At 66.7% G+C, this 113,440-nt stretch carries 100 protein-coding genes and 2 pseudogenes (1 of these 102 cut by a window edge); 39 read left to right on the forward strand and 63 right to left on the reverse strand.

Features of this window, described 5'->3' with window-relative positions:
- The 7 genes and pseudogenes from ACAH41_RS13200 to ACAH41_RS13230 form a co-directional block, all read left to right on the forward strand.
- Positions 1 to 304 (forward strand): annotated as a pseudogene (locus tag ACAH41_RS13200) (ATP-dependent DNA helicase RecG); the annotation flags it as partial.
- Between the two features lie 171 nt (positions 305 to 475).
- The gene (locus ACAH41_RS13205) at positions 476 to 2,029 is read left to right on the forward strand and encodes a M4 family metallopeptidase (protein ID WP_325650265.1); all 1,554 of its coding nucleotides are present in this window, start codon (positions 476 to 478) and stop codon (positions 2,027 to 2,029) included.
- A 257-nt stretch (positions 2,030 to 2,286) separates the two neighbouring features.
- Entirely contained in the window at positions 2,287 to 3,849 is a 1,563-nt protein-coding gene (locus tag ACAH41_RS13210) for a M4 family metallopeptidase (RefSeq protein WP_325650263.1), read from the forward strand.
- Between the two features lie 237 nt (positions 3,850 to 4,086).
- Positions 4,087 to 5,631 (forward strand): M4 family metallopeptidase, encoded by a 1,545-nt coding sequence (locus ACAH41_RS13215; RefSeq protein WP_325650261.1) that lies wholly within the window; start codon positions 4,087 to 4,089, stop codon positions 5,629 to 5,631.
- 249 nt (positions 5,632 to 5,880) lie between these two features.
- Positions 5,881 to 7,443 carry a M4 family metallopeptidase gene (locus ACAH41_RS13220; protein ID WP_325650259.1) on the forward strand — a complete coding sequence of 521 codons (1,563 nt, stop codon included), beginning with the start codon at positions 5,881 to 5,883 and terminating at the stop codon, positions 7,441 to 7,443.
- A 317-nt stretch (positions 7,444 to 7,760) separates the two neighbouring features.
- Positions 7,761 to 9,353, forward strand: a complete 1,593-nt coding sequence (locus ACAH41_RS13225) for a M4 family metallopeptidase (RefSeq protein ID WP_325650257.1) — start codon at positions 7,761 to 7,763, stop codon at positions 9,351 to 9,353.
- A gap of 162 nt (positions 9,354 to 9,515) precedes the next feature.
- Positions 9,516 to 10,439 (forward strand): LysR substrate-binding domain-containing protein, encoded by a 924-nt coding sequence (locus ACAH41_RS13230; protein WP_370538326.1) that lies wholly within the window; start codon positions 9,516 to 9,518, stop codon positions 10,437 to 10,439.
- On the opposite strand, the gene ACAH41_RS13235 is transcribed toward ACAH41_RS13230, so the two are convergent.
- From ACAH41_RS13235 to ACAH41_RS13250, 4 genes are all read right to left on the reverse strand, one after another.
- A complete protein-coding gene (locus tag ACAH41_RS13235) occupies positions 10,429 to 12,525 on the reverse strand; it encodes a prolyl oligopeptidase family serine peptidase (RefSeq protein WP_325650253.1) in 2,097 nt (698 codons plus the stop codon). The two genes, ACAH41_RS13230 and ACAH41_RS13235, sit on opposite strands and share 11 nt — an antisense overlap.
- 72 nt (positions 12,526 to 12,597) lie before the next feature.
- Positions 12,598 to 14,472: a hypothetical protein gene (locus ACAH41_RS13240; protein ID WP_325650251.1), complete on the reverse strand. Its 1,875-nt coding sequence runs from the start codon at positions 14,470 to 14,472 to the stop codon at positions 12,598 to 12,600.
- Between the two features lie 37 nt (positions 14,473 to 14,509).
- Positions 14,510 to 15,448, reverse strand: a complete 939-nt coding sequence (locus ACAH41_RS13245) for an ATP-binding cassette domain-containing protein (protein ID WP_325650249.1) — start codon at positions 15,446 to 15,448, stop codon at positions 14,510 to 14,512.
- 11 nt (positions 15,449 to 15,459) lie between these two features.
- Positions 15,460 to 15,870: a GntR family transcriptional regulator gene (locus ACAH41_RS13250; RefSeq protein WP_325650247.1), complete on the reverse strand. Its 411-nt coding sequence runs from the start codon at positions 15,868 to 15,870 to the stop codon at positions 15,460 to 15,462.
- A 244-nt stretch (positions 15,871 to 16,114) separates the two neighbouring features.
- Here ACAH41_RS13250 and ACAH41_RS13255 point away from each other — a divergent pair, with 244 nt between their 5' ends.
- From ACAH41_RS13255 to ACAH41_RS13265, 3 genes are all read left to right on the forward strand, one after another.
- Positions 16,115 to 17,587, forward strand: coding sequence for a catalase (locus ACAH41_RS13255; protein WP_325650333.1), 1,473 nt, complete (start codon positions 16,115 to 16,117; stop codon positions 17,585 to 17,587).
- Between the two features lie 103 nt (positions 17,588 to 17,690).
- A complete protein-coding gene (locus ACAH41_RS13260) occupies positions 17,691 to 18,434 on the forward strand; it encodes an acyltransferase (RefSeq protein ID WP_325650331.1) in 744 nt (247 codons plus the stop codon).
- A gap of 48 nt (positions 18,435 to 18,482) precedes the next feature.
- Entirely contained in the window at positions 18,483 to 19,013 is a 531-nt protein-coding gene (locus tag ACAH41_RS13265) for a Dps family protein (RefSeq protein WP_325650246.1), read from the forward strand.
- Between the two features lie 115 nt (positions 19,014 to 19,128).
- Here ACAH41_RS13265 and ACAH41_RS13270 read toward each other — a convergent pair whose 3' ends face one another.
- Complete coding sequence (locus ACAH41_RS13270) at positions 19,129 to 19,962, reverse strand: hypothetical protein (RefSeq protein ID WP_325650245.1); 834 nt, start codon at positions 19,960 to 19,962, stop codon at positions 19,129 to 19,131.
- A 248-nt stretch (positions 19,963 to 20,210) separates the two neighbouring features.
- On the opposite strand from ACAH41_RS13270, the gene ACAH41_RS13275 reads away from it, so the two are divergent.
- Positions 20,211 to 21,839, forward strand: a complete 1,629-nt coding sequence (locus tag ACAH41_RS13275) for a peptide chain release factor 3 (protein WP_325650243.1) — start codon at positions 20,211 to 20,213, stop codon at positions 21,837 to 21,839.
- 21 nt (positions 21,840 to 21,860) lie between these two features.
- Here ACAH41_RS13275 and ACAH41_RS13280 read toward each other — a convergent pair whose 3' ends face one another.
- The 15 genes from ACAH41_RS13280 to ACAH41_RS13350 all read right to left on the reverse strand — a co-directional run bounded on the left by ACAH41_RS13280 (position 21,861) and on the right by ACAH41_RS13350 (position 36,412).
- Positions 21,861 to 22,121, reverse strand: coding sequence for a hypothetical protein (locus ACAH41_RS13280; RefSeq protein WP_325650241.1), 261 nt, complete (start codon positions 22,119 to 22,121; stop codon positions 21,861 to 21,863).
- A 396-nt stretch (positions 22,122 to 22,517) separates the two neighbouring features.
- Positions 22,518 to 24,629, reverse strand: coding sequence for a fused MFS/spermidine synthase (locus ACAH41_RS13285; RefSeq protein ID WP_325650239.1), 2,112 nt, complete (start codon positions 24,627 to 24,629; stop codon positions 22,518 to 22,520).
- Entirely contained in the window at positions 24,626 to 24,976 is a 351-nt protein-coding gene (locus tag ACAH41_RS13290; RefSeq protein ID WP_325650238.1) for a DUF192 domain-containing protein, read from the reverse strand. The genes ACAH41_RS13285 and ACAH41_RS13290 overlap by 4 nt, the downstream gene beginning before the upstream one ends.
- A gap of 28 nt (positions 24,977 to 25,004) precedes the next feature.
- A complete protein-coding gene (locus ACAH41_RS13295; protein ID WP_325650236.1) occupies positions 25,005 to 25,871 on the reverse strand; it encodes a type II secretion system F family protein in 867 nt (288 codons plus the stop codon).
- The gene (locus ACAH41_RS13300) at positions 25,868 to 26,710 is read right to left on the reverse strand and encodes a type II secretion system F family protein (RefSeq protein ID WP_325650235.1); all 843 of its coding nucleotides are present in this window, start codon (positions 26,708 to 26,710) and stop codon (positions 25,868 to 25,870) included. The genes ACAH41_RS13295 and ACAH41_RS13300 overlap by 4 nt, the downstream gene beginning before the upstream one ends.
- Positions 26,711 to 26,739: 29 nt before the next feature.
- Positions 26,740 to 28,572, reverse strand: a complete 1,833-nt coding sequence (locus ACAH41_RS13305; protein ID WP_325650233.1) for an ATPase, T2SS/T4P/T4SS family — start codon at positions 28,570 to 28,572, stop codon at positions 26,740 to 26,742.
- Positions 28,573 to 28,581: 9 nt separating this feature from the next.
- Complete coding sequence (locus ACAH41_RS13310; RefSeq protein WP_325650232.1) at positions 28,582 to 30,120, reverse strand: pilus assembly protein N-terminal domain-containing protein; 1,539 nt, start codon at positions 30,118 to 30,120, stop codon at positions 28,582 to 28,584.
- A 50-nt stretch (positions 30,121 to 30,170) separates the two neighbouring features.
- Complete coding sequence (gene cpaB, locus ACAH41_RS13315) at positions 30,171 to 31,055, reverse strand: Flp pilus assembly protein CpaB (RefSeq protein WP_325650230.1); 885 nt, start codon at positions 31,053 to 31,055, stop codon at positions 30,171 to 30,173.
- 6 nt (positions 31,056 to 31,061) lie between these two features.
- Positions 31,062 to 31,244, reverse strand: a complete 183-nt coding sequence (locus tag ACAH41_RS13320; protein WP_325650228.1) for a hypothetical protein — start codon at positions 31,242 to 31,244, stop codon at positions 31,062 to 31,064.
- Positions 31,241 to 31,954, reverse strand: coding sequence for a hypothetical protein (locus ACAH41_RS13325; RefSeq protein ID WP_325650227.1), 714 nt, complete (start codon positions 31,952 to 31,954; stop codon positions 31,241 to 31,243). The genes ACAH41_RS13320 and ACAH41_RS13325 overlap by 4 nt, the downstream gene beginning before the upstream one ends.
- Positions 31,954 to 32,718 (reverse strand): TadE family protein, encoded by a 765-nt coding sequence (locus ACAH41_RS13330; RefSeq protein WP_325650226.1) that lies wholly within the window; start codon positions 32,716 to 32,718, stop codon positions 31,954 to 31,956. Before ACAH41_RS13330 ends, ACAH41_RS13325 begins: the two co-directional genes overlap by 1 nt.
- Complete coding sequence (locus tag ACAH41_RS13335) at positions 32,718 to 33,503, reverse strand: hypothetical protein (protein WP_325650224.1); 786 nt, start codon at positions 33,501 to 33,503, stop codon at positions 32,718 to 32,720. Before ACAH41_RS13335 ends, ACAH41_RS13330 begins: the two co-directional genes overlap by 1 nt.
- Before the next feature lie 113 nt (positions 33,504 to 33,616).
- Positions 33,617 to 35,074 carry a pilus assembly protein TadG-related protein gene (locus ACAH41_RS13340; RefSeq protein ID WP_325650223.1) on the reverse strand — a complete coding sequence of 486 codons (1,458 nt, stop codon included), beginning with the start codon at positions 35,072 to 35,074 and terminating at the stop codon, positions 33,617 to 33,619.
- Between the two features lie 69 nt (positions 35,075 to 35,143).
- Positions 35,144 to 36,025, reverse strand: coding sequence for an OmpA family protein (locus tag ACAH41_RS13345; protein WP_325650222.1), 882 nt, complete (start codon positions 36,023 to 36,025; stop codon positions 35,144 to 35,146).
- Positions 36,026 to 36,130: 105 nt separating this feature from the next.
- Positions 36,131 to 36,412: a pilus assembly protein gene (locus ACAH41_RS13350; RefSeq protein WP_325650220.1), complete on the reverse strand. Its 282-nt coding sequence runs from the start codon at positions 36,410 to 36,412 to the stop codon at positions 36,131 to 36,133.
- A 338-nt stretch (positions 36,413 to 36,750) separates the two neighbouring features.
- Between ACAH41_RS13350 and lnt the strand changes: the two genes are divergently transcribed.
- From lnt to ACAH41_RS13375, 5 genes are read left to right on the forward strand one after another with little or no spacing between them, the layout of a single operon-like run.
- Positions 36,751 to 38,382: an apolipoprotein N-acyltransferase gene (gene lnt, locus ACAH41_RS13355; protein ID WP_325650218.1), complete on the forward strand. Its 1,632-nt coding sequence runs from the start codon at positions 36,751 to 36,753 to the stop codon at positions 38,380 to 38,382.
- Positions 38,379 to 39,152 (forward strand): TadE family protein, encoded by a 774-nt coding sequence (locus tag ACAH41_RS13360; protein ID WP_325650216.1) that lies wholly within the window; start codon positions 38,379 to 38,381, stop codon positions 39,150 to 39,152. Before lnt ends, ACAH41_RS13360 begins: the two co-directional genes overlap by 4 nt.
- A gap of 14 nt (positions 39,153 to 39,166) precedes the next feature.
- The gene (locus ACAH41_RS13365; protein WP_325650214.1) at positions 39,167 to 39,556 is read left to right on the forward strand and encodes a hypothetical protein; all 390 of its coding nucleotides are present in this window, start codon (positions 39,167 to 39,169) and stop codon (positions 39,554 to 39,556) included.
- Positions 39,553 to 40,017 (forward strand): hypothetical protein, encoded by a 465-nt coding sequence (locus ACAH41_RS13370; protein WP_325650212.1) that lies wholly within the window; start codon positions 39,553 to 39,555, stop codon positions 40,015 to 40,017. Before ACAH41_RS13365 ends, ACAH41_RS13370 begins: the two co-directional genes overlap by 4 nt.
- 24 nt (positions 40,018 to 40,041) lie before the next feature.
- Complete coding sequence (locus tag ACAH41_RS13375; protein WP_325650210.1) at positions 40,042 to 41,085, forward strand: hypothetical protein; 1,044 nt, start codon at positions 40,042 to 40,044, stop codon at positions 41,083 to 41,085.
- A 36-nt stretch (positions 41,086 to 41,121) separates the two neighbouring features.
- On the opposite strand, the gene ACAH41_RS13380 is transcribed toward ACAH41_RS13375, so the two are convergent.
- From ACAH41_RS13380 to ACAH41_RS13390, 3 genes are read right to left on the reverse strand one after another with little or no spacing between them, the layout of a single operon-like run.
- Positions 41,122 to 41,865, reverse strand: coding sequence for a transporter substrate-binding domain-containing protein (locus tag ACAH41_RS13380; protein ID WP_325650208.1), 744 nt, complete (start codon positions 41,863 to 41,865; stop codon positions 41,122 to 41,124).
- Positions 41,866 to 41,880: 15 nt separating this feature from the next.
- Positions 41,881 to 43,278, reverse strand: coding sequence for a diguanylate cyclase domain-containing protein (locus ACAH41_RS13385; protein ID WP_325650206.1), 1,398 nt, complete (start codon positions 43,276 to 43,278; stop codon positions 41,881 to 41,883).
- The gene (locus tag ACAH41_RS13390) at positions 43,250 to 44,035 is read right to left on the reverse strand and encodes a transporter substrate-binding domain-containing protein (RefSeq protein ID WP_325650205.1); all 786 of its coding nucleotides are present in this window, start codon (positions 44,033 to 44,035) and stop codon (positions 43,250 to 43,252) included. Before ACAH41_RS13390 ends, ACAH41_RS13385 begins: the two co-directional genes overlap by 29 nt.
- Before the next feature lie 137 nt (positions 44,036 to 44,172).
- Between ACAH41_RS13390 and ubiA the strand changes: the two genes are divergently transcribed.
- Positions 44,173 to 45,111: a 4-hydroxybenzoate octaprenyltransferase gene (gene ubiA / locus ACAH41_RS13395; RefSeq protein WP_325650203.1), complete on the forward strand. Its 939-nt coding sequence runs from the start codon at positions 44,173 to 44,175 to the stop codon at positions 45,109 to 45,111.
- 1 nt (position 45,112) lies between these two features.
- Here the strand turns inward: ubiA and proC are convergent, their stop codons facing one another.
- The gene (gene proC, locus ACAH41_RS13400; protein ID WP_325650202.1) at positions 45,113 to 45,973 is read right to left on the reverse strand and encodes a pyrroline-5-carboxylate reductase; all 861 of its coding nucleotides are present in this window, start codon (positions 45,971 to 45,973) and stop codon (positions 45,113 to 45,115) included.
- Between the two features lie 227 nt (positions 45,974 to 46,200).
- On the opposite strand from proC, the gene ACAH41_RS13405 reads away from it, so the two are divergent.
- A complete protein-coding gene (locus tag ACAH41_RS13405) occupies positions 46,201 to 47,475 on the forward strand; it encodes a Glu/Leu/Phe/Val dehydrogenase (protein WP_325650201.1) in 1,275 nt (424 codons plus the stop codon).
- A 56-nt stretch (positions 47,476 to 47,531) separates the two neighbouring features.
- Entirely contained in the window at positions 47,532 to 48,506 is a 975-nt protein-coding gene (locus ACAH41_RS13410; protein ID WP_325650199.1) for a tripartite tricarboxylate transporter substrate binding protein, read from the forward strand.
- Positions 48,507 to 48,521: 15 nt separating this feature from the next.
- Here ACAH41_RS13410 and ACAH41_RS13415 read toward each other — a convergent pair whose 3' ends face one another.
- Both ACAH41_RS13415 and ACAH41_RS13420 read right to left on the reverse strand, forming a co-directional pair.
- Positions 48,522 to 48,917: an aldehyde dehydrogenase family protein gene (locus ACAH41_RS13415; RefSeq protein WP_325650328.1), complete on the reverse strand. Its 396-nt coding sequence runs from the start codon at positions 48,915 to 48,917 to the stop codon at positions 48,522 to 48,524.
- A 306-nt stretch (positions 48,918 to 49,223) separates the two neighbouring features.
- A pseudogene (locus ACAH41_RS13420) lies at positions 49,224 to 52,208 on the reverse strand (L-glutamate gamma-semialdehyde dehydrogenase); the annotation flags it as partial.
- Positions 52,209 to 52,314: 106 nt separating this feature from the next.
- On the opposite strand from ACAH41_RS13420, the gene ACAH41_RS13425 reads away from it, so the two are divergent.
- Both ACAH41_RS13425 and ACAH41_RS13430 read left to right on the forward strand, forming a co-directional pair.
- Complete coding sequence (locus ACAH41_RS13425) at positions 52,315 to 52,806, forward strand: Lrp/AsnC ligand binding domain-containing protein (RefSeq protein WP_141288129.1); 492 nt, start codon at positions 52,315 to 52,317, stop codon at positions 52,804 to 52,806.
- 186 nt (positions 52,807 to 52,992) lie between these two features.
- Entirely contained in the window at positions 52,993 to 53,268 is a 276-nt protein-coding gene (locus tag ACAH41_RS13430; protein ID WP_325650197.1) for a hypothetical protein, read from the forward strand.
- 4 nt (positions 53,269 to 53,272) lie between these two features.
- On the opposite strand, the gene ACAH41_RS13435 is transcribed toward ACAH41_RS13430, so the two are convergent.
- Positions 53,273 to 53,965, reverse strand: a complete 693-nt coding sequence (locus ACAH41_RS13435; RefSeq protein ID WP_325650195.1) for a YggS family pyridoxal phosphate-dependent enzyme — start codon at positions 53,963 to 53,965, stop codon at positions 53,273 to 53,275.
- Positions 53,966 to 54,047: 82 nt separating this feature from the next.
- Here ACAH41_RS13435 and ACAH41_RS13440 point away from each other — a divergent pair, with 82 nt between their 5' ends.
- The 4 genes from ACAH41_RS13440 to ACAH41_RS13455 all read left to right on the forward strand — a co-directional run bounded on the left by ACAH41_RS13440 (position 54,048) and on the right by ACAH41_RS13455 (position 57,855).
- Positions 54,048 to 55,091 (forward strand): type IV pilus twitching motility protein PilT, encoded by a 1,044-nt coding sequence (locus ACAH41_RS13440; protein WP_141288132.1) that lies wholly within the window; start codon positions 54,048 to 54,050, stop codon positions 55,089 to 55,091.
- Positions 55,092 to 55,109: 18 nt separating this feature from the next.
- Entirely contained in the window at positions 55,110 to 55,754 is a 645-nt protein-coding gene (locus ACAH41_RS13445) for a Crp/Fnr family transcriptional regulator (protein ID WP_325650192.1), read from the forward strand.
- Between the two features lie 68 nt (positions 55,755 to 55,822).
- Positions 55,823 to 56,959: a PilT/PilU family type 4a pilus ATPase gene (locus tag ACAH41_RS13450; protein ID WP_325650191.1), complete on the forward strand. Its 1,137-nt coding sequence runs from the start codon at positions 55,823 to 55,825 to the stop codon at positions 56,957 to 56,959.
- Positions 56,960 to 56,961: 2 nt separating this feature from the next.
- Positions 56,962 to 57,855, forward strand: a complete 894-nt coding sequence (locus ACAH41_RS13455) for an NAD(P)-dependent oxidoreductase (RefSeq protein WP_325650190.1) — start codon at positions 56,962 to 56,964, stop codon at positions 57,853 to 57,855.
- A gap of 32 nt (positions 57,856 to 57,887) precedes the next feature.
- On the opposite strand, the gene ACAH41_RS13460 is transcribed toward ACAH41_RS13455, so the two are convergent.
- From ACAH41_RS13460 to ACAH41_RS13470, 3 genes are all read right to left on the reverse strand, one after another.
- Positions 57,888 to 58,517: a BON domain-containing protein gene (locus tag ACAH41_RS13460; protein WP_325650189.1), complete on the reverse strand. Its 630-nt coding sequence runs from the start codon at positions 58,515 to 58,517 to the stop codon at positions 57,888 to 57,890.
- A 56-nt stretch (positions 58,518 to 58,573) separates the two neighbouring features.
- The gene (locus tag ACAH41_RS13465; RefSeq protein ID WP_325650187.1) at positions 58,574 to 59,173 is read right to left on the reverse strand and encodes an SIS domain-containing protein; all 600 of its coding nucleotides are present in this window, start codon (positions 59,171 to 59,173) and stop codon (positions 58,574 to 58,576) included.
- A 98-nt stretch (positions 59,174 to 59,271) separates the two neighbouring features.
- Complete coding sequence (locus ACAH41_RS13470; protein WP_325650185.1) at positions 59,272 to 59,694, reverse strand: YraN family protein; 423 nt, start codon at positions 59,692 to 59,694, stop codon at positions 59,272 to 59,274.
- Between ACAH41_RS13470 and rsmI the strand changes: the two genes are divergently transcribed.
- The gene (rsmI, locus tag ACAH41_RS13475; RefSeq protein ID WP_325650183.1) at positions 59,693 to 60,661 is read left to right on the forward strand and encodes a 16S rRNA (cytidine(1402)-2'-O)-methyltransferase; all 969 of its coding nucleotides are present in this window, start codon (positions 59,693 to 59,695) and stop codon (positions 60,659 to 60,661) included. The two genes, ACAH41_RS13470 and rsmI, sit on opposite strands and share 2 nt — an antisense overlap.
- Before the next feature lie 157 nt (positions 60,662 to 60,818).
- Here rsmI and ACAH41_RS13480 read toward each other — a convergent pair whose 3' ends face one another.
- On the reverse strand, positions 60,819 to 61,196 hold the full coding sequence (locus ACAH41_RS13480; protein WP_325650181.1) for a hypothetical protein: 378 nt from the start codon (positions 61,194 to 61,196) through the stop codon (positions 60,819 to 60,821).
- Between the two features lie 167 nt (positions 61,197 to 61,363).
- Between ACAH41_RS13480 and tldD the strand changes: the two genes are divergently transcribed.
- Together tldD and ACAH41_RS13490 are read left to right on the forward strand one after the other, a co-directional pair.
- Complete coding sequence (gene tldD, locus ACAH41_RS13485; protein ID WP_325650180.1) at positions 61,364 to 62,827, forward strand: metalloprotease TldD; 1,464 nt, start codon at positions 61,364 to 61,366, stop codon at positions 62,825 to 62,827.
- A 152-nt stretch (positions 62,828 to 62,979) separates the two neighbouring features.
- The gene (locus ACAH41_RS13490) at positions 62,980 to 64,215 is read left to right on the forward strand and encodes a glycosyltransferase family 2 protein (RefSeq protein ID WP_325650178.1); all 1,236 of its coding nucleotides are present in this window, start codon (positions 62,980 to 62,982) and stop codon (positions 64,213 to 64,215) included.
- On the opposite strand, the gene ACAH41_RS13495 is transcribed toward ACAH41_RS13490, so the two are convergent.
- A complete protein-coding gene (locus tag ACAH41_RS13495) occupies positions 64,187 to 65,548 on the reverse strand; it encodes a hypothetical protein (protein WP_370538327.1) in 1,362 nt (453 codons plus the stop codon). The genes ACAH41_RS13490 and ACAH41_RS13495 overlap by 29 nt on opposite strands.
- Before the next feature lie 161 nt (positions 65,549 to 65,709).
- Positions 65,710 to 66,951 (reverse strand): sulfatase, encoded by a 1,242-nt coding sequence (locus ACAH41_RS13500; RefSeq protein ID WP_325650326.1) that lies wholly within the window; start codon positions 66,949 to 66,951, stop codon positions 65,710 to 65,712.
- 439 nt (positions 66,952 to 67,390) lie between these two features.
- Here ACAH41_RS13500 and ACAH41_RS13505 point away from each other — a divergent pair, with 439 nt between their 5' ends.
- Positions 67,391 to 68,539, forward strand: coding sequence for a 3-deoxy-7-phosphoheptulonate synthase (locus ACAH41_RS13505; protein WP_325650176.1), 1,149 nt, complete (start codon positions 67,391 to 67,393; stop codon positions 68,537 to 68,539).
- Positions 68,540 to 68,574: 35 nt separating this feature from the next.
- Here ACAH41_RS13505 and ACAH41_RS13510 read toward each other — a convergent pair whose 3' ends face one another.
- Together ACAH41_RS13510 and ACAH41_RS13515 are read right to left on the reverse strand one after the other, a co-directional pair.
- The gene (locus tag ACAH41_RS13510; RefSeq protein WP_325650175.1) at positions 68,575 to 69,879 is read right to left on the reverse strand and encodes a hypothetical protein; all 1,305 of its coding nucleotides are present in this window, start codon (positions 69,877 to 69,879) and stop codon (positions 68,575 to 68,577) included.
- Between the two features lie 211 nt (positions 69,880 to 70,090).
- The gene (locus ACAH41_RS13515) at positions 70,091 to 70,699 is read right to left on the reverse strand and encodes a cob(I)yrinic acid a,c-diamide adenosyltransferase (RefSeq protein WP_325650174.1); all 609 of its coding nucleotides are present in this window, start codon (positions 70,697 to 70,699) and stop codon (positions 70,091 to 70,093) included.
- Between the two features lie 53 nt (positions 70,700 to 70,752).
- Between ACAH41_RS13515 and ACAH41_RS13520 the strand changes: the two genes are divergently transcribed.
- A complete protein-coding gene (locus tag ACAH41_RS13520; RefSeq protein WP_325650172.1) occupies positions 70,753 to 71,529 on the forward strand; it encodes an SDR family oxidoreductase in 777 nt (258 codons plus the stop codon).
- 35 nt (positions 71,530 to 71,564) lie between these two features.
- Complete coding sequence (locus ACAH41_RS13525) at positions 71,565 to 72,977, forward strand: FAD-linked oxidase C-terminal domain-containing protein (RefSeq protein ID WP_325650170.1); 1,413 nt, start codon at positions 71,565 to 71,567, stop codon at positions 72,975 to 72,977.
- 63 nt (positions 72,978 to 73,040) lie between these two features.
- Here the strand turns inward: ACAH41_RS13525 and ACAH41_RS13530 are convergent, their stop codons facing one another.
- The 5 genes from ACAH41_RS13530 to ACAH41_RS13550 all read right to left on the reverse strand — a co-directional run bounded on the left by ACAH41_RS13530 (position 73,041) and on the right by ACAH41_RS13550 (position 80,194).
- Positions 73,041 to 74,672 carry a SpoVR family protein gene (locus tag ACAH41_RS13530; RefSeq protein WP_370538328.1) on the reverse strand — a complete coding sequence of 544 codons (1,632 nt, stop codon included), beginning with the start codon at positions 74,670 to 74,672 and terminating at the stop codon, positions 73,041 to 73,043.
- A gap of 8 nt (positions 74,673 to 74,680) precedes the next feature.
- The gene (locus ACAH41_RS13535) at positions 74,681 to 75,964 is read right to left on the reverse strand and encodes a YeaH/YhbH family protein (RefSeq protein ID WP_325652622.1); all 1,284 of its coding nucleotides are present in this window, start codon (positions 75,962 to 75,964) and stop codon (positions 74,681 to 74,683) included.
- Between the two features lie 198 nt (positions 75,965 to 76,162).
- A complete protein-coding gene (locus ACAH41_RS13540; protein ID WP_325652621.1) occupies positions 76,163 to 78,085 on the reverse strand; it encodes a PrkA family serine protein kinase in 1,923 nt (640 codons plus the stop codon).
- Positions 78,086 to 78,665: 580 nt separating this feature from the next.
- Positions 78,666 to 79,571: a ParB/RepB/Spo0J family partition protein gene (locus ACAH41_RS13545; protein WP_325652619.1), complete on the reverse strand. Its 906-nt coding sequence runs from the start codon at positions 79,569 to 79,571 to the stop codon at positions 78,666 to 78,668.
- A gap of 29 nt (positions 79,572 to 79,600) precedes the next feature.
- A complete protein-coding gene (locus ACAH41_RS13550; RefSeq protein WP_325652617.1) occupies positions 79,601 to 80,194 on the reverse strand; it encodes an alpha/beta fold hydrolase in 594 nt (197 codons plus the stop codon).
- Positions 80,195 to 80,268: 74 nt separating this feature from the next.
- Between ACAH41_RS13550 and argC the strand changes: the two genes are divergently transcribed.
- Together argC and ACAH41_RS13560 are read left to right on the forward strand one after the other, a co-directional pair.
- Complete coding sequence (argC, locus tag ACAH41_RS13555) at positions 80,269 to 81,216, forward strand: N-acetyl-gamma-glutamyl-phosphate reductase (protein ID WP_325652615.1); 948 nt, start codon at positions 80,269 to 80,271, stop codon at positions 81,214 to 81,216.
- A gap of 165 nt (positions 81,217 to 81,381) precedes the next feature.
- The gene (locus ACAH41_RS13560; protein WP_325652614.1) at positions 81,382 to 82,119 is read left to right on the forward strand and encodes a hypothetical protein; all 738 of its coding nucleotides are present in this window, start codon (positions 81,382 to 81,384) and stop codon (positions 82,117 to 82,119) included.
- Between the two features lie 27 nt (positions 82,120 to 82,146).
- Here ACAH41_RS13560 and ACAH41_RS13565 read toward each other — a convergent pair whose 3' ends face one another.
- From ACAH41_RS13565 to mnmG, 3 genes are all read right to left on the reverse strand, one after another.
- The gene (locus ACAH41_RS13565; protein WP_325652612.1) at positions 82,147 to 82,929 is read right to left on the reverse strand and encodes an AAA family ATPase; all 783 of its coding nucleotides are present in this window, start codon (positions 82,927 to 82,929) and stop codon (positions 82,147 to 82,149) included.
- A 311-nt stretch (positions 82,930 to 83,240) separates the two neighbouring features.
- On the reverse strand, positions 83,241 to 83,903 hold the full coding sequence (rsmG, locus tag ACAH41_RS13570) for a 16S rRNA (guanine(527)-N(7))-methyltransferase RsmG (RefSeq protein ID WP_325652610.1): 663 nt from the start codon (positions 83,901 to 83,903) through the stop codon (positions 83,241 to 83,243).
- Between the two features lie 43 nt (positions 83,904 to 83,946).
- Positions 83,947 to 85,908, reverse strand: a complete 1,962-nt coding sequence (mnmG, locus tag ACAH41_RS13575; RefSeq protein ID WP_325652609.1) for a tRNA uridine-5-carboxymethylaminomethyl(34) synthesis enzyme MnmG — start codon at positions 85,906 to 85,908, stop codon at positions 83,947 to 83,949.
- 196 nt (positions 85,909 to 86,104) lie between these two features.
- Here mnmG and ACAH41_RS13580 point away from each other — a divergent pair, with 196 nt between their 5' ends.
- Complete coding sequence (locus tag ACAH41_RS13580) at positions 86,105 to 86,362, forward strand: YkgJ family cysteine cluster protein (protein WP_325652608.1); 258 nt, start codon at positions 86,105 to 86,107, stop codon at positions 86,360 to 86,362.
- A 15-nt stretch (positions 86,363 to 86,377) separates the two neighbouring features.
- Here ACAH41_RS13580 and ACAH41_RS13585 read toward each other — a convergent pair whose 3' ends face one another.
- From ACAH41_RS13585 to ACAH41_RS13600, 4 genes are all read right to left on the reverse strand, one after another.
- On the reverse strand, positions 86,378 to 88,591 hold the full coding sequence (locus ACAH41_RS13585) for a peptidase domain-containing ABC transporter (RefSeq protein WP_325652606.1): 2,214 nt from the start codon (positions 88,589 to 88,591) through the stop codon (positions 86,378 to 86,380).
- A 3-nt stretch (positions 88,592 to 88,594) separates the two neighbouring features.
- Positions 88,595 to 89,860 carry an HlyD family efflux transporter periplasmic adaptor subunit gene (locus tag ACAH41_RS13590; RefSeq protein WP_325652605.1) on the reverse strand — a complete coding sequence of 422 codons (1,266 nt, stop codon included), beginning with the start codon at positions 89,858 to 89,860 and terminating at the stop codon, positions 88,595 to 88,597.
- A 329-nt stretch (positions 89,861 to 90,189) separates the two neighbouring features.
- Positions 90,190 to 90,360, reverse strand: coding sequence for a hypothetical protein (locus ACAH41_RS13595; protein ID WP_325652603.1), 171 nt, complete (start codon positions 90,358 to 90,360; stop codon positions 90,190 to 90,192).
- Between the two features lie 128 nt (positions 90,361 to 90,488).
- Positions 90,489 to 91,217: an autoinducer binding domain-containing protein gene (locus ACAH41_RS13600; RefSeq protein WP_325652601.1), complete on the reverse strand. Its 729-nt coding sequence runs from the start codon at positions 91,215 to 91,217 to the stop codon at positions 90,489 to 90,491.
- Between the two features lie 359 nt (positions 91,218 to 91,576).
- Between ACAH41_RS13600 and ACAH41_RS13605 the strand changes: the two genes are divergently transcribed.
- Positions 91,577 to 91,729 carry a hypothetical protein gene (locus ACAH41_RS13605; protein WP_325652599.1) on the forward strand — a complete coding sequence of 51 codons (153 nt, stop codon included), beginning with the start codon at positions 91,577 to 91,579 and terminating at the stop codon, positions 91,727 to 91,729.
- 107 nt (positions 91,730 to 91,836) lie between these two features.
- On the opposite strand, the gene ACAH41_RS13610 is transcribed toward ACAH41_RS13605, so the two are convergent.
- The 7 genes from ACAH41_RS13610 to ACAH41_RS13640 all read right to left on the reverse strand — a co-directional run bounded on the left by ACAH41_RS13610 (position 91,837) and on the right by ACAH41_RS13640 (position 100,707).
- Positions 91,837 to 93,000 carry an ABC transporter permease subunit gene (locus ACAH41_RS13610; RefSeq protein WP_325652597.1) on the reverse strand — a complete coding sequence of 388 codons (1,164 nt, stop codon included), beginning with the start codon at positions 92,998 to 93,000 and terminating at the stop codon, positions 91,837 to 91,839.
- Entirely contained in the window at positions 92,997 to 93,788 is a 792-nt protein-coding gene (locus tag ACAH41_RS13615; RefSeq protein WP_325652595.1) for an ATP-binding cassette domain-containing protein, read from the reverse strand. The genes ACAH41_RS13610 and ACAH41_RS13615 overlap by 4 nt, the downstream gene beginning before the upstream one ends.
- A complete protein-coding gene (locus ACAH41_RS13620; RefSeq protein WP_325652593.1) occupies positions 93,785 to 95,266 on the reverse strand; it encodes an alpha/beta fold hydrolase in 1,482 nt (493 codons plus the stop codon). Before ACAH41_RS13620 ends, ACAH41_RS13615 begins: the two co-directional genes overlap by 4 nt.
- Positions 95,267 to 95,533: 267 nt before the next feature.
- A complete protein-coding gene (locus tag ACAH41_RS13625) occupies positions 95,534 to 97,495 on the reverse strand; it encodes a S9 family peptidase (protein WP_325652591.1) in 1,962 nt (653 codons plus the stop codon).
- 145 nt (positions 97,496 to 97,640) lie between these two features.
- Positions 97,641 to 99,242 (reverse strand): thioredoxin fold domain-containing protein, encoded by a 1,602-nt coding sequence (locus ACAH41_RS13630; RefSeq protein WP_325652589.1) that lies wholly within the window; start codon positions 99,240 to 99,242, stop codon positions 97,641 to 97,643.
- Positions 99,243 to 99,370: 128 nt separating this feature from the next.
- Positions 99,371 to 99,652 carry a DUF427 domain-containing protein gene (locus ACAH41_RS13635; RefSeq protein WP_325652588.1) on the reverse strand — a complete coding sequence of 94 codons (282 nt, stop codon included), beginning with the start codon at positions 99,650 to 99,652 and terminating at the stop codon, positions 99,371 to 99,373.
- On the reverse strand, positions 99,649 to 100,707 hold the full coding sequence (locus ACAH41_RS13640) for a LysR family transcriptional regulator (RefSeq protein WP_325652586.1): 1,059 nt from the start codon (positions 100,705 to 100,707) through the stop codon (positions 99,649 to 99,651). Before ACAH41_RS13640 ends, ACAH41_RS13635 begins: the two co-directional genes overlap by 4 nt.
- Before the next feature lie 166 nt (positions 100,708 to 100,873).
- On the opposite strand from ACAH41_RS13640, the gene ACAH41_RS13645 reads away from it, so the two are divergent.
- Both ACAH41_RS13645 and ACAH41_RS13650 read left to right on the forward strand, forming a co-directional pair.
- Positions 100,874 to 101,506, forward strand: coding sequence for an NAD(P)H-dependent oxidoreductase (locus ACAH41_RS13645; RefSeq protein ID WP_325652585.1), 633 nt, complete (start codon positions 100,874 to 100,876; stop codon positions 101,504 to 101,506).
- Positions 101,507 to 101,550: 44 nt separating this feature from the next.
- A complete protein-coding gene (locus tag ACAH41_RS13650) occupies positions 101,551 to 102,444 on the forward strand; it encodes a pirin family protein (protein WP_325652583.1) in 894 nt (297 codons plus the stop codon).
- A gap of 77 nt (positions 102,445 to 102,521) precedes the next feature.
- Here the strand turns inward: ACAH41_RS13650 and ACAH41_RS13655 are convergent, their stop codons facing one another.
- Positions 102,522 to 103,829, reverse strand: a complete 1,308-nt coding sequence (locus ACAH41_RS13655; RefSeq protein ID WP_325652581.1) for a DUF4397 domain-containing protein — start codon at positions 103,827 to 103,829, stop codon at positions 102,522 to 102,524.
- 406 nt (positions 103,830 to 104,235) lie between these two features.
- On the opposite strand from ACAH41_RS13655, the gene ACAH41_RS13660 reads away from it, so the two are divergent.
- Both ACAH41_RS13660 and ACAH41_RS13665 read left to right on the forward strand, forming a co-directional pair.
- The gene (locus tag ACAH41_RS13660; RefSeq protein WP_325652580.1) at positions 104,236 to 104,754 is read left to right on the forward strand and encodes a MaoC family dehydratase; all 519 of its coding nucleotides are present in this window, start codon (positions 104,236 to 104,238) and stop codon (positions 104,752 to 104,754) included.
- Complete coding sequence (locus ACAH41_RS13665; RefSeq protein WP_325652579.1) at positions 104,751 to 105,815, forward strand: cache domain-containing protein; 1,065 nt, start codon at positions 104,751 to 104,753, stop codon at positions 105,813 to 105,815. Before ACAH41_RS13660 ends, ACAH41_RS13665 begins: the two co-directional genes overlap by 4 nt.
- Positions 105,816 to 105,846: 31 nt before the next feature.
- Here ACAH41_RS13665 and ACAH41_RS13670 read toward each other — a convergent pair whose 3' ends face one another.
- From ACAH41_RS13670 to ACAH41_RS13705, 8 genes are all read right to left on the reverse strand, one after another.
- Positions 105,847 to 107,913 carry a M13 family metallopeptidase gene (locus ACAH41_RS13670; RefSeq protein ID WP_325652578.1) on the reverse strand — a complete coding sequence of 689 codons (2,067 nt, stop codon included), beginning with the start codon at positions 107,911 to 107,913 and terminating at the stop codon, positions 105,847 to 105,849.
- A gap of 86 nt (positions 107,914 to 107,999) precedes the next feature.
- Entirely contained in the window at positions 108,000 to 109,295 is a 1,296-nt protein-coding gene (locus tag ACAH41_RS13675) for an SAM-dependent methyltransferase (protein WP_325652576.1), read from the reverse strand.
- Positions 109,296 to 109,337: 42 nt separating this feature from the next.
- Positions 109,338 to 109,727 (reverse strand): nuclear transport factor 2 family protein, encoded by a 390-nt coding sequence (locus tag ACAH41_RS13680; protein WP_325652574.1) that lies wholly within the window; start codon positions 109,725 to 109,727, stop codon positions 109,338 to 109,340.
- A 41-nt stretch (positions 109,728 to 109,768) separates the two neighbouring features.
- The gene (locus tag ACAH41_RS13685) at positions 109,769 to 110,194 is read right to left on the reverse strand and encodes a VOC family protein (RefSeq protein WP_325652572.1); all 426 of its coding nucleotides are present in this window, start codon (positions 110,192 to 110,194) and stop codon (positions 109,769 to 109,771) included.
- A gap of 199 nt (positions 110,195 to 110,393) precedes the next feature.
- Positions 110,394 to 110,897 carry a cupin domain-containing protein gene (locus ACAH41_RS13690; RefSeq protein WP_325652570.1) on the reverse strand — a complete coding sequence of 168 codons (504 nt, stop codon included), beginning with the start codon at positions 110,895 to 110,897 and terminating at the stop codon, positions 110,394 to 110,396.
- Between the two features lie 12 nt (positions 110,898 to 110,909).
- Entirely contained in the window at positions 110,910 to 111,425 is a 516-nt protein-coding gene (locus ACAH41_RS13695; protein WP_325652568.1) for a hypothetical protein, read from the reverse strand.
- A 98-nt stretch (positions 111,426 to 111,523) separates the two neighbouring features.
- The gene (locus ACAH41_RS13700; protein ID WP_325652566.1) at positions 111,524 to 112,027 is read right to left on the reverse strand and encodes a DinB family protein; all 504 of its coding nucleotides are present in this window, start codon (positions 112,025 to 112,027) and stop codon (positions 111,524 to 111,526) included.
- 69 nt (positions 112,028 to 112,096) lie between these two features.
- Positions 112,097 to 113,440 carry the final stretch of an efflux RND transporter permease subunit gene (locus tag ACAH41_RS13705; RefSeq protein ID WP_325652564.1) on the reverse strand. It continues 1,737 nt past the right edge of the window, so the window shows 1,344 of its 3,081 coding nt (coding positions 1,738–3,081); its start codon lies off the right edge, out of view; the stop codon is at positions 112,097 to 112,099.

Consider the following 113,440-nt stretch of genomic DNA (forward strand, 5'->3'; position numbering starts at 1 on the left):
CTGCGTGTTGTTGTACAGCGCGCCGCTTTCGCCAACCGCGAAGGAGCGGCTGCGTGCGATCGTCGAGACCCACGATGGCTTTCAGATCGCGCGTCGCGATCTGGAGATCCGGGGGCCGGGCGAGTTCATGGGCGCGCGCCAATCGGGCGATGCCTTGTTGCGTTTTGCCGACTTGGCAGAGGACGCGCCGCTGCTCGCGCGGGCCCGTCAGGCGGCGCCCTGGCTGCTGGATCACCACCCCGCCGCCGCCCGGGCGCAGGTGGCCCGCTGGCTGGGCAGCAAGGCCGATTTCCTCAAGGCCTGAGACAAGCCTCCCCCCGCAAGAGGGGTTGACCCGACCTGTCAGTTCTGACACCTCCCCATGTTCAGGGGATGTCATCGGCGTGAAACTGAGTCCGACACTGTGTCGCGGCCCGAAGTCGACGATCCGCCGACTTCGGGCCGCAAAAAAACTACCCACAAGGAAATCGGACTCATGAAGACTTTCGCGTTCAATGCCATTGCCATGGCTGTCGTGGCCTTCTCGATGGCTGCGCCCGCCCAGGCCGCGGCCCCTGCCGCCGACCACCCCGCCGTGCAGCGTGCACTGGCCCACCTGAGCGGCACCGGCTTCGCCGCCGCCCACGCCTCGGGTTCGGACAGCTACGTTGCCCGTGACCTGATCGTCGACGAAGACGGCGCTGAGCACGTGCGCTTCGACCGCAGCCACAACGGCCTGCGGGTGATCGGCGGCGACCTGGTGGTGCACGGCGGCGCCGACGGCGGCTTCCGCAGCATCAGCCAGACCCTGGGCCAGATGATCCAGCTGAACCTGGTGCCCAAGGTGGCTGGCGAACACGCCGGCAAGGCCGCGCTGGCGCTGTTCCCGCACCGCGACGGTGCTGTGCAAGGCAAGGAACTGGTGGTCTACGCCCGCAGCGGCAAGCCGCAACTGGCCTGGGAAGTGCTGGTCACCGGCACCCAGGCCGATGGCACGCCAAGCGAAGCCCACATGATCGTCAGCGCTTCGAGCAAGAAGCTGCTGGACAAGTGGGACGACATCCACACCGCCGACAACGTCGGCTCCGGCAAGACCCTGTACTCGGGCAACGTGACGCTGCATGACGACCTGTCCGGCAGCACCTATACCTTGCGCGACCTGACCCGCGGCAGCCACTACGTGGTCACGATGAAAAACGGCACCCGCCGTGAGACGCTGGTGACCGCGACCAATAACGTCTGGGGCAACAACACCGAGGCAGACCTCGAAACGGTGGCCGCCGACGCTGCCTACGGTCAGAACATGACCTGGGACTATTACAAGAACACCTTCGGCCGCAACGGCATTGCCAACGACGGCAAGGGCGCCTACTCGCGGGTGCACTACAGCCGCAACTATGACAACGCCTACTGGAGCGACAGCTGCTTCTGCATGACCTATGGCGACGGCAACAGCTTCACGCCGCTGGTCTCGCTGGACGTGGCCGGCCACGAGATGACGCACGGCGTGACCTCGCGCACCGCCAACCTGACCTACTCGGGTGAATCCGGCGGCCTGAACGAAGGCACGTCCGACGTGATGGGCACGATGGTCGAGTACTACGCTGCCAACAGCAACGACCCGGGCGACTACACCATCGGCGAAGAGCTGAGCAGCACGCCGCTGCGCTACATGTACCAACCAAGCAAGGACGGCGCCTCGGCCGACTGCTGGTACTCCGGCGTGGGCAACCTGGACGTGCACTACTCGTCCGGCGTGACCAACCACTTCTACTTCCTGCTGGCCGAAGGCACGACAGCGGGTTCGCCGTCCAAGACCTGTGTCTCGGGCAACACCAAGACGGCCACCGGCACCGGCACCCTGACGGGAATCGGCCGCGACAAGGCCGCGAAGATCTGGTACCGCGCGCTGACGGTCTACATGACCTCCAGCACCAACTACGCGGCCGCCCGCACCGCCACCGTCAACGCCGCGACCGACCTGTACGGCGCAAGCTCGGCCGAAGTGGCTGCCGTCAAGGCCGCCTGGACCGCCGTCAACCGCAGCTGAGGCCTGCGCGCAGCTGGCCATTGGCAGCGGCTCGCGCGCCGCTGCCCACACTGAGCCGTCACAAGGCCAGGCCCGAAAGGGTCTGGCCTTTTTCTTGCTCGATATGCATTGCATATCTTCAAAGCAGCCACGCGTGTCAATCGCGTGAACTGTTTTGGGGCGTGCGCAAGCCTCTTCGGGGCTCACCAGCCCTCCCGTCACGCGCGTCGCCGCAACCGGCCATCCGCCGGCTCGTCAGCAAGAAAGTCACCCACTTCATGAAGCTCGTCTCTCTTCGCTTGGTCGCTGCTGCGGCCATGGCCGTCTGCCTCGGCCAGTCCGCCTTTGCCGCCAAGCCCACGGGCGACAGCCCGGCCGTGCAGCGCGCGCTGGCGCACCTGGGCGGTGCCGCTTTCGCCGCAGCCCATTCGTCGGGCGCAGATGCCTTTGTCGCGCGCGACCTGGTGGTCGACGCCGATGGCGCCGAGCATGTGCGCTTCGACCGCAGCCACAACGGCCTGCACGTGATCGGTGGCGACCTGGTCGTGCACAGCGCCGGTGACGGCAGCTTCCGCGGCGTGAGCCACATGCAGAGCCGCATGATCCAGATCGACCTGTCGCCCAAAGTCGACGCCAAGCTGGCGGCCAAGGCTGCACAGGCCGAATTCGGCACTGGCGGCACGGTGAAGGACAAGGAACTGGTGGTCTTCGCGCGTGACACGAAGCCGGTGCTGGCCTGGGACGTGAAGGTCAGCGGCGTGCGCGCCGACGGCACGCCGAGCGAAGCCCACCTGATCATCAGCGCCACCAGCAAGAAGCTGCTGGACCGCTGGGACGACATCCACACCGCCGACGCGGTGGGCAATGGCAAGACGCTGTACTCCGGCAAGGTCAAGCTGCATGCCGACCTGAGCGGCAGCACCTACACACTGAAGGACGCGACCCGCGGCAGCCATTACGTGGTCAGCATGGGCAACGGCACCTCGACCGAGACCATCTTCACCGGCAGCGACAACGTCTGGGGCGACAGCACCGAAGCCAGCACCGAGACCGCCGCCGCCGATGCCGCCTACGGTCAGAACATGACCTGGGACTTCTACAAGACGACCTTCGGCCGCAACGGCATTGCCGACGACGGCGCCGGTGCCCGTTCGCGCGTGCACTACAGCAGCAACTACGACAACGCCTTCTGGGACGACAGCTGCTTCTGCATGACCTACGGCGACGGCAACACCTTCACGCCGCTGGTCTCGCTGGACGTGGCCGGCCACGAAATGACCCACGGCGTGACCTCGCGCACCGCCGGCCTGGTCTATTCGCGCCAGTCGGGTGGCCTGAACGAAGGCACGTCGGACATCATGGGCAGCATGGTCGAGTACTACGCCAACAACGCCAACGACGTCGGCGACTACCTGATCGGCGAAGAACTGTACCCAGCCGGCAGCGGCAAGGCCTTGCGCTACATGTACCAGCCCAGCCTGGACGGCGCTTCGGCTGACTGCTTCTACGCGACGGTCGGCCTGATCGACGTGCACTACTCGTCTGGCGTGGCCAACCACTTCTACTTCCTGCTGGCCGAAGGCACGACCGCCGGCGTGCCTTCCAAGACCTGTGTCAAGGGCGACAAGAAGGTCGCTTCGGGCAGCGCCACGCTGACCGGCATCGGCCGCGACAAGGCTTCGAAGATCTGGTACCGCGCACTGACCGTCTACATGACCTCGAGCACCGACTACGCCGATGCGCGTGTGGCCACCATCAGCGCCGCGACCGACCTGTATGGCGCCAGCTCGGCTGAAGTGGCAGCCGTCAAGGCTGCCTGGACAGCCGTCAACCGCAGCTGAACGTCCGCGCCCTGACGGGCACGTTGTCCCCGAAAAGGGCCGGGTTCGAAAGGACCCGGCCCTTTTCTTGCAATGGAGCAGCCGCCCCCGGGCAGACCCTGCCCCTTACCTGAGGGATGGTCTGTTCAGGCGCCTCCTCCCACACTGTTTTTCCCTTGGGCCTACAGGCCCGTCCCCATACGCGGCACCGCCGCACCGGCCACCAGCCGGCTAGTCAGCAAGAAAGTAACTCACGTCATGAAGCTCGCCTCTCTTCGCCTGGTCGCCGCTGCCGCCATGGCGGTGTGCCTGGGTCAATCCGCCATCGCCGCCAAGCCCACCGCCGACAACCCGGCCGTGCAACGCGCACTGTCGCACCTGAGCAGCACCGGCTTCGCTGCCGCCCATTCGTCGGGCTCGGACGCCTTCGTCGCCCGCGACCTGATCGTCGACGCCGACGGCGCCGAACATGTGCGCTTCGACCGCAGCCACAACGGCCTGCGCGTCATCGGTGGCGACCTGGTCGTGCACAGCGGCCACGACGGCAGCTTCCGCGGCGTCAGCCAGACGCTGGCGCAAATGGTCCAGATCGACCTGTCGCCCAAGGTCGACGCCAAGCTGGCGGCCAAGGCTGCACAGGCCGAATTCGGCGCTGGCGGCACCGTGAAGAACAAGGAACTGGTGGTGTTCGCGCGTGATGCGAAGCCGGTGCTGGCCTGGGACGTGAAGATCAGCGGCGTGCGCGCCGATGGCACGCCGAGCGAAGCCCACCTGATCGTCAGCGCCACCAGCAAGAAGCTGCTGGACCGCTGGGATGACATCCACACCGCGGACAACGTTGGCACCGGCAAGACGCTGTACTCCGGCAACGTGACGCTGCATGACGACCTGAACGGCGGCACCTACACGCTGAAGGACCTGACGCGCGGTAACCACTTCGTTGTCAGCATGAACAACGGCACCTCCACCGAGACCCCCTACACCGCGACCGACAACGTCTGGGGCAACAACGCCGAGTCCGACGGCCAAACGGTGGCCGCCGATGCCGCCTACGGTCAGAACATGACCTGGGACTACTACAAGACCACCTTCGGCCGCAACGGCATTGCCGACGACGGCGCCGGCGCCCGTTCGCGCGTGCACTACAGCAGCAACTACGACAACGCCTTCTGGGACGACGGCTGCTTCTGCATGACCTACGGCGACGGCAACAGCTTCACGCCGCTGGTCTCGCTGGATGTGGCCGGCCACGAAATGACCCACGGGGTGACCTCGCGCACCGCCGGCCTGGTCTACTCGCGCCAGTCGGGTGGCCTGAACGAGGCAACCTCGGACATCATGGGCACGATGGTCGAGTACTTCGCCAACAACGCCAATGATCCGGGCGACTACCTGATCGGCGAAGAGCTGAGCAGCACCCCGCTGCGCTACATGTACCAGCCGAACAAGGACGGCGCCTCGGCGGACTGCTTCTACCCGGCAGTCGGCCTGATCGACGTGCACTACTCGTCTGGCGTGGCCAACCACTTCTTCTTCCTGCTGGCCGAAGGCACCACCGCCGGCGTGCCGTCCAAGACCTGCGTTTCGGGCAACAAGAAGACGGCGACCGGCACCGGCACGCTGACCGGCATCGGCCGCGACAAGGCCGCCAAGATCTGGTACCGCGCGCTGACCGTCTACATGACCTCGACCACCAACTTCGCCGGCGCTCGCGCTGCCACCATCAGCGCCGCGACCGACCTGTACGGCGCGACCGAAATCGCCGCCGTCAAGGCCGCCTGGACCGCCGTCAACCGCAACTGATCGACTCCTTGGATTGAAGCGCAGGCCCCTCGGCCTGCGCTTCTCCGCCGCCCGATCGGGCCGCTGCACTTCGCAGCGACCTGATCGGGCGGCTTCTTTTTGTGCATTCGGTCCAGCCCGGTGCCCGGCAAACCCCGCGTTCGTGGGATACACCAAAGCGGTGCATCTGCTCACACTGAACTGATGCGGCCCTGCTCGGGGCCTTTTTTGTGGCCCGAATTCCGTGTCGGAACAGAAAGCAGTCGTTTCATGAAGTCTTCCTCTCTTCGCCTGGTGGCCGCGGCCGCAATCGCCGCCTGCCTGGGCCAAGCTGCCGTGGCTGCCCAACCGGCTGCGGACCATGCTGCAGTGCAGCGCGCGCTGGCCCACCTGGGTGGTGCCCCAAGCCTCGCCGCCAGCCAGGACGAGTTCCTTGCACGTGACCTGATCGTCGATGCCGATGGCACCGAGCACGTGCGTTTCGACCGCAAGTTCCGCGGCCTGCGCGTGATCGGTGGCGACCTGGTGGTGCACAGCGATGCCCAGGGCGCCCTGCGCGGCATGAGCCAGCCCCTGGCCGGCGCGCTGCACCTGGACACCACGCCGACATTGGCCGGCAATGCCGCCGGCGAGTTCGCCAAGGGCCGCTTCGAGCACAAGAATGGTGCCGTCGCCAGCAAGCAGCTGGTGGTTTTCGCCCGCAACGGCAAGCCGCAACTGGCCTGGGAAGTGCTCGTCACCGGCAACCGCGCCGACGCAACTCCCAGCCGCACGCACCTGATCGTCAGCGCCCACGGCAAGCAGTTGCTGGACCAGTGGGACGAGATCGAGACCGCCGACGCCACTGTCACCGGCAAGACCTTGTTCAGCGGCAGCGTGCCGCTGCACGCCGACAAGAACGCCCGCGGCGTCTACACGCTGACCGACGCGACCCGCGGCGGCCACAGCACCGTGTCGATGGGCAACGGCAAGCGCAAGGAAACGGCCGTCAAGAGCAGCACCGCCACCTTCGGCGACGGCACCTTGGCCAATGCCGCGACGGCCGCCGCCGACGCTGCCTACGGTCAGAACGTGACCTGGGACTATTACAAGGCAACCTTTGGCCGCAATGGCATCGCCGACGACGGCAATGGCGCCCGCTCGCGTGTCCACTACGCCAAGAACTACGTCAACGCCTTCTGGAGCGACGACTGCTTCTGCATGACCTACGGCGATGGCGATGGCGGCAGGAGCTATTACCCGCTGACCGCGCTGGACGTGGCCGGCCACGAGATGACGCACGGCGTGACCTCGCGCACTGCCGGCCTGATCTACTCCGGCGAATCCGGTGGCCTGAACGAAGGCACCTCGGACATCTTCGGCACCATGGTCGAGTTCTTCGCCAACAACCCGAACGACACGCCCGACTACACGATTGGCGAAGAGATCTTCGTCAAGGGCGGCGTGATCCGCTACATGGACAAGCCGAGCAAGGACGGCGCCTCGGCCGACTGCTGGTACAGCGGCGTGGGCACCCTGGACGTGCACTACTCGTCCGGTGTGGCGAACCATTTCTTCTACCTGTTGGCCGAAGGCACGACCGCCGGCTCTCCGTCGCCGACCTGCAGGTCCACCGACACCCGCGTCGCCAGCGGCACCGGCAGCCTGACCGGCATCGGCCGCGACAAGGCCGCCAAGATCTGGTACCGCGCGCTGACCGTCTACATGACGTCCAGCACCGACTACGCGGCAGCGCGGCTGGCGTCCATCAGCGCCGCCACCGACCTGTACGGCGCAAGCTCGGCCGAAGTGAGCGCCGTGAAGGCCGCCTGGGCCGCCGTGAACCGCTCGTGATGCGCTGATCGGACATGACGGGGTCAGCCGCCTCGCCATGCCGGAAAGGCCGATCCGACGAGAGCCGCCGCTGGCACCGCGCCACGGCGGCTTTTTCTTTGCCACACCCCACGTTTGAAGATATTCTCAAAATATTATTAACACTACATTCACATCCACGGCACCTTGCTCTGTCTGACTTGTTCTGTGCCGCTGTGTGCCGCTGCACGCCGGGCTTTTGGAGGTCTGCGGGTATCGGCAATGCCTTTGTGCCCATGGTCCCCGGCCGGGGAAGTTGCCCACACCGCAGCGCCGGCCTCCTCTGGAAAGCTTGTTCGATGAAACCCACCGCCCCTTCCAGCGCCATCCTGCGCGCCACCGTTGCCGGCGTCGCCGCGCTGCTGTCCGCCCAGATGGCGCAGGCCGCGATGCCGCAGCCTGACCATCCCGCCGTGCAACGCGCGCTGGCCCACCTGAACGGCAGCGCCTTTGCTGCCGTGCGCGCCACCGGCAACGACGACTACCAGGCCACCGACCTGATCGTCGACGCCGACGGCAGCGAACACGTGCGCTTCAAGCGCGCCTTCCGCCACCTGGCCGTCATCGGCGGCGACCTGGTCGTGCACAGCGGCCCGGGCGGCGAGTTCAGCGGCCTGTCGCAGGCGCCGCAGCGTCGGCTGGACCTGGCGGTCGAGCCCACCTTGTCCGGCACCGCGGCCGAAGCCCTGGCGCTGAAGACCTCGGGCGTGGCAGACAGCGCGGTCCGCTCGCGCCAGCTGGTGATCCATGCCCGCAACGGCCAGGCCAAGCTGGCCTGGGACGTCACGGTGCTGGGTCATGACGAGGCCGGCGGCCCGGCCCGCATGCGGGTGATCATCGATGCGCACCAGGCCAGCCTGCTGGAACGCTGGAACGAGATCCACAGCGCCGATGACACGGGCACCGGCAAGGCCTTGTATTACGGCACCGTGCCGCTGCACGACACGGTCAACAAGAAGGGCACCAAGTACACGCTGCAGGACAACACCCGCGGCAAACACTACATGGTGGACATGAATGGCACCCAGGACACCGAGACGGTGTTCACGGCGACCGAAAATGTCTGGGGTGACGGCACCAAGACCGACCGCCAGACCGTGGCCGCCGATGCCGCCTACGGCCAGAACATGACCTGGGACTTCTACAAGAAGGTCATGGGCCGCAACGGCATTGCCGACGATGGCAACGGCGCCCACTCGCGCGTGCACTTCGGCACGCGCGTGGACAACGCCTACTGGGACGACGAGTGCTTCTGCATGATGTACGGCGACGGCTTCATCCAGTTCAAGCCACTGGTGGCGCTGGACGTGGCCGGCCATGAGATGACGCACGGCGTGACCTCGCGCACCGCGGACCTGATCTACGGCGACGAATCCGGCGGCCTGAACGAGAGCAGCTCGGACATCCTGGGCACCATGGTCGAGTTCTACGCGAACAATGCCGGCGACCCGGGCGACTACACGCTGGGCGAGATGATCATGAAGAAGCCCGGCACGGTGCTGCGCTACCTCTACCAGCCGAGCAAGGACAACATCTCCGCCGACTGCTGGTACCAGGGCGTGGGGAACCTGAATCCGCACTACTCGTCCGGCGTCAGCAACCACTTCTTCTTCCTGCTGGCCGAAGGCACGGCATCGGCCACCTTCCCGGCCTCCAAGACCTGCACCACCGGTGACACGGTGAAGGCCACCGGCAACGGCAGCCTGACCGGCATCGGCCGCGACAAGGCCGCGAAGATCTGGTATCGCGCGCTGACCGTCTACATGGTCTCGACCGAAACCCACGCCATGGCCCGCGCCGACACCATCAAGGCCGCCGAGGACCTGTACGGCGCCGGCTCGCCCGAGTCGCTGGCCGTTGCTGCCGCCTGGACGGCGGTGAACCGTCCCTGAACGGCAAGGCACTTCGCACCGCTTGAGTCCGTTGGCGCGTGGTCGGGGCAGACCTCCTTGGAGGGCTGCCCGCGCGCCAGCCTTGTGCCGCCGTGGCCAGCCTGGCCCGGCGGCTTTTTTGCGCACGTCCGGCCGCGGCGCATTCGTCGTCACAATCCGGGCATGACCCTGACCGAGCTGCGTTACATCGTCGCCGTTGCCCGTGAGCGCCATTTCGGCCGCGCCGCCGAAGCCTGCCATGTCTCGCAGCCCACGCTGTCGGTGGCGATCAAGAAGCTCGAAGAAGAGCTGGACGTGAAGATCTTCGAGCGCGGCAGCAGCGAGGTCAGCCTCACGCCGCTGGGCGAGTCCATCGTGCGCCAGGCGCAAAGCGTGATCGAGCAGGCGCAAGGCATCCGCGAGATTGCCAAGCGCGGCAAGGACCCGCTGGCCGGCCCGCTGCGCCTGGGCATCATCTACACGATCGGGCCCTACCTGCTGCCTGAGCTGGTGCGCCACGCGATCGAGCAGACGCCGCAGATGCCGCTGATGCTGCAGGAGAACTTCACCGTCAAGCTGCTGGACATGCTGCGCACCGGCGAGCTCGATTGCGCGGTGATGGCCGAACCCTTCCCAGACACCGGCCTGGCCGTGGCCCCGTTGTACGACGAGCCGTTCATCGTTGCTGTGCCGGCCAGCCACGCGCTGGCCCAGCGCGAACACATCAGCCCAGAAGAGCTGAAGCGCGAGACCATGCTGCTGCTGGGCACCGGCCACTGTTTCCTCGACCATGTGCTTGAGGTCTGCCCCGAATATGCCCGCTTCTCCAGCGACACCGAAGGCATCAAGAAGAGCTTCGAAGGCTCGTCGCTGGAAACCATCAAGCACATGGTCGCCTCCGGCATGGGCGTGACGGTGGTGCCCGGCCTGTCCGTGCCCAAGGAGCCCACCGCGCACCTCAGGTACGTGCCCTTCACCGACCCGGTGCCCACGCGCCGCGTGGTGCTGGCCTGGCGCCGCAGCTTCACGCGCTACGAGGCCATTGCCGCGCTGCGCAATGCGGTGTACGCCTGCGAGCTGCCGGGCGTGACGCGGCTCACCGCCTGAGCCTGGGCGTCTCCGCACCCAGCCGGGTGTTGCGCGCCAGGTAGGCCTGCAGCGTCGCATCCGGCGGTGCGGGCTGAGGGCCGCCCAGGCTTTGCTGCAGCTGGCGCTCCATCAGGTACAGCGCGGCCTCTCGGCCCAGCGGGTCGTCATTGCGATGGCCCGCCTGCGGGTCGACCAGCAAGGTCACCTGTTTGCGTGCCGCCTGCAGCCGGGCTGCGTAATCGAGCACGCCGCTGAGGTCCACGCGGCGATCCTCGCCTCCGGCGATCAGCAGCACCGGCCGACGCAGGCTCGCGGCCTGCGCCAGCGGTGACTGCGCACTGAGCCTGGCCATCGCCGCAGCGTCGCGCGGGTCCAGCTGCAACAGCGAAAGCCAGTGCTCGAACGGCATGTAGCCAGAGACCACATCGGCCTCGGCGCTGCGGGCGATCGAACGCAATGCCCAGCTGAAATCCGGCGGCGGCACCGATGCCACGCCCACCTTGAAGAGATCCGGCGAGAAAGTGACGCCGGCCAGCGCCGCGTAGCCGCCAAACGACGCGCCGACGATGCCGACGCGCTGCGCATCGCCCACGCCCTGCGCCAGCAGCCAGCGCACGCCGTCACCAATGTCCTGCAGCACGCGGCCGGTGCCGCCGTAGTCGCCGCGCGCCGCCAGCACATGGTCGCGCCCCAGGCCGGTGGAGCCCCGGTAGTTGGGCTCGAAGACGGCGTAACCCCGGTTGGCCAGGAATTGGGCCAGGCTGCTGTGGTCCGCGGTGGCATGGCTCCAGGGGCCACCGTGCACCAGCGCCAGCAAGGGCAGCTTCGCCGGGGCCACTCCGGGTGGCAGGCTGAGGAAACCGCGCACTGTCAGGCCGTCACTGGCGCGGTAGCGGATCGGCAGGCGGTGTGCGAGCGCGGCTTCGGGCACATCGGTGGCTGGCATGCCGCTGCGCCGGCTCACGGGCGGAAAATCCAGCACCTGCTTGAGCCGGCCGCTGGTGGGGTCGTAGCACTGCCAGCGCGGCACCTGCAAGCTGTCGCCGCGTTCGCTGACCAGCCAGCGCGCGCCGGGGCCGCGGCCCACCTGCACCCGCAGCACGCGGCCCGGCAGGGCGCGTCGCAGCGCGGCGGCGTGGCGCTGCATTTCAGCGTCCAGCCCGCTCAGCAGCGGCGCCGTGCTGCGGTGGTCGGCGAACACCGGCTGGGCAGTCAGCGGGTCCAGCGTCAGCTCATCGATGTCGGCCTCGCCGCGAGGGTCCTTGTAGATCGGATGCAGGCGTCCTGCCGCGTCCAGCCGCTGCAGCCCGCGCAGCGAACCTTGCAGGTCGCTGCGCAGCAGCAGGTCGCCCGCGTCGGTGGTCCGCGGCAGCAGGCCGCAGCGATGCAGCTCGGCGCAGCGCAGCGTTTCGATCAGCGCGCCGTTGCGGTCCACGCGGTGGATCACCGAGGCGTCGCTCTCTACCCGCTGCAGCCAGGCGAGCCGGCCGTCCGGCCCCAGCGCAAAGCCAACCAGGCGCTGCGCGTCCTGCCTCAGGACCTCACGCTGGCCATGCATGTCCACGCGCACCAGCTGCCAGCTGACTGGCTCGGTGCTGACCTGCGCCACCAGCAGCACGGCCGCCGGCCGCGTCGGGTCCACCGCCGCCCAGCGCCGCTGCAGGCGCCCGCCCAGCGGGCTCACCAGGCCCGAGCCGGGCTGGCCCGCCATGGCTTGCGCAAAAAGCTGTGTGGACGAAGCGAGCAGCAGCCAGCGGCCGTCCTGCGACCAGCCGAGTTCACTCGCCTCGGTGCGCTGCAGCCAGCGCCGGGGCGCGCCGCCATCGAGCGGCTGGGACCACAGCTCGCGCTGGCCGGGCACCCGCTCCCGCAGGTAGGCGATGGTGCGGCCGTCCGGCGACAGCGTGGCTTCGCTGATGGCGGGCTGCAGCAGGAAGTCGGCCCGCGCATGCAGCGGCGCAGCGGGGCGTGCCCGCTCGGCAGCAATGGCATTGCGCAAGGGCGCTTCGGTGCCGGCGTGCGCCAGCGTGACCAGCGCGAAGCTGGCCGCGGCCAAGGCCGGAACACGGGCCAGCGCGAGGCGCCAGAAGCAGATCGAAGACATGCGCATCTCCCTCGGCCCGCCGATGGCAGCCGATGCAAGCGAATCGGAAAGAGGCCTGGGCCCGGCGGGAAATCAGGCCACGAGGGCGCGCGGCGGCGCAGGCCGTGGCGTGGCCTCGGGCGCGGCATCAACGCCCTCTTCCGGCGGCACCAGCAGCCACAGGCTGACCAGCGCCGGCCAGCCGACCAGCGCGCAGGCGGCGACCCATGCGGCACGGGCCGGCCAGCGCAGCGGCAGTTGCCGCACGCGCCACGCAGCGGCCAGCGCCGCCAGCAGGCTCATGGCTGCGGCGAGCAGCTTGATGTCGCCCGGCACCGGCGCTGGGTGGGTGGCGCGCAAGGGATCGGGCGGCGCCAGCAGCGCGCGGGCCCGGTCCAGCGCCACCGACATGACCGGCGCGCTCCACCAGGCGCGGTAACGGAACAAGGCCGGGTAGTCGAAGCCCACTGCGCGGCGCGCCACTTCCTGCACCTGGCCGGCATCGTCGGTGCGCAGCAGCACCTGGTACGGCGGCACGCCTCGCGGGTCATGCGCAAAGCGGGTGAAGCTGAAGGAGAACAGGTCACCATCGACCAGCTCGATCAGCGTCAGGTCGCTCAGGTCGCCGAAGCGGCCCGGGCCGGGCAGCGGCACGCGCTGGCGCGGCTGCAGCAGGCCCTGGCCGGGATCCCTCAGCAGCCGGCCGTCGATGATGTAGGCCGCCTTGTCGCTCAGCGCGCCCAGGTGAGCGCCGACCATCGAGACGCCCAGCAGCGACTCGCCGACCGGCAGCTGCAGGCGCGGCATCACGCGGCCGGCCAGGCTGTCGTACTGGTAGAGCATGTTGCCGCCGGCCAGCAGCTCGTCGCCCTGCGCCAGGAAAGGCTGGCGGCCGATGGGCAGCACCGGCACCGGGAAGGCGGCGTTTGCCGCGCCCACGCCCAGTGTGCCCGCCGCGCGGCCATCGACCAGGCTGAGGCCTTGCAGGCGCATGCTGTCGTGGCTGAAGGTCCAGCGCACGCGGCGCTGCGTGTCGTCGAAGGCCATCGGTTTCACGTTCGTCAGCTCGCCGGTGTGCGGCAGCAGGCGCAGCTGCTGCGCGATGCCCATGGGCTCGGACAGCGCGACCTGCTCACGCAGGCGCTGCGCGTCGGGCGAGGCACTGGCGGCCAGGCCGGCGAGCAGGCGCGCGCGGTCGTCCATGCGCTCCAGCTCGTTGTGGCCGCCAGGCGCGGGCACGGCGCGGTTGTTCGGGTGCGAGCCCTGCATGATCCACAGCATCTCCACGCCAAACCACAGCAACAGCAGCACCAGGTACACGCCCATCTGCAGAGGCAGCGCGGTCAGCAGCACGGCGCCCCAGCGACGCGGCGGCGCACCGAGGTCCGGCTGGAAGGCCTGCATCACCAGGGCCAGCAGCCACAGCAGCGCCAGGAACTGCAAGGCCAGCGCGGCCAGGCCGATGGCATTCATCGCCGGCAGCCAGGCGAGGAAGACCAGGCCGGCTGCGGCGTGGCGACGGTTCGCCAGCATCGCGTAGGCACCGGCGAGGTAACCGCAGCCAGCGATCTGCAGGCCGGCCAGCGCCAGCAGCAGGTGGCGCGCATCGACCACACGCGCCGTCATGCCCGCCTGCCAGCCGGCAACGACCAGCACGGGCAGCGCCGCCGTGAAGGCCAGCAGCACGGCACCGGCGGCCAGCAGCGCTGCCGCCGTGCGCGCGGGCGCCAGCGGCCGATGCAGCAGGTTCAGCCAGGTGCTGGGGCGGCGGTAGACGCCCATCTGGTACAGGCCCAGCAGGCCCCCGACCGCGCCGTAGGCGATGCCGAAGGCCAGGTGCACCAGCCAGGGTTGCTGCCCGAGGTCGACCACGCGGGTCAGGAAGCCCAGCACCAGCAGGTGCAGGCCGGCAATGCCGATCGCCCAGCCGCGAAAACGCAGCAGCTCGGCCTTGAACAGGTCCCACATGGTATGTGTCCTCGAAATGCGCTGAAAGGGGCGGCGCTCAGGCTGCAATGGGCGCAGCATGGTGCTGCGCGAGGAAGCTGTTGACGGCACGGTCCAGGCTCACCGGCATGCTTTGCACGCTGCGCGCGCCGCTGGCGCGCAGGAAGCGGCCGAAGCTGTCGTCCTGGTCCAGCACCAGGTAGTGGTGCAGACCGTCGAGCTGCTGCTGCTCCAGCAGGCCGGGCACCTGGGCCGGGTCGGGCGCCTTGAACGGGATGTCGGCCACCCAGTGGGTGACACGGGCACGGAAGTCGTCTGGCGCGGACATGTGCTTGAGCCGGCCGCGCTCCAGGATGATGAGGTTGTCGGCCACACGCTCGATCTCTTCCATCTGGTGCGAGCAGTAGATGACGGTGCAGGCGGCACGGCCATCGGCCGCCGCGTTCGAATACAGCAGCGATTCGAGGAAAGCGCGCTTGGCCACCACGTCCAGGCCCAGCGTGGGTTCATCCAGCACCAGCAGCTCAGGTGTCTGTGCCAGTGCCAGCGCAAGGTTGAAGCCCGCACGCTCTCCACGCGAAAGCTGGCTCACCTTCTGAGCCGGCAGCACGTGGTAGTGGCCGATCACCTCGTCGAACACCGGCTGGCGCCAGCCGGGGTACTGGTGGCACTGCATCGCGGTGACGGCCGCCACCGTCATCCAGCCGGGCAGCGTGTGCTCCTCATTGACAAAGCCGATGCGGGCGCGGTCCTGCGGACGCAGCCGGGCACTGTCTCGGCCGAGGATGGTGGCGCTGCCGGCGCTGGGCGGCAGGAAGCCCAGCAGCACGCGGAACAGCGTGGACTTGCCAGCGCCGTTCGCGCCGACGATGGCGTGCACGCCGCCGCGTGGAATCTGCAGGTCCAGGTGATCGAGCGCGAGCTTGCGGCCGTAGCGCTTGCACAGGCCGGCGGTGTGGATCACCGGCGTTTCGGGCGTGAACAGGCTGTCGTTCATGGCGAGGGACCTCAGGCCAGTTTCTTCGGCGCCAGCACGCGCAGCGCGTCGTCCAGCCGCGCCAGCGCGTGCTGCGGTGGGTAGTCCAGCGCGGCCACCTCGTGCACGAAGCGCTGGATGGCGTCGTCCAGCCGGCGCTCGCGTTCGCTGTCGCTCAGGCGCTGGCGCGGCGTGGCCACGTACAGGCCCAGGCCCTGGCGCGCGTCCAGCCAGCCTTCGGCCGTGAGTTCGGCATAGGCCTTGGCGACGGTGTTGGGGTTCACGGTGAGCTGCTGGGCCAGGCCGCGCACGCTGGGCAGCTGCACGCCGGTGAGCAGCTCGCCGGTGGCAATCTTCAGCCGCACGGCATCCACAATCTGTTTGACGATGGGGCGGGCATCGCCGGTGGCGATCTGGATCATCAAGGGCTGGGTGCGGCTCATGCGGTCTCCAAAGACAAGTTGCAACTGTACTACTTGAATTAGTACAGTGCAAACACTTGATTGCCGGCCAACGCCAAAAGGCCCACCCCCTGCCCCCGCTTCAGGCCATCTCCGGCATGGCTCTATTGGGTTGGACGAATTCATAGCTCGCTCCTAAGATCAACGCTTCCTGACCCACCTTCCGGAAGCAGCCATGAGCCAACCGTCCGATCCGAAATCCTCCCTCGCCGCCGGCTGCCCGGTGATGCACGGCACCACGCTGACGACCAGCGCCGGCGCACCGGTGGCCGACAACCAGAACAGCCTGTCCGCCGGCCCGCGCGGCCCGCTGCTGATGCAGGACCTGCACCTGCTCGAAAAGCTGGCGCACCAGAACCGCGAGCGCATTCCCGAGCGCGTGGTGCACGCCAAGGGCTGGGGGGCATTCGGCAGCTTTGTCGTGACGCACGACATCAGCCGCTACACACGCGCCAAGCTGTTCGGTGCCGTCGGCAAGAAGACCGATGTGCTGACCCGCTTCTCCACCGTGGCCGGCGAACTCGGCGCCGCCGATGCCGAGCGCGACGTGCGCGGCTTCTCGGTCAAGTTCTACACCGAAGAAGGCAACTGGGACCTGGTGGGCAACAACACGCCGGTCTTCTTCATCCGCGACCCGCTGAAGTTCCCTGACTTCATCCACACCCAGAAGCGCCACCCACGCACGCATTTGCGCAGCAACACGGCCGCCTGGGACTTCTGGAGCCTGTCGCCCGAGAGCCTGCACCAGGTCACCATCCTGATGAGCGACCGTGGCATCCCGGTGAGCCCACGCTTCATGGACGGCTTCGGCTCGCACACCTACAGTTTCATCAGCGCCGCTGGCGAGCGTCACTGGGTCAAGTTCCACTTCAAGAACCAGCAAGGCCACCGCACGCTGACGAATGCCGAAGCCGCGCAGGTCGTCGGCCAGAGCCGCGAGAGCTACCAGGAAGACCTGTACGGCGCAATTGCCCACGGCGAGTTTCCGCAGTGGACGCTGTTCATCCAGGTCATGAGCGAGCAGCAGGCCACGCAGACGCGCTACAACCCCTTTGACCTGACCAAGGTCTGGCCGCATGCCGAGTTCCCGCTGATCGAGGTCGGCACGCTGACGCTGAACCGCAACCCGCAGCACTACTTCACGCAGATCGAACAGGCCGCGTTTTCTCCGAGCAACGTGGTGCCCGGCATCGGCCACAGCCCGGACAAGGTGCTGCAGGCCCGCATCTTCAGCTATGCCGACGCGCATCGCTACCGCCTGGGCACCCACTACGAAGCCCTGCCGGTCAACGCGCCCAAGTGCCCGGTGAACCACTACCACCAGGACGGCTCGATGAACTTTTTCGCCCACGACGGCGAACACGGTTCCGGCAGCGAAGACGCGTATTACGAACCCAACTCCTTTGGTGGTGCGCAGCAGACCCCCGCCTACCGCGAGCCGCCGCTGCCGCTCAGCGGCGATGCCGACCACTACAACCACCGCGAGGGCAACGACGATTACGCCCAGCCCGGCGCGCTGTACCGGCTGTTCGACGAAGGCCAGCGGCGCCGCCTGGCCGAGAACATCGCCACCGCAATGATGGGCGTGCCGGCCTTCATCATCGACCGCCAGCTGACCCATTTCGACCTGGCCGACCCGGAGTACGGCCAGCGTGTGCGCGGGGCGCTGCGCGAGCGGGACATTGCTTTCGGCGGCTGACCCACCGCAAGCGGCGGCGACTTCGGGTTGCCAAACCAGCGAGCGCTCGGGTAGCCTCGGCCGACCGCCGGCAGCCTGCCGGTCACAAAGGACGGTTATCTTGGTGGAGTACAAGCTGGCGGCAACCCCGCCATGGGTCAAGCGCAAGGGCGAGTTTGCCGACAGCTGCGTGCTGCAACTTGCGCCGGAGACCGCCGCGGCCGGCGAACGCGGCAAGTTCCACCTGACCCTCGTGCACAAGGGCGGCAAGCGCGCGCTGCACGGCATCAAGATCCGGCTGGCGGCGCAGTCTGGCCACATCTCGATCTCGCTGGGCGGCGACCGCCACACGGTCGATTTCGCGGAAGCCACGACTGGCCACTATGACCTGCGCATGTGGCGCAGCTCGACCGTCACCATCGGCCGCGAGACCACCTCCAACGGCGCGCGCATCATCTGCGACCATGCGGACGTGCTGGTCGGCGAGGACTGCATGTTCTCCGACGACATCCTGGTCCAGGCCGCGGACCAGCACCCGCTGATCGACTTGAAGACCGGCGAGATCCTGAACAATGAGCGCCGCCGCACCGTGCTCGCCGAGCATGTGTGGATCGGCCGCGGCGCGACGCTGATGCCGGACGTCAGCATCGGCCGCGGTGCGATCGTCGGCACGGGCGCACTGGTGACACGCGACGTGCCAGCCACCTCGGTCGCCGTGGGCGTGCCGGCCCGGGTGCTGCGCAGCGACACGACATGGAGCCGCCAGTTCGGCCACATGGATCGCCATGCCCAGGCGCTGCTGCGCGAGCACGGCATCGGCGAGGACGCCGCGGCAGATGCTGACGCCAACGAACCTTCCGACGACTGAACATCAGCCGCCGATCACCCCCAACCAGTGTCCGATCAAGGAGTTCCCATGGCCAAGACGAAAACCAAGACCAGCACCGACGTGCTCGCCACCAACACCAGCGCACCGCCGATCAACATCGGCATCAGCGACAAGGACCGCGCCGCCATTGCCGGCGGGCTTGGCAAGCTGCTGGCCGACACCTACACGCTCTACCTGACCACCCACAACTTCCACTGGAACGTGACCGGGCCGATGTTCAACACGCTGCATACCATGTTCATGACGCAGTACACCGAGCTGTGGACTGCCGTGGACCCGGTGGCCGAACGCATGCGCTCGCTGGGCCACGCGGCGCCCGGCAGCTACGCCCAGTTCAGCGAGCTCAGCTCCATCCCCGACGTGCCGACCACGCCGCCCAAGGCGTTGGAAATGGTGCGCATCCTGGTGCAAGGCCACGAGGCCGTGGCCCGCACCGCCCGGAGCATCTTCCCGCTGGCCGACAAGGCCGGCGACGAACCCACCGCCGACCTGCTGACCCAGCGCCTGACGGTGCACGAACAGGCGGCGTGGATGCTGCGCTCGCTGCTGGAAGAGTGACCTTCGTGCCGGCCGCGCATCACCCTGCGCAGCCGGTGCCGGGCCGCCTCAAGGCGGCAGCGCCAACCCTCTCGGAGGGTTGGCGCTGCGTACCCGCGGCGCCGGGTGTCCCATTTCATTTAGGCTTGCAGAACCACTTGGCCTCGCCTTCGCTGAAGGAAAATGAGGCCACCTGACCCGTGGCACCCATGAACTGCTCCAGATGGAAGTTGGCGTCGCCAGCCCATTCGAAGCTGCCGTTCAGCGTGCCGTCGGCCAGCCGGCTGCCCACGGTCACATAGGTCAGCGGACGGGCCTTGTCGTGCAAGGGCAGCGCCTGGCCGTTGAGCACGACGGCCAGGCGGCCCACGCTGTAGCTGGCCTGCCGGCTCTCGCCGCCCACGCGCTGGCCATTGCGCTTGCGCCCGAGGTTCTTGCACTCGCCGCGGACGGTCTGGCCACCGGTGTCGTAGGCCTCGGCCATCAGGTCGGCCAGCGGATTGCTGGCGGCCAGCAGCGGCATCGCGCGCAGGTCCAGGTCCGCGCACATGCGGCCCTCGGTCACGTTGCCGTGCCCGTCGGGCGCGGCGCCCATCTCGATGAAGCCCTTGGCCGGCCCTTCGTCGGTGCTGTTCAGCATCGCGTGTCGTTGCGAGCCTTCCACCAGCTCAAACTCCATGCGGTCTTCCTTGCCGGCATGCCGGCCCATGCCCACTTCCATGTTCGGCGCGAACATGTCCATGCGCACAGCGTCCAGCTGCACCTGGCCGGTGGGCGAGATCTGCAATCGGCCGGGGTGGTTGCCTTTGCCATCGCGGTCCGGTATCTCGTCGCAAGCCTGGCCGCTGTAGCTGCCGGCCACCAGCGCGGCAAAGCGGCGCTTGAGCGCGGCCGGATCCTGGATCAGCCCACCTGCCGTCGCCGGTGCGCTGACAGCGGCGGCGAAGGCGGCGACAATGGCGGCTTGCACCCACGGGCCTGCAGCCCGCTGAAAAATTCCCTGGTGCTTCATTTCTGGCGTTTCTCCCATGTGACGGACTCCCTCTAACGCAGGGGCTTGCGCGACGCTGACCGGCGCTTCACGCAGGCTCCACGCCATGACGCTGGCGCGCCGAAACCGGCTCGCGTGCGTCGCTTCGATTGTGTCGGCGGCATGCTGCATGGCATGCCCGCCGCAACCAGGGCCCCGCGCCACACGATGGACGCGGGTCGAATCCCATGACCTCTGAACTCGCCCAACAGGTGCGGCAACGCCGCACCTTCGCCATCATTTCCCACCCTGACGCGGGCAAGACCACGCTGACGGAAAAGCTGCTGCTGTTCTCCGGCGCGATCCAGATCGCCGGCTCGGTGAAGGCCCGCAAGGCTTCGCGCCATGCCACGTCCGACTGGATGGAGATCGAAAAGCAGCGCGGCATCTCGGTGGCCTCGTCGGTCATGCAGATGGAATACCGCGACTGCACCATCAACCTGCTCGACACCCCCGGCCACCAGGATTTCTCGGAAGACACCTACCGCGTGCTGACCGCCGTGGACGCCGCGCTGATGGTGATCGACGCAGCCAACGGCGTCGAGCCGCAGACGCGTCGGCTGCTCCAGGTCTGCCGCGCCCGCAACACACCCATCCTGACCTTCGTCAACAAGATGGACCGCGAGGTGCAGGACCCGCTGGCGCTGATGGACGAAATCGAGCGTGAACTGGGCATGACGGTCGTGCCCTTCACCTGGCCGGTCGGCATGGGCAAGTTCTTCCACGGCGTGATGGACTTGCGCAAAGAGCAGATGCGCGTCTTCAGCCCCGGCGAGGACCGCGTGGCCGGCACCGAGGAGGTGCTGGAAGGCCTGGACAACCCGGCCTATGCCGAGCGCTTCGGCATGCAATACGAGCAGGCCCAGGGCGAAATCGAGCTGGTGCGCGAAGCCGCGCCCGAGTTCGTGCTGGAAGACTTCCTCGCCGGCAGGCAGACGCCGATGTTCTTCGGCTCCGCCGTCAACAACTTCGGCGTGCAGGAAGTGCTGGACGCATTGGTCGGCCTGGCCCCGTCGCCCGGCCCGCGCCCCGCGATCCAGCGCACGGTGCACCCGGAGGAGCCCAAGTTCACCGGCGTGGTGTTCAAGATCCAGGCCAACATGGACCCTTCCCACCGCGACCGCATTGCCTTCCTGCGCGTGGCCTCCGGCCGCTTCGAGCGCGGCATGCGACTGAAGGTGGTGCGCTCGGGCAAGGAGCTGCGGCCCAACACCGTCGTCACCTTCATGAGCCAGAAGCGCGAGCTGCTGGACGAGGCCTTTGCCGGCGACATCATCGGCATTCCGAACCACGGCGTGCTGCAACTGGGCGACACGCTGACCGAAGGCGAAAGCCTGCAGTTCACCGGCCTGCCCTTTTTCGCGCCCGAGCTGTTCCGCTCGGTCGAAGTGGCCGACCCGCTGAAGACCAAGCAGCTGCGCGCCGGCCTGACGCAGCTCGGCGAAGAAGGCGCGATCCAGGTCTTCCGCCCGATGCTCGGCTCGGTGCTGCTGCTCGGCGCCGTCGGCCAGCTGCAGTTCGAAGTCGTCGCCCACCGGCTGGAGCACGAATACGGCGTCAAGGCCCGCATCATGCCGGCCGGCTACAACGTCGCCCGCTGGATCACCTGCGAAGAAGCCGACGGCGGCGAGAAGGAACTCAAGCGCTTCGTCGACGGCAACAGCCACCGCCTGGCGCTGGACGCCGTCGACGCGCCGACGCTGCTGCTGGAATACGCCGGCGAGCTGCGGGCCATCCAGGAGAACTGGCCGAAGATCAAGTTCCACGCGCTGCGCGAGCATGCAGGCTTGGTGTTTCAGCAGCGGATGGGAGATTGAGACCGGACCGGATCACCGGCCTCAGTCACAGCCCTCGCCATCGGTGATCACGGCCAGGACACGCCCTTGCGCATCCCGGTGGCGCACCCAGCCCTCCCGCAGGGTCGGGCTGCGCACCGTGTCGTCCAGCGTCAGCACCGCCTGCCCGTCGGCCACCGGGCCGGGGTCGATGCTGTCCACCGGCTGCAGCCATTGCTGCACCAGCCACCACTCGGCCTGCGAGGTGTGTTGCTGGCGAAGCACCTGGCTGACCAGCCGCCGCCGCTCGTCCTTGGCCAGCACAGCAGCGGCCAGCCAGTGCCCACGGCCGGGCTGCGCCGGCAGATCAGGCGCCGCCTGCCCGGCAAACCCCCCGGCCCTCCTGCGCGGCCCTCCAGGCCAGCGCGGCCTCTGCCGTAAGCGCAACGGGTAGCACATGATTCGACTTAGAGCTACGCCAAGTCGAGCCACTCGCTTTCAATGGCACGCGAACCCGATCTCCACCAGTCCTTGATCACCGGAACCCACAGGCCTTCGTCGCTGTCGTCGGCTGGTTGCTGCACAAGGATTGCACGGTGGGGGTTGAAAGCCGCCTGATGGCGCCTGATCGATATCATCTTGCAGTGCTGCGAAAGATTAGCGCCTGCCCGCGCCTCTGCGTCAGCGACTTCTTCCGGCGCCAGTGAAGTCCGAGCGGGTTTAGCGCAGCGCTTCAAACAGGTTGTTGTAGCCGTCGGTCCATGGCTTAGCGCCAGGCGCCGCCGCCAGCGGCGAGATGCGTGCGCGCAACGCCGGCTGGCTCAGAAATCCTTCATCCTGGGTCACCAATACCCAGGTCGAACTGGTCTCCGGCGGGTTAACCGGGTTGTCGATCCGGACCACCTTCATGCCTGCATCATTGGCCAGCCCGGCCACAACCGGCGCCAGATTCAGGTATAGGTTTGACACGTGGAAGGCGATGATGCCCCGAGGACGCATGTGCTGTCGATAGACGGCCAGAGCCTCGCGCGTCAACAGGTGCACAGGTATCGCGTCACCGGAAAATGCGTCGACCACCAACACGTCGAAATCGCCATGCCGGCCTCGTGCCAACTCAGACTCCAGCATTAATCTCGCGTCGCCGATCACCACGCTCTGATGCGCAGCCGAATCGCTCAGGTAGGTGAAATCGCGCTCCGCGATCTGCTGGCTGTGCGGATTGATCTCATAGAAGCGGAAATCGTCGCCATCCTGACCCCAGGCCGCCATGGTGCCAACGCCAAGGCCGATCACACCCACCCGTCTATTGGGCCGGTCGGCTGTATAGCGCATCGCTTCCGCCACGCCGCTGCCCAAGCCGTAGTAGGTGGTAGGCGTACGGCGCTTTCCGGCCGCGCGCAACTGCATGCCATGAAGGATCGCACCGTTGTACAGCACCCGCTGCGTATCGCCGCGATCGTCAACAAACTCGGTGACCTGCGACGCCGCGTAGAAGTTGCGTTGCTGGGACACGATGCCCAAGGTGTGCCGTTGGTAGAAGACTAGGGCCATCAGAACCGTCACAAGGCAACTCGCCAGGGCGAGCACGAGCACGAGCCATGCCGCCTTGTTGGCTGTCAGGTAGCGCCGCAGCAACCACAATGCCAATACCGATGTCGCAATCAGCATCAGTGGCAGCTCGTAATAATTGTTCAGCAACACTGGCGCAAGCGCGCTGATCGTCAAGCCTCCAAGCGCACCACCTAGGCTGAGACACAGGTAAAAGCGCGTGAGATGGCGTGACGACGGTTTGCGCAGACTCAACTCACCGTGGCAGAACATGCAGCAAACAAAGAAGCCGGTGGCATAGAGCGGCACGACCCACTCAATGTCCACCTGCCAGGGCGGCAGATTGATGCACCAGGCCATCGCAGCCAACAGCAGGATCAACGGTGCGGTGAACGATGAACGGCGGTACCAGCCCCTGCCTTCGAAGCACAAGATAAATGTCAGCAAGTAGAGCGACAAGGGCAGCAGCCACAAGAAGGGCACGGGCGCGATGTTCTGGGTGATGTGACCGGTCACGGCCAGCAACAGCATCGAACCCATGGCCGACAGCAGCAGCCACCGCCCGTGATCAGCCCAGCTTGGCAGCGGCTCAGCTACCACCTCATTGAGCGCCACCGGACCCAGTGCTGCAGTGACAGTGCCGCGCGGACGCCGGGCCAACCACGCACAGAAACCACAGAGCAGCGCAAATAGGCAGAAAGCCAAACTCCATACTCGCGATTGCTGCAGGCTGCTGGCAAAGGGCTCAATTGCGAAAGGATAGACAAGCAGCGCGACCAACGAAGCCAGGTTCGATAAGGCAAAAAGACGATAAACCTGTTGCTTGGGGAATAGCCTGCTGTACCAAGCCTGCAGCAATGGGCCCGTGGTTGCCAGGCAGAAATAAGGCAAGCCCACCGCAGCCAGAAGCACCCACAGCACCTGCCCGATGGGTGCGCTCTGGGGATCCGGCCGAAGCGCGGCCGACGGCACGATGGGCAGCATGGCCACGGCGACTAACAGCAGGGTCACATGCACCCAAGCGTGCATGCGCGAGGTCAACCAGCGCGTGGCGAAGTCGGAATACGCATAGCCGGCCAGCAGCACCAACTGAAAGAACATCAATGCCGTGGTCCAGACAGCCGCGCTGCCACCGAACCACGGCATGATTTGCTTGGCGATGATGGGCTGGACAAGGAACAGCAGGAATGCGGACAGGAAGATGCAAGCGACGAACAGCGCTTGCATTGGCAGGGCCAGCCGGCGTCGCAAGGCCGGCGATGGGGTCTGGAAGACCGCACTCATGCCATCAAATCCAGTGACATGCCAGGCTTCAATCCAAGGCGCCTGGCCAGACCGGCTCGCAACTCCAGTGTGGAAGCGGCACCGCCACAACGCGCAAAGCGCCACGGCCCGAGCCGTGGCACGACCTTCAACACCACACCATCGGCTCGCAGGAACAGCACATCGATCGGATAACGCATGCCAATGGTGTGCACGCCATTACACGGCTGTAGCCATAGTCCGCAGGGGTGTTGCAATTCCTTGGTTGCCAGCAAGCCGATCGCGCGACGCCACCAAGTGTTGGCGTTGCGAATAACGCGTTGCGTAGGCACGCCGTCAATGTTGAGGGTCAGCAGCGCAGCAGACATGGCATTGGCTTTAAGGGGTGAACGGAGGTCACATGCCCGAGCCCAAAAATTTCATCACGATCGGGAAGCCCAGGACGATGAAGGTGCACGGGAAAATGAACATGATCAGAGGGCCCAGCATCTTCACCGGCGCCTCCATGGCCAGCTTCTCAGCGCGCTGGAAACGCTCGGTTCGTCGCTGATCGCTCTGGGCGCGCAGGATTGGCGCAAGGCTCGAGCCCATCAATTCCCCTTGAACCAGCGCACTGACCAAGCTGGAGGTCGGCGCGTAGTCGAGCCGCTCAGCCATATCGCGCAGGGCGTCCACGCGAGGCTTGCCGGCGCGCACGTCACGCAACACCCGGTTGATTTCGGTCATGAGCGGGCCTGGCTTGCACTTGTCGACTGATTTCTGCAATGCACCAGTCAGGTTCAGCCCTGACTCGATCGACAACGTGACGATGTCCAAGAAAAACGGCAGGGCCTTCAGAATCGCCAAATTCCGCTTTTTGGTGTGATCGCTGAGCCAGATATTGGGGTACATGAACCCTAAGAAACCGCCGATGGACATCGCGACGAACAACATGCCCTCACCGGCAAACACTGCGCCGAGGCAGGCACCGAAGACGGCCGATACAAGCTTGCCACCAAAGAACTGTAGCGGCGTCAGTGCATACTCCTGCCCCGCTCTGCGCAGCTTCGCAAAATAGCTTTGCCGCCGTTCATTTCCAAGCGCAAAACTGAACGTGTTCGCCAAGATGTTGACCAACGGCCACAGCAGGCGAAATCCTGAAGGCGGGCGGTCACGATACGTCGTGTCAGCGCCACCAAGCTCTACGAAAAGGCGCCAACACGCGAAAGCGGCCAGCACCAGCGCCGCCCCTACCATCAGCCCGATCAGTGTGAAATTGCTCATACGTCAATCGACACGATCTTCTTGATAAAAAAGCCGCCCATCAGCAACAACACGAAGATGGCGAGCATCACACCCCAGCCGTAATAGGTCACGAACAACGGCATCATCGCTTCAGGATCCATCACATAAAGAATTCCAGCCAGGAAAATTGGCAGTAAGCCGACAACGATTCCCTGCAATTTGCCTTGCGAAGTCAGTGCCTTGATCTTGCCTTCCATCACTGCCTTGGCGCGTAACGTGCTGGCCAGTCGGTCCAGAATCTCGGAAAGGTTGCCCCCGACCTCCTTGGCGATCGTCAAGGCCGACACGAACAGATCGATGTCTTCTATCTTCAAGCGCTGACCCATGCCGCGCAGCGAGTCTTCCAGCGCCAAGCCCAAGCGCTGCTCACGCAGCAGCAGGGAAAACTCCTGTGACAGCGGTGCCGGGTTCTCCTTGACGACCATATCCAGCGCGCCTTGTAGGCTGGCACCGGCGCGCAGTGAACCTGCCATCATCGTCAGCCCGTCCGGTAGTTGAAGCACCAACTTGGCCGCACGACGGTTGCGCATCACGACCCATGCCACGCGCGGAAACACCACGCCGACGATGCCCGCTAGCACCGCCAACGCGGGCGCGCCGGTGACCAGCCAGACCAGCATTGGCAGCAGCAGGAACATCGCGACATTGATGCGAAACAGCGCTTTCGGGTCGATGAACAAGAACATATCCTGCAATGACAGCCGCGCACTTTCGGTAAAACGCTCGCGCCAGCCCTCGAAGGCGGCGCGAGTGGCCCACGCCATCGCAAGTACCGCGCCGAAAATCATCAGCGCAATGAGGGCGAGCTCGATCGTCATTTAGCAGCTTTCTCCACAGCGCCGCACCGTCAGCCCCGCGCGCGCGCAGCGGGATCGCGTTCCGGCGCCATGCCGTCCCGGAAGATATTGATGTCCAGCGGGATACCGATGCGGCTCAGTTCCTCGTAAAACTCAGGCACGAAGCCCCGACCGGTGAAATATCCCTGGGTCTTACGCTGCTCGTTCAGCCCGGTCTGCACGAAGGCAAACACTTCCTGCAGCTGGATCTTGCCGCTTTCCACACCTGTCACCTCGACGATGTTGGTGACCTTGCGAGTGCCACAGGCGAAACGGGTTTGCTGCACGATGATGTCGATGGCTGAAGCCACTTGTTCGCGGATCGCGGTCACCGGAAGGTCCATGCCCGCCATCAGCACCATCACTTCAAGGCGAGCCAGCATGTCACGTGGGCTGTTGGCGTGGGCCGTCGTCAGGGAGCCATCGTGGCCTGTGTTCATAGCCTGCAGCATGTCCAGTGCCTCGCCGCCGCGGCACTCGCCGACGACGACCCGGTCAGGCCGCATCCGCAGCGAGTTCTTCACCAGCTCGCGGATCGAGATCTGGCCCTTGCCTTCGATGTTGGCTGGGCGGGCCTCCAGCGTGACGATGTTGGAATGGTGCAGCTGCAGTTCGGCTGCGTCCTCAATGGTGACGATGCGTTCGCCATCAGGGATGAAGTTGGACATGATGTTCAGCAGCGTGGTCTTGCCCGAACCAGTACCGCCAGAGATCAGCATGTTCTTGCGCTGCTCGACGCAGACCTTAAGGAATTCGATCATGGCAGGACTTGCCGAGCCAAACTTCAACAGATCGGAGGAATCCAGCTTGCGCTTCGAGAACTTCCGGATCGTGATGGAGGGCCCCTTGAGCGCCAGCGGCGGTATCACGGCATTGACCCGGGAACCGTCCTTCAGCCGCGCATCCACCATCGGCGAGCTTTCGTCGATGCGCCGGCCGATCGGCGCGACGATGCGCTCAATGATGCCTTGCACCGCTCGGTCGCTGGTGAACGCTACCGGCCAGCGCTGCAACTGCCCCGCACGCTCGACAAACACTTCGTCCGCCCGGTTCACCATGATTTCAGTGATGGTCGCGTCAGCGAGCATTGGCTCGAGTGGACCCAGCCCGATCGCTTCATCGCGCACCTCTTCCAGCAGCTTCACCCGGTCGACGTGCGGCGGCAGTTCGCTCGACATTCGGGCGATCAAGTCGCGGATCAGCTTTTCGGTCAGCTCGCGCAATTCGTCATCAGCCATGCGATGCGTGTCGGTGCGACGCATGTCGAACGCCTCGAGCAGCTTCTCGTGCAGGATTCGGCGAAAGCGAAAGTTGTCGTCATGCGCAGGTTCGGCCGGCGCCACGGTGGGCTCGACCGGTGGCTTGGATTCCACCGCTGCCGTTGGGACAACATGCGCCACTGTGGCGAGCGGCGCTTCTCGCCGCGGCTTGGCCGCGAGAATCGCCGCTGCCGCCTGGGCCGCGGCCGAGTCCGAGTCCGCTGGCTTCAATAGCGGCATGCCGCCTGCGGACAAAGACGCCGGTTCGGCAAAATCGGCGGCAGTGCCATCACGTGGCCGCCACGAAACCTTGAGTGCGTGCGAACCGATGCGCACCTCGTCATCAGCCTCCAGCGGCCTGGCCTGCTCCACCTTCTGCTCATTCACCAACGTGCCAAAAGTGGATTCCAAATCGCGAACAAAAACTCGATCGTTCGAAACAAACACTTCGGCATGACGACGGCTGACCCGCCAGCCAGGCAGGGTCAGTTCGCAGTCCAAATCTTTGCCAATCACCGCTCGGCTGGCCTCCACCTTGAACTGGCGAGGGCCGTTGGCCTGATCTTGGAGCACGATGGTGAGCATGATGGACAACTACGGTTGGGGCGACGTTGAGGGCGTGGGGGCTGGCGTCACCGGCAGATCCGGTCCGTCAGCTTCGGGAGCGACAGCGCGGTTAAGACGCCCATCCGTCTTGGCACGAATCGATTCCGACAGTGTTTGCCCACGGTCGACTGCCAGCTTGTTGAGAGCGCTTTGCGGCGTCACCACCCTTGGCGTCACCAACACCACCAGTTCGGTCTGCTCGGTCCGCGTCTCATGTGCGCCAAACAGGTAAGAGAACAAGGGGATGCGGCCGATGCCAGGAATGCCAGAGTGGGATTTGTCCACCTTGTCCCGGAACAGGCCGGCGATGACCAAAGGCTCGCCCTCCTTGATGGCGACCTGCGTCTCGGCGCGGTTGGTGGTGAAGGCAATGAAGCCCTGGTTGCTGTTGCGCGGGTCAGGTTCGCTCACCTCGACCACGATGCCGGACTGAACGTTGCCTCCGCCATCGGCCACCGGGCGGAACTCGATCAGCACGCCGTACTGCTTGTAGATCACGCTGATGGCACCGTTGCCTTGCGCCACCGGGATGGGAATCTCGCCGCCGGCAACGAATTTGGACTCGCCTCCGCTGCGGCAACTCAGCCGCGGCTCAGCAAGCGTCCAGGCGTCGCCGTTTTCTTCGAGAAAGCTCAGCGCTGAGGTGATCTGCGTGGCCAAGCCAAAGAAAGTCGCCGCCGGATGGGCCGTGTTCACCAGCGGGAAACCCTGCAGCGTGTCGGGCCGCCACGGCGTGTTGGCATACCCAAGCAGGTTGGTGGCGAATGTCGGCCCGTTGCCGGTATTCGCCCACTTGATGCCGAGCTGATCCAGCGCACGCTTCTTTACCTCAATCACGCGCAAATCGAGTTGCACCATGCGTTCGAGCTGCAGCGGATCGGCATCGGCCGGCTTGCCGGAAATCAGGTTGAGCAACTGAGGGAAATTTTCACCCAGAATCTTGATCTTGGCGACAGCCTCGCTGTCGGGGTATCGCCCTTCCAGCACCACGCGGTCGCCGACAGTGCGAACGCTCACGCCCGGCATGTCCTTGACCATCGCGGTGATGTCCGCCTGCAACTGCTCGTAGTGCACGGGGTGCACCTGCACGGTGTATGTGATCTGGCGACCATTCTTCAGCCAGACGTGAAGACCGGTTTCGCCGGGTGCTTCCGCCAGCAGCACCAGCTGCCCATCGTCCACCACCGTTGCCTTGATCACGCCGCCATTGCCGATCGCCACCCGTGCGATGTTGGGCAGGCCGATGGTGGTCACCTCGCCCACGGTCAGCGTCCGCCGCGGCCCTGTCTCGATGGCGGGCTGCGCCTTCAGCTTGCCCGCCGCCGGGAAGCTTGTGCTTCCCGCATTGGTGTCGATGACAACCCCCCTGTTGGACGCCGTCTTTCGCGGCGCGCTGGCAGCCCCGCTTGCGAGGTCGGCCGGCGCTGAGCCTGGCAACACCTGAACCGGCGCCGCGGTTTGAGCCTGTGCCGACAGCGCAAGGACGGCGATGCAAGCAGCAAATGGCCGCTTTCCCTTTGACAACAAGATAGATCCCCTCAGATTCGAACCACCACCAGGATGGCGGTCCTAGAAACTCAATGCGCCGCGGCGTTGCCGGACTGGGCCCCAGCGGCTCGGTTAAGCGCGGGCGCAAGCTGAGCCAGCTGCACTTCGGCTCGACCGCCTGAGCCGCCGCCAACGATGTATTCCACCGTTCGCACGCCGTCCTTGCCAGCGCCGGCCACCAGCATCCGTGCGGATAGGGTGCGCGTGCCATTGGCAGCAACATCATCCGGATGGCGCAACACCGCAGTCAGCTGCCCGGACGACTTGGCGACGATGATGCGGTTGGCATCCACAGGGGACACCTCCATCGTGACCGTCGTGAACGAGCGCTCCTTGCCGGTGCCGTCATCACGCTTGGTCAAGGTCTGGTCCGTTGCCAGTACCGGCACGTTGGACAGCAGCGGCAGTGTCACGTCGGGGCCGTCTCCGGTGCCTCTGGCGGTATAGATCAGGTCGATGTGGTCGCCCGGCCGTAACATGCCCGAGATCGAGTTCACGGCGTCCACCTCAAAGGTCAAGGCACGCGAGCCCTTCTTGAGGGCGCTCGAAAACACGTTGGTACCGGCGCCTTCGGTATGCACGGCGAGCACCTCTTCGCCTCGCTTGACAGGCACAGCCAGGCGCTGGTTTTCAAATGCATCGAACTGGTCCGGCTTCACGCCGCCGTCGTGGGCGTACTGCTTCGGAATCTGCCGCACGGCGACCACATCCCCGCTGAGCAGTTCCCCCCGCTCAAGGTCGCGCTTGGCCACCACCACTTCGACGGTTTCATTCTTCTTGTTCATGGCGTCCTCCATCTCGGCGAGGCGCCGCTTGATGAGAGAGTTGCTCAAGAAAACGGCGCCCACGCCCAGCGCAATGGCGCCGGCCAGCAGCAACCAGTTGGTGTTGACTTTCGGAATCGAGATGGCCATGGCACTTCAGGGCAAGGAGATGAAATGGGTGAGATTGCGGAAAAAGGCCTTCACCATGTCGGCCAGGAACGCTGCACCGGTCTGGCCCCCGAAAAGGCCGTTTGGCGTAAAGAGTGCAGCCACCAGCACCGTGGCGATGGCGGCGTACTCCACCATGCTTTGCCCGCGTTGGAATCGACGGAATTTCATCGGTTGCTTGCCGTCGAGGAAGTCACCAGATTGGCGGTGATGTAGGTGCGGCGTTCGGCGTCCACGTACGCGACCGTGACGTCCAGCGTGCGGTCCGGCCTGTCGAAAATCCCGATCCAGCTGCGCGTGCCAGAGGCAGGCGGATTGGTATGTTGCTGATTCAGCACGTAACCACGGCGCAACCACTCGTCACGCATCCGCTTCACGTTCAGGTCGAAACTGTCGTCGCTGACCATGGAGATCACATGGCTGCGCTTGGGGCCGTCAACCGACTCGGTCACCTGCAATACACGGACGCTGCTCCAGCTCGGCCAGCCCGCCGGCAGGAAGTCGGTCTTCATGTCGGAAAGATCGGCCACGCTGAGCATGCCCTCACTGCCTTGCGGCTGACGAGGCCGCGCCTGAACCACCAATTGGTAGCGGTCCTGCAGTGCGGCAATGGTCTGCCAGCCCCCCGCAGACAACTCGCGTGGCAGCGGCCCGCCGGAACGCGACCACCGCGTGCGATAGAAGGCAAGCACCTCATCCACCGAAAGTTCGGATTCGAAGTGCTCAATGCGCGAAGGCAAACCATTGACACGCACATCGCGGGACACCCACTCCACCTTCGCGCGGGGCGGATCGGGCATCTCCGGCCACCCCCCGGCAAACGCGGAGGACAGACCGGCAAGCGCACACGACGCGGCAGTGGTGACGGACTTGAGTGACATCACATGCAGTTGCCGGTGGAGTGCGCACCATCCAACCGGCGGTTTGGCACCACGTCTGGCTTGATGCAGCCGAGTTCCGGGCCATACGGCTCGAACAGCACCATGACCCAGCCAAGCACTGTGTTGACGCCGCTCGGGATGCGCGCCAGTGGTACCACGGTCGCCGCTGCGTCACGGGTTGCCCGCGAACTACCGCTGCTCAGTCCATCGCCCGCCGCTGCAGTGGCTGCTGCGATCTTCAGCGAGTTCGGCGTGCCGGTCGAAAGATCGAGCTTGTTCGCCAAGGTCACCTCGACCCGGGCGACAGTGGCCGGGTTGTAGTTCTTCCCAGCGCTGCTCGCCATCAGGTTCATCGAACTAGCCACCGCGCCAGGATTCAGCGCCTGGCTACCGAAGGTCAGCGAAACGTCATTGGGCGAATTCAGCAGCGTGCCGCCCACGAGGTCACGCCAAATGGGTGCCGCCTCGCTGCCGTTGTGACCCACCGCTGTGTCGCTCGATTGGAGCTTGCCGTTGTTGCGCGCGCCATGCAGGAAGAAGCGGGCCCTCATCTGGTCTCGCAACGCGTTATCACTTTGCCCGCCCGGCACCATCGCTCGTTGGAAAGATGCATAGCGGCTGGCCTGCACAGCGGTCTGTTGGATGTCGCTGTAGCGGCCGGCGTAGGTGATCGCCAGAAACAGCGGCAGCAGCACCGCCATGGCCACGAGGAACTCAGCCATCGACTGGCCGCGCTGCGCGAGACGAAGCTTCGTGCAATCCATCATTGACCTCCAATTGCAGTTTTCATGGGCTGGCGTAGAAAGTTCTCGGCCGCGGCCCTACTGAAGCGTTCGGCCGAAATGCCGGCGCCATCGGCAATCGACACCAGCTTGACGTTCCCAAAGCCGGCGATCTGCCCAACAAACGTCGGCAGGTAGGCGCCGGTTTGCGAACGGTCGTCGCTGCGCGACTTCAGCACCACCGGTCGGCCGTGGCCCTTGACGTAGTAGAACGGCCGCTTGCTGTACAGGCACATGTCGTACGAGCCCGGGTCACCGCCAGCCTTGACGCCCGCAGTCCGTGCGACCAGATCGTTGTTCCAGACGCACTGCGTTCCCTGCCCTGCGTCGGCAGTTGGCAGGCCGGTGATGTCATGCGCCTCACGCGGCGCATCGCATTCCGGCGAACCGCCCTTGCGTTCCTGCAGGTCCGGCTTCGGCGCCGGCCCGCTCTGCGGATCCATCAACTCGGTCAGGGTGGCGCCCGTGCCTTCAATGGAAGACTCACAGGTGACCTCGATCTGCACCGAGCGCGAATGGAACACCATCAGCTTGCACTGGCTGGCCGCATCCGCGCCAACGGCGCGGTACACCTCGTATTTCGCCCATCGCTTGCCGTCGAACAGCTCTTCTTCCTCGTGCACCTGCAGCTTGGACAAGACCGCATCCGCCACGGTGGGGGCCGGCGAGGGCGGCAAGCCCTTGGCGGCCAGGCAGCCCTCATGGCTCACCTCGATGAACTTGCGCAGTCCAGCCACGTCGGGCAACCCAGCACGCACGATGCGCAAGGGCGGGCCGCCGCCATCGGCCTGCGCAGCGCCGCAACCGGTCAACCACCCGGCGGCCACAAGCGCCGCGCAACCGGAAGGCCAGGCGCCATGCCGAAGCCGAATGAGCAGACTCACCGCTGGCCCCCGGGAGTCAACCGAACCAGCGCAGCGTTCTGCGCGGGGCCTACCAAGGCCATCAGTCCCGCCTTTTCGACTTGGGTCAGGTCGGTGACACGCGCTTGCCAATACGGGCTGTACAGGGAACCGTATTCCTTGGCGCCGTCCGGCCGCCAAAGCGGGCTTGCCGTGGCGTCGTTGGCCAGCCCGCTCTTGGGCCGCTCGAAGAACACCACGCCCTTGGACAATGCACTCAGCTTGTTCGCACTGAGATTTTCATTCATCTCGGGCGAGCCGGTCGGGCTGCTGAAGCTCGTGCCCATGCCCAGGTTCTGGCTGGTCATGGTGTTCGCCTGCGGCCGCTGCACCGCGACGAGGAAGTCGATGTGCAGCTTGTCCCGGTTGTTCTGATTCTGGTCGCGCACGTCGTACAAGGAAGGCACCCCGGTCCAGCGACGGTGCGAATGGCTGGCACCGTCCGACCAAGCTGCGTCGTATACCGGATGACTGCCCCAGGTATTCCCCGAGCTGCCATTGCGATCAGCATTCGCTCGCCCATATCCGATCGGGATTCCCCATTCCCACTTGAACTTTACGGCGTTCCAGGTGCCAAGCTCCAACGTATCTTCGGACTCCCAGCGGTCGTAGTTGACGAGTTGGGTTCCACCCCGCTTTTCTTCCTTGGCGACAAAAGGAAGTGTGATATTGAACAGGAAATTGCCAGGCCGGTTGACCGAAAACGGATCTCGAGAATCCAGCAAAACCTGCTTCGCATCACCGCGGTCGTTGTTCGTGTACCGCTTGGTGAAGTTATTCCACTGCACCTCGTTGGCCACGATGGTTGCGGTGCGCACGCCAGGGCTGTTGTCGATCTGCAAACCCGCGTCACCGTGGCCATTGAAGTCGGCGCGGTTGGCTTGCACCACGTTGCTGGCCGCGTTTTCCGCCAGCGCACCACCGGCCAACAGCACGGCTTGGTGAGCTAAGCTGAAGCCGGTCTTCAGGCCTTCCATCACCGGGATCAGGAAGTCCACGAAGCGTGACATGCCATTGCGTGCCTGGCCCGCAATCTGTGACGCCTGTTGAAGCACCCGCCCGATGGCCGTGCCCACATAGGGAATGAAGTTGGCAACGATGCCGAAGTTGCGCCCGGTGGTCTGCGCGTAACCCAGCCATGCCTCCAGGCTCAATGACTGAGCCAGAAAGACCTCATTGGCCATGATGGAACGGTTGTTGTAGGCCACCAGATTGAGCACCCGCGCCTGCACGGTGGCGCCACTCAGCGCGGCGGCGTCGGCGGCATTCACTGTTTTCTGCTTGGCTACCGTCACCTGGCCCACGCTGTAGACGCCCAGCATGACGGCTGCAGCCGCTGCCATGGTGCCCAGCAGCCAAACGATGGCCTGCCCTTTCTGGCCACCGGACGCCTGGGACACCCGCCGGTTCCCCATCCGCCGCTTCGAATTCATCATGCCTCGCCCCTTGCTGGTGTGGAACCCTGGCATTGCATCTACGCCGCTTGGCGGTGATGCAATGCCACGTCACTTCACGTTGACAAGCTCGACGCGGCGGTTCGCCGCGCGCCCTTCCTCGGTGCGGTTGTCACCCACCGGTTTGTCCTGCCCGTAGCCCACGGCACTGAGCCGCTTGGCGTCGATGCCAAGCGCCGCAACCGCGCCCATGACAGCCTTGGCCCGGGCCTCGGAAAGTTGCTTGTTGGCAATCGGCGTGCCGACGCCATCGGTATGCCCTTCGATGGACAACTTCATCGCCGGATTCGACTTCAGCATCGCGGCAATTTCCTTCACGGCCGCCAGGCCGTCCTGCTTGAGTTCAGCCTTGCCCGTGTCGAAGTTGATGTGCAGCGTTGCAAAACCGGCCTTCTTGATCTGGTCGGTCAACTGACCAGCGGTGACCGCCTCCTCCATAGCCTCCGGCTCAACAATCGTGAGCTGGTAGTTGTGTGCATTGGTGATGTTCAGGATTGCCACCGGTGGCCGCTCGGCGGCGGACAGCGCAAACACATGCGCGCCCGTGACCAGATCGGTCGGATCGTTGAAATCAACACCGGAATTCAGCGCCCGCCCGCCCAGCTTCTTGACGGCTGCAAGATAGCTCCGGTAAATCTTGACTTCGCCCGGCGGCTGCCCCTCCAGGGTGCCGTAGTCGGTGCGGGTCACCCGCCCCTCGAATGACTCAGGAACGCCTTTGATCAACTTGCCAGCCACATCGGGCTTGACCACTCCGAACTGCTTGATCGACTGGCCCAGCAGTTCGGTACCGGCGACACGGGACAGCAGCCGATGATCTTTGCCATCCTCGGCGAGGGCAGGCCCGAAAGCAGCCAAAACGGCGAAAACTGCCACCCAGCTCACCCCGCTGCGCAGCCACGCCCAAGACTTTCCCATCAACTCCATGATCATCTACTTCACTGCTTGCATGTCAAAACGGGGCGGCCGTGACAGCCGCCCTTTATCCCACTGAACAAGGTGCCCGCCTGCAAGCGCGCCGGGCTACTCCCAGGTATTTCAGTGTTCGCCCACGTTGTCGGCGAACTTCGACAGGCCGCGCTGTGTCGCTGCGTCGTTCTTGGCAGCCTTGCCGGCGCTGGTGGCCTGCTTGGTTGCGGCGTCGGCTTCCGTCTGCTGACCGGCAAGACCGGCTGCCATGGCGCCCGTCTGGTTGCGGACCGTGCGGCCGAAGTAGTTGTAGACACCAATCGCCGCGACAGCGATGAGCGCCACGATGATGATGTATTCCGTCATGCCTTGACCACGGCTACGAGCGAGCTTCGAGCTGATGCGATTCATGTTTCAAATCTCCTTAGTTGCAAAACGATTGGCAGCACCTTTCTTGTCTAGACAACACCAAAAACCTGGCTAGACAAGCCTGTGCATCACGCCGATCGGACGATACCGAGACACCTCCTGTCACGTGCACCCCTAGCACCGTTGAAATTGTTGAGGGATGTAAACAGGTGGAAACAATATGTACCCCCCCAAGTTCCAGGTCTTGAGCTGCGTGTTTGAGATAGAGACACTCCCGCGTTCGTCGACTGAATGCAGGGTGAACATCACCGCAATGCTGGGCAAATGCCGCCCAGCATTGCCGGCGCCCGAGCCTTCAGGTCGCAACCGATAACCGCCTGATGCGCCATCTCCTAGTCCTCCACGCTGATTTTTCTCGCCATCCGCTCGGCATGGCGGGCTCCGCTCTGGCTTACGGCACGATGGTCGGCGCTGCGTGCAACTTACCGTCCATTTGGCCGCTTAGCCTTGTTGCGTTGGTGGGCATCGCTGCCTTGGTGGCAGAAGGTGCCTGCACCAGCAAATGGCGTTCTACCGCCACCGTGGCGCTCGCCACCGCGGGCTGGCACGCGGCTGCGACGTGGTGGGTGGTGCTCACCGTGCATCAAGGAGACCAATGGGTTCTTCTGTGGCAGGCAATCGTCGTTTCAGCGGTGGTGGCGGCCCAGGTGATGTGGATGGTGGCGGCCTGGCTGGTGCTGCGCGCCTTGGCGGTTTGGCACGACAGGGGCAAGCTGTCGGCTCGCAGTGCAGCCATCGCCTGGTGGATTGCGTTTGCTGCAGGAGACGAGCTGAGGCAGATGGGCTGGAGCGGCAACCCCTACGGCGACCTGGGCATCGCGTTGATCGATGTGCCTGGTGTTAGGGCGCTGCTGCCTCTAGTCGGCAGTCAGGGTGTGGCGTGGGCGGCGATGGGTTTGGCTTGTGCCATCGCGGTGGTGACAAGGCAGAGCCTGTCCCGTGCTCGCGCTGCGCTGGCATGGTCTCCGGTGAGCGCGGCCACGGTTGGCATTGCGTTGATGACTTTGGGGGCCGCTTCACTGGCCGCTGACGGCTTCGAGTTCACCCACGTTGCCGAGTTGAGCCCGCTCGACATCGTCGCGTTGCAGCCCACGGTCATCGGGCGAGGCAGATGGAGCGCACCAGTGCGTGACAAGGCCATGGCTCTGCTGACCCGCGCAATACAGCAGGCACGGCCGGGCAGCCTGATCGTCACGCCGGAGAGCTACCTCTACGAACCGCCCCCTGCACAGCCGGCAGGCCTTTGGGACGAGTTGCTGGATCAGGTCGACTCGGCAGGTGTCCATGTCTTGCTGGGCATGCCTTTTCTCTTGCGAGGGCCAGACGCCTTGCTGCATTTGAACGCTGCAGTCCACCTCGCACCGAAGCGGCAATCGGTCTACGCGAAGGAGCGTCCGGTGCCAGGGGGCGAGTATTTGCCCCTGCATGAACTGCTAGGCGCTTTCTACACCCGCGCGCTCGACATGCCCGGACCTGGCGAGCAAGCTGCGCCACCAGAACTGACCGCACCGCTATATGTCGCCGGCATCGACATCGGCATGTCCATCTGCCATGAACTGGCCTTTGGCCAAACCATGGCGCAGCGCTCCCAAGATGTTGGACTGCTCGTGAACCTGTCTCTCGAGGGTTGGGTTCCCAGCGCGGCCTTTCGCCGACAGATGCTGAGCATTTCGCGGGCGCGCGCCATGGAATCCGGGCGCTCGCTGTTGCGAGTGGCCGACAACGGCGGCTCCATGCTGATCGACCCGCTGGGCAACATCGTGGCGCCCACTCGCCGGATAGGCGAACTGGTGATGTTCGATCAGGTTCAGCCCCGAGAGGGGCACACGCCTTACCAGTGGGTGGCACGCTGGATGCCGCTGTTTCCGTTTGCACTGGCGGTCCTGATGGCAGTTGCAACGCTGGTCCGACGGTCCTTGGCATCCCGATTGATCAGGAAATCCCCCACGTGAAACCCAAGACACTCAAGCAACAACAGGGTGCGTCCATGGTGGAATTCGTAATCGTGTTCCCGGTCGCCGTCTTGTTTGTGCTGTCGCTGATTCAGACCGGCTTTTTGTACATGGCCAAGTCGACGCTCAACCACGCCACCTTCATGGCCGCCCGCGCGGGCTCCCAGAACAATGCCAACCCCGACGTGATCAAGGCTGCGCTGGCTCGCGGCCTAAGCCCGTTCTACCAGGACAGCACGATCACCAATGACCTTCAGCGCCTCACGCTGGCGTACCTCAATCCGAACCCAGGCAAAGACAGCGCCTACAAGGATGTCTACACGCCGATGCCCTGGAAGACCGACATCACGCTGTTGAGCCCATCGGCAGACACGTTTGCCGACTACGGTGTCCGTGACCCCGTCAGCCGCGTCACCTACATCCCGAATGACAACCTTGAGACCCGCCGGACGGACGTCACCGGCGCGGGAACGTCCATTGCGAGCTCCCGCTCCAAAGTCAACATTCGCGACGCCAACCTGCTCAAACTCAAGGTCGTGTATGGCTACAAGTTGAAGGTGCCACTGGTTGGCTACGTTCTCAGGCGCGTGATGTGCAGCGGCGACACCGGCGTGGCGGCCTGGGGCAACACCAGCGTGTTCGAGGCCATTGAGCGCTCCCAGCCGACCATCTGTGCGAGGTATTACCTTTCCGACCCCGACGGCGACGTGCGCGTCCCGATCGAGAGCTACGCCATCGTCGAGATGCAATCCCGGGCCGAAAAGCCTTAATCGAAAACTGAATCATGAAGTCGACCATGAAATCTCATCCTTCCCAGCTCATGATGGCGACGCTGCTGCTTGGCACACTTGCAGGCTGCGGTGGCGGAGGCAATGAATCCGGCCCGCCAGACGTCATCCAGGCTTCGCCTGCACAGGTCACCGTATCGGCCGTGGGCTCATGCGCCGTGGGGGTGGGGCCCACCATATTTCTGTACGGTGGCACGCCACCCTACAAGCTGAAGAACTCGGTACCCACCGCTTTGTCACTGGACAAGACGACGGTCCTTCAGAGCGGCCAAGGCTTCACGGTGACTTTCATCGGCGGACAATGCATGGAAAACATGCCGGTCTCGGCCGAAGACGAAATGGGGCGCATTGTCGAAGTGCTGTTCACCAACCAGATTGCGACATGACATCACTGGCCAGTGACGACGCAGCGTCGAAGCGATCGGCGGCGGCGTCGCGAAGGCATCGCCGGATTGAGTCGCTACGTCGTGCGTGCGGGCGGCTGGCGCATTGCGCTTTCATCTCATTTGGCAGCGCAAGCATCGCTGCTGCGCCTCTGGTATGTCATGAAGGCCGGGTGGAAATGATCATTGGTGGCGAGCCATCTGCCGAGGCATGCGCTGTGAAGCCCACCTCTTCGCCGGGAACTGCTGCGGTCGGTATCACCAACCATGCGCGCATCGGCGAACTTGAACAGCGCAAGCGAGATCAGGACAGGCGTGCCATCCTGGAGCAGGAACTGCAACAGGAGCAGCAAACCTTGACGGCGCAATTGCGAGCTGGCAGCGGCGCCGACACGGCCGCCTTGATCCGCACCCGCAGCAACCTCGTGGCACTGCAGCGCGAACTGGCGCGCAACGGTCCCTGAGCCGCCTGCCCAACCCGCGTAGCCATGCAGGCATTTGAACGGCCGCCGGCCACCGGCGCCTCGCTCACGGGCGCAAAGGGATGCGCACCCTCGCTGCGCATTCAGCACCTGCTCTGGCTCTACCTGCCCGTGGTGCCGCTGCTGCTATGGCTGCTGTACTTGCTCTGCCAAGGCGGTGACCTGGACGAGTTGGATGCGACGACACCTCCACCCGCGCTCTATGCGATGGTGTTTGGCGTCCCTCACGTGGTGGCCAGCTTCTTTGCCTTCGGTAACTTCGAACTGGCGCGCGCCTGCAGGGTGCCGCTGATACGGGGGTTCGTTGGCGCTGTAATGGCGGTCATGGCCATGGCCTTTCTGTTGGACAACCAGCAGCGCTTCGGGCTGCTAATCGGGCTGACGCTGTTGCATGTTGTGGGGCAACAGACGGGCCTGGCTGTCGGTCAAGCGGGGCTGGCGCGCGCCGACGTGCACCCTCGCTGGACGGCCCTCGCCGCTTGGACATGGAAGGGACTGCTGGGAGTGATCGCTTGCGCCACAGGCTTGGCGATCGGCGGCGAAGCCTTGTCCGGACCGGTTGTTCCAGCCGGCCCGGCGCTGCAGGCTGCAGGATTGGCGCTTTGCTTGAGCACACCATTGGCTGGCCTGCTGGGATGGCGTGCCGCCAGTCGGGGTGGCGACCCGCGCGCAGTGCTCGCGATGCAGATGACCGCCACCGTTGCCTACGGGCTGGTGATGGCACACCAGCCCTGGCTGGGCGTGCTGCTGATGCGCTGGACCCACGATGCCACCGCCTTCGTGTTGTACGCCGCGCTGGCAATGGCAGACGACGCGAGCGCACCCGCCCGTAACTGCCTCTGGGCGCCCATGCATCGCTGGCGATGGCCCGCGCGCTCGCGCACCTGGGCTCTCGCCGTTGGCATCTGGCCATTGGCAATCGCGCTCACCATCGTGTTAACTATGTTGCCGGGATGGGTCGCCGGTATCGTGGTGTTGACCCACTACTTTTCCGAGCCAGCGCTCTGGCGGCGAGGCTCCGCGCTGCGCGAAGCACTGCCACTGCGCTGAACCCAGGCAGCGGCGCTGATCCGTGACCAGGAAGCCTCAGTGTTTGCCGCTGCCCATCAACCGCCCCACCGTCCCATCCGCCTTCAGCTTGTCAAACGCCGCCTTGGTGCGCGCCACCGTCTCGTCCGGCGTGGCCTTGCTGTAGGCCATGTAGATGCCGGTCGTCAGCGCGTCCAGCGTCAGTACTTTTTCAATCTTGGCGAAGGGGATGCCGGCTTGTTCGCAGAAGGCTTGGGCGTCGCTTTCCGGCATGGGCACGAGTTCGACCTGGCCGCTGAGCAGCTTGCGGAAATTGTCGACGTTCTGGGACGAGGTGATCAGGCGCCCGAAGCCCTGGTCCTTCAGGTACAGCTGGCGCACGTCGTCGCGCATCACGCCAATGCTGTAGCGCTTGGCGTCTTCGAGCTTGCGCACTGTGACGTCCTGGCGCTCGCGCAGCTTGTAAAGGTGGTACTCGATGCGCATGAACTCGCCGGCCCACTTGAACTGGGTCTCGCGGGCCGGCGTTCGCGCGATCAGGTAGATCAGCACGTTGGGCTCCTGCAGCGCCATGTCGTAGGCGCGGGCCCAAGGGTAGATGCCGATGCGGTGGTCGGTCAGGCCGGCGTGCTGCAGGCTGGCCTCGACGATCTCGCTGGCCGGACCAGCAACCTTGCCGTCCTTCAGCACCACGTAGGACGAGGCTTCGGCAACAACCTTCAAGGTCTGCGCATGCAGGCTCGTAACGAGCAGCGAAGCGGCCAGCGCCAGCAGGCGCAACGGCGGGATGGAATGCGTCATCAAAAGCTCCTGGGACTAGTTCGAGACGCGGTTGCGGCCCCGGTTCTTGGCGCGATAGAGGGCTTCATCGGCGCGCTGCATCAGCTCGTCGAAACGCTGCATGGTCTCTTCGTCGAACTGCGCCACGCCAATGCTCAGCGTGACGTGCAGTGCCACCAGCGAACCGGTGTGCGGCAGGCCCATCTGCAGCAGCCTGGCCCGCAGCCGCTCGGCCGCGGCAACGGCCTGCTCGGCATCCAGCGCCGGCAGCAGCACGGCAAATTCCTCGCCGCCGATGCGGGCGCAGAAGTCGCCTGAGCGAGTGAAGGTCTGTTTCAGCGCGTCGGCCACGGCTTGCAGGCACTGATCGCCGTGCGCGTGGCCATAGGTGTCGTTGTAGCGCTTGAAGTAGTCCACGTCGCAGACCAGCAGCGACAGCGGCAACTGCTGCCGGCGTGCGCGGCGCAGCTCGGTCTCCTTGACCTCGTCGAAGTGGCGGCGGTTGGCCAGGTCGGTCAGCGGATCGGCGCGCGAGAGCCGCTCCAGCCGGGTGTTGACGGCGCGCAGCTCGGTGGTCTTGGCGTCCACCAGGTCGGCCAGGCGGTCGCGGTGCGCGGCCAACTCGCGTTCGTCGCGGTGTTGGCGCGCCAGGTAGTCTGACAGGTTGCCCTGCAGGTGGTTGACGCCGGCTTCGAGCAAAGTGAGTTCGTCGCGATGGGCAGCGGCGCGCTGCAGCTGCAGCGGCCGGCCCAGGGTCTCGGGCGTCAGCGTGGCCAAGTGGCGGGCAATGCGCCGCACGTGCACCGTGACCGAGCGGTGGAACAGCCACATGATGAGGCCGGCCAGCAGCACCGACTGCAGCACCTGCGTCAGCACGATCTCCAGCAGCTCGCCGCGCAGCCGCAGCCACAGCAGGCGCTCGTCGCCCTGCAGCGTGAAGTCGCCAATCACCTCGACCGTGCCTGGATACGGGCTGTAGCTCAGCTCTCGCTGCAGCGTCGGTACACGGCCGCCTTCGGGCGCACCAAGCTTGCGCTGCTGCAGCACTTCCGGCGGACGGCCGGACTGGCGCAGCCGCAGCTCGATGCGGCCGACCGACTGGACCTGCGCCATGCTCGCCATGTGGGCCAGCAAGTCGTCGCGGTCCATCTCCCAGATGGCCTTGGTCAGCGCGCGCTGGAACACGTCGCCGATCAGCGCCAGCTCGGTGTTCATCGTCACCACGTTGGCCTGCCAGGCCAGCCAGGTGCGTGCGGCCACACTGAGCCCGGTGAACAGCAGGCTGAACACCAGCGTGGCCAGCACCAGTTTGCGGCCCAGCGAATGGCCGAGCACGGTGTCGGACGGATGGTCAGGCACCGGGGACGCGGCGACCGTCGCTGGCGGATCGCTCACCACGCCGGACTCACAGCCAGCGCTTCTGGATGCGCTCATAGCTGCCGTTTTTCTTGATCGTCTCCAAGCCCTTGCGAAAGCGCTCGACGACCGCGTCCGGCGTGCCCAGGCTGAACGCCATGTTCAGGCCCTCTTCGCTGCCCACGTCGGGCAGGTGCAGTGCGCGCACCAGCAGCTTGGCGGGATCATCGCCGGTGCGGCGCACCAGGTACAGCGCGTTCAGCTCGTTGGAGATCCACAGGTCGACCCGGCCCTGCTTGAGCTTTTCGTAGTTCAGCTCGTACTTGCTGCTGGACTGCAGGTTCTGCCCCAGCAACAGGCCTTTGCTGGCCAGGTACTGCTCGCCAGCATCTTCATGCACGGTGGCGATCTGGTACTTGCGCGCATCCTCCAGCCGCGTGAGCTTGACCGGCCGCGCGGCCAGCGCAAACAGGTACCAGCGCGTGGGTGCGACCACGCCGACCCACTTGAACAGCTTCTCGCGCTGCGCCGTGCGGGAGATCGAATAGATCAACACGTTCGGTTCGTTCAGCGCGGTGTTGTAGGCCCGAGCCCAGGGCATGACCTGGATCGCCGTCGGCTGGCCAATTGTTTCCAGCACCGCCCGCACGATCTCCGTGCTCAGGCCGGTGACCTTGTCGTCCTGCATCATGTTGTACGGCGGCAGCTCCTCGGTGAGGATGCGCAGCTCGGTCGGCCCTGCCGCGAGGCTCAGCCCGGGGCAGGCCAGTGCGCCCACCGCGCCCAACAGGCGGGTGACGGCGTTTCGGCGGTTGGGCGGCGCGGCAGCGGGCATGGGCAGGCGTGGGAACGGACAACTGGAACAGCAGGAGACGGCAACGGAAAGTTCCGCCATCGTCTGTGCTATCGGCTGAAACACCAAGGACTTGAGCCAGCGGAGGCTGGCCGGCTGAAGCGGATAATCCCACGCCGATGAACGCCTCTTCAGCCCCTGCCGCGCCGGACCCCGCCGCACCATCGCCGCGCCGCCGTTTGTCGCTGTACCTGGACCTGATCCGCTGGAACCGGCCCGCCGGCTGGCTGCTGCTGCTGTGGCCCACGCTGGCTGCCCTCTGGATGGCCGCCGACGGGTTTCCGGGCTGGCATTTGCTGGGGGTGTTCACGCTGGGCACGGTGCTGATGCGCAGCGCCGGCTGTTGTGTCAACGACGTGGCCGATGCCGAGTTCGACCGGCATGTGAAGCGCACCGCGCAGCGGCCGGTGACCAGCGGCGCGGTGAGCAAGAAGGAGGCGCTGGCCGTGGGCGCGGTGCTGGCGCTGCTGGCCTTCGGCCTGGTGCTGACGACCAATCCGCCGACCATCTGGCTGTCCGTCGTGGCGCTGATGGTGACGCTGTTGTACCCGTATGCCAAGCGGGTCGTGTCGATGCCGCAGGCGGTCCTGGGCGTGGCCTTCAGCTTCGGCATTCCGATGGCCTTCAGCGCCGTGCAGGGCGGACAGGACTGGGCGCTGGCGGCCATTCCTGCCGCGGTGCCGGCGCTGGCCTGGTGGCTGCTGGTGGGCAACCTGTTCTGGGTGCTGGCCTACGACACCGAATACGCAATGGTCGACCGCGACGACGACCTGAAGATCGGCATCAAGACCTCGGCCATCACGCTGGGCCGCTTCGACATGGCCGGCGTGATGCTGTTCTACGTCGCCTACCTGATCAGCTGGGGCGCGCTGGGCCACGGGCTGGGCCTGCTGAAGACCTACCTGATCGGCATTGCCGCAGCGGCGCTGCAGGTCGCCTGGCACTTCACGCTGATCCGCCACCGCTCGCGCGACGGCTGCTTTCGCGCGTTCCGGCTCAACCACTGGGTGGGCTTCGCAGTGTTTGCCGGCACGGTCATTTCGTACCTGCCGAGCTGATTCAGGCTCCGAATTCGTCGCCGAGTTCCTTCGCGCGATTTTTGGCGGCCAGCATCGCGAACATGAAATGTTGCTTCACGCCGTGCGCTTCCAGCACATTGAGCGCGGCGAAGGTGGTGCCGCCCTTGGACGTGACACGCTCGCGCAGCACTTCGGGCGAATCGCCGGACTGGCGCGCCAGCTCGGTTGCGCCGGCAAAGGTGGCCAGTGCCAGCTCACGGCCGGCTTCGGCGCCCAGCCCCATCTGTTCGGCGGCCTGCACCATGGCCTCGATGAAATAGAAGACATAGGCCGGGCCTGAGCCTGACAGCGCGGTCACCGCGTCCAGCTGCTCCTCGCGCTCGACCCACAGGCTGCGGCCAGTGGGCGCCAGCAGCTGCTCGATCTGCAGCCGCTCGTCCAGCGTGACCTGGGCCATTGCGAACAGCCCGGCAATGCCTTGGCCGATCAACGCCGGCGTGTTGGGCATGCTGCGCACGACACGCTCGCTGCCGGTGGCGCGGGCAATCGCCTGCACACGGATGCCGGCCATCACCGACAGGTGCAGGGCCTGGCCGACGTGGCCGGCGCACGGGGCCGCGGCGTCCGCAAACAGCTGCGGCTTCACGGCCCACACCACCAGCCCCGCCTGCGCCAGCGCCGGGCCGGCCATCGGCAGCACCTGCACGCCGAACTGGGCGATCAACCGGTCCGCCTGCGCGGCCGAGGGTTCGACCACGGTGATGGATTCGGCCGCATGGCCGGACTTCAGCAACCCGCCGATCAGCGCACTGGCCATGTTGCCGCCACCGATGAAGGCAACGCGGGAAAGGGCTGGCGCGGTGGCCGGCGACGGGGCGTGAAAGGGCGTGGCAGTGCTCATGCCGGTGAGTGTAGAGAAGTGCCGTGTTCAGCGGCCGGCTCGTCCCCTGTAGAGGGCATTCCGCCGATACAGATGCAGGCCGACCCGGGGACCTCATGCAAAACTTGCATAGGCCTCGGTGACAAATTCGGCGGCCGCGGGCCTAGAGTGCGGCCAGCGTTGCGGCGGCCTCTACAAGCGCGTTTGCCGCAGACGCGCACACCTGAATTCCCTGGAGATCTCGCGTCATGTCTTCGCCGCTTTCGTTTGTTCACCCCACGTCGGACAGCCCCTGGGGCACCTACCTGTCGCAGGTTGACCGTGTGGTCCCGTACCTGGGCAACCTGGCCCGCTGGGCCGAGACGCTCAAGCGCCCGAAGCGCACGCTGATCGTCGACGTGCCCATCGAGCTGGACAACGGCACCGTGGCGCACTATGAAGGCTACCGGGTGCAGCACAACCTGTCGCGCGGCCCGGGCAAGGGCGGCGTGCGCTATCACCCGGACGTGACGCTGGAAGAAGTGATGGCGCTGTCGGCCTGGATGACGGTCAAGACCGCCGCGGTGAACCTGCCGTTCGGCGGCGCCAAGGGCGGCATCCGCGTCGACCCGAAGCTGCTGTCGATCAAGGAACTGGAGCGCATGACGCGCCGCTACACCAGCGAGATCGGCCTGATCATCGGCCCGCAGAAGGACATTCCGGCACCGGACGTGAACACCAATGGCCAGATCATGGCCTGGATGATGGACACGTACTCGATGAACACCGGCTCCACTGCCACCGGCGTGGTCACCGGCAAGCCGCTGCACCTGGGCGGCTCGGCCGGCCGCATCAAGGCCACTGGCCGCGGCGTGTTCGTCACCGGCAGGGAAGCGGCGCGTCGCATCGGACTGGACCTGAACGGCGCGCGTGTTGCGGTGCAGGGCTTCGGCAACGTGGGCGGCTCGGCGGCCGAGCTGTTCGCCCAGGCGGGTGGCAAGATCGTCGCGGCCCAGGACCACACCGGCACCATCTACAACGCCAACGGCTTCGACCTCGGCGACCTGATCCCGCACGTCACCAACACCGGCGGCGTGGCCGGCTTCACGGGCGCGGACGTGCTGAAGTCCGAAGAGTTCTGGGACGTCGATTGCGACATCCTGATCCCGGCCGCGCTCGAAGGCCAGATCACCGAGGACCGCGCCCGCCGCATCAAGGCCAGGCTGGTGCTCGAAGGCGCCAACGGCCCGACGGTGCCCAAGGCCGACGACATGCTGTTCGAGCGCAACATCCTGGTCGTGCCCGACGTGATCTGCAACGCTGGCGGCGTGACCGTCTCGTACTTCGAGTGGGTGCAGGATTTCTCCAGCTTCTTCTGGAGCGAAGACGAGATCAACGTGCGCCTGGACAAGATCATGGTCGACGCGCTGAAGAAGATCTGGGACACGGCCGACCGCCACAAGATCACGCTGCGCACCGCGACCTTCGCCGTCGCCTGCGAGCGCATCCTGATCGCACGTGAGGAACGCGGCCTGTACCCCTGAATCGACGGGCGTGCATTGACGACAATGGGCGCCCGCTCATCGCCACTGCCCTGCCCATGCACCGCCGTTCCGTCCTGCTGCTTCTGCCCGTCGTTGCCACGCTGCTGGGCAGCGCCACGGCCTGGGCCCAGGCCTGGCCCGCGCGCCCGGTGCACCTCGTCGTGCCGGCGCCGGCAGGCAGCTCGCTGGACGTGACGGCGCGGCTCTTGGCCGACAAGCTGAAGGACCGTTGGGGCCAGGCGGTGGTGGTGGACAACAAGCCCGGCGCAGGCGGCATGCTGGGCGTGGACGCCGCGGCCAAGGCCGCCCCGGACGGCTACACGATCGCGGTCGGCTTCAATGGCCCGATCGCCTTTGCACCCTTCATGTACCGCAAGTTGCCGTACGACCCGGCCAAGGAGCTGGTGCCGGTGGTGATGACCACGCTGCAGCCGAATGTGCTGGCCGTCAGCGCGGCACTGCCGGTCAGGACGGTGAAGGACTTCATCGCGCTGGGCAAGGCCAAGGCCGGCAAGATGAACTACGCCTCGGTCGGCCTGGGCAGTTCCTCGCACCTGACGATGGAACTGCTGCTGGCCGAGGCCGGCTTCGAGGCCACGCATGTGCCGTACAACGGCTCGCCACCGGCGGCGATGTCGGTCGCCAGCGGCGAGACCGATGCGGTCTTCGCCGCCGCGCCAGCGCTGCTGTCGCTGGCCAAGACCGGCAAGCTGCGCTTGATCGCTGTCAGCGGCCGGCAGCGGCTGGCCTCGATGAAAGACTTGCCGACGCTGGTCGAAAGCGGACTGCCGAACGTCGAATCGATGATCTGGAACGGCCTGTTCGTCGCCGCGCACACGCCGGACGCCGTGGTGCAGAAGCTCAATGCCGACGTCAACGTGGTGCTGCAGGACCCTGCGGTGATCGCCAGCTTCGAGGTCCAGGGCCTGCTGCCCGGCGGCGGCTCGGTGGCCGAGTTCCGCCAGACCGTCGCCAGCGACACGCAGCGCTGGGGCGCGATCATCCGCAAGATCGGCCTGCAGCTGGATTGAGGCACCTCTGCTGGATCAGAGCCCCGCGAGCAACGCCGCATTCCCACCCGCCGCGGCGGTGTTGACCGTCAGCGTCTGCTCCGCGCAGAAGCGGTAGAGCTGGCGCGGGCTGGCGGCTTCGGTCAGTGACAGCAGCGGCAGGATCGCGCCGGGCTGCGCGGCCAGTTGGTGGGCCAGACGTGGCAACAGCGCTGCCGACGTGGCGCAGACGCCGGCCACGCGGGCGTCCGCCACCAGCGCGGTGCCCAGCGAGTCGAAGCTGCCAGGCAGCGGCTGCAGCGCGGCCGCCGGCAGGCCGGCCTGGCGCAGTGCTTGAAGCCAAGGCTTGGCGGCGTCGATTGCCGTCTCGCTGCCAGCCCAGGCCACCGTGTTGCCGGTGACCAGCGCGGCGCCGACCGCAGCGGCCAGCACGTCCTGCGCAGCGTCTTCGCCGACAAACGCGAACAGGCCACGACCATGCAGGCGCAGCTCGTTGCGTTCGCCGGTCGGGCCGGGCAGCTCGACCGTCGCCAGCGTGGTTTCGGCGGACGTGGCCAGCGCGCGCCAGCGGGTGGCGATGGCCGGGCGGCTGGCGGCCAGTGCATCGGCCGCCCGGCGCAGCAGCGCGCTGCGCTCGGCCAGCGGCGTGGCACGCCAACCGGGCAACGCCTGCAACGGCGGGTTCAATGCCGCATGCGCCGCGGTGGCGACCAGCGACAGGCCGGGCGCGACGACAGGCGCCGGTGCCGGGCTGGCAGCGCTGCCCGGTTCGGCCGCGAAGCGCAGCAGGTAGTGCGGGCCGCCGGCCTTCGGGCCGGTGCCGCTCATGCCTTCGCCGCCAAACGGCTGAACGCCAACGACCGCGCCGATCATGTTGCGGTTGACGTAGACATTGCCGATCTGCGCCAGCGCCGCGAGCCGTTCGGCGCGGCTGTCGATGCGGGTCTGGATGCCGAAGGTCAGGCCGTAGCCGAGCGCGTTGATCTCGCGCACCAGCGCCTCGGGCTCGCCGCGCCAGCGCACCACGTGCAGCACCGGGCCGAAGATCTCGCTTTGCAGCGCGGCCACCGCCGGCAGCTCGAAGGCCACCGGCGGCACCAGGCGCGGGAAGGCGGCGGCGTCCACCACCGTTTCGCCGAGCAACTTGGCCTCGCGCTTCAGGCGCTGGACCTGGGCCGAAATACCGCCAAAGGCTTCGTCGTCGATCACCGGGCCGACGTCGGTGCGCAACTCGGCCGGGTCGCCCACGCGCAGCTCGGCCATCGCGCCGCGGATCATCTCGATCACGCCGTCAGCAATCGCCTCGTGCACGCACAGCAGGCGCAGCGCCGAGCAGCGCTGGCCGGCGGAGCGGAAGGCGCTTTGCACCACCGCGTCGACCACTTGCTCCGGCAGCGCGGTCGAGTCCACGATCATTGCGTTCAGGCCCCCGGTTTCGGCGATCAGCGGCACCGGTGCGCCGCCTGTCACCGCCGATTTTTCGGCGAGGCTGCGCTGGATGATGCGGGCGACCTGCGTGGAGCCGGTGAAGCACACGCAGGCGGTGCGGGCATCGGCCACCAGGCCGGCACCCACGGTTTCGCCCGGGCCGTGCAGCAGCGCCAGCGCATCGGCCGGCACGCCGGCTTCGTGCAGCAGCGCAACCATGGCCGCGGCGATGGCGGGGGTCTGTTCGGCCGGCTTGGCGGCAACGGTGTTGCCTGCCACGAGTGCAGCGACGACCTGGCCAGCGAAGATCGCCAGCGGGAAGTTCCACGGGCTGATGCAGACGAACACACCGCGGCCCTGCATCGGCGTGAGCCCGCCCAGCGCGGCTTCAGCCTGGTCGGCGTAGTAGCGGCAGAAGTCCACCGCTTCGCGCACCTCGGCCACGCAGTCACCCAGCGTCTTGTGGGCTTCCTTGACCAGGAGGCCGCAGTAGCTCGCGAGGCGCGCGTCCAGCAGATCGCCGGCGCGGCGCACGATGGCGGCGCGTTCGGCCACCGGTAGCGCGGACCAGGCAGCGAAGCCGGCGGACAGGTGAGCCATTGCGGCATCGATCTCGGCGGCGCCGGCTTCGGGCACCGCGGGCACGACGGTCGCTGCGACGGCTTCGCTCAGCGGCTCGCGCTGCGGCAGGCTGGTGATGTCGGCGCCGGTGGAGTTGCGGCGGGTCGCACCGTAAAGGTCCACCGGCAGCGGCAGGCCTTCGACGGGGCCGGCCTCCGGCGTGGCCGGGTGGGCCAGTTGCAGTGGCGAAGCCAGCAGTTCGGCGGGCGAGACCTCGGCGTCGGCCAGCAAATGCACGAATGACGAGTTGGCGCCGTTCTCGAGCAGGCGGCGCACGAGGTAGGCCAGCAGGTCGCGGTGTTCACCCACCGGCGCGTAGACGCGGCAGGCGGCCTTGGGATCTTTCAGGACTTCACGGTAGATGCCGTCGCCCATGCCGTGCAGGCGCTGCATCTCGTAGTCGGCGCCGGGCTGGGCACCGGCGTCGATGGCCATCTGCTGGATCGCGGCGATGGTGCCGGCGTTGTGCGTGGCGAACTGCGGGTAGATGACCTCGCGGTGGTCCAGCAGCGCCTGGGCGCAGGCCAGGTAGGACACATCGGTGTGCGGCTTGCGGGTGTAGACCGGGTAGGCCGGCAGGCCCATCTCCTGCGCGCGCTTGACCTCGCCGTCCCAGTAGGCGCCCTTGACCAGGCGCACCATGAAACGCAGGCCATGCACGCGGGCGATGCGGGCAACTTCGTCGACCACGGCCAGCGCGCGGGTCTGGTAGGCCTGCACCGCAAGGCCGAAGCCGCGCCACTGCGGGTAGTGCTGGGCGATGCGTTCGGCCAGTGCCTCCAGCAGCTCCAGCGAGAGTTCGAGCCGGTCGACCTCTTCGGCGTCGATGGTCAGGTTCAGCTGGGCCGGCGCGGCGCGTTCAATCAGCGCCCAGACGCGTGGCAGCAGCTCGGCGAAGACGCGCTCGCGCTGTGCGTCTTCATAGCGCGAGAACAGCGCCGAGAGCTTGATCGAGATGCCGTCGCTGCGCTCCGGGCCGCGGCCGCCGGCGGTGGTGGCAATCGCGTCAATCGCCTTCAGGTAGGCGGCCTGGTAGCGCTCGGCGTCGTGTTCGGTGCGGGCGCCTTCGCCCAGCATGTCGTACGAAAAGCGCAGCATGGGCTGGGCCTTGCGCTGGCTGGCGGCCTCGGCCATGGCTTCCTGGATGTGGCGGCCCAGCACGAACTGGCGGCCCAGCAGCTGGATGGCGCGCACGGTGGCGGCGACCACGGTGCGGGCCCCCAGGCGCTTGATCAGCCCGCTGTCCTGCTCGGCTTCCGGCAGGAATTTCTTCGACAGCGAGATGGCGCTGGCCGACAGGTTGGCCATCAGGCCGCCGCTGCCTCCGCGACCTTCATTGCTGTCGAAGTCAGCCCGGCCGAGCTGGTCGGCGGCCAGCGCGATGGCGGTTTCCACGTCCGGCACGCGCAGCAGGGCCTCGGCCAGCCGCATCAGCGCCAGGCCCTCGGCGCTGGAGATCGGGTATTCCTTCAGCAGCGACTCCATGGCCCAGAACGGCGCCGGTTTGTCGCGCACAGCCAACACCCACGGCGTGGCGCGCGCCGTGACGGCGGCCCAATCCAGCCCCGCATCAGCGCGCGCACGCGCTGCGGCCAGCACCTGCGCCTCGGGCTGGTACGGAAATGGCAAGCGCTGGCGCTGGGCCGGCAAGGGGAACGGCGTGGGGGTGTGCATGGCAGTGAAAGGCAGTAGAAAACCTGACTGGATGGATGCGCAGCTTATGCGGACAATTCCCGGTAAAGATTCGGAGTTTTGACCGTATGACGGAGTTTTCTCAAGAATGAAGCCCACCCTCGAACCGATCGATCTCGAGCGTGGGCTGGACAAGATCGATTTGCGCATCTTGCGCGTGCTGCAGAAAGACGGGCGCATCAGCAACCTGAAACTCGCCGAAGAGGTGCATCTGTCGCCCACGGCCGTGCTGGAGCGGGTCAAGCGGCTGACGCGCGAGAACTTCATCCTCGGCTACGAGGCGCGGCTGAACCCGGTCAAGCTGGGCGCCGGGCTGATGGTGTTCGTGGAGGTGCTGCTGGACCGCACGGTGCACGACGTGATGGACAGCTTCCGCGCCGCGGTGCAGGTGCGCCCGGAGATCCTTGAATGCCACCTGGTGGCCGGCGGCTTCGACTACCTGCTGAAGACGCGGGTGTCGGACATGGCGGCCTACCGTTCGTTTGTCGGCGATGTGATCTGGTCGCTGCCGGGGGTGCGCGAGACGCGCACCTATGCGGTCATGGAAGAAGTGAAAAATACCACCTCGCTGAGCTTCTGACCGAACTTCTGGCGGCGGCACGGGCACCGCCCGCCATAGCGCCCCGGAAAACCCCTCTTTTGGGGGGACCCCGCCGGACCCTTTCCCCCCCGCCAGGGCGATTGAGCGCGCAGGCTGCTTGCCGGACGATGCCGTCCCATGCAGTACCCGCCGTCAACGCCCAACGAAAGCCAGGAGGAGGATCCCATGTTCAGCGCCCTCAACACGCCACGCGCGGCAGCCCAACGCCTGTTGCCGCTGCTGCCCATGCTGAGGGTGCCGCCCCTGGGCCCCGTGCGCCAGCCGGCCGCTGTGCCACCGACAGCGGGTTTGCGACTGCCGGCGGAAGATCCGCTGCGCGGCGGCTGGCACGACTCCAGCCTCGATCTGCAGCGCGGGCTGCTGGTGCAGGACCTGTACGTCGAAGCGCCGAACACCGACTGGCTGGCGCTGTTCGACGAAGACGACCTGCCCAAGCGCTGAGGCTTCAGACTCGGCCGCCGAAGATCGCGGTGCCGACCCGCACCAGCGTGGCGCCTTCGAGCACCGCCGCTTCCAGGTCGGCACTCATGCCCATGGACAGCGTGTCCAGCAGGTCAAGGCCCTGGGCACGCAGGCGGGCCAACGCCTGCGCCAGTGCGCGATGCGGCAAGCGCTGCGCCGGCAGCTCGGCCGCAGGCTCGGGAATCGCCATCAGGCCACGCAGCCGCAGCCGCGGCAAGGCCGCAACCTGAGGCGCCAGCACCGCCAGCTCGTGCAGGGCGATGCCGCTCTTGCTGTCTTCTCCGCTGATGTTGACCTGCAGGCAGACGTTCAGCGGCCCCAGGTGCGCCGGCCGCTGGGCCGACAGCCGCTCGGCGATCTTCAGCCGGTCCACGGTGTGCACCCAGTCGAACTGCTCGGCCACCACGCGCGTCTTGTTGGACTGCAGCGGGCCGATCAGGTGCCACTGCAGCTCACCGCGCAGGTCGGCCAGCGCGGCGATCTTGTCCAGCGCTTCCTGCACGTAGTTTTCGCCGAATTCGCGTTCACCGGCCGCGTGGGCCGCGCGCACCGCTTCGGCGGCGCAAGTCTTGCTCACCGCCAGCAAACGGACATCGTTCACGTCGCGCCCAGCGGCTGCGGCGGCCTGGGCCAGGCGGCCCCGGACTTGTAGTATGTTCTCAGCGATACTGGCCATGGTCGATCGAGGATAAACCAGGCCGCTGATCAGCCGAATACAAGCGGTTCACATCCCGCATTTCAAGGCGAACCGACCCACCATGGACATCACCCAACTGCTGGCTTTTTCTGTCAAGAACAAGGCCTCCGACCTGCACCTGTCGGCCGGTTTGCCGCCGATGATCCGGGTGCATGGCGACGTGCGGCGCATCAATGTGGAGCCGCTGGGCCACAAGCAGGTCCATGCCATGGTGTACGACATCATGAACGACACCCAGCGCAAGCAGTACGAAGACACGCTGGAGTGCGACTTCAGCTTCGAAGTGCAAGGGCTGGCGCGTTTCCGGGTCAACGCCTTCCATCAGAACCGCGGCTCCAGCGCCGTTTTTCGGACCATTCCGTCGAAGATCCTGACGCTGCAGCAGCTGAACTGCCCGCCGATCTTCGCCGAGTTGGCGCTCAAGCCGCGCGGCCTGGTGCTGGTGACCGGGCCGACCGGCTCGGGCAAGTCAACCACACTGGCCGCCATCATCGACCACCTCAACGAGAGCCACTACGGCCACATCCTGACGCTGGAAGACCCGATCGAATTCGTGCACGAATCGAAAAAGTGCCTGATCAACCAGCGCGAGGTCGGACCGCACACGCTGAGCTTCTCGAACGCGCTGCGCGCCGCGCTGCGCGAAGACCCGGACGCGATCCTGGTCGGCGAATTGCGCGACCTGGAAACCATCCGCCTGGCGCTGACGGCCGCTGAAACCGGCCACCTGGTGTTCGGCACGCTGCACACCTCCAGCGCCGCCAAGACCATCGACCGGGTGGTCGACGTGTTCCCGGCGGCCGAGAAGGACATGGTGCGGGCGATGCTGTCGGAATCGGTCGTGGCCATCATTGCGCAGACGTTGTGCAAGACCAAGGACGGCCAGGGCCGTGTGGCGGCGCACGAAATCATGCTGGGCACCTCGGCCATCCGCAACCTGATCCGCGAGAACAAGATCGCGCAGATGTATTCGTCGATCCAGACCGGCAACAACGTGGGCATGCAGACGCTGGACCAATGCCTGGCCGACTTGGTGCGACGCAACCTCGTGTCTGGCAGCGAGGCCCGCGTGAAGGCCAAGTTCCCCGAGAACTTCCCCGGCTGAGCCGGGAAAGCGGCGGCAGTGAAGCGGCTTCTTGCCTTTTTCCGTGCGCGCCAGCCGGTGGCTGCGCCGCGGGAGGACGACTCGGGCTTCTACGCCACGCAGTTTGTCGACCGCCACCAGGACACGCAGCTCTTTGTGCCGTGGGCGCTGCGTGCCCCGGACCTGAACGCCAAGCCCTACGACGGCTCGCTGGGCGTGCTGTCGCTGGTCAAGCTGCTGGGCCAGGACCGTGCGCTGGCACTGCTGGGCGCCGAGCAGCTGGCAGTGCTGGGCGGCTATTTCGAATACGTGCAGCTGGACAGCGGCAAGCAGATCATCGGTCAGGACGAGCAGGGCGACTTCCTCGTCGTGGTACTGCAAGGCGTGGTCGCCGAGGACCGCATGCAGCCTTCGGGCGCGCGGGCACGCATCGGCGAGTCGCGTGCCGGTGACCTGCTGGGCGAGATGTCGATGCTGGACGGCGGCACGCGCTTTTGCGCCTGCACCGCGCTGACGCCGGTCACGCTCGCGGTGCTGCCCAGCCAGGCGCTGGAGCGCATGATGGTCGAGGAGCCGCGGCTGGCGGCCTCGCTGCTGGCCTGGATTGCCAAGCGGCTGTCGCTGCGGCTGCGCCAGGTCAGTGCGCGCCTGTCGGTGCTGCTGACCCGCGGCACCCATGACTGAAGCCCGCGACAGACACCCCAGCCAGCAGACCCTTCCTCCTTCTTTCCTCCTTCGAAAGACCCCGCCCCATGGAACGCGATCAGGCCTCGAAATTCGTCAGCGACCTGCTGCGCCTGCTGGTCACCCGCAATGGCTCGGACTTGTTCCTGACCGCCGACTTCCCGCCGGCGATCAAGGTCGACGGCAAGGTCACCAAGGTCTCGCCGCAGCCACTGACCGGCGCGCACACGCTGGCCCTGGCGCGCGCCATCATGAACGACAAGCAGGCGGCGGACTTCGAGCGCGACAAGGAGTGCAACTTCGCGATCTCGCCGCAAGGCATCGGCCGCTTCCGGGTCAACACCTTCCTGCAGCAAGGCCATGTGGGCATGGTGCTGCGGACGATTCCGGCGCATTTGCCGACCATCGACGAGCTGAGCCTGCCGCGGGTCCTGAAGGAAGTCTCGATGACCAAGCGCGGGCTGGTCATCATGGTCGGCGCCACCGGCTCGGGCAAGAGCACCTCGCTGGCGGCGATGGTGGACTGGCGCAATGAAAACGCCTATGACCACATCATCACGATCGAAGACCCGGTCGAGTTCGTGCACCCGCACAAGAACTGCATCATCACGCAGCGCGAGGTCGGCATCGACACCAACGACTGGGAGGTCGCGCTGAAGAACTGCCTGCGCCAGGCGCCTGACGTGATCCTGATGGGCGAAATCCGCGACCGCAAGACGATGGAGCTGGCGGTCGCCTTCTCCGAAACTGGCCACCTGTGCATGGCCACGCTGCACGCCAACAGCGCCAACCAGGCGCTGGACCGGATCATCAACTTCTTCCCCGAAGAGCGGCGCGACCAGCTGCTGATGGACCTGTCGCTGAACCTGAAGGCGATGGTTTCGCAGCGGCTGATCCCGCGCCAGGAAGGCAAGGGCCGGGTCGCTGCAGTGGAGATCATGCTGAACACGCCGCTGATGGCCGACCTGATCTTCAAGGGCCAGGTGGGCGAGCTGAAGGAGCTGATGAAGCGCTCGCGCGAACTCGGCATGCAGACCTTCGACCAGGCGCTGTTCGACCTGTACGAGGCCCACGCGGTGAACTACGAGGATGCGCTGCGCAACGCCGACTCGGTCAACGACCTGCGGCTGAACATCAAGCTCAACAGCAGCCGCGCACGGGTCAGTGACCTCTCTGCCGGCACCGAACATTTGACGATCGTCTGATCATGACCAAGACCTACGAAGCCACCCCGTCGCAAACCGTCGCCTTCATCGGCCTGGGCGTGATGGGCCACCCGATGGCCGGCCACCTGCAACGCGCCGGCCACCAGGTGACGGTCTACAACCGCAGCGCGGCCAAGGCAGCGGCATGGGTAGCGGAATACGGTGGCCGCAGCGCGCCGACGCCGCGTGAAGCAGCGGCCGGCGCCAGCTTCGTGTTCTGCTGCGTGGGCAATGACGACGACCTGCGCTCGGTCACGCTGGGCGCTGACGGCGCATTCGCCGGCATGGCCGAAGGCGCGGTGTTCGTGGACCACACGACCGCCTCGGCCGAGGTGGCGCGCGAACTGCACCGAGCGGCGCTCGGGCTGGGCCTGCAGTTTGTCGACGCGCCCGTCTCGGGCGGCCAGGCTGGCGCAGTCAACGGCCTGCTGACGGTGATGTGCGGCGGCGACGCCGCACCGTTCGACGCGATGCAGCCGGTGGCCATGGCCTATTCGCGCGCGGTGACCCGCGTCGGCGAGGTCGGTGCCGGGCAGTTGGCCAAGATGGTCAACCAGATCTGCATTGCCGGCGTGGTCCAGGGCCTGTCCGAGGCGATTGCCTTCGGCCAGCAGGCCGGGTTGGACATGAAGCAGGTGCTGGACGTGATCGGCAAAGGCGCGGCCCAGAGCTGGCAGATGGACAACCGCGGCAAGACCATGGTCGACGGTCAGTTCGAGTTCGGCTTTGCGGTCGACTGGATGCGCAAAGACCTGGGCCTGGTGCTGGACGAAGCCCGCCGCAACGGCGCCAGGCTGCCGGTGACGGCGCTGGTCGATCAGTTCTATGCCGACGTGCAGGCCCTGGGCGGCAAGCGCTGGGACACGTCCAGCCTGATCCGCCGGCTGCGCGGCTGAGCAGTTCCCAGCCGCTGCGGCGGCGGTAGCACTCAGCGCGCCTGCAGCGCTTTGCGTTCTTCTTCGGTGATGGTCTCGGTGACCTTCACGACCTTCTGCACACCGCTGATGGCGCGCGCCAGGTTGGCCGCACGGTCGCTCTCCTCGACGGTAACCCGGCCCATCAGGTAAACGATGCCGCGCTCAGTGACCACCTTGAACGCATTCGCCTGCACGTCGCCCGCGTCGACGAAAGTCGCCTTGACCTTGCTGGTGACGATGAGGTCGTTCGAGCGCGAGGTCAGCGAGCTGCTGCCCATCACCGCGGTTTCGTTGGTCACCGAGCGAACGTTCTCGATGCCGGCCACGGCTTGCTCCAGCGCTGCACGGTCGGCCTCGTTCGGCACTTCGCCGGTCAGCAGCACCCAGCGGTTGTAGCTGACCACGCCGACGTGGCCGCGGTCGCCCAGCACCGCGCTGACCTTGCGCGCGGCCTTGGACTCGATGGCCGCGTCCTCCACTTGCGCACCGGAGGTGCGGCGGTCGGTGTAGAGCAGCACGCCGCCGGCGGCGCCGCCCAGCATCAGCGGCACGCAGGCGCTGAGGCCAGCGCCGGCCAGCGTGGTGGCGGCCAGCAGCGTGGTCAGGGAAGCAAGGCGGCGGGGAGTGAAAACAGCAGGCATGTGAACTCGGGTTCTGACGGGCCCACAGGGCCGGGATCGGGCGACGGTGGCGCGGCTCAGGCCGGCTCGTCTTCGCCCAGCAGTTGAATGTCGATCGCATCGCACAGCGTGTGCAACGCCATCAGGTGCAGCTCGCGCACCCGCGGCGCGCGCGGGCTGGCCACTGGAATCCAGACGTCGGTCTCGGCCAGCAGGTCCGGCCAGGGGCCAGGGTCCCCGCCGGTCAGCAGCAGCACGCTCATGTCCTTGTCGTGCGCGGCCCGCACCGCGGCATGCAGCGCCGGGTCCGTGGACAGCAGGCCGGCAAACACCACCAGCAGGTCGCCGGGCTGGCCCAGTGCGCCAATCTGCGTCGCCAGCAGCAGCTCCGGCGCCGGACCGGCCTGACCGCCCAAAGGCCTGGCCAGCGCCGGGCCCAGGGCCATTGCGGCCAGCGAGGGCCGCTCGCGCTCGAAGCGCAGCATCAGCGCGGCGCACAGCCACTGGGCCAGGTCAGCGTCCGCCCCCTGGCCACAGGCCAGCAGCTTGCCGCCTGCGGTGAGGCAGCCGACCGCCGCTTGCGCGGCCTCGGAAATGGGGCGGGAGAGGGCTTCGGCAACCTGGTTGAGCAGGTCGGCGGTTTCGAAGAAATGGTGCTGGATGCGAGCTTCAAGCATGGGCGCCGATGATAAGCCGCGGGCGTGACCCGATCCGGCTACCGCTTGGGTGCTGGCCGGCGCCAGGAGTTCCCTGCAACTGACGGCGAGCGGGCGATTCATGCAGCGTCGAAGGCGGCTTTCAGCCACTCGATGCGGCCATCGTCGATCGCCACCACATCGAAACGGCACGGTGGCAAGGTGGCGAATTGCAGCAGGTAGGCGCGCGCGGCATAGATGAGCTTTTGCTGCTTCGTGCGCGTGACGCTGGCCGCGGCGCCGCCATGCGCGCTGCCACGGCGCGCACGCACTTCGACGAAGACCAGCGTGCCGTCACGGTCGCGCAGGATCAGGTCGATCTCGCCGGCCCGCCGAGAAGGGCCGCGGGCGAGCCGATAATTGCGTTCGACCAGCTTCAGGCCATGGCGCTGCAGATGCGCCAGCGCCTGGTCTTCGGCCTGCACACCGGAGGGCACCTCGCCCTCGGTGCCCCCGGCCGCTGCGGCAGGCACCACCGCCACAGCGCGTTTCCAGAACCCCATGTCCGCCCCCTCCTCATCCGCCCATTTGCTGCAAGCCGCAGCGGCCGCCGCCGGCGGCCAGAGCTTTCCGGCCAGCACGCTGTACGTGGTGGCCACGCCCATCGGCAACCTGGCCGACTTCAGCCTGCGTGCGATGCACACGCTGGCGCTGGCCGACGCCGTGGCCTGCGAGGATACGCGGGTCAGCGGCGGGCTGTTGCGCCACCTCGGGCTGGACAAGCCGCTGATCGCGCTGCACGAGCACAACGAGCAGAGCGCCGCGGCCAAGGTGCTGGAACGCCTGGCGCGCGGCGAGCGCGTGGCCTATGTCAGCGACGCCGGCACGCCGGCCGTGTCGGACCCCGGCGCGGTGCTGGTGGCGCAGGCGCAAGCCGCCGGCTACCGCGTGATGCCGCTGCCAGGCGCCAGCAGCGTGGTCACCGCCTTGAGCGCCGCAGGTTGCCTGGCGGGCCACAGCGGCGCAGTGGGCTTTCACTTCGCCGGCTTCCTGCCGGCCAAGGGTGGCGATCGCCAGGCGGCGCTGGAACTGTTGCTGCAGCAGGCCGGCGCGACGGTGCTGTTCGAGGCGCCGCACCGCATCGAGGCCTTGGTGACGTCACTGGCCGAGCGCTGCCCGGAGCGCAAGGTCACCTTGTGCCGTGAGCTGACCAAGCAGTTCGAGCAGATTCACAGTGCGCCCGCCGCCAGGCTGCCGGCCTGGCTGGCAGCGGATGCGCAGCGCCTCAAGGGCGAGTTTGCGCTGGTGCTGCACCCGCTCCCGCCCGCGGTGCAACAGGACGGCGACGATGGCCTGCCCGCCGAGGCCAAGCGGCAGCTCAAGGTGCTGCTGCGGGAATTGCCACTGAAACAGGCCGTGGCGCTGGCGGCCGAACTGAGCGGCACCTCTCGCAACGCGCTCTACACGCTGGCACTGCAATGGCGCAACGCAGCCGGCGACGACGACAGCAGCGAGCCCGGCGAGGGCTGAGCAAGCCAGTCGCCAAAACGAAAAAGCCCGCCGGGGCACGAGGCCGAGGCGGGCTGCAGCGAGATCAACCGGAGGCTTCAGGCCTGGACCGACGACACCGGCGCTGGGGCTCAGTCAGCGCGGATGCCGGCGGGTGGCCAGCAGGGCCCTGGGAGGATCACTGTTGCGGGGTGGTCGCCGGCGCGGCGGTCTGGCCGTCGTGCGCCTGGCGGGCAATGTGGTGGTTGGTGCGGCGCTCGGCGGCGCGAACGCGGCTGCGCTCCTTGGCGGTGACCGTGCCATCGGCCGCGGCCTTGTCCTGCAGGTTGCTGATGTGCGTTTGCTGCTTGTCCAGGCGATTCGTCTCGGCAGCATTCAGGCCACCGCTGGCAGAAGCCTTGTCGATGCGCTGTTGCTGGCGGTCCTGCTTTTGCGCGATGTGCGGCGTGCTGGCGCCACGTTCGACCGGGGCCGCGGTTTGCGCGGAGGCCGCCAGGCTGGCCAGGGACAGGATGCTGGCCAGGGCCAGTGCAGAGGTGGTTTGCAGCTTGAACATGGGATCGCTCCTTCGAATTGGGTGGGACAAAGAGGCCGGCGCAAGTGGGTGAGGTGCATTGCCGCCGGATGTGAAGCACAACGCATCCCATGCTGCGTGAGATGACATCGAATGGTCAATGCATGTAACGCCCCACAGGCGGCAGGCGCACTCCTACAATCAAAAACATGATCTCGCGCGAACCCACCCTCGAACGGCTTGCCGTGGCCCAAAGTCTGCTCCTGGACCCGTACCAGCTGTCGGAAGCCAGCCTGTCCCGCGCCCTGGCCACCATCGGTGAACACCGGGTGGATGACGCGGATCTCTACTTCCAGTACACCCGCCACGAAGGCTGGAGCCTGGAAGAAGGCATCGTCAAGAGCGGCAGCTTCTCGATCGACCAGGGCGTGGGCGTGCGCGCCATCGCCGGCGAGAAAACCGCATTCGCCTATTCGGACGACATTTCCGAAGCCGCGCTGCTGGACGCCGCGCGCACCGTGCGCAGCATCGCCGCCGCGGGCCAGAGCCGCCGCGTCAAGCTGGACCGCAAACCGCAGGTCGCCAAGAGCCGGCTGCTGTACGCGCCGCTGGACCCGATCGCGACGCTGGACAGCACGCAGAAGGTCGCGCTGCTGGAGCGCGTCGAGAAGATGGCCCGTGCCCGCGACCCGCGCGTGGTGCAGGTCATGGCTGGCCTGGCCGCCGAATACGACGTGGTGATGGTGGCGCGTGCCGACGGCACCCGCGCCGCAGACGTGCGCCCGCTGGTGCGCCTGTCGGTCACCGTCATTGCCGAGCAGAACGGCCGCCGCGAAGTCGGCTCCGGCGGCGGCGGTGGCCGCTTCGGCCTGGGCTACTTCCAGGACGCCCAGCTCAACGAATACGTGGACCAGGCCGTCAACGCGGCGCTGACCAACCTCGATTCCCGCCCCGTGCCGGCCGGCATGATGACCGTCGTGCTGGGCTCCGGCTGGCCCGGCGTGATGCTGCACGAAGCCGTGGGTCACGGCCTGGAGGGCGACTTCAACCGCAAAGGCGCGTCCACCTTCTCCGGCCGCATTGGCGAACGTGTGGCGTCCAAGGGCGTCACCGTGCTGGACGACGGCACACTGACCGACCGCCGCGGCTCGCTGAACGTCGACGACGAAGGCAACCCGACCCAGCGCAACGTGCTGATCGAAGACGGCATCCTGCGCGGCTACATCCAGGACAGCATGAACGCCCGCCTGTCCGGCGTGAAGCCCACCGGCAACGGCCGCCGCGAAAGCTACGCCCATGTGCCCATGCCGCGCATGACCAACACCTACATGCTGGCCGGCGACAAGCCCAAGGAAGAGATCATCGCCAGCATCAAGCGCGGCCTGTACGCCACCAACTTCGGCGGCGGCCAGGTCGACATCACCAGCGGCAAGTTCGTCTTCTCCGCCTCCGAAGCCTTCTGGGTCGAAAACGGCAAGATCCTTTACCCCGTCAAAGGCGCCACCCTGATCGGCAACGGCCCCGACGCCATGACCCGCATCAGCATGATCGGCAACGACCTCGAACTCGACACCGGCGTCGGCACCTGCGGCAAGGAAGGACAGAGCGTGCCAGTGGGGGTCGGGCAGCCGACGTTGCGGATTGATGGGTTGACGGTGGGTGGGACGGCTTGAGCGAGTTCGTCTTCGTCACCTTCCCTGCCCGGCCAGCTGGCATGCCGGTGACAGGTTGACTGCAGCAATCGATGTTTTCTTTCCTGAGCGGCGCGCGTCAAAAGCGCAACAAGAACGAAGCAACCAGCGAGCCTGAGTCCACAGGCGACGCCATGCCTCAGCCCGCTGCAACCAAGGCTGAAGCGCACTCGGCCGAGGTAGAACAGCCCTTCCCCGGCCTGGGCGGCATCTTCGACAAGGTTCGGGACCTGAAAAAGGCTGGGCAAGCACAGGCCGCCGGTGAATTGCTGACGTCAACCTTCCGCGAGCGCGAGCATCCGGTGGTGGCCTATCGCATGATCGCGACCTTGCTGGACTTGCGCTGCTACGACACGATCCTCGAATTTCCGTCAGCCAAGCCCTTCAATTCGCGTGACTTCTCGCTGGCCGAGCACTTGGTCAGCGCAGGACCGGATCGCGCCACCTCGCCCCTGATGCCAGACTCGCCGGCATGGCAAGGACTGGGCTACGTGACCATGGTGAAGGACGAGCAGGACATCCTGCTGTTCAACCTGGTCTGGCACTACGCGATGGGGGTGCGTCGATTCTTTGTCATCGACAACCTGTCCACTGATCGCACGCCGGCACTGCTGCAACATTTCCAGCAAGCCTTCACCGATGCCACGGTGCTCACGCTCAAAGACACGGTGATGGCCCACTTCCAGGGCCGCAAGGTGTCCGGCGCCTGCTGGTACCTCAAGTCCTTGTGGCCTGAGCTGGAGTGGCTGATCCTTGTAGACGCAGACGAGTTCGTCTGCAGCGACCGGCCGCTGCGTGACCTGCTGGCGGTTGTGCCCCCTGAGGTCGATGCCGTGGCACTGCCCAAGAGCATCTATGCGTTGATGCCCGGCGATGCGGCAGAAGATGTGGACTACTTCTTCCGCCGACTGACCCACCGGCAGCCGCGGTCACACGTCTCGGCCAAGGTGATCGTGCGGGCGCGCGTTGGCATGGAAATCGCGCAAGGCAATCACAAGCTGCTGGAAGCCGGCCACTACGCCCGTGCGAGCTATACCTCTTTGCCTGGCTTGACGATGCGCGAGTACCCGATGCGCACGCGAGCCCAGTTCGAACGCAAGGTGATCAGCGGTGCGCGGGCTGTGAAGGCGGCACGCGAGCAAGGACTGGCCGCCGTGGGCGGCGACCATTGGACGAACCTGTACCGACTGCTTGAACAGGGTGGACCGCAGGCGCTGCAGGCCAGGCTCGATGCCCAGATCGCCAACAATGCAGAGCGGGCCTGCATTGCAGACCCGCTGGCTATGGACACGATGATGGATCGCCATCTGCCTGACTGGCGTCAGGCAGTGCCATTGACCGTTACTGCGGCCCCACGAACAGGCTCTTGAAGCCGCCGCCGATTTCCGCCCGGAAGTTGCTGTCCGGGTTGTAGACCTCCTGCGCCACGTCGGTCGACAGCAAGGCCCAGGCACCGGGATCGTTCCAGGCGCTGCCCCACAGCGAGGCGATCTCGGCATCGGAAACGGCGCTGGGTGCCTTGTTGACGGCACGGCCAGTGGTGATTCGCAAGACATTCACCAGCTGATCAAGGCTGATCGTCACGTCGAAAGTCTTGGCGGCAAACGTTGCGTGCTGGGACGCTTCACCTTGCGAGGTCCACAGTGCCAGCCCACGCTCTGAATCACTGGTGGTGACACCGTTGCCGTAGATCGGCCCGCTGACGATGGGAATGCCGCCTTGGACGGGATCGCCCCATACCTTGGCGTTCACGAACCACGACTCGCCCGACCAGTTGCTCACGCCTGTGCGCATGATCGCGGTGTCCATCAGGTACTGGATCTGGCAAGGATTGGTGGCCTCGTCCTGCCGGCACTTGTGGTTGTAGAACGTGGCCATCATCTGTTGCTTGACCTGGGCCATCGCCCGGCCACCCTCGACGCTGGCGGTGGTCAGCCCCTGTTCGCTGCGCAGACGCGCCTTGGTGCCGTTGAGCCAAGGCTGCAGCGGATCAGCCAGCCAGGCTGCATGGCGGAAGTTCACAAACGTGCCCGTGATGTAGGCGTTGTCGCCCTTGCCGTTCTGGCCGCTGCTGGAATACGGGCCGAAGAAGCTGGCCTGACCATCGCTCTGAATGCCCGAGCTGGTCAGCAAGGCCATTGCGCCGTTGGCATCAGACGCATTCAGGAAGGCGCTGGAGGCACCACGCTTGGCACGCGAGGCGGCATCACAAGCCGAAGTGTTGGCAGAAGGCACCCAACGCAACTCTGCGCCTACGGCATCGGCCGGCACACCGGTCAAGCCAGAAACATCGGCGAGCCGCGTGTCGCTGAACGAATCCAGCGGGCCCTGCGAACCAGCCGTGCAACCCTGAGCCTGACCGAAGAAGAAGATCTTCATGCCAGGCGACAGCGCCGTGTTGCCGTCGTTGGGATCCCAGAAGGCGGTCAATGCCGTGCCACCGGCCACTTTGTTCAGTGAGCTCGCGCTCGCATTTGCTGCTCCGGGCGCGAAATAGAAGCTGTCTGCACCGATCGTCAATTCTGGCGCGATTGCCTGGCCGTCGCCCTGCGGCTGCTCGGCCGGCACGCTCGTCCCGGAGTCGCCACCACCGCCACCGCATCCGACGACCAACCCGCTGACCAAGAGCGCAAGACCCAGCCCCGTGCTGTGCGCAAGCTTGCGCGCGTGTTCCTTGTTCCTGATTCCGACCGTGCTGACCATGATTGACTCCGTTGCAGGAGCGCGACCCATGGGGGGGCGCGCTTGCAAAGGTCATCGGTGGCCAGGGCACTTGTCTTGAAGTGGAGGTGCAGGCGGTTCGTTGGCTTTCTGTCGCTAAAGTTGGTCGGGCAAGTGTCGAAACCCGGCTTGATGCCGGAGATTTACACGGGGCGAGCCGGCATCAGCGCGTCGAGCTGGGCCATCAAAGGCTCGTGAGACGCATCTCCCGCCAGATTCTTGTACTCGTGCGGATCGACGGATTCGTCGTAAAGCTCCCTTTCGCCAGAGCCATAGCGGATGTACCGCCACTGGTCCGTGCGTATGGCATGGTCGTATTGCTCATGTGTGGTGAGCACAGGCACATCCCAACTGCGCGATGGCTGCTCGATCAAGCGACGCAGGCTGATGCCGTCCATCGGGTAAGCCGGTGCGGCACCGCAGTAATCCAGCAGGGTCGGCACCATGTCACGCAGGCTGACGCACGCACGCTGGCGGACCGAAGTGGCTTGACCTGGGCGCCGCATCAGGAAGGGCACGTGCGTGGACCGCTCCCACAAAGCCTCCTTGTGCCAGTGGAACTTCTCGCCCAGATGGAAGCCGTGGTCGCTCCAGAGCACGACCATAGTGTTGTTCGCATGCGGGCTGGCGTCCAACGCCGCGATCAATCGGCCAATTTGTTCATCCACCCATGAAATGCTGGCCAGATAGGCTTGCACGGCATCGGCCCACAGGTTCTGCTTGGTAATGCACTGATGGAAGTTCCATTGCAGCGCGATCGCTCGTCCCACTGGCCCCAGGTCGTCCAGGTCATCTGCGGGCGCCTCCGGGAGCGCCAGTCCTTCTTTGGGATACATGTCGAAAAAGCGCTGGGGCACGTACCAGCCAACATGCGTGCGCACGAACCCAACCCCCAGAAAGAAGGGCCTGCTGCGACTGGCCGATGCCAGATAGTCGATGCCCTGCTGTGCGAAGCGGTAATCGGGATGGTCTGAGTCCGGGCCGCTGGTCGGGCCCCAATCAAAAGCACCGACACCTGTGCCACTTGGACACACCTTGTTGGCGTAGGGAGTGGTCGTAGGAAACGGCTGCGAACCCAGGGTGAAGTTGTGATCAACCTTGCCATAGAGCTGCGTGGCGTAGCCCGCATTGTTCAGCATGCCCCACAACATCGGCTTGCCCGGATTCACTGTGCTGAAGGTTTGGTCGAGATCCCAAACCCCTGTTGATTGCACCGACAGGCCGGTCAGTGCACTGGCACGTGATCCAGTGCAGGTCGGCGCGTTGCAATAGGCCCGCTCGAACACAGTGGAACGCGCAGCCAGCGCGTCCATGTTGGGCGTCTTGACTTGGGGGTGGCCTTTGAGAAATCCGACCCAATCATTCAGGTCGTCAATGGCGATCATCAGCACGTTGGGCGGCGGGCCACTTTCCCCGCCGGAGTCGCCATCACCGGGAGTTTGATCCGGACCGCCATCTCCTCCCTCAGACGAACTTCCACCACAACCTATTAAAGCAGCGCCCACTCCCGCAAGCTGCAACCATGTCCTGCGTCGCATGCATCCCCCTCATTTCCCTGTCAATGGACCGCTTGAAAGTTGCGGCCTTGTAAAACACCAAAGCATAACCTTTTTCCTTTGCAACCCCGCCCGTGCTACATTCGCCGCGTCATGCGCACCCCGCGATTTTTCTTTGCCTACTTTTGGTCCTCGCCCCGTTTGGCGGCTGGAGAGGCAATCGCGCGCGACTGAAGCATCAAGCGAACATCCCCAGAAAACCGCCGGCCCCACCGGCGGTTTTTTTTCGCCGGTGCCCAGGGCCACCACTGTCCCCAGGAGAAGCCCGATGAATGCCAAGGCGACCACGCCCCAGCCCCTTTCCGCCCTGTCGAGCAGCGAGGCCCGCAGCGGCCTGGTGCTGAGCGAGCGCACCAGCGAGACCGACGACCAGCGCATCCAGGAGGTGACACCTTTGCCGCCACCCGAGCACCTGATCCGCTTCTTCCCCATCGCTGGCACGCCGACCGAGCGCTTGATCCAGTCGACCCGGCAGACGGTGCGGCGCATCATGAAGGGCCAGGACGACCGGCTGCTGATGGTGATCGGGCCCTGCTCGATCCACGACCCGGCCGCAGCGGTGGCATACGCGCGCAAGCTGCAGCCGCTGCGCCAGCAGTACGCCGACACGCTGGAGATCGTGATGCGGGTCTACTTCGAGAAGCCGCGCACGACCGTCGGCTGGAAGGGGCTGATCAACGACCCGTACCTGGACGAGAGCTACCGCATCGACGAGGGGCTGCGCATGGCGCGCCAGCTGCTGGTCGAGATCAACCGGCTGGGCATGCCGGCGGGCAGCGAGTTCCTGGACACGATCAGCCCGCAGTACATCGGCGACCTGATCTCGTGGGGCGCCATCGGCGCACGCACGACTGAAAGCCAGGTGCACCGCGAGCTGGCTTCGGGCCTGTCCGCGCCCATCGGTTTCAAGAACGGCACGGACGGCAACATCAAGATTGCGACCGATGCGATCCAGGCCGCGGCGCGGCCACACCATTTCCTGTCGGTGCACAAGAACGGCCAGGTGGCGATCGTCGAGACTAAGGGCAACCAGGACTGCCACGTCATCTTGCGCGGCGGCAAGGCGCCCAACTATGACGCGCAAAGCGTGATGGCGGCCTGCAGCGAACTGGAAACGGCCAAGCTCACGCCTTCACTGATGGTGGACTGCAGCCACGCGAATTCGAGCAAGCAGTACCAGCGCCAGCTGGACGTGGCACGCGACATCGGCGCGCAGCTGCAAGCCGGCAGCCGGCAGATCTTCGGTGTGATGGTCGAGAGCCACCTGGTGGCCGGCGCGCAGAAGTTCACGCCGGGCAAGGACGACGCGAGCGCACTTTGCTATGGCCAGAGCATCACCGACGCCTGTCTGGGCTGGGACGATTCGGCCGAAGTGCTGCGCGTGCTGAGCGAAGCGGTGAAAGCGCGCCGCGGCTGAAGCCACCGCCTCAAAAGAGGCACCTCTTCAGCTCTTCAGCGTGGCGCCTGAGAACCGGCGTACAGGTCCAGCACGCCGCCGGCGATCTCGACCCTGCCGGCATCGTCCGGGTTGTAGACCTCCTGGCCGACTTCGGCCGACTGCAGCACCCAGGCGTCGCGTGCGTCCCAGCGGCTGCCCCAGCGCTGGCTCATCTGCTCGGCGCTGAGCTGGGCCGGTGCCACGCCCAGTTGCTGCGCGGCGACCACGCGGGCGGCGTTCAGCAGTTGGTCCAGGCTGATGGTGGCATCGAAGGTGCGTGGCGCAAACGTGCCGTGCTGGGTCGAAGAGCCTTGCGAGGTGAACAGGCCAAAGCCGCTGTGCGGCTCGCGCGTGGTCTCGCCGGGCCCACCGAGGCTGCCGCGCACGACCGCCGCGCCACCGCGCGCGGGTTCCAGCGTGACATGGCCGTTCAATTCGAAAGCGTCCTGGGCCGAACTGGCGTGCACTTCGGAGCGGGCCAGCACCGTGTCGAGTTCGTATTGCAACTGGCATGCAGCGGCCCGCTGGCCCTTGGCGCAATCGGCGTTGACGAAGGTCGCACGCAAGAGCTGGCGCACCTGCACCGTGGCTTGCGTGCCGCGACGCAATGTCAACGAGGCGACCTGCTGGCGGGTGCGCAGGCGCGCGGCGGCACCGGCAGCGGACCAGGGCAAGGTGCCACCGGCCTGGCGCTGCGGTGGCCGGAAAGTCATCGCACTGCCGGCGGTGCCGGCGTTGGCACCCGAGCCATCTTCGCCGGCGGCATCGAGCGGGCGCAATGCGGCGCGCTTGCCGTCGGCCTGGATGCCGGTGGTGGTGACCATGCCGATGCCGCCCGCGCCTTCTTGCGTGTCGACAAAGATGGCCGTGGCGCCGGACTGGCTGGCTTTCTCGCCACCGCATTCGTGGTTCGCAGGCTCGGAACTCCAACGGGTGCTGGCGGGCGTGCGCTGCGCGGGCAGCCCGGTCAGCCTGGACAGGGCTTGCAGCTTGGCGTCGGTGGGGACCGCAACCGTTGCGGCCGCCCCTTCGGCGCCGCCACATGCCATGGGCCTGCCCCACAGCAAGACACCCACGTCACTGGCGGACGGGTCGGCTGCCGCGCGACGCTGTGCCTTGCCTGCACTGGCCACGACGCGCGCGCTGGCTTTTTCCAGCTGCCGCAGTGTCGCCACGTCGGCCGGGCGGAAATACACCGCGTCCGCACTGAGCTGCACGGCCGGGCCGGTGCTGGTGCCGTTGTCCAGCGCATTGCCGCGTGCCAGGTCAACGCCGCCGCCGCAAGCGCACAGCACCGCAACAGCAGTCAGTGTTGCCACGCATGCGGCGGGCCTGAGCCCGCAGCCTTGCCCTTGCAGGGCCTTGTGTTTGAACATTGCCGTCCCTTGTCAAGGAACGGCAAAGCCAAGCGGCCGCTCCTGCCCGGGATTTCGGGCGGCGGTGCGGCGGGTTAACTGCAACGATCAACGCAAGCGCGTCAAACGTGAAAGTCAGCACACGCTTTCAGCTGTGTGCAAAGAATTTGGCAGATCAGGCGGCAGGCGCGTCGTCTTCCGGCAACGCATCGGCCTGCTGGCGCGCCAGGCGCTCGCTGCGCCAGTAGACGTCGTCACCGCCGAGGCCGTCGAGGTTGGCACGGTTCAGCACCCGGGCCAGCACGAACATCAGGTCGGACAGGCGGTTCAGGTACTGGCGCGGCGCGTCGTTGACGGCCTCGTGGGCGGTCAGCGCCACGACAGCGCGCTCGGCGCGGCGGGCGATGGTACGCGCCACATGGGCCAGCGCCGCGCTGCGGGTGCCGGCCGGCAGGATGAACTCGGCGAGACGAGGCAGCGCTGCGTTGTAGTGCGCCAGCGCGGCGTCCAGTCCCGCCAAGGCTTCTTCCTTCAACAAGGTGTAGCCCGGAATGGACAGCTCACCGCCGAGGTTGAACAGCTCGTGCTGGATGACGACCAGCAGCTCGCGCACGTCGTTCGGCAGCGGCTCGGCCAGCAGCACGCCAATCTGCGAGTTCAGTTCGTCCACGTCGCCCATCGCGGCAATGCGCAGGTGGTGCTTGGGCACGCGCTGGCCGTCGCCCAGCCCGGTGGTGCCGTCGTCGCCGGTGCGGGTGGCGATTTGTGAGAGTCGATTGGCCATGTCGCGATGTTAAGCGGCGGCGCCCCGCTGGCGTTTTGGGCTAGATTGCCGACATGACGCTGCCTCCCATGCCTCTTTCGTCGTCGTCCCCCGTGTTGCTGGTCACTGGCGGTGGACGCGGCATCGGCGCCGCCATTGCCATTGCTGCCGCTGCGGCGGGTCATGCGGTCGCCGTGAACTACCACCGCGACGAAGGCTCGGCGCATTCGGTGGTTCAACGCATCGTCGCGGCCGGCGGCAAAGCCGTCGCGTTGCAGGCCGATGTGGCGCAGGAAGACCAGGTGCTGCGCCTGTTCGCAGCGGTCGACCAAACGCTGGGCCGGCTGACCGGGCTGATCAACAACGCCGGCATGCTGGCGCCGCAGATGCGGGTCGAAGACATGAGCGCCGCCAGGCTGCAGCAGGTGCTGGCGACCAATGTGATCGGCTGCTTCCTGTGCGCTCGCGAAGCGGTGCGCCGCATGGCGCGCAGCCGCGGCGGCGCGGGCGGTGCCATCGTCAACCTGTCCTCGATGGCCGCCAAGCTGGGCGCGCCCGGCGAATACGTGGACTACGCCGCCTCCAAGGGTGCGGTCGAAAGCATGACCATCGGCCTGGCCAAGGAGGTGGCCACCGAAGGGATTCGCGTCAACGGCATCCGGCCAGGCCTGATCCACACCGACATCCACGCCAGCGGCGGCGAGCCGGGCCGCGTGCAGCGGCTGGAAGCCAGCGTGCCGATGGGCCGCGGCGGGGAGCCCGAGGAAGTGGCGGCTGCGGCGCTGTGGCTGCTGTCGGACGCCGCCTCGTATTGCACCGGCACTTTCATCGACGTGTCCGGCGGGCGCTGAACGCCAGGCCGAGACACGCAGCAGGAGACCAGCAGATGAACGCCCCTCACCTCACCCCCGACCAGATCGCGCGGCCCGTGCCAGCCGAGTTGCTGGCGCAGTTGCGCGCGCACTTCGGCGAACGCTGCAGCACCGCGCTGGCCGTCCGGCAACAGCATGGTCGCGACGAGTCGCCGTTCGACGTGCCGCCGCCCGAGGCGGTGCTGTTCTGCGAAAGCACGGCGGACGTGGCGCTGGCCGTGCGGCTGGCGGCCGCGCACCGCGTGCCCGTCATTGCCTACGGCGCGGGCTCGTCCCTGGAAGGCCACTTGCTGGCGGTGCAAGGCGGCCTCAGCCTGGACCTGTCGCGCATGAACCAAGTGATGCGGGTGCAGGCCGAGGACCTGACGGCCACCGTGCAGCCCGGCGTGCTGCGCAGCCAGTTGAACCGCGAAATCAAGGATCAGGGCCTGTTCTTCCCGATCGACCCGGGCGCCGACGCGTCCATCGGTGGCATGAGCGCCACGCGCGCTTCCGGCACCAACGCCGTGCGCTACGGCACCATGCGCGAGAACGTGTTGGCGCTGGAAGTGGTGACGGCCAGCGGCGAGGTCATCCATACCGGCACCCGCGCGCGCAAGAGCAGCGCCGGCTACGACCTGACGCGGCTGATGGTCGGCAGCGAAGGCACGCTGGGCATCATCACCGAGGTCACGCTGAAGCTGCACCCGCTGCCCGAGTGCGTGGCCGCGGCGATCTGCTTTTTTGCGGACGTGGGCGCGGCCGTCAACACCACCATCCAGCTGATCCAGCTCGGCGTGCCGATCGCCCGCTGCGAGCTGCTGGACACGCACGCGGTGCGGGCGGTCAACCACCACGACCACCTCGGCCTGAAAGAAGCGCCGATGCTGCTGATGGAATTCCACGGCAGCGATGCCAGCGTCAAGGAACAGGCGGCCACGGTGCAGGAGCTGGCGCGCGACTGGGGTGGCCAGGACTTCCAGTGGGCGACCACGCCGGAAGAGCGCACGCGGCTGTGGACCGCGCGCCACCACGCCTACCTCTCTGCGCTGCAGATGAAACCCGGCTGCCGCGCCGTCACCACCGACACCTGCGTGCCGATCTCGCGCCTGGCCGAGATGGTGACCGCCGCGCTGGCCGAAGCCGAAGCCGCCGGCCTGCCGCACTTCGTGGTCGGCCACGTCGGCGACGGCAACTTCCACATCGCCTACCTCATCGACCCAGCCCTGCCGGCAGAGCGCGAACTGGCCGAAGACCTGAACCGCCGTGTCGTGGAACGTGCCATCGCGGCGCAAGGCACCTGCACCGGCGAGCACGGCATCGGCCTGCACAAGCAGGGCTTCCTGGTCGACGAAACCGGCGAAGGCGCGGTGGCGATGATGCGCGCCGTCAAGCAGGCGCTGGACCCGCACAACATCCTGAACCCGGGCAAAATCTTCCAGCTGTAAAAACAGGCACCTGAAACAAAGCGGGCCGGCAACTGCCGGCCCGTCGCCTCATGGCCTTGTGCTTCAGGGCGCCGGCACGTTCCAGCGGCGCGTCACGTCGCCCTGGCCATTGACGCTTTCCAGGTGCACGCCAAATCCCCAGAGGCGGGCAACGTGCTTGAGGACTTCGTTGGCGCCATCGTCCAGGGGGCGGTCGTTGTGCTGGGTGTGGCGCAGCGTCAGCGAGCGGTCGCCGCGCAGGTTGACGTTCCAGACCTGGATGTTGGGCTCGCGGGTGCCGAGGTCGTACTGGCGTGACAGCGCTTCGCGCACGCGGCGGTAGCCGGTGTCGTCGTGGATGGCGCTGACCTCCAGCTCGCTCTGCTTCTCGTCGTCGCTGATGGCGAACAGGCGGAAGTCGCGGATCAGCTTGGGGCTGAGGTACTGGCCGATGAAGCTCTCGTCCTTGTAGTTGCGCATCGCCTGGTCCAGCACCGGCAGCCAGGGCTTGCCCGCGATGTCGGGGAACCACTGCTGGTCTTCCTCGGTGGGCTTGTCGCAGATGCGCTTGATGTCGGTGTACATCGCAAAGCCCAGCGCATACGGGTTCAGGCCGGAGTAGCCGCGGTCGCCCACGCGCGGCTGGTAGACCACGTTGGTGTGCGACTTGAGCCACTCGATCATCACGCCGTCGGTCAGGAAACCGTCGTCGTACATGGTGTTGAGCAGCTTGTGATGCCAGAAGGTCGCCCAGCCTTCGTTCATGACCTGGGTCTGGCGCTGCGGGTAGAAGTACTGCGCAACCTTGCGCACGATGCGCACCACCTCGCGCTGCCAGGGCTCCAGCAGCGGCGCGTTTTTCTCGATGAAATACAGCAGGTTCTCTTCCGGGTCGACCGGGAAGCGCTTGGCCTGCTTTTCCTCTTCGGCCACTTCGGCCTTGCGCGGCAGCGTGCGCCAGATGTCGTTGACCTGCTGCTGCGCGTGGTGCTCGCGGTCCTTGCGCATGGCCAATTCTTCGGCGAGCGACTTTTTGCTGGGCCGGCGGTAGCGGTCCACGCCGTGGTTCTGCAGCGCGTGGCAGGAGTCGAGGAACAGCTCCACCGTCTCCACGCCGTGGCGCTCTTCGCACTCGGCGATGTAGTTCTTGGCGTAGACCAAGTAGTCGATGATGGACGCCGCGTCGGTCCACATCCGGAACAGGTAGTTGCCCTTGAAGAAGCTGTTGTGGCCGTAGGCGGCGTGGGCGATCACCAGCGCCTGCATCGCCATCGTGTTTTCCTCCATCAGGTAGCTGATGCAGGGGTTGGAGTTGATGACGATCTCGTAGGCCAGGCCCATGTGGCCGCGGCGGTAGTTCTTCTCGGTGGAGATGAACTCCTTGCCGTAGCTCCAGTGCCGGTAGTTCACCGGCATGCCCACGCTGGCGTAGGCGTCCATCATCTGCTCGGCGGTGATGATCTCCAGCTGGTTGGGGTAGGTGTCCAGGCCATAGCGCCTGGCGGTGGACCGAATGACGTCGTGGTACTGCTCGATGAGTTCGAACGACCAGTCACTGGGGTCAGACAAGGGCCGCTCGGGCCGCTGGGGTGAAGGCAAGGGGGACTCCAAGGACATGCGAGGCTTGCGACGGTCACCGTCGGTTGGGATCTTGGCCGGTTTGTCGGCGAAACGGCGGTCCTGGGAGAATTCGCGGTGCGTGTCGGCAGTGATCATGGCAGTGCTCATGCAGTCGCCCCTTCCTTCTTGAAGAGATCACGGAAGACTGGGTAGATCTGCGAGGCCTCGACGGCCTTGCGCATCGCAAATTGCTTGTGGGTGCCGGTCAGCCGGGCGTACTCCTCCCACAGGTTCTGTTCTTCTTCTGCGACCTGCACATACGCGTAGTAGCGGCAGGCCGGCAGCAGTTTTTCGGTCAGCAGCTCGCGGCAGCGGCCGGAGTCGTGGTGCCAGTTGTCACCATCGCTGGCCTGGGCACCGTAGATGTTCCATTCGGTCGGGTTGTAGCGTTGCGCAATGATCTGGCTCATCAGCTCCAGCGCGCTGGACACCACCGTGCCGCCGGTCTCCCGGGCGTGGAAAAAGTCGTCTTCGCTGACCTCTTGCGCCTGGGTGTGGTGGCGGATGAAGACCAGGTCGATCTTCTCGTAGTGCTTGGTCAGGAAGAGGTACAGCAGGATGAAGAAGCGCTTGGACAGCTCCTTGCGCTGCTCGTCCATCGAGCCGGAAACGTCCATCAGGCAGAACATCACCGCTTTGCTGGTGGGCACCGGGGTGCGCACTCGGCTGCGGAACTTCAGGTCGATCGGGTCGAGGAAGGGAATCATCCCGAGTCGCGCCTTCAACACGGCAATGCGTTCCTCGGTCTCGCGCAATTCCTTCTGGATGACTTCGTCATCGCTGGGATGGCGCTTCAGGAAGGCGACCCGCTCTTCAAGCCGATGCAATTCACGGCGCGACTCGCCGCCGAGCGCAATGCGGCGGCCCAGGGCACCGCGCATCGAGCGCACCACGTGCAGGTTGTTCGGCGTGCCATCGCTGGAATATCCGGCTCGGTGAGATTTCCATTCAGGCACCTCTGCGAGCTGGGTCCGGATCAAATGCGGCAGCGCCAGGTCTTCGAAAAAGACCTGCATGAACTCCTCGCGGGACAGCGAGAACACGAAGTCATCGTCGCCCTCGCCCGAATCGCTGGCCTGGCCCTTGCCGCTGCCCTTGCCACCGCCGCCCTTGGGGCGTTCGATGCGGTCCCCGGTCACGTACTCCTGGTTGCCTGGGTGCACCATCTCGCGCTGGCCGCCCTGGCCATGGTGGAACATCGGCTCGGTCAGGTCCTTCTTCGGAATGCGCACCTCTTCGCCGCGCTCCAGGTCGCGGATGCCGCGCCCGTCGACCGCGCGGCGCACCGCGTCGCGGATCTGGTCCTTGTGGCGCCGCAGGAAACGCTCGCGGTTGCCAATCGACTTGTTCTTGCCCGCCAGCCGCCGGTCAATGATCTGCTGGAGCATGAGGGCCTTTCCTGGATTGCCTGATTCACTCAGGTCAGTTCAAACACCGTTATCGTGCGCCGCGAAAATCCGCATGCCCGTCGCCACAGGAAACCCCGTGGCCGGAGCGACGCAGGCCCAGCGCCGGGCCGCTCCCAAGCGGGCCCGCGAGCCCCCTCGGGGGGCGGGCTGGCGTACCCGCCAGCCCGGGGGCTCCACTCACGAACTCTTGCGCACCCGCAAGTACCACTCGCACAGCAAGCGCACCTGCTTGGGCGTGTAGCCCTTGCGTACCATGCGTTCGACGAAGTCTTCGTGTTTCTTGGCCTCGTCGGCGCTGGCCTTGGCGTTGAAGCTGATGACCGGCAACAACTCCTCGGTGTTCGAGAACATCTTCTTCTCGATCACCGAACGCAGCTTCTCGTAGCTGGTCCACAGCGGATTTTTGCCGGCGTTGTTGGCGCGGGCGCGCAGCACGAAGTTGACGATCTCGTTGCGGAAATCCTTCGGGTTGGCGATGCCGGCCGGTTTCTCGATCTTCTCCAGTTCGCCGTTCAGCGAGGCGCGGTCGAACACTTCACCGGTGTCGGTGTCGCGGAACTCCTGGTCCTGGATCCAGTAGTCGGCGTAGGTGACATAGCGGTCGAAGATGTTCTGGCCGTATTCGCTGTAGCTCTCAAGGTAAGCCGTCTGGATTTCCTTGCCGATGAACTCGGCATAACGCGGCGACAGCTGCTCCTTGATGAAGGCGGTGTACTTCTGCTCCAGCTCGGCCGGGAACTGCTCGCGCTCGATCTGCTGCTCCAGCACGTACATCAGGTGCACCGGGTTGGCGGCCAATTCCTGCGAGTCGAAGTTGAAGACCTTGGAGATGATCTTGTAGGCAAAGCGGGTGGAGATGCCGCTCATGCCTTCGTCCACGCCCGCGTAGTCCCGGTACTCCTGGTAGCTCTTGGCGCGCGGGTCCGTGTCCTTCAGGTTCTCGCCATCGTAGATCTGCATCTTGGAGAACAGCGACGAGTTTTCGGGTTCCTTCAGCCGCGTGAGGATGGCGAACTGGCTCATCATCTTCAGCGTGCCCGGTGCGCAGGTGGCACCAGCCAGCGAGGAGCCCTTGAGCAGCTTCTCGTAGATCTTCACTTCCTCGGACACGCGCAGGCAGTACGGCACCTTGACGATGTAGATCCGGTCCAGGAAGGCTTCGTTGTTCTTGTTGTTGCGGAAGGCTTTCCACTCGCTTTCGTTCGAGTGCGCCAGCACCACGCCGTCGAACGGGATCGCGCCGAAGCCTTCCGTGCCCTTGAAGTTGCCTTCCTGCGTGGCGGTCAGCAAGGGATGGAGCACCTTGATCGGCGCCTTGAACATTTCGACGAATTCGAGCAAGCCCTGGTTGGCCAGGCACAGGCCGCCGGAGTAGCTGTAGGCATCCGGGTCGTCCTGGGCGTAGCTTTCAAGCTTGCGGATGTCGACCTTGCCAACCAGCGCCGAGATGTCCTGGTTGTTCTCATCGCCCGGTTCGGTCTTGGCAATGCCAACCTGCTTCAGGATGCTGGGGTGGCGCTTGATGACCTTGAACTGCCGGATGTCGCCCCCGAACTCTTCCAGGCGCTTGACGGCCCAAGGGCTCATCACGCGGTTCAGGTAGCGGCGCGGAATGCCGTATTCGCTTTCAAGGATAGGGCCGTCCTCGATCAGGTCGAACAGGCCGAGGGGCGACTCGTTGACCGGTGATCCCTTGATCGCATAAAAAGGTACCTCTTGCATCAGAGACTTCAGCCGTTCGGCGATGGAGCTCTTGCCGCCACCGACGGGGCCCAGCAGATAGAGGATTTGCTTCTTTTCTTCCAGCCCTTGTGCGGCATGGCGGAAATAGGAGACGACCTGTTCGATCGCGTCTTCCATGCCGTAGAACTCGGCGAAGGCCGGATAGATCTTGATGACCTTGTTCGCGAACAGCCGCGACAGGCGCTGGTCGTTTCGCGTGTCGACCATCTGCGGCTCACCGATCGCCTTGAGCATGCGCTCGGCGGCGGTGGCGTAGGCCAGTGGATTGCGTTTGCACTCGTTGAGATAGTCCTCGAGGGATATCTCCTCTTCACGGGTGCGTTCGAACCGGGCTGCGAAGCTGCTGATCACGTCCATGGGACCTCCTGTGCAGGGAAGGCGCTGCCGGGTGCAAGACCGATCAGCGGCTGGAAAGTTTTGATGGAGTCCCGGCTTGACTGAGCCCGGGCGCCATCAGAGCGTTCCGATCAGAGACGTGTGATTCGTGTGCGTTGCGAGGCTTTAGATTGCGACTGAAATCAGTGTGTCAAACGCGTGAAAAGACGGGCTTTCAGGGGCTTTCCACCGCAACCGCCTGTTTGCAACATCTCGCATAAGGTGTGCCAGACAAGCAGCTTGGCGCGGTCTGAACCTGCTGGACGCAGCGCCTTTGTCATCGTTATGAAACCATCTTCGCGCCGTTTGCGGGAAGGTGCAAGTAGGCGCAACGGCGAGGCACACGTCAGACAGCATGACGTGACAAACGCCACAGAGCGGCAGCTGGACGACAGCCAGGACTCCTGGCGAACCCTCGGGGCGCGCCCGGGTGATGGCCCATACGGCGCTTCGTATGGCATGCGATGCCCCACGGGCGACCGCGCCCAGTTGGTGCGCGGGCCTGCTCAACAGTGGTCATTCGCGGGGTCGAAGCGACAGGCAATGCGCCTGGCCGCGGGCGTTAGCGTTCGGTTATGCCCAGCTTGTCCAGCAGGCCGGCCAGTTCGTCCAGCGAGCCGAAGCGGATCACGACCTCGCCCTGTTCGCCGCGGCGCGTCTTGCGCTGCACGCGAATCTCGACATCGGCCGTCAGCTTGTCGGCCAGCTGTTCTTCGAGGCGCACGATGTCGCGCGACTTCTCGCCGGCCACCCGCAGCAGCGGCGTCTGCCGGCCGGGGTTCAGGGCCTTGGTGGCCAGCTTCTCGGCCTCGCGCACCGAAAGCTTCTTGGCGACGATCTCGTTGGCCGTGAGGATTTGCTGGGCCGCCGGCAGCGGCAGCAGCGCACGCGCATGGCCCATGTCCACGTCGCCGGCCATCAGCATCTTCTGCACCGGCTCGCTGAGTTGCAGCAGGCGCAACAGGTTGCTGGCTGCGCTGCGCGAGCGGCCCACGCTTTGCGCCGCCTGTTCGTGCGTCAGGCCGAATTCGTCGACCAGGCGCTTCAGGCCTTGCGCTTCTTCCAGCGGGTTCAGGTCCTCGCGCTGGATGTTCTCGATCAGCGCCATCACCGCGGCGGCTTCGTCCGGCACCGGCTTGACCAGCACCGGCACCTCGGTCAACCCGGCAAACTGCGCGGCCCGGAAGCGGCGCTCGCCGGCAATGATCTCGTAGCGGCCCGGCGTGTCCAGCGGGCGCACCAGGATGGGCTGCATGATGCCCTGGCTCTTGATGCTCTCGGCCAGCTCGTAGAGCGAGCCCTCGTCCATGCGGGTGCGCGGCTGGTACTTGCCGGCCTGCAGCTGGGCGATCTTCAACACCGAAGGGTGACCGTCGCGCGCAGCGGCTGCGGCCGGGGTGTCGCTGACCTTGGGGCCCAGCAAGGCCTCCAGCCCCATCCCGAGGCCCTTGGGTTTTTTGGTTGCCATATCGGCCGATTGTCGGCGATGACCGGGCTTCAGCCGGGGCCTGTGACAGCTTTGTCGTCGTCGGCTTCATCCGGGTCGGCCATCAACTGCTGCAGCACCGTGCGTCCTTCCGGCCAGTCTCCCAGGCCGGAGTCGCCATTCAGGTGACCCAGCGGGCCCAGCGCCAGGCAGGCCACACCCCAGTCGGCGGCCATCTGCATGGCCCGCGGAAGGCTGCAGAACGGGTCGTCGCTGCTCACCAGCGCCACGGCGGGGAACGGCAGCGGCTTGCGCACGATGGGCCGCCAGTTGTGCAGCTGCGGCGGCATGTCGTCGCGCTCGGTGTCCGGCGGGGCGACCAGCAGCGCAGCCTTCACGCGAGCGGCGTGCTTCGAATGGGCGGCCCAGGCGGCCGCCAGCTGGCAGCCGAGGCTGTGTGCCGCCAGCACCGCCGGCCGTGGGTCGGCCAGCAGCACTTCGTCCAGCCGGGCCATCCAGTCGCCTCGGCGCGGCCACTCCCAGTCGGCCTGGAGCACGCGCTCGTCGCCGTACAAGGCTTCCCAGCGGCTTTGCCAGTGGGCCGGGCCGGAGTTCTGCCAGCCCGGCAGCAGCAGGACACGGGGCGCCAGGATGGGCTTGGTCATGAAAGCGTTGGAGGCGATGCCGTATGCTGTGAAGTTCACCTTGATTCTGGCGCAAGCCACTCCGCGAGGACCGCATGAGCAGCTACAAAGTCTTTGTCGACGGCCAGGAAGGCACCACCGGTCTGCGCATCCACGAATACCTGGCGCGCCGGCCGGACATCGAAGTCCTGCGCATCGACGCCGACAAACGCAAGGACAACGCCGAGCGCGCCCGGCTGCTGAATGCCGCGGACGTGGCCTTCCTCTGCCTGCCGGATGCGGCTTCGCGCGAAGCCGTCTCGCTGGTCACCAACCCCGACACCTGCCTGATCGACGCCAGCACCGCGCACCGCACCGTGCCCGGCTGGACCTTCGGCATGCCCGAACTTGCGCCAGGCCAGCGCGACGCGATCCGCGCTGGCAAGCGCATCGCCAACCCCGGCTGCCACGCCAGCGCCTTCATCCTGGCGCTGCGCCCGCTGGTGGACGCCGGCCTGGTGCCGGCAGACGCCGCCGTCTCGGCGACCTCGCTGACCGGCTACTCCGGCGGTGGCAAGAAGATGATCGAGCAGTACCAGGCCGGCGGCGACGCCAGGCTGGACGCGCCTCGCCCTTATGCACTGAGCCTGGCCCACAAGCACCTGCCGGAGATGGCAGCGCACACGGGCCTGCAGCGGCCACCGGTCTTCCTCCCGGTAGTCGCCAACTTTTACAAGGGCCTGGCCGTCAGCGTGCCGCTGCACCTCTCCCAACTGGCACCCGGCACCGATGGCGCCGCGCTGCAGCGCGCACTGGCCGAGCGTTATGCCGACGAGGCCTTCATCCGCGTGATGCCGCTGGGCGGCGACCCGGCCACGGTCGAAGAGGGCTTCTTCGACGTGCAGGCCTGCAACGACACCAACCGGGTCGACATCTTCGTGTTCGCCAACGCCCACCAGGCTTTGCTGCTGACCCGGCTGGACAACCTGGGCAAGGGCGCCAGTGGCGCCGCGGTGCAGGCCATGAACGTGCACCTGGGCGTAGAGGAATCGCTGGGGCTGTGACCCCCTAAGCTGCAGTTCATCACCCTCCGGGGGGACAGACGCAAACGACCGACTGGGGCATGCTCAGCATGGGCAGTTGTCCTACGCTGCATTGCTTGCAACTGCCCATAATGAAGTTCCGTCCGTCCGTCACTGTTGGGGTGCATGCCCCGGGAGGCATGTTTGTTGTTGGTCACTTCTCGTTTCCGGCTCGCTCTGCGCGGCGCCGATGCATCGCTGGCGCCATTTGCGCAGCGCTCCCGCATTCGCTCGGTCCCACGCCATGTGCCATGGCAGTTACTGGCTTGCGCCGCGGCACTGGCTGCCGGCTTGCCGGCCGCTGCATCCGCCGCGGGGCCCCGTGCCGGCGACGGCACCTGGTCCATCGGCCTGTACGGCGGCAAGCTGATCGAGGACAACCTGCTGGACATCGTCCCGCATGCCTTCGAAGGCAAGATCACCGGGCAGAACACCGTCATCGAGGGCGTGCTGGTGCGACGCAGCCTGCAGGACTTCGGCTGGATGAAAAGCTGGAGCGACTGGGGCGGCATCCCGGTGTTCAATGGCCTTGAATTCGGTGCCTTCCACCATCACGGCGGGCTGGACACCGATGAGCTGATCGCCGCCTGGCGCTTCGGCGCCACCGGCGCCAGCTTTGGTGGGCTGAACATCGACCTGGCGGGCAGTTTCGGTGTGTCTCACGCCTTTGGCGACAAGCCCTATGACAATCCCGACCACCACAAGAACAGCGAGAACTACGCGACGCTGTTCTACATGGCGCCGGAAGTGGTACTGCACCACGATGCCCTGCCCGGCTGGCAGCTGGGCTTTCGCATCCACCACCGCTCAGGCATCTATGGCCTGGTCGCGCCGTCCAAGGTCGGCTCGAACCACGTGGGCATGTACCTGATGCGGGACTTCTGAACCGAGCCCCGCGGTGAGATCAGGCGATCAAGCCGTCAGGCGCTGATCGCCCACCCGCTCGACCATCTCGGCAGCGAACTGCACAAAGGCTTGCGCGCCGCGGGAGGCCGGGTCGAATACGACGCCCGGCAGACCATAGCTCGGCGCCTCGGCCAGGCGCACGTTGCGCGGGATCACGCTGTCGAACACCTTGTCGCCGAAGTGCGCCTTCAGCTGCTCGCTGACCTGCGTCTGCAGCGTGATGCGCGGATCGAACATCACGCGCAGCAGGCCGATCAGCTCCAGGTCACGGTTCAGGTTGGCGTGCACCTGCTTGATGGTGTTGACCAGGTCGGTCAGGCCCTCGAGCGCGAAGTATTCGCACTGCATCGGCACGATCACGCCATGGGCGCTGCACAAGCCGTTCAGCGTCAGCAGGTTGAGGGACGGCGGGCAGTCGATCAACACGAAGTCGTAGTCGGGTGCGGCCACCTTCAGTGCGCCCCGCAGGCGCTCGTTACGCCGCTCCAGCGCCACCAGCTCGACCTCTGCGCCGGCCAGTTCGCGGTTGGCGCCCAGCACGTCATAACCGGCCTTCTCTGCCCTGACCTTCGCCTCGGCGACGCTGGCCGTTTCCAGAAGCACGTCGTAGACATTCGTCTCCAGCGTGCGCTTGTCCACGCCCGAACCCATGGTCGCATTGCCTTGCGGGTCCAGGTCCACCAGCAGCACGCGCTGGCCTACCTTGGCCAGGCCGGCGGCAAGGTTCACGCAGGTGGTCGTCTTGCCGACGCCGCCTTTTTGGTTGGCAATGCAGAAGATGCGGGACATGGACAGACAGTTGGCAACCGGGCCGGGGCAATCCGGCGAAGCCGGCATTGTCACCTGCGCGGGCCGGCTCCCGGCGGCCGGAAAGCCTGCTGTGCAACAAACCGCCCACGGCACGCAAGCGCCTGCCGCTGAAGTGCGCGAGACAAGGCCGGGCGCTGCACCGGCGGTGCTGTGGACAAACTTGTGGACAGCCCCTGTACAGCCAGTGGGTGAGCTGGGGATTCGGCGTGCAGAAGGCCCTCGCCAGCGTGGACAAGGCTGTGGGCAATGGGCCTGAACCGCTGGGGAACAGCTGTGGGTTGTCAGCAGGATCAGCGCGACGCCAGCCAGACCAGGCAGCGCTCGGCCGCGAGCCCCGGCACCTGCAGAGGCTGCACGCGTTGGATCACCACGTCTGCCGGCACCTCGGCCTGCTCGGCCTCCTGCAGCTTGGCCTTCATCGCCACCCACTGCCCGCCTTGCGCTAGGCGAGCCCGGCTCAAGGTCACGAAGTCGACCAGCGAAGCAAAGGCACGCGAAGTGATCAGCTCGAACGGCGGCTCAACCATGGCTTCCACGCGCTGGTGCGTGGCATTGAGATTGGCCAGCCCCAACTCCGCGCCCACTTGCCGGATGAAGCTGGCCTTCTTGGCCACAGTGTCCACGCAGGTGACGGACCAGGCCGGCCGGCAGATTGCGAGCACCACGCCCGGCAGCCCTGCCCCGCTGCCCACGTCCAGCAGGCGCCAGGGCGCCGCTGCGGCCGGGCGCTGCGCGGCAGCTTCGTCCAGCGGGCCGACCAATGCCAGGCAGTCCAGCAGGTGCTGGCTCAGCATCTCCTGCGGGTCGCGAATGGCTGTGAGGTTGTAGACCTTGTTCCAGCGCGAGATCAGGTCCAGGTAGGCCAGCAGCTGGGCCGGCGCCAACGGCGGCAGCGTCAAGTTCAGCGCTTGCAGGCCCGCCTCAAGCGAAGCCGAGAGTGGGTGGGGATTCATCACGCGATCGCGGCTTTTCGAAGTGAAAACATGGAGCCCGGTTTCAGGCTGCAGCCGGTGTGTCGTCCGGCAACGCAAAACTGCTCAAGCGCTTCTTCTTCAAGTGAACCAGCAGCAGCGAGATGGCGGCCGGCGTCACGCCCGAGATACGCGCTGCTTGGCCCAGGGTTTCCGGCCGGTGACGGCTCAGCTTCTGGCGCACCTCGAAACTCAGCGCGGTGACCTGACCATAGTCCAGCTCGGCGGGCAGCTTCAGCGCCTCGTAGGCCTGAGCGCGGCCGACTTCCTCGACCTGCTTGTCGATGTAGCCGGCGTACTTGGTGGCAATTTCGATTTGCTCAATCACCGCGTCTGCCAATTCGTCGCCCAGTTCGCCTCGCAAGGTTTCACGTGAAACACCCGCCTCGGGCCGCGCCGTCGCGGCGATGCTGGCGACGGTGTCGTAGTTCACGCCCGGACGGCGCAACAAATCGGTCAGGCTGTATTCGTGCTCGAGCGCCTTGCCCAACATCGCCTCAGCATCGATCGCCGGGAAGTTGCGCGGATGCACCCAGGTCGATTTGAGCCGCTCTGTTTCACGTGAAACAGCGTCGCGCTTGCGATTGAAATGGTCCCAGCGAGCGTCGTTCACAAGGCCAATTTCGCGACCCAGTTCGGTGAGGCGGGCATCTGCGTTGTCCTCACGCAGCTGCAGCCGGAATTCTGCGCGGCTGGTGAACATGCGGTAGGGTTCAGTCACGCCCTTGGTGATCAGGTCGTCGGCCAGCACACCGAGGTAGGCCTGGTCGCGCCGCAGTGTCACCGGCGCCTTGCCCTGCACCTGCAGCGCGGCCTGCATGCCAGCGTACAAGCCTTGCGCTGCGGCCTCTTCGTAGCCGGTGGTGCCGTTGATCTGACCCGCAAAGAAAAGCCCGTTCACCTGTTTGGTTTCGAAGGTGGCGCGCAGCTCGCGTGGGTCGAAATAGTCGTATTCGATCGCGTAGCCGGGCCGAAGGATGTGGGCATTCTCCAAGCCCAGCATCGAGCGCACCGCCGCCAGTTGCACGTCGAAAGGCAGCGAGGTCGACACGCCGTTCGGGTAGAACTCGTGCGTCGTCAGGCCCTCCGGTTCCAGGAAGATCTGGTGCGCGTCCTTGTCGGCGAAGCGACTGACCTTGTCTTCGATGCTGGGGCAATAGCGCGGCCCCACGCCTTCGATCAGGCCCGTGAACATGGGGCTGCGGTCAAAGCCGCTGCGGATGATCTCGTGCGTGCGCGCATTGGTGTGCGTGACCCAGCACGGCACCTGGCGAGGGTGCATGCGAGTGTTGCCAAGGAAGCTGAACACCGGCACCGGGTCCAGATCGCCGGGTTGCTCGGCGAGCTTCGAAAAGTCGATGCTGCGGCCATCCAGGCGCGGCGGCGTGCCGGTCTTGAGCCTGCCTTGCGGCAGCTTCAGTTCCTTCAGCCGGGCCGACAGGCTGACGGCTGGCGGATCACCAGCACGGCCGCCGGCGTGGTTCTGCAGGCCCACATGGATCTTGCCGTCCAGGAAGGTGCCGGCGGTCAGCACCACCGCCCGGCCCCGGAAGCGGATGCCGACCTGCGTCACGGCGCCAACCACGCGCTCGCCTTCCAGCATCAGGTCATCCACCGCCTGCTGGAACAGCGTCAGGTTGGGTTGATTTTCCAGCCGGTACCGAATGGCAGCCTTGTACAGCACCCGGTCGGCCTGGGCGCGCGTGGCGCGCACGGCCGGCCCTTTGCTGCCGTTCAGGATGCGGAACTGGATGCCGGCCTCGTCGGTGGCCAGCGCCATCGCGCCACCCAGCGCATCCACTTCCTTGACCAGATGCCCTTTGCCGATGCCGCCGATGGACGGGTTGCAACTCATCTGCCCCAGCGTCTCGATGTTGTGCGTCAGCAGCAGCGTGTCGCAGCCCATGCGGGCAGCCGCCAGCGCGGCTTCGGTGCCGGCATGGCCCCCGCCGACGACGATGACATCAAACTCTTTGGGATACAGCACGGCGTGCTCCTGGAAAGCGCAAGCAGCGTGGGCGGAAGCCTGGCGACGCTGCTTGCGCAAATGATGCGCAAGTTGGCAGGCCGACGGTTCGGCCAACCTTTGATTTTAAGGAATGCCGGCGGATCCGTCACGCCGGCAGGGTTGCCGACCAAGTGCCGCTCGAAAGCGCGCAGGTTTCACGTGAAACAATGCCGCCATGGAGTGCCGCCCCCATTGCGCCGCCTGCTGCATCGCTCCGTCGATCTCCAGCCCCATCCCCGGCATGCCACACGGCAAACCGGCCGGGCAGCGCTGCGTGCAACTGGACGACTTGGACCGCTGCCAGCTGTTTGGCGACCCGCGCAGGCCAGCGGTTTGCGGCTCGCTCCAGCCTTCGCCCGACATGTGTGGCGCGCACCGCGATCAAGCGATGCTTTGGATTGCCGACCTGGAGCGGCAGACGCGTCCCGCCTGAAGCGCCTGCGCGCGCTCAGGCCTCGTGGCCTCCGCCGCCGACAGCACCCACCGTGCGCAGCGTCTGCGCCACCCGCCCCGCCTGCAACACGATCACCCGCTGGGCGCTGGCAATCGTCTCGGGCCGGTGGGCCACGATGATGCGCGTCAGCTGCAGCTGCTGCACCGCCCGGTTGACCAAGCGCTCGCGGTCCACGTCCAGCGCGCTGGTGGCCTCGTCCAGCAGCAGGATGCGCGGCCGCTTGTACAGCGCCCGCGCGAGCAGCACGCGTTGCTTCTGTCCGCCTGACAGCGTGGTGCCCATGTCGCCCACCAGCGTGGCGTAGCCCATCGGCATCGCGGCGATGTCCTCGTGCACAGAGGCTAGCCGTGCGCATTCGACCACCCAAAGCGGATCGGCGTCCGGCGCGAAGAAGGCGATGTTGTCGGCAATCGAGCCAGCGAACAGTGGCTCGTCCTGCATCACGGTGCCAATCAAAGAGCGCCAGCGCTGCCGGCCGATGCGCGCCATCGGCAGGCCGTCGATCAACACCTCGCCAGCCTGCGCTTCGTGAATGCCCAGCAGCAGCTTCAGCAGCGTCGTCTTGCCGCAGCCGGACGGCCCGACGATGGCCACCGACTCACCCGCCGCGACCTCGAAGCTCATGCCGTTGAGCACCTCGGGCTCGGCGTCGGCATAGCGGAAATGCAGGCCGCCCACGGTCAGCCGGCCGCTGATGGCGGGCAGGTTGCCTCGCTGGCCAGGCAAGGCCGCTTCCGGGGGGGTGAGCACGATGTCCGCCAGGCGCTCGCCCTGCAGGCGCAGCAGCCGCAGCTCGCCGGCCTTGTCGATCAATGCGCTGGCGCGGGTCGCAAACTGCTCCTGGTAGGCCAGGAACGCGAACAGCATGCCGGCGCTGAACTGCTGGTCCAGCACCGCCAACGCGCCCAGCCAGATCACCGCCACCCGCTCCAGCCCGAAGATCAGCCGCTGGCCTACCGACATCACCAACTCGTGCCGGCGCAGCGCCAGCGCGGCGTTCATCGCGTCGACCACCAGGTTCATGAAGCGCGACTGGCGGCCAGCCTCGCCATTGAACAGCTTGATCGCGCCAACACCGCGCAGCGATTCGAGGAAGTGGCTGGCCTTTTTCGCCTCGTGCACCAGCGCTTCTTCCGAAGCCTCGCGCATGGCCCCATCCAGGCTCCAGCGCAGCAGCATGTAGAGCAGCACCGCGCCGATCGCCACCGCCGCCAGCAGCGGGCTGTACAGGCCCATCAGCAGCAGCGTCAGCAGCACCATCAGCCCGTCGATCAGGGCTTCCGCGAACTTGGTGCTCAAGGTGTCCTGTATCTGCTGCACCGCACTGAAACGCGACCAGATGTCGCCGGTGTGGCGGCGCTCGAACCAGTCCATCGGCAGCCGCAGCAGGTGGGCAAACACATTGCCCAGCCACTGGAACTTCAGCATTGCAGAGAGATGCAGCACGGCCCACGAGCGGGCCGCCCCGGTCAGCACCTGCAGCAGCACCAGGCCGGCAAAGCCCAGGCCCAGCGTGGTCAACAAGTCGCGCTCGCCGCTGACCAACACGCCGTCCACCACCCACTGCAGGAAAAACGGCGTCAGCAGCAGCCACAGTTCCAGCGCCACCGCCAGCAGCAGCACTTGGCCCAGCGCGCGCTTGAGCCCGCTCACGCGGCCCAGCAGCTGGCGCCAACGCAGAGGCCGCCGCGCGTCGCCCACGTGAAACCCGGCGCCTGGCGTGAACTCCAGCGCCACGCCACTGAAATGCGGCGACAGTGCCTGCAGCGTCATGCGCCGCACGCCGCGCGCCGGGTCGTGCACCGTGGCCATGCCGCGCTTGAACCCGGCCAGCACCACGAAATGATTCAGGTCCCAGTGCAGCACGCAAGGCAGCATGAGCCGGCCAAACTGCTCGGGCTCGGCGCGCAGCGCGCGGGGCGTCAGGCCCATCTCGGCGCCAATGTCGGCCACGTCAGCCGCGGTCGCGCCTTTCATCGAGATCTGGAAGCGCGCGCGCAGGCTGGGCAGGTCGGTGTGCATGCCGTGCGCGCCGGCAATCATCGCCAGGCAGGCCAGGCCGCACTCGGCGGCCTCGGTCTGCAGGATCAGCGGCACCTTGGGCCGCAGCCAGCCAAAGCGCAGGCGGGGTTCGGCCGGTTGCGACTCGTCCTTCAAGCTGCTGTTGTCGAGCTGCTCATCCTCGCTGCCCGTGCCCTGCCCTCGCATGCCTCAAATCCTCTTGCGCCAGCCCAGCAAGGGCTCGAACAACCACTCGGCCAGCCGGCGCCGCTCCAGCAGCACGTCAGCCTCCAGCTGCATGCCCGGCAACAGCGGGCGGGCCTGGCCATCGGCACTCATCGCCTGCGCGGCCAGCGCCACGGTGATGCGGTACATCGGCTCGCTGCTGCCATTTTGTTTCGCCGCCAGCGGCAGCAGCGCCAGCTCGGCGGCCTGGACTGGCGCCAGCGCGACCTGCATGACCTGGCCGTTCAGCCAGCCATAGCGCTGGTACGGATAGGCCTGCAGCCGCAGTTGCACCGCCTGGCCCACGGACACGAAGCCCAGCGCGCTGGACGGCGCATAAAGCTGCGCCTGCAGCTTGGCACCGGCCGGCAGCAGCGTCGCCAGCGCCGCGTCCGCATTCACAGGTTGGCCAGCGCTCACATTCACGCTGCTCAGCGTACCGTCCGACTGCGCGCGCAGCGGCAAAGTGCGCTGGGTCGCCGCCGCGTTGGCCCGGGCGGCCGCCTCGGCAATCTCGTCGCGCTGGCGCAGCAAATCGCTGACTTGCTGCGCCGACTGCAGCGGCAGTTCGCGTTGTTCCGCCTGAAGCTGTGTCAGCTCGCGCGCCAGCGTCTGGCGCTGCCGCTGCAGCGCCGCGGCCTCGGCGCGCAGGCCCAGCACGTCCTCGGCCCTGGCCTGTACCTGCGCGGAAGAGACGAATTGGGATTTCTCCAGCGCCTCCAACCGCGCCTGGGCTTTCTCGACCAACGCCAGCCGCTGCGCCTGCAAACTGGCCTGGTCGTCCAGCTGGGCGAGTTCGCGCTGCAGGCCTTCCGCACGCTCGGCCTGGCCGTGGGCCTGCTCACCCTGGAGGCGCGTCGCGCGCTGGGCGGCCTCTTCCAGACTGTGGATGCGGGCGTCGAAAGTCTGCTGCAGCTGGGCCTGGGAGCCCTCGTTCAGGCGCGCGCCGTCCACCCGCAGGATGAACAGCACGTCACCGGCATTCACCTGCTGGCCTTCAGCGACCGACACCTGCTGCACCGTGGCCGCCAGCGGCGGCACGATGCGCACCAGACCCTGGTCCGGCATCAGCACACCGCTCAGGTGCGCCCGCCGGCTGGCCTGGCCCAGCGCCAGGAAGGCGGCCACCAACGCCACGCTGAGCACCACCCCGGCGGTGACCCAGCGCAGGCCCAGCGGCCGCGACAGTTGAATCGCGCCCAGCCATTCCTGCTGGCGATGCTGCACCGCTTCGGGCCTGAACAAGCTCATGGCAGCTTGGCCCCTGGCCATGCTGGATTGGCAATGCGCATCGGCAGACAAGGCCTGGGGCTCATGGCCACATGATAGGAGGCCGACCCTCTCGGTTGAAGGCTACGGGCCACTTGCGGTGAACGATACGGGCCCTGAAAAAAAGCAAAGGGCGACCGGACACGAAGTCCGGTCGCCCATGCAGTTTTCGTTTCTTATATTCCCAAGACGTCCGTCCTGGCCTTCCCTTTTTTCCTTCTGGAGACCGAGTGACAGCGAGAAAACTGGCCTGCGCTTACCGCAGGCAACGACCGGATGCTTTGCCCGGTCGCGAGTGAATCAGGGGTGAATTACCAGGTGCCCTTGGGCAGATCGCCACCGTCGGTGCCACCGGATACAGCGCGCAAGGCCTGCCGATCCAGCGTGCGCAGCGGAGCAGCAACTTGCGGGGCGCGCCGGGCAGCGGCACCACGCGAGGCACCGAAGGCTTGGCGGACGAAAGATTTCAGGGCTTGCTTCATGGGGTCACTCCGGTGGGGTTGCGCGCATCTGTTTGCGCATGGCCTCATTGAAGCAAGTCTCGCCACTTGCCGACACTGTCAACTCTGACAGGGTCCGCGCGCCAGCAACAACCGCCGCCGGCGGTTCACTAGTGGATCAGGCCCAGCCGCAGGGCCTTCAGCACGGCCTGGTGCTTGTTGATCGAGCCGAGCTTGTGCATCGCGTTCTGCAAATGCAGCACCGCCGTGCGCTCGCTGATGCCAAGGATGGAACCGACTTCCCAGGCGGTCTTGCCTTCCATGGTCCAGCGCAGGGCTTCCAGCTCGCGCGGCGTCAGCTTGGGCCGCTCGAGCTGGCGCCCGGGCGGCACGAAAAGCCGCATCGCGGCATCCTGCGCATGTACCGCAAACAGCTGCAGGTCGGCCACGATGCGGCTCAGCGAACCGGGGTCGGTGGGCAGGGATTCGTCGCGGTCCACGCCCAGCGTGAAATGCCGGCCATCGGGGAAATGCATCGCCAGCGCGACGCCGGTGCGGTAGCCAAACGCCGCCTGCTCTTCCCAGAGCTCCCCGGCATCGTGGCTGACGTAGGTCTCCTGGTTCCAGATGATGGGCAGCGTACCGCGCCGGCAGTGCTGCATGACAGGGTCACGCCGGCCATCGGTGTTGTTGGTGAACACGTCGCGGAAAGCCTGCGGCGTGTTGTCCACGGTGATGAACTCGGACTGCGTCAACGACAGGTCGATCACCGTCATGGCCGACACATAGGTGAAGCCGAGCTCGTTGGCAAAACGCACGATCTCGCTGCGGAAATCGTCCCGCGACTGAGCCTGCATCACCGACAGGAAACTGCCGCCCAGCATCGGAGAACTGGTCATTCCAGGCCTCCGCTCGCGGCGCCAGGGCTTGTTGTCCAAGCCCTGACAGGTCTTACATCTAGCAAGCGCAAGACGTGCACTCCAGACTACCGGTCATGCTCTCGCCACAGAACGCTCCAACGCCCCGCAGCCAGCGCAGCACCATGCCACCCCCCTGGTCCATCTATTTGTGGCCCACGGTATTTTGTCAGGCAAATACGCAACGCCGGCTGCAATTCGTGCACTTGGGTACACGCATCACTCGCGGCGGGCCTCATGGCGAACGCCTTGCGGGTCAGACCATGTGGTGCGAGCGTACCCGAAAGCGAGAGGCCGGGTTGCTGTGGGATTGGGCAGAAATACAGCACGGCGTGGTTGCCATGGTCGACCCGATGGGCGTGCTGACCAATCTGCGCCTGGTCAGCGACGCCGGGGATGTGCTGAGCGCGCCGGAATCGGCGCTGCACCTGAGCCAGTTGGTCCGGCAACTGCCGTGGCAGGACGAAGTCTGGCGAACCGTCTGCCAAGCTTGAATGGAGCACCCGGTCTCAGGCGTGCCTGAGACCACCCGCCAAGCGGGTTGCGCAGGCCGCTTGGGGCGGCCCTGCGCTGGCCTGCGGCTGCGTGATCCGACCTTGCGTCAGCGCACCGCGGCGCGCTTGAATTGCCGGGCCACGAAGGCCAGGCAAAGCACGGTCAGGAACGCGCAGGCGAGCAACGGCTGAGCCCATTCGATGGGCGTGATGGGCTCGCCGCGCAGCACGCGATTCATCAGCGTGGATTGCGCGAGCGCCGGCAGCCACAGGTGCCAGGGCTTCTCGCCGTCCTGGTTGATCATGTTCATCATCGGCAGCAACGAGACGACGAGCACGATCACCGTGGCGCTGGCCTGCGCCTCCTTGAAGGTCTTGCAGCGGATCGCGATCGCCATCAGCATCGCCGACAAGGCCCCCGCCAGCGGCAGCAGCAACGCCAGGAAGGCCAGCGCCTCGGGCAAGCCGTACTGGAAGGTCGCCGCCAGCGTTTCGCTGCGCAGCAGCCATTGCCCCGGCAGGAAGCTGAAGCTCGACAGCAGCGCGATCAGCATGGCCACCGCGGCCACCGCGCCCCACTTGCCCAGCACCAGCGCACCACGGCTCGCCGGGTTCATCAGCAAGGGCTCCAGCGAGCCGCGTTCGCGCTCGCCAGCGGTGCTGTCCAGCGCCGCATTCAGCGCGCCGTAGAGCACGGCCATCAACACGAAAAACGGCAGCATCGCGGTCAGCCGTGCTGCGCGCGCAGCCGGGTTGGCCAGGTCGCGCTGCTCCACTTGCGTGGCCTGCAGCAAGCCCATCGAGACGCCCCGCAGCGACAGCCTCAGCGCCGCCTGCTCGCGATTGAAGCCCAGCAGCAGGTTCATGATGCGGTTCACGCTGCCTTCGGCGCGCTGGTTGGCGCTGGAGCTCACCAGCTCGACCAGTGGCATCTCGCCCTTGGCCAGGTCGGCCTCGAAGTCCTTCGGGACCACCACCACCGGGTCGCCCAGCTTGCTGGTGTCCAGCTGCCGCTCGTAGTCGGCCGGCGCTTCGCTGACCGTGTAGGTCTGGCGCAGCAGGTAGTTGTGCAGCGTCGGCGCGTTCGCCAGCCCGGCCACCACCACCTGGCGCGCCTCGGCCCGCTTCTCGATGCTGGAGACCAGCGTGGAGATCAGCACCAGCACCAGCGGCCCCATTGCGACCGAGCTGAGCAGCACGGTCAGCAACGTGCGCCGGTCGCGCAGCGCGTCGACCAGCTCCTTCCAGAACACACTCCACGCGGCATTCATGACAACCCCCTGCTCGCGGCCAGCGCCTGGCTGGTCCGCTCTTCTTCACTGAACGCCAGGCTCACAAAAGCCTCTTCGAAGTCCTTTTCGCCGGTGCGCGCCAGCAGCGCCGGCACCGTGCCTTCTGCCACCGTGCGGCCGTGGGCGATCACCACCACCTCGTCGCACAGCCGCTCGACCTCCTGCATGATGTGCGTGGAGAAGACGATGCACTTGCCCTCGTCGTCGCGCAGCCGGCGCAGCGCCTCGCGCAGGCTGCGCGTGGCCAGCACGTCCAGCCCGTTGGTCGGCTCGTCGAGGATGATGTTGGGCGGGTTGTGCACCAGCGCACGGGCCAGCGCCGTCTTCATGCGCTCGCCCTGGCTGAAGCCATCGGTACGGCGCTCCAGCAGCGGCGCCATGTCCAGCACCTTGGCCAGCGCGTCGGCACGAGCGCTGGCCGCGGCGCGGCTCATGCCATGCAGCCGGCCGTAGTAGACGATGTTCTCGCGCGCCGTCAGCCGCGGGTACAGCCCGCGCGCATCGCTCAGCACGCCCAGCCGCGCCAGTGCGGCCATTGGCTCCCGCGCCACGTCGATGCCGTCGACCGCGATGCGGCCGGTGTCCGGCGGCAGCAGCGCGGCGACCATGCGCAGCGTCGTCGTCTTGCCGGCGCCGTTGGGCCCGAGCAACCCGGTGATGCGGCCGTCCCGCGCCTGCCAGCTCACGCCGTCCACCGCCAGCACCGTGCGCGCCTGCTTGCCGCGGCCCTGCTGGAAGCGCTTGGCCAAATCCTGTACCTCAATCATGACGCGGCTCCTGAGGCGGCGGGGGAAGTTGCCGGTGCCTGCTGCAGCGGCAGCAAGGCGGGCGGGCGCGGCAACTGCTTCGTGCAGCCGGCGTCTTTGGGCGCATCGGCCAGCGCCTTTGCCGCGTCGTCCTGGTTGATGAAGCGGTAGACCACGTCGCGCATGCAGCCCTGGGCCATCACGCCGTGGCCGCTGTTGGGCACCACCACGTGCACCGCCTGCGGGCCCAATGCCTTGGCGACACGCGCCGCATGCCGCGGCGGCGTCACCGGGTCGACCGCGCCCGACAGCAGCAGCACCGGCGCCGTGGACGGGTGCACCTCGTAGAAGGCCGGCGGCAGCTCGCCACGGGGCCAGTCGGTGCAGGCGCGCTGGTACATGCGCGCCTGGCCGTCGCCAAAATCGGCGCCAGGCTTGTCGGTGCCCAGCGGCATGCGCGGCACGTCCTCGGCGCAGACGACCGAGAAGTGCATGCCGCTGGCAATGCCCAGCCCGCGGCCACCGCCTGCAGCCCCCAGCCCCAGGCCGACCAGCCCGGCAAAGCGCCCATCGCTGGCCTCCTGCACCGCCAGCGGCAGGCCGGCGGCCAGCCACGGCGCGTACAGCGGCAGCCGGACCACGCCGGTCAGCATGTCGCGTGTCAGCGTCACCTTTTCCTCGCGGCCGGTCATCGGCTGCGGCAGCGTCACCTCGCGCGGCAGGCTGGCCAGGATCTGTTGCCATTGGCTGCGCAGCGCGGGGTACTGCGTGTGGCAGGCAGTGTCGCGCTCGCAGTCGCCGAACAGTGCGTCCAGCGCAGCCTGCGCGTCGGTCGAGAAGGACAGCGGCAGCACCATGTCCGGCGGCGCCACGCCGTCCAGCACCAGGCGGCGCACCTGCTGCGGGAACTGGCGCAGGTAGTCCAGTCCGGCGCGCGTGCCGTAGGAGCCGCCCATCAGGTTGATCTGGCCGTAGCCCAGCGCTTGGCGCACGGCTTCGAGGTCGGCCATCGCGATGGGGGTGGTGAACTGGCGCAGGTCACCGTAAGGCAGCTTCTGCAGCCGCTCGCGGCAGCGCACCAGCAGCGCCGCTTCGCGTTGTGGGTCGGCGCTGTCGCGCAGCGAGCGGGTCGGCGCTTCGTCGTCGCAGCGCAGCGGTGCGCTGTCGCCGGTGCCACGCTGGTCGACCAGCACCACGTCGCGCCGGTTCAGCAAGCGGGCGGTGATGCGCTGCACCGTGCCGGCCAGCTCGATCGCGCTCTGGCCCGGGCCGCCGGCCAGGAAAAACACCGGGTCGGGTTTCGGGTTGCGCGCCACAGCCGGCAGCACGGCCACGTGCAGGTCGATCTGCACGCCGTCCGGCTTGCCCGGGTCCAGTGGCCGCTTCAGCACGCCGCAGCGCGCACCGACCTCCACGCCCTTGAGCCGGCACGGCTGCAAGGTCAGGCCCGAGGCTGTGGCGGCCGCCGCGGGCGCGGGCAGGCAAGCAAGTACCGACACGGCCAACGCCAACGCGGTCGCACTGTTGCACACCACGGACAGCGGACGGGGCAACGGCCGGCGCCCGCGGCTTCGCGCGGCGGGCCAGAGGGGAAGGATGAATTGCATGCGGCGCATTCTCGCCAGCACCCGTTGCCGCCAGACATCGCCCCCCATGAATGGCAGATCGGCAGACACGAGCGGCGGGCTTTCGTGCATGAACAGCGGCCGCCGCCCGCCCATGAAAAAAGGGCCCGCAGGCCCTCTTCGAGGGTCGGCGAAGCGGGCTCAGGGCTTCAGGTGCTGGCCGAAGAAGCTTTCCATCGCACCGTAGAACTCGAACTGGTTCTCCTCGTTGTGGAAGCCGTGGCCTTCGTTGTCCTTCACCAGGTACTGCACCGTGACGCCGCGCTTCTTCAGCGCCTCCACCACCTGGTCGCTCTCGGCCTTGTTGACCCGCGGGTCCTTGGCGCCCTGGGCGATCAGCAGCGGCGTCTGGATGCGGTCCACGTGCAGGGCCGGCGAGGTCGCGGCCAGGCGCGCGTTGTCCTTCGGGTCGTCCGGGTTGCCGACCATCGCGTACATCTGCTGGCGGAACGGTTCCCAGTACGGCGGGATGGTCTTCATGAAGGTGAACAGGTTGGACACGCCGACGTAGTCCACCGCAGCCGCGTAGAGCTTGGGCGTGAAGGTCACGCCGGCCAGCGTGGCGTAGCCGCCGTAGCTGCCGCCATAGAGGCCAACGCGCCTGGGGTCTGCAATGCCTTGGCTCACCAGCCAGGCCACGCCGTCGCTGACGTCGTCCTGCATCGCCAGGCCCCACTGGCCGAAGCTGGCCTCCCAGAACTTGCGACCAAAGCCGGTCGAGCCGCGGAAGTTCATCTGCAGCACGCAGTAGCCGCGGTTGGCGAGGAACTGCACCTCCTGGTTGAAGCCCCACTGGTCGCGCGCCCACGGGCCGCCGTGCGGGTTGATCACGCAGGCCAGGTTCTTGGGCGCGCGGCCGACCGGCAGTGTCAGGTAGGCTGGGATCTCCAGCCCGTCGCGGGCGCGGTAGCGCACCGGCTGCATCGTCGCCATCTGCGCCTCAGGCAGCTTGGGGTTGATGTCGGCCAGCTTGCTCAAGGTGTCGGCCTTGGCGTCGTACAGGTAGCGCGTGCCAGGCGTTCGGTCGCTGGCGGCGGCGACCACGAACTTGTCCTCGGCCAGCGTGCTCGCCTGCAGCATCAGCTCATAACCCGGCAGCTTCTCTGCGAGCTTGGCGTAGAGCTGTGTGGTCGCCGCGTCGAAGCTGTGGCGGCCCTGCTTGTCCTCGGTGAACTCGGCCACCGTCAGCACCTTGCGCAGGCGCGAGTAGCTGGCGCCAGAGAGGTCCACCGCCGGATGTTCGTAGACCACCGTCTCGGCGTCCGGTTTGGCCGGGTCCAGCTTGACCAGCGCCTTGCGGTCCCGCCCGCGGTTGGACAGCAGGTACAGGCCCTGGTTGTCGAAGTCGAAGAACTGCGGGCTGACCTCGGTGCGGAAGTCGGTCGCGATGAGGGTCTTGAACTCGTCGGCCTCGGTCGCGCGGTACAGCAGCTGGTTGTTGACACCGTCGGACGCGACCGCCACGCGCAGCTTGCCGGCATGGTCCGGCAGCCAGGCGACGATGTTGCCGGGGTTGCGCGCCACCAGCGTCTCGGCGCCGGTCTTCACGTTGACGCGGTAGACGTCCATCACCTGCTTGTCGCGCTTGTTGTGCTGCAAGAGGATGTTGTCCGCGTCTTCGTCCAGCGTGTCGATGATCTCGGCCCGCGCGCCTTCGTACGGGCTCAGGTCGCGCACCTGGCCGGTGAGCGCGTCGACCGCGACCACGTGGAAGTTCTCGTCGCCGCCGAAGTCCTTCTGGAACAGCAGCGTGCCGTCGCCTTTCCAGAAGTAGTTGGCGATGTCGCGTGCGCTCTCGCGCGTCAGCTGGCGCGGCTGGCCGGTCGGCTTGCTGCCGTCCAGCGCCTGCACGAAAAGGTTGCGCCGCGGCGTGGGGCCGCCGTCACCCACGGCGGGCTGCATCCAGGACAGCCAACGCCCGCCGTCGCTGATGCGGAAAAAGCCCTGCGGCGGGCTGGCGAAGAAGTCGCGCAGCGGGAATTGCGGCGCAGGCGTGACCGCAGGCGCCTCTGCGGCCCAGGTCCGCAGCGACGCGGTGGCCAGCAGGCCGGTCAGCAGCGCAGGGGCCAGCAAGGGCAGCGCGGTCTTGGCATGAAATGGCATGAGCAATGACTCCCGAAATTTCTGGAATCCACATGCTCGCTTGCCACGGCCAGTGCCGGTAGCCGGCTGCGACCGGCGCACGTTTGCGCCGCATGAAGCGCTGGCCGGCAGGATGAGCGGCGCAGGCCGCCCATCCTCATCGCGCTCAGGCGCGGGTCTTGATCAGGCCTTCGCAGGTCGTCTTCTGGCCATCGGCCGCCGGCAGCTTGCCGCAAACCGGGGCCAGCTGCGCGCGCAGCCGGTCCAGCGTGGCCTGGTGCGCGCCCTTGGCGTTCCACTTGCCGAGTTCCACGCCCACCTTCTGCAGCGACCGCGCGCTGCGCTCGTAGAAGGCGCCTTCCTGGCCGGCGGCTTCGGTGAACAGCTGGGCGGCGACCTTCTCGATCTTGGCCGAGTCCTGCGGCGCCATGTCGACCAGCGCGCTCAGGTAGCTGGAGCCCCACTGCAGCCGCGTGGCCGGGCCTTCGCTGGTATTGAAGGCCTTTTCGTACCAACCCAACGCCTCGGCCTTTTTGCCCTGCTTCTTTGCATTGCCGCCCAGGTGGCTCATCAGGTAGTACGGCGAGTGGCTCTTGCTCAGGTTGCTCTTCAGCAGCGCATCGCTTTCGGTCCACAGGCCGGCTTCACCCAGCGCGTAGGCCACGGAACTGATGACGGCCTGGCGCTCGTAGCCATCGGTGATCTCCTTGTCCATGGCCGCGGCCATGTCACGCACTTCCTTGAGCAGCGGCGCGGGCAGCTTCGGGCGCAGCGTTTCCTTGGGCTGATCCAGCCTCGCCACGCCGACGCGGGCGATCAACGCCGAGACGCGGTCGCTGCGCGACAGGCCGGCGTCGGCCTGCAAGCGCTGCAGCGCGCCGTCCATCGCGGTGGCCAGGGCCGCGCGGTCCGGGCCGGCGGTCGGCGCCAGCGCGTTAACGACGTCCGGCGCTGCATTGACCAGCACGTCCATCAGCGTGCGGCTGGCGACCGGGTCGGCCAGCAGCTTCTTGACGCGTTCCCGCGTCGCGGCGTCCGGCTTGATGCCCTTGCCTTCGTCGCTCTCGGCCAGCGCCTTCAGCAGCAGCCGGGTGCTGGCTTCGGCTTCGCTGGCGGGTGCGGCGGCAGACAGCTGGGCCAGCAGGCCCGGACGGTCGTTCGGCGAGACGAGCTGGGTTTCGTCGGTGTCCCAGGAGTAGAACGACAGCATGCGCCATTCGTTGGCGCTGATGGGCTTGCCGGCGCGGGCGTCATCCAGCACGGTCTTGATCGGCCGGCCACCGGCCAGGCCCATCTGCAGCACGTTCATGACCTGCGGCGCGTCCACTTCACCCGGCAGGCGGGTGATTTCCTGGCCGTCCGGGCTGAACAGGATCATGGTCGGGTAGCCGCGCACCTTGAAGCGGGCGCCCAGCTTCTGCGCGCCGGGCAGGTCACCGTCGATGTGCACCGCGACAAAGCTCTTCGAGCGCTCGGCGAAGTCCTGGCGGTTGAACAGCGTGGCCTTGAGCTGGTTGCACGGCGGGCACCACTTGGCGCCCCAGTACACCAGCACCGGCTTCTTCTCGGCCTTGCCTTGCGCGAAGGCCTTGTCCACGTCGGCATCCGCGCCGGCGGGCAGCCAGGCGACATTGCTCGATGGCGGGCTGTAGGCCGCCTGCGCGGCCGGCAGGCCGGCGGTCACCAGCAGCGCGGCGGTGGCCATCGCGGCGCACAGCGCGCGGGTGCGGAAAACAAAAGCGGGGGAAGACACAGGCCGGTTCAGCACGTCGGGCTCCGAGAAAGCTGCCGTCGGTTCCTCGCCGGCTCGTGGCCGGCAAGGCGCTTGGCGGCCAGCCGTTGAAGGGTGGGGAAAATCCAGCCGCCGATTGTGCGCCAAGCCGCTTCAGTCCGTCTTCAATCCGTGACCTGCACGCCCTTCCAGAACGCGACCCGGCCCTTGATCTCGGCCGCCGCCTCGCTCGGCTCAGGGTAGAACCACACGGCATCCGGGTTCATCTCGCCGTTGACGAACAGGCTGAGGTAGTGCGCCTGGCCTTTCCACACGCAGCTGGTGCGGTGGTTGCTGAAGGTCGTGAACTCACGCTTCAGCGCGGTTTCGGGGAAGTAGTGGTTGCCTTCGAGGGTGACGATGTCGTCGCTCTCGGCGATCACGGTGTGGTTCCAGATGGCTTTCATGGGGTCTGCTCCAGTTGAGGGGCCGCTGCCATCGTCGTGGCGGCGGCCGGGGATGGCAAGGGTTCAGCGACAGGCCGCAGCGCCGGCAGCGAGTGCCGCAGGTCGGCCGCCGCCTCGTGTTCGCGGCAAGGCGCCAGCGCGTTGACCAGCGTGTCGATGAAGGCCCGGGTCTTGGCTGGCATCAGCCGGCGCTCGGGGAACACCGCCCAGGCCGGCACCGGGGGCAGCGTCCAGCCCGGCAGCACCTGCACCAGCGTGCCGTTGCGCAGGTAAGGATAGGCGAAGAAGTCGGCCACTGCCGTCACGCCCAGGCCGGCCGCGGCCAGCTGCAGCAGCATGGCCGGTGAATTGGCCAGCGTGCGGCGGGTCGGCATCCCCGTCCACACCTCCAACCCGCCCTGCGCGTCACGCCAGCTCAGCGACCACGGCGGCGGCTCGCCGGCGCGGGCGCCCAGCACCAGCGCATGCAGCGTACAGCGCTCGCCCGCCAGCTCGGAAGGGTGCGTCAGCTGCGCATGCGCCTTGGCCCAGGCCGGGGAGGCGTACAGCGCGCCATGGAAGGTCACCAGCCGGCGTGCGCCCAGGTGGGCGTCGTCCGCCAGCTCGCCCATGCGCACCGCCAAGTCCACGTTCTCGGCCATCAGGTCCACCTTGCGCGGCGACAGGTCCAGTTCCAGCGTGACCTTGGGGTGGCGCAGCGCGAACTCGGCGATCGCGTTGCCCAGCACCAGCATCGCCACGTCGCCCGGCAGCGAGACCCGCAGCACGCCGCTGGGCTCGGCCTGGCGATGCTGGGCCAGCGCCAGCGTGCTGTCGACCTCGGCCACCACCTGGCGCGCGTGTTCGAGCACCGCGGCGCCGAACTCGGTCACCGTCAGCCGGCGCGTGGTGCGCAGCATCAGCCGCTCGCCCAGCAGGCTCTCCAGCGCCGAGAGCCGGCGCGACACGGTGGACTTCGGCAGGCTCAGCCGGTCGGCCGCCTTGCTGAAGCTGCCGGCGTCGGCCACGTGGGCAAACAAGGCCAGGTCACTTGGGTCAACGGTGGGGGTGCTCATCGCAAAAGCTCCAGAAAGCATCGGCTGCCAGGGGCTTGATTGTTCCACCAATAGAACAAAGAAAGCCATCAGCCCGGCTTTATCGCCAAAGACAGAATCAATACAGTTCATTCCATCGATCTCCCTCCCTGAATCTCTCTCCTCCCCAACTCACCGGAGCCTCACCATGAACATCCTGCAAATCAACTCCAGCGCCCGTGCCTTCGAAAATGGCGCCGGCTCGCATTCCACCCGCCTGGCCAATGAACTCAGCGCCGCACTGCTGGCGCAAGCCCCGCAAGCCAAGCTGAGCGTGCGCGACCTGGCCCGCGAGCCACACCCGGTGCTGGACGAAACCGCGCTGGGCGCGCTGTTCACCCCGGCCGAGCACCGCACCGAAACGCAAGCCGCCCGCGTGGCGCTGGACGACGCGCTGATCGCGCAGCTGCAAGCTGCCGACGTCGTTGTGCTGGGCGTGCCGATGTACAACTTCGGCATCAGCAGCCAGCTGAAGAACTGGATCGACGCGATCGCCCGCGCCAAGGTCACCTTCGAATACACCGCCAACGGCCCGCGCGGCCTGCTGACCGGCAAGACCGTCTATGCAGTGCTGACCCGCGGCGGCATCCACCGCGACCAGCCGCATGACAGCCAGGTGCCGTACCTGCGCGCCGTGCTCGGCTTCCTGGGCATGACCGACGTGCGCTTCGTCTACGCCGAGGGCCTGGCCATGGGCCCGGACGCCGAAGCTGCCGCGCTGGCCAATGCCCGCGCCGAGATCGCCACCCACCTGGGCCTGGACAACACGGTCACGGCCTGATCGCCCAGCGCACATCCTGCATCACTTCCCAAGGAGATTCTTCCATGAGCACCCCCGTCCTCTCCCCTGCCACGGCCTTGGTTGGCGCTGCACTTCAGCAGCCGCGCCGCGTCGAACGGCTGGTGGCCGGCCAGGCCACCAGCGATGGCGCAGGCGTCAAGCTGACGCGGGTGCTGACGCAGGACCTGCAGTACCGCCTCGATCCGTTCCTGATGCTGGACGCTTTCGGCTCGGACAGCGCCGACGACTACATCGCCGGCTTCCCGAACCACCCGCACCGCGGCTTCGAAACCGTCACCTACATGATCGCCGGCCGCATGCGCCACCGCGACTCGGCCGGCCATGAAGGCCTGCTGCAGAACGGCGGCGTGCAGTGGATGACCGCCGGCCGCGGCCTGGTGCACAGTGAACTGCCGGAACAGGAATCCGGCCGCATGGAAGGCTTCCAGCTGTGGCTGAACCTGCCCGCCAAGGACAAGATGGTGCCGGCCTGGTACCGCGACATCCCGAGCGCCGAGATCCCGGAGTTCAGGGCCGAAGGCGTGACGGTGCGCGTGATCGCCGGTGAGGCGACAGGCGTGAAGGGCGCGATCCAGCGCCAGCACACCGAGCCGCTGTACCTGGACATCCACCTGGCCCCGGGCGCCAGCTTCGCGCAGGCCCTGCCAGCCGAATTCCACGCCTTCGCCTATGTCTACCGCGGCGAAGCGCAGATCGGCGACAAGCCGGTGCCGCTGCAGCGCATGGCCATCCTGGCGCAGGACCAGGGCAGCGACGGCGTGGCCATCCGCAACGAAGGCGACGCAGAACTGCGCCTGCTGCTGATCGCCGGCCGCCCGCTGCGCGAGCCCATCGCCCAGTACGGCCCGTTCGTGATGAACACGAACGAGCAGGTCTTCCAGGCGGTGGAGGACTTCCGGGCGGGGCGGCTGGGCTGAGCACCGTGCCCACGAAAAAGGCCACCCGAGGGTGGCCTTTGCCTTGTCTGTATCAAAGGGGCAACGCCCCGGCGCGGTCAGCGCTCTGGCACCCAAATGCCTTGGGGCGTGCCAGTTTGGTCATCAAACACGAACATGGTGTAAACACCCTTCGCCAGCGCGTTGTCACCTGAGGTGTCGTTGTCACCCGAGCTGTACACAGTGACGCCTGTGGATGGCGAGCTGACCTTCACCTTCACGGTACTCGTCGACCCTGTCTTGCTCTCGTAAGCCGGTGACCGGATTGCCCTGAACCCCAGGTTGCTGACCACCGGCGTGGCCGCTACCGACATGGTCAGGTTGGTTGACGCCAACGTGTTGGAAAGATGCAGCATGCGCACCTTGTAATTCGTCGATGAGGCCGGGAGACGGTTGTCGTCCACGATCACGGCCACCGGGTTGGCGCCGCTCACACCGGTCACCGCCAAGGTGGTGTCCGTGCCTGCCCCCAGTGACAGGGTGAGGGTCGAAAATTCAGCGCCGTTCGCAGACGTGTGCACGGTCACGCTGCCGGCATCCACCAGCGCGTAGCTTCCCACTTCGCTGGTATACAGGCCGTCAGCCAAAGTGACATCCCCGATCGTCGACGTGATCGCCGAAGCATCGGAGGTCGCAGCAACCACGCGGACACGGGCCTTGGTCGTGTATTGCTGGGTCAAGCCGCCGCCCTGTTGCAAGCTCATGCCGTTCACCAGCAGGCCGCCAGGAGTAGGCGTGAGGATCAGCGTCATCACGCCTTTGCTGGGCAGCACGACGCCTGGCACGTCCAGGCGCACGTCATCGGTGTTGCCGGCCGCCGTCACGCGCAGGCGGTAGGTACCCGAGGTGACGATGCTGAAGGCGGAGCGTGTGCCGCCGTCCACTGAAGCGCGCACCGCGGACGCCGAGGCGAGGTCGTCGTCCTGGGCGGTCAGGTAGACGTCCACGCTGCCGGCGTCGCTCGAAGTGTTCAGCACGCTGTATTTGGTCTTGCCACTGTCGGCGTCGTCTTCGTTTTCAGTGATGACCGCCGACTTCAGCGCGCCGTCCCAGCCGTAGGCCACGACGGAGTACTTGTCGGAGCCGGAGAATGTCCGGCTCTGGGTCAGCAGTTCGGTCGCCGAGCCGGAAACGGTCAGCGCTGTCGTGACATCGCCGCTGGCCACGTCATGGAAATCACTGACGGTGCCGAAGCCGACCGCCGAAACCTTGAGGTCGTCCTTGACATACAGGTCCAACGAGCTGTAGCCCGGGCTGGCGTTGATCAGGCGCGCCGAGGTGCTGCCGCCGCTATCGCTGCTTCCGCAGGCGGTCAGCAGGCTCAACGGCAGCACGGCCAGCAGGCCAAGCAGGGTTCTCTTCTTCATGCGAACGGTCCAGTCTCTTGCAGACAAAAATTGGGGGACGTGAAAGGAATTGTGAAGCGGGCTTCGTTGCTGGCCTGTTGCCGGGCACCGAACACTTTCGTCCAACACCTGCAGCAGGCCACGGCAGCAAGCCGCCGCAACTCCCTGGCCCGGCCACTGCGCGGCTGGCCTGCACCCAAGGCACATCACCCCCACGCCGCGGCCCGGCACACGAGCCCAGGACGCGGATCATAGTCGCAAGTGCGAGGCTTGCCCGGTTGCAGCCCTGCACGCCGCCGGGGCTGCAACCGGGCAAGCGGCCGGCTCCACCGCTGGCGCCCCAAGCAGCCGTGGCTGCAATCGCCCCGCATTCTGGCTATGCTGCACCTTTGCCTTTCATGCCACGCGCCGCCCGCGCCAGCGCCCGATGTCTCCAACCGCTGCCCCGCTGCCCCCTGCGTCATCTGCGTCCGCCACCGTCAGCACCGACGCCGGCTCACTGCTGTACTGGGACGACTTCCACCCCGGCGACCGCCAGGCTTACGGCCCGATGAAGGTCACCCGCGAAGCCATCATCGACTTCGCCAGCCAGTGGGACCCGCAGCCTTTCCACCTGGACGACGCTGCCGCGGAAGCCTCGCTGTTCGGCCGCCTGGCCGCCAGCGGCTGGCACACCGCGGCCATGTCGATGCGCATGGTCTGTGACGCGCTGCTGCTGCGCGCCGCCAGCCTCGGCAGTCCCGGCCTGGAACAGCTGCGCTGGCACCAGCCGGTTTACGTGGGCGACGTGTTGAGCGGCCACTTCGTGGTGCTGGACCGGCGACGCAGCGCCAGCCGGCCCGGTGTGGGTTTGATGAAGTCGCGCTGGGAAACCGTGCAGCAGGACGGGGCGCTGGTGCTCACGCTGGAGAGTTGGGCCATGTTCCGCTGCCGGCCCGCCGCATGACGCGCCGCCCGCGCACCAGCACTGCCGTCGCCTGGGGCTTTGGCCTGCTGCTCGTGCTGGCCTGGGCCGCCGGCCTGCTGCTGCTGGCACACCAGCGCGACCAGGCGCTGCAGGCCGAACAGCAGCACAACGCGGAACTCGCCGCACAGCTGCAGGCCCGCACCGGCCAGGTCATCGCCAGCTCGGACCTGGCCATGCGGCAGATCCGCGACGCGCTGCGAGCCGGCACGCCGCCGGACCTGGTGCGGCTCGCCGCGGCCAGCGGCCTCGGCAAGGCATTGGTGCAGCTTTCCCTGGTCGGGCCGGACGGCCGTTTCGTCGGCAGCAGCCTGGATCCGGGCGGCGAGCAGACCGGGCCGATCGACCTCAACGAGCGCGAGCACATCCAGGCCGTGCTGCACCCACCCGCAGGCGGCAATGCCAATGCGATCTTCATCGGCAAGCCGGTACTGGGCAAGGTCTCTCAGCGCTGGACGATCCAGCTCTCGCGCCGCCTGGCTGCGGAAGACGGCCGCACGCTGGGCGTGGCCGTGGCCTCGCTGGACCCCGTTCAGTTCGAGTCGTTCTATCGCACCGTGCCGCTGGGCATGCTGGGCAGCGTGGCGCTGGTCGGCCCGGACCGGCGCGTGCGTGCCCGCGTGCTCGGCGGTACCAGCCAGGGCATGGGCAGTGACCTGCCAGCCGACCACCCACTGGTCACCGCAGGCTGGCCGCCCAGCGGCAGCGGCGTGCAAGCCCACGAAGGTGCGGACGACGCGACGGACGCCCACATCGTGGCCTTCGCGCAGGTGGGCAGCTACCCGCTGCACGTGGTGGTGTCCACCGCCTCGACAGAAGCCTTTGCCGAGTGGCACAGCCAGCGCAACCTGCTGCTGCTGGCGGGCACCCTGGGCACGCTGATGCTGCTGCTCGCCGCCAGCATCACGACACGCCGGCTGCGCGAGCGCGAACAGGCGCACGGCGAAAACGCCGAGGCGGCTTACCCGGCGACAGAAGTCACCACCGAAATCAGCACCGAGCCGATGCCGGACGGCGCCGAGCCGCCCTCGGCCAGGGACTGACGGCCAGGGCCCTGCGCCCTGGCCCGCCGCCTCACCAGATGCGGATGCGCTGGTCCACCGGCTTGAACATCTTGTCGCCCGGCTTGGTGCCGAAGGCCGAATGGAAGCCGTCGTGGTTGGCGACCGTGCCGTTGGCGCGGAATTCATCCGGCGAGTGCGGGTCGGCCGTCAAGAGGCGCAGCGCGAGTTCCTCGCGGCGCTGGGCGCGCCAGGCGTGCGCAAAGGCATAGAAGAAGCGCTGCTCGCCGGTCAGCCCGGCGATCACCGGCGCCGGCTGGCCGTTCAGTGAAGTCTTCCAGGCCTTGTAGGCGATCTGCAGGCCGGACAGGTCGGCAATGTTCTCGCCCAGCGTCAGCTGGCCGTTGACCTTGTGGCCCGGCAGGCCCTCGTAGCCGCTGTACTGCGCGACTAGCCTGGCGCCCAGTGCGGCAAAGGCCTTGCTGTCGGCGGGTGTCCACCAGTTGCGCAACCGCCCGTCGCCGTCGTATTGCGCGCCCTGGTCGTCGAAGCCGTGGCTGATCTCGTGGCCGATGATGGCCCCGATCGCGCCGTAGTTGGCCGCGTCGTCGGCAGCCATGTCGAAGAACGGCGGCTCCAGAATCGCGGCCGGGAAGACGATCTCGTTCAGGCTCGGGTTGTAGTAGGCGTTGACGGTCTGCGGCGTCAGGCCCCACTCGCCGCGGTCCACCGGCTGGCCCAGCTTGGCGGCCACGCGTTCATGCTCGAAACGGCCGGCGCGCAGCGCGTTGCCCAGCGCGTCGCCGTCCTTCACTTCCAGCTTGGCGTAGTCGCGCCAACGGTCCGGGTAGCCGATCTTGGTCATGTACTTGCCGAGCTTCTCGCGCGCCTTCTGGCGCGTGATCGGGCTCATCCACTGCAGTCCGTCGATCGAGCGGCCGAACTCGGCCAGCAGGTTGTTCACCAGCTGCTGCATGCGGGCCTTGTGGTCCGCCGGGAAAAAGCGCGCCACATAGACTTGGCCCACGGCTTCGCCGAGGGCGCCGTCCAGCGCGTCGGTCGCCTGCTGCCAGCGCGGCGGCTCGCTCTGGCGGCCTTGCAGCGCCTTGTAGCGGAAGTCGAAACGCGCCTCGCGCCACGGCTGGCTCAGCAGGTTGCCCTGGCTGTCCATCAGCCGCGCCTGCAGGTAGAGCTTCCAGGTCGCCACCGGCACGTCGTGCACCGCCTTGGCCAGGTCGCGCACATAGCTGGGCTGCGACACGTTCAGCCGCGCCAGGCCGGGCATCGCCGCGGCCTTGAAGTAGCCAGCCCAATCCAGGCCCGGCGCGCTCTTGGCGAGTGCCGCCAGCGTCATCGGGTTCCAGGTCTTCTGCGGATCACGGTTGGCCACCTCGGTCCACTGCGCCTTGGCCAGCCGGGTTTCCAGCCCCATCACCAGCGCCGCGTTGCGCGAGGCCTGGGTTTCATTGGTACCGGCCAACGTGAACAGCTTGACCAGGTAGGCCATGTAGGCGCCGCGCGCCTTCAGCATGCGCGGGTCGCTGGCCAGGTAGTACTCCCGGTTGGGCAGGCCCAGGCCGGACTGCCAGGCCAGCGCCAGGTTCACGTCCGGTGCCTGCTGGTCCGGCTGCACGTCCACGGCCAGCGGCAGCGTGGTCAGGCCATGCAGGCTGCCCATCAGCACGGCCACATCGCCGCTGCTGCGCGCCGCGGCGATCTTGTCCAGCCAGGGCTGCAGCGGCGCGAGGCCGGCCTTGTCCATGGCCGCGGTGTCGAGGAAGCTGCGGTAATAGTCGCCAATCTTCTGCTCGACGCTGCCAGCCGCGTGGCTGCCCTTGGCCAGTTCCTCCACCACCTCGCGCACCCGCGCATCGGCCCGGTCGCCCACGATGTCGAAGTTGCCGTAAGTGGACTTGTCCGCCGGGATCTGCGTGGTCTTCAGCCACTCGCCGTTGGCCGCGCGGAACAGGTCGTCCTGCACGCGGACCGATGGGTCTTCGCCGCTGCGGTCGAAGCCCGGCGCGGAAGCCGATGCCGCAGGCGGTGTGGCCGCCGTCGCGGCGGTCTGGGCGGAGGCTGTCAGGCCCGAAAAGGACAGCGTGGCCGCTGCGGCCAGCGCGAGTGCAGAGTACTTCAGCAAGATCGTGATTCCTGAACGGGATGGGTTCGTCGGACGGCCCCCGGGCTGGGTATCCCGGCGCCGGGCCGCAGGCTATCACGCGGGGCTCAACCCACTGTCACCACGTCCTGGGGGGTGCCCGCGGTGGCCACCAGCATGGTTTCCAGGCAGTGCTCGCGCACGCCATAAAAGGCCTTCAGCTCGGCCACCTGCCGGCGCGCCGCGGCGCGCCGTGCGTCCTCGGCCGGCCCGCTGTCCTGGCGCCGCGCGGCGAGGATCATCTTGTTCTTGCTGGTGTGCTCGAGCGCGACGAACTCGAACACCTGCGCGTCATAGCCCTCTGCTTCGAGCAGCAGCGCGCGCAGGCTGTCGGTCACCATCTCGGCCTGCTGGCCCAGGTGGATGCCGTGCTGCAGCATCGGCCTGAGCAGCGGCGGCAGCGCCATCTGCGGGCGGATCTGCTTGTGGCAGCAGGGCGAGCTGAGGATCAGCGCGGCGCCGGCGCGGATGCCGGTGTGCAGCGCGAAGTCGGTCGCGGTGTCGCAGGCGTGCAGCGCGATCATCACGTCCAGCTGCTCGGGCACATGGCTGCGCACGTCGCCGCAGAGGAACTGCAGGCCGTGCATCCCGCGCCGCTGCGCCGCGGCATTGCACAGGTCCACCATGTCCGGCCGCAGCTCCACGCCGGTCACCTCGGCCTGCAGCCCGCGGCCGTGCGCCAGGTGCTGATGCGTCGCAAAGGTCAGGTAGCCCTTGCCGGCACCGAAATCCACCACGCGGACGCGGCCAGGCTGGTGCAGCGCCACGCCGTCCAGCGCGTGATCCAGCACCTCGACGAACTTGTTGATCTGCTTCCACTTGCGCGCCATCGCCGGCACCAGCCGGGCCTGCGCATCGGTCACGCCCAGGTCCTGCAGGAAGGGCAGTTCCAGCGCCAGGTAGCGCTGTTTCTCGCGCGCATGGCCGGTGGCCTCGGCGGCTTCTGCCGGTGCCGCCAGCGAGCGCCGCGTCAGGCCCATCTTGCCGCGCTTGCTGACCATCAGCTGCCACTCGTCGGTGGTCGTGAACAGCAGCGCGTGGAAGAAGCGGCTGCCCAGCAGTTCATCGACCTGCTTCAGGCCTTCGGCGACCGTCGGGTTCTTGGTGATGTCCTTGGTCTGGTGGTGCCACAGCAGGCTCAGGCAGGCCTCGCCGCGCAGCGCCAGCGGGCGGGCGGTCACGCGTTGCAGGTCGCCTGCGTTGCGCGGCTTGCTCAGCACCAGCTTGCTCAGCGTTTGCTGTGCCAGGCTGTCGGCCAGCAGCTGCAGGAAACGCTCGCGGCGCGCCAGGTCGGCCAGTGCGGCGGGTTCGTCGCGCAAGGTGTCGCCAGCCGCGGTCTCAGCGGCTTCGGGAATCGGGTTCATGCCCGGATTGTCCGCCGGCTGCCGAAATCCGGGCGGGCGGGGTCAATAGCGCGTCACCTGCGCCGACGCTCGCGGCGGCGGCTCGTAGGGCTCGGGCCAGTGGTCGGTCACGCGGGTGATCTTGCCATCCTGCACCTCGAAGAAGGTGATGCCGGTCATCTGCGCCGCCTGCGGGTTGTCGCGCTCGGTCAGGAAGTTCAGCACCGTGACGGCCTGGCCAGCCTCGGCGATCACCTGCTGCACATCCGCCCGCCAGTCGCCCGGCCAGGTGCGGAAGAAGTCCAGGTAGCCGGCCGCGCCGCGCACCTGCTCGCGCGTCTGCGGGACCCGGTAGACAAGGTCGTCGGCCAGCAGTTCGGCAAACGCGGTCCAGTCGCGGTCGTTGGCGGCCTGCCAGTGGCGCAGCACCAGCGCCTTGCAGCTTGACGTCAATGTGGTCTCCTGAGAACGTGGGGATGAGGCCAGCGTGGCATTCAGGGCGCCACTGCGCTGACCACCACCGAAGGCGCCGAGCGCACGTTGGGCCCGTGGAACACGGCCTCGATGTTGTTGCCGTCCGGGTCCAGCACAAAGGCCGCGTAGTAGCCCGGGTGGTAGTGGCGCTCGCCCGGACCGCCATGGTCGGTGCCGCCAGCGGCCAGCGCCGCCTGGTGAAAGGCCTGCACCATCACCGGATCGGCCGCCTGGAAGGCCAGGTGGACGTGCGAAACAGGGCCACCCGCGTCGCGCCGGTCCACCCAGAGCTCATCGGCCGAAAAGTGATCGGCCGCCTCGTTCAGCACCTCGGCACGGCCCAGGGCCGTGAATACCGCGCGGTAAAAGCGCTTGCTGGCATCCAGGTCGGCCACGCGCAGGTGCAGATGGTCGATCAGTCGGCCCACGTGGAATTGCTGGGGCATGGCGGTCTCCTTGGTTGGCGGTGCAGGACGGTGCGATCAGTCTGCCTCGGGATCGGCCGGCAGCTGATCAAGACCCTGCCCTCAGCTCATGCGGTGGCGAAAGAAGGCGTTCGACTCGCGCTCCCGCAGGCCCTGCAAAAGCCCCGGCTGGCCCCGGTCGGCGCCTGGTACCAGCGCAGCACGTGCAGCGGCAGGCCGCTCATTCGCGCGAAGCGGGCTGGTCCGGCAGGCCGTCATGCGGGCCCAGTTCGCGCGGTGGCACGTCGCTCCACCAGACCTCGGGCTTCAGGTCCACCTTGCGGGTGGGATTGAGCGGATAGTGGATGCGGCTGCCCGGCCGCTGCGTCTCGCCGCCCACCAGCAGCAGCGCTTCCTTGTCGCCGTTGTTGAGGAAGCAATGGCTGATGCCGGTGCCGACCGGAAACGCCGCCAGGTCGCCAGCGACCATGCGGTGCAGGTGTCCGTCGATCCAGGCGTCCACCTGCCCCGAGATCACATAGACGAACTCCTCCTCGTTTTCTTCCGCGTGCGGCCACGAAGAGCGCGTGCCCGGCGGCAAACGCTGCAGGTTCACGCCCACACGCTGCAACCCGGCGGCTTTGCCCAGGCTGCGCACGGGGCCCAGGGCCTCGGTGCTCTGCGGGTAGACGTGGGTGTACTCGGCAATGTCGGCAGCTGAGACGATGAAGGCAGGCCGTTCCATGAGCGTCTCCAGTCAGCCGGCGACGATCGCCGGTGCGCAGGCCCTGGCCGCCATCAAGCCTTTCAGGAAGGCCCGGCGCACGGTGCCAGCGGCAATGGCCGCCTCGACCTGTTTCGAATATCGCTCTGCGCCCGTGAGCTTGCGCACCCAGCCGCGGAACGGGACCAGGCCTTCGGTGGTGCTGCGCAGGGCGCCAAAAGCCGCCCCCTTGACCTCGTCGGTCCCGCGCGCCACCAGGCCGGTGTCCGCCACACCAGGCGGCGCGTCCAGGTCGGGGCCGAGCACCTCGTCCAGTTCCTTCACCTCGAAGGCCAGCGAGCCACAGCTGTGGCCAGTGGGCACCAGGTAAGGCAGCTTCTGGACAGCCAGCAGCTTGGGCGGAATCTCAGCCTGCACCAGGTTCAGGTCATTCAGCGGCGCGGTCACGGCGTTGGTGGCTCGCGTCGAATCGGTGCTGGCGCAGCCGGCGAGCAAGGCATTGGCCAGCATCAGTGCGGCGCATGCTGTGCGGGTTTTCTGGTGGTTCAAGTCCTGGCCCTCCCTGGGCGACAGCAAAGTGCTGCCCGCGGACTCGCGGGCATGGCTTTCACTTCGAAGCCGATTCTGGCAGCCCTGCCCCGGCCCACCTACGCCTGCCTGCGCGCGGGCTCGCGAAGGTGCAGGAACTTGGTCAGCAGGTCGCGCGGCGGTGCCACCGAAATGTCCTTGAGCAGCTGGCCCACGTTGCCGCGGTGATAGGCGCCGTGCGTGATGACATGCACCAGCATCTCCTCGCGGCTCATCGTGCCACCGTCTCCGTCGGTGAAGCGGAACGACACCGGCTCGGCGAGTTGCTCTGGCGACACCTTGGCGACAAAACGCCCGAACCAGCCGTCGGTCTCGGCCACCGCGAATTGCAGCGCGCCGAGCTCCGGCGTGGCCTCGGTGTTGGTGGCCGTGAAGCCGTGCGGCTCGCCTTGCAGGTGGGCCTGGAAGATCTGGTCCACCACGTGGATGTGGTTCAGCGTGCGGATCGCCGAGTGCAACGCTTGCGCATGCTGCTCGGCGTCCACGGCGGACAGCGCGTTGAACAACTCGTTGTTCGCCCAGGACTTCTGGGCGAACAGGGACTGCAGCGTGGTGGCGGTCATGGCGTGGCGGAGGGCTGTGCAGGTGACCCGATGATCATATCGGGCCGGACTCGCCCGCCCACGCCAAGCTCACACCAGCGAGTTCTCGATCTTCACCTCGGTCGTGATCGGCCCCTTGCCGGCCCAGCGGTCCAGCGCCAGGTAGATCACCGGCGTGATGTACAGCGTGACGGCCTGGCTCAGCACCAAGCCACCGACCACGGCCAGGCCCAGCGGCTGGCGCAACTCGGCGCCGGCACCCCAGCCCAGTGCGATCGGCAGCGCCCCCATGATGGCGGCCAAGGTGGTCATCATGATGGGCCGCAGCCGCAACATCGCGGCCTGGCGGATGGCCTCGGGCGGCGTCATGCCCTGGTGGCGCTGCGCGTCCAGCGCGAAGTCGATCATCATGATCGCGTTTTTCTTGACGATGCCGATCAGCATCAGGATGCCGATGGTGGCGATCAGCGTCAGGTCCTGGCCGAAGAACTGCAGCGTGAGCAGCGCGCCGATGGCCGCCGACGGCAGGCCTGCGAGGATGGTCAGCGGGTGGATGTAGCTCTCGTACAGCACGCCCAGCAGCACGTAGATCACCAGCAGCGCGGCAATGATCAGGATGGCCTGGCCGCCTTGCGAGCTCTGGAACACGGCCGCGTCACCGCCGTAGGTGCCGATCAGCGTGGGCGGCAGGTGCAGTTCCTGCGTGACCTGCGTGATGCGCTTGGTCGCGTCGCCCAGCGGCATGCCGGGTGCCAGGTTGAACGAGATCGTCACCGCCTGCAGCTGGCCCTGGTGGTTGACCGCCGTGGGGCCGAGGTCCCGCTTGACGGTGGCGACCGCGGACAGCGGCACCAGGCCACCCGTCTTGCTGCGCAGCCGGATCTTGTCGAACGCATCCTCGAAGCGCCGGTCGCGGTCCTCGGCTTCCATGATCACGCTGAAGCTGTTGGCTGGCCCGTAGATGGTGGAAACCTGGCGTTCGCCGAAGGCGTTGTAAAGCGCGCTGCGGACGTCGGCGATCTGCACACCGAGCAGGTTGGCCTTGTCGCGGTCGATGTCCAGCGAGGCCTGCAGGCCGCGGTTCTGCGCGTCCGAGGTGACGTCGAGGAAGCCCTCTTCGTTGCGCAGCCGTTCCTGCAGCTTGGCGGCCCATTCGGTCAGTGCATCGGCACTGACGCTTTGCAGCGTGTACTGGTAGCGCGCCTTGCTCTGCCGCCCGCCGAGCTGCAGGTTCTGCACGGGCTGCATGAAGACCTGGATGCCGGCCACGTTTCGAACCTTCTTGCGCAGGTTCTCCACCACTTGCTGCATGGCGGGCCGCTCGCTGCGGGGCTTGAGGTTGATGAACATGCGCCCGGAGTTGCCGCCGCTCATGAAGGACGACACCGTGGCAATGGCCGGATCGGCTCGGAAGATCGCCACCACCTGGGCCTG

Source organism: Ideonella sp., assembly GCF_041287625.1.
Taxonomy (GTDB): Bacteria; Pseudomonadota; Gammaproteobacteria; order Burkholderiales; family Burkholderiaceae_C; genus Ideonella.

Coding starts and splice junctions, on each gene's coding strand:
- ACAH41_RS13580 (WP_325652608.1), top strand. CDS start 86,105: ATGGAGTGCCGCCCCCATTGCGCCGCCTGCTGCATCGCTCCGTCGATC.
- ACAH41_RS13290 (WP_325650238.1), bottom strand. CDS start 24,976: ATGTCTGCTGCGCTGCTGACCCTCAACATTGACGGCGTGCCTACGCAA.
- ACAH41_RS13635 (WP_325652588.1), bottom strand. CDS start 99,652: ATGAAAGCCATCTGGAACCACACCGTGATCGCCGAGAGCGACGACATC.
- ACAH41_RS13365 (WP_325650214.1), top strand. CDS start 39,167: ATGAAGTCGACCATGAAATCTCATCCTTCCCAGCTCATGATGGCGACG.
- ACAH41_RS13685 (WP_325652572.1), bottom strand. CDS start 110,194: ATGCCCCAGCAATTCCACGTGGGCCGACTGATCGACCATCTGCACCTG.
- ACAH41_RS13265 (WP_325650246.1), top strand. CDS start 18,483: ATGGCCAAGACGAAAACCAAGACCAGCACCGACGTGCTCGCCACCAAC.
- ACAH41_RS13675 (WP_325652576.1), bottom strand. CDS start 109,295: ATGAACCCGATTCCCGAAGCCGCTGAGACCGCGGCTGGCGACACCTTG.
- ACAH41_RS13605 (WP_325652599.1), top strand. CDS start 91,577: ATGGTCGACCCGATGGGCGTGCTGACCAATCTGCGCCTGGTCAGCGAC.
- ACAH41_RS13275 (WP_325650243.1), top strand. CDS start 20,211: ATGACCTCTGAACTCGCCCAACAGGTGCGGCAACGCCGCACCTTCGCC.
- ACAH41_RS13300 (WP_325650235.1), bottom strand. CDS start 26,710: ATGACGATCGAGCTCGCCCTCATTGCGCTGATGATTTTCGGCGCGGTA.
- ACAH41_RS13380 (WP_325650208.1), bottom strand. CDS start 41,865: ATGACGCATTCCATCCCGCCGTTGCGCCTGCTGGCGCTGGCCGCTTCG.
- ACAH41_RS13500 (WP_325650326.1), bottom strand. CDS start 66,951: ATGATCGCCATTGACGACCTGAATGATTGGGTCGGATTTCTCAAAGGC.
- ACAH41_RS13480 (WP_325650181.1), bottom strand. CDS start 61,196: ATGTTCAAGCTGCAAACCACCTCTGCACTGGCCCTGGCCAGCATCCTG.
- ACAH41_RS13285 (WP_325650239.1), bottom strand. CDS start 24,629: ATGAGTGCGGTCTTCCAGACCCCATCGCCGGCCTTGCGACGCCGGCTG.
- rsmG (WP_325652610.1), bottom strand. CDS start 83,903: ATGAATCCCCACCCACTCTCGGCTTCGCTTGAGGCGGGCCTGCAAGCG.
- ACAH41_RS13450 (WP_325650191.1), top strand. CDS start 55,823: ATGGAACGCGATCAGGCCTCGAAATTCGTCAGCGACCTGCTGCGCCTG.
- ACAH41_RS13235 (WP_325650253.1), bottom strand. CDS start 12,525: ATGTCTTCGATCTGCTTCTGGCGCCTCGCGCTGGCCCGTGTTCCGGCC.
- ACAH41_RS13520 (WP_325650172.1), top strand. CDS start 70,753: ATGACGCTGCCTCCCATGCCTCTTTCGTCGTCGTCCCCCGTGTTGCTG.
- rsmI (WP_325650183.1), top strand. CDS start 59,693: ATGTCCGCCCCCTCCTCATCCGCCCATTTGCTGCAAGCCGCAGCGGCC.
- ACAH41_RS13600 (WP_325652601.1), bottom strand. CDS start 91,217: ATGACCAGTTCTCCGATGCTGGGCGGCAGTTTCCTGTCGGTGATGCAG.
- argC (WP_325652615.1), top strand. CDS start 80,269: ATGAGCAGCTACAAAGTCTTTGTCGACGGCCAGGAAGGCACCACCGGT.
- ACAH41_RS13625 (WP_325652591.1), bottom strand. CDS start 97,495: ATGCCATTTCATGCCAAGACCGCGCTGCCCTTGCTGGCCCCTGCGCTG.
- ACAH41_RS13215 (WP_325650261.1), top strand. CDS start 4,087: ATGAAGCTCGCCTCTCTTCGCCTGGTCGCCGCTGCCGCCATGGCGGTG.
- ACAH41_RS13295 (WP_325650236.1), bottom strand. CDS start 25,871: ATGAGCAATTTCACACTGATCGGGCTGATGGTAGGGGCGGCGCTGGTG.
- ACAH41_RS13550 (WP_325652617.1), bottom strand. CDS start 80,194: ATGACCAAGCCCATCCTGGCGCCCCGTGTCCTGCTGCTGCCGGGCTGG.
- lnt (WP_325650218.1), top strand. CDS start 36,751: ATGCGCCATCTCCTAGTCCTCCACGCTGATTTTTCTCGCCATCCGCTC.
- ACAH41_RS13645 (WP_325652585.1), top strand. CDS start 100,874: ATGAACATCCTGCAAATCAACTCCAGCGCCCGTGCCTTCGAAAATGGC.
- ACAH41_RS13210 (WP_325650263.1), top strand. CDS start 2,287: ATGAAGCTCGTCTCTCTTCGCTTGGTCGCTGCTGCGGCCATGGCCGTC.
- ACAH41_RS13650 (WP_325652583.1), top strand. CDS start 101,551: ATGAGCACCCCCGTCCTCTCCCCTGCCACGGCCTTGGTTGGCGCTGCA.
- ubiA (WP_325650203.1), top strand. CDS start 44,173: ATGAACGCCTCTTCAGCCCCTGCCGCGCCGGACCCCGCCGCACCATCG.
- ACAH41_RS13655 (WP_325652581.1), bottom strand. CDS start 103,829: ATGAAGAAGAGAACCCTGCTTGGCCTGCTGGCCGTGCTGCCGTTGAGC.
- ACAH41_RS13535 (WP_325652622.1), bottom strand. CDS start 75,964: ATGCTCCAGCAGATCATTGACCGGCGGCTGGCGGGCAAGAACAAGTCG.
- ACAH41_RS13240 (WP_325650251.1), bottom strand. CDS start 14,472: ATGTGGGACCTGTTCAAGGCCGAGCTGCTGCGTTTTCGCGGCTGGGCG.
- ACAH41_RS13585 (WP_325652606.1), bottom strand. CDS start 88,591: ATGCGAGGGCAGGGCACGGGCAGCGAGGATGAGCAGCTCGACAACAGC.
- ACAH41_RS13255 (WP_325650333.1), top strand. CDS start 16,115: ATGCACGGCACCACGCTGACGACCAGCGCCGGCGCACCGGTGGCCGAC.
- ACAH41_RS13425 (WP_141288129.1), top strand. CDS start 52,315: ATGAAGCCCACCCTCGAACCGATCGATCTCGAGCGTGGGCTGGACAAG.
- ACAH41_RS13540 (WP_325652621.1), bottom strand. CDS start 78,085: ATGGACGTGATCAGCAGCTTCGCAGCCCGGTTCGAACGCACCCGTGAA.
- ACAH41_RS13660 (WP_325652580.1), top strand. CDS start 104,236: ATGTCTCCAACCGCTGCCCCGCTGCCCCCTGCGTCATCTGCGTCCGCC.
- ACAH41_RS13640 (WP_325652586.1), bottom strand. CDS start 100,707: ATGAGCACCCCCACCGTTGACCCAAGTGACCTGGCCTTGTTTGCCCAC.
- ACAH41_RS13590 (WP_325652605.1), bottom strand. CDS start 89,860: ATGAGCTTGTTCAGGCCCGAAGCGGTGCAGCATCGCCAGCAGGAATGG.
- ACAH41_RS13370 (WP_325650212.1), top strand. CDS start 39,553: ATGACATCACTGGCCAGTGACGACGCAGCGTCGAAGCGATCGGCGGCG.
- ACAH41_RS13565 (WP_325652612.1), bottom strand. CDS start 82,929: ATGTCCCGCATCTTCTGCATTGCCAACCAAAAAGGCGGCGTCGGCAAG.
- ACAH41_RS13700 (WP_325652566.1), bottom strand. CDS start 112,027: ATGACCGCCACCACGCTGCAGTCCCTGTTCGCCCAGAAGTCCTGGGCG.
- ACAH41_RS13375 (WP_325650210.1), top strand. CDS start 40,042: ATGCAGGCATTTGAACGGCCGCCGGCCACCGGCGCCTCGCTCACGGGC.
- ACAH41_RS13220 (WP_325650259.1), top strand. CDS start 5,881: ATGAAGTCTTCCTCTCTTCGCCTGGTGGCCGCGGCCGCAATCGCCGCC.
- ACAH41_RS13530 (WP_370538328.1), bottom strand. CDS start 74,672: ATGATCACTGCCGACACGCACCGCGAATTCTCCCAGGACCGCCGTTTC.
- tldD (WP_325650180.1), top strand. CDS start 61,364: ATGATCTCGCGCGAACCCACCCTCGAACGGCTTGCCGTGGCCCAAAGT.
- ACAH41_RS13595 (WP_325652603.1), bottom strand. CDS start 90,360: ATGAAGCAAGCCCTGAAATCTTTCGTCCGCCAAGCCTTCGGTGCCTCG.
- ACAH41_RS13305 (WP_325650233.1), bottom strand. CDS start 28,572: ATGCTCACCATCGTGCTCCAAGATCAGGCCAACGGCCCTCGCCAGTTC.
- ACAH41_RS13325 (WP_325650227.1), bottom strand. CDS start 31,954: ATGTCACTCAAGTCCGTCACCACTGCCGCGTCGTGTGCGCTTGCCGGT.
- ACAH41_RS13545 (WP_325652619.1), bottom strand. CDS start 79,571: ATGGCAACCAAAAAACCCAAGGGCCTCGGGATGGGGCTGGAGGCCTTG.
- ACAH41_RS13320 (WP_325650228.1), bottom strand. CDS start 31,244: ATGAAATTCCGTCGATTCCAACGCGGGCAAAGCATGGTGGAGTACGCC.
- ACAH41_RS13465 (WP_325650187.1), bottom strand. CDS start 59,173: ATGCTTGAAGCTCGCATCCAGCACCATTTCTTCGAAACCGCCGACCTG.
- cpaB (WP_325650230.1), bottom strand. CDS start 31,055: ATGGCCATCTCGATTCCGAAAGTCAACACCAACTGGTTGCTGCTGGCC.
- ACAH41_RS13390 (WP_325650205.1), bottom strand. CDS start 44,035: ATGCCCGCTGCCGCGCCGCCCAACCGCCGAAACGCCGTCACCCGCCTG.
- ACAH41_RS13460 (WP_325650189.1), bottom strand. CDS start 58,517: ATGCCTGCTGTTTTCACTCCCCGCCGCCTTGCTTCCCTGACCACGCTG.
- ACAH41_RS13230 (WP_370538326.1), top strand. CDS start 9,516: ATGACCCTGACCGAGCTGCGTTACATCGTCGCCGTTGCCCGTGAGCGC.
- ACAH41_RS13385 (WP_325650206.1), bottom strand. CDS start 43,278: ATGAGCGCATCCAGAAGCGCTGGCTGTGAGTCCGGCGTGGTGAGCGAT.
- ACAH41_RS13490 (WP_325650178.1), top strand. CDS start 62,980: ATGCCTCAGCCCGCTGCAACCAAGGCTGAAGCGCACTCGGCCGAGGTA.
- ACAH41_RS13665 (WP_325652579.1), top strand. CDS start 104,751: ATGACGCGCCGCCCGCGCACCAGCACTGCCGTCGCCTGGGGCTTTGGC.
- ACAH41_RS13615 (WP_325652595.1), bottom strand. CDS start 93,788: ATGATTGAGGTACAGGATTTGGCCAAGCGCTTCCAGCAGGGCCGCGGC.
- ACAH41_RS13205 (WP_325650265.1), top strand. CDS start 476: ATGAAGACTTTCGCGTTCAATGCCATTGCCATGGCTGTCGTGGCCTTC.
- ACAH41_RS13515 (WP_325650174.1), bottom strand. CDS start 70,699: ATGGCCAATCGACTCTCACAAATCGCCACCCGCACCGGCGACGACGGC.
- ACAH41_RS13440 (WP_141288132.1), top strand. CDS start 54,048: ATGGACATCACCCAACTGCTGGCTTTTTCTGTCAAGAACAAGGCCTCC.
- proC (WP_325650202.1), bottom strand. CDS start 45,973: ATGAGCACTGCCACGCCCTTTCACGCCCCGTCGCCGGCCACCGCGCCA.
- ACAH41_RS13435 (WP_325650195.1), bottom strand. CDS start 53,965: ATGGCCAGTATCGCTGAGAACATACTACAAGTCCGGGGCCGCCTGGCC.
- ACAH41_RS13330 (WP_325650226.1), bottom strand. CDS start 32,718: ATGGATTGCACGAAGCTTCGTCTCGCGCAGCGCGGCCAGTCGATGGCT.
- ACAH41_RS13225 (WP_325650257.1), top strand. CDS start 7,761: ATGAAACCCACCGCCCCTTCCAGCGCCATCCTGCGCGCCACCGTTGCC.
- ACAH41_RS13410 (WP_325650199.1), top strand. CDS start 47,532: ATGCACCGCCGTTCCGTCCTGCTGCTTCTGCCCGTCGTTGCCACGCTG.
- ACAH41_RS13470 (WP_325650185.1), bottom strand. CDS start 59,694: ATGGGGTTCTGGAAACGCGCTGTGGCGGTGGTGCCTGCCGCAGCGGCC.
- ACAH41_RS13505 (WP_325650176.1), top strand. CDS start 67,391: ATGAATGCCAAGGCGACCACGCCCCAGCCCCTTTCCGCCCTGTCGAGC.
- ACAH41_RS13610 (WP_325652597.1), bottom strand. CDS start 93,000: ATGAATGCCGCGTGGAGTGTGTTCTGGAAGGAGCTGGTCGACGCGCTG.
- ACAH41_RS13340 (WP_325650223.1), bottom strand. CDS start 35,074: ATGATGAATTCGAAGCGGCGGATGGGGAACCGGCGGGTGTCCCAGGCG.
- ACAH41_RS13345 (WP_325650222.1), bottom strand. CDS start 36,025: ATGATCATGGAGTTGATGGGAAAGTCTTGGGCGTGGCTGCGCAGCGGG.
- ACAH41_RS13250 (WP_325650247.1), bottom strand. CDS start 15,870: ATGAGCCGCACCCAGCCCTTGATGATCCAGATCGCCACCGGCGATGCC.
- ACAH41_RS13430 (WP_325650197.1), top strand. CDS start 52,993: ATGTTCAGCGCCCTCAACACGCCACGCGCGGCAGCCCAACGCCTGTTG.
- ACAH41_RS13525 (WP_325650170.1), top strand. CDS start 71,565: ATGAACGCCCCTCACCTCACCCCCGACCAGATCGCGCGGCCCGTGCCA.
- ACAH41_RS13350 (WP_325650220.1), bottom strand. CDS start 36,412: ATGAATCGCATCAGCTCGAAGCTCGCTCGTAGCCGTGGTCAAGGCATG.
- ACAH41_RS13495 (WP_370538327.1), bottom strand. CDS start 65,548: ATGGTCAGCACGGTCGGAATCAGGAACAAGGAACACGCGCGCAAGCTT.
- ACAH41_RS13245 (WP_325650249.1), bottom strand. CDS start 15,448: ATGAACGACAGCCTGTTCACGCCCGAAACGCCGGTGATCCACACCGCC.
- ACAH41_RS13405 (WP_325650201.1), top strand. CDS start 46,201: ATGTCTTCGCCGCTTTCGTTTGTTCACCCCACGTCGGACAGCCCCTGG.
- ACAH41_RS13455 (WP_325650190.1), top strand. CDS start 56,962: ATGACCAAGACCTACGAAGCCACCCCGTCGCAAACCGTCGCCTTCATC.
- ACAH41_RS13690 (WP_325652570.1), bottom strand. CDS start 110,897: ATGGAACGGCCTGCCTTCATCGTCTCAGCTGCCGACATTGCCGAGTAC.